Genomic DNA, 115,343 nt, shown 5'->3' with positions numbered 1-115,343 from the left:
CTTAGAGGCGCTCGACCACCTTAGCCAGCACCCTACTGCACAATACGGTGACGAGCTCGAATTCCGCACGCACCACGTGGCCTTAAGTCAGTTTTTTCAAAGCCAGCTCCGTCTAAAAGCTAGCTTGGCTGTGTTTTTAAATGAAGAGGAAAGCGCAGCAGAAAAAGCGTTGCAGTTCGGGGTGACATTAAGCGATTTTCTCTGGACTCAACATTACGAAATCTTGCGTCAAAGCCCTTACGAGGGTGTGCTATTTCGCGGGCCACAGGACGCGACCTATGATTTAGCTAGTACCTTACTTGAGCAACCCGATTTGCTAGAGCTGCTGCCTGAGTACCGCTTGATCGTAGTCGATGAGCTGCACGATGCCAACGAGGCTGCTTTTCAAATTCTACGTTTATTGGCTCAACGCCCTCAAACATATGTGGTGGCAGCCGGCGATAAAGATCAGGTGATTCAAAAGCATTTGGCTGCTGATGCCACCTACCTCCATGCGCGTTTTGAAGCCTATTTCGAGCAGTTAGTGCGTTTGCCGCTGACCTATACCTATAGGCACGGGCCATATTTGGCCTATGCGACAGCTCAGTTCAAACAGAAAAAAGTCGACAGCTTATTGCCGCTAGCCACGCAGATTCATGTGCATCGTTATGCTCAAGATCAAGCTGTAGTGCCTGTAGTGCAGGCCTTGTTGCAATGGCAACGTCAAGGTGGGCGGCTGGCTCAATGTGCGGTGTTATTCCGTGATGTGCATCAGTCCATTCATTTAGAAAATCAGCTGCTAACACACGGTGTGCCATATACCTTGCACGGCATGCAAAGTTATTTACAGCGCGACGAGATCTTATTTTTACGCGCTTGGCTGGCACTGGCTCTGCGAGACTTGGCTGCCATTCAGCAGAGCTCGCTCCGAGAGCGTATGGTGCGGGCATTAGCGTTGTTTAGCGAACTGTCCTTTACCGAACTCGACATCGCGGCCGCCGCGGCAGAAATTGCTGAAACCCCAGCCTTATTACGGTTTTTTTACGAAGGGCAAATGATGCGTCGTGCCTCAGAGCACGATCAATGGCGCTTTAAAGAAACGCTAGGTTATTTAGAGCAGGTTTCAGCCGATACCTCAGCGGCAGAGGTGCTAGCGCATCTTATGCAGACTTTGGACGTTGCCAATGTCGCAAAGCGTATTTATGTGTTTGATCATGCTGCTGAAGTCATCCAGAAATCAATGAGTGCTTTTTTGGCGATGGCGCAGCAACTGAATTTAGGGGTCGCGCCTTTTTACCAGTGGTGTGCTCAGCATGATCCCAGTACCCATGCTGTGCCACACGCCGTAACGCTAAGCTGTGTGGCCCAAGCCAAAGGCAAAGAATACGAGCATGTGCTGCTGCCTTATTTAGAAATGGGCGAGTTCCCGTCGTTGCAGCAGGACGCAGAGATGGAGCGCAATTTATTTTACGTGGGTATCACACGTGCCCAAAAACGGTTGAGCTTGTTTGTGCCTCAGGCAGATCATCAAGTTAGCGAATACGTGCACGAGTTGCGTTTGGAACAGCTGCATGTGCCTACCCAGCAACGTCTACACGATCTACAGCAAAGCGCAGTGGGGCGGCAGCTTAGTACCACATCAAGCCAAATCGCCGCCCAACGTATTAACTTACGTGTGCCCTTTGCGGAAAAAGACCAGGCTAAAGAATTAGGTGCGCGTTGGGATCCAGTGCAACGCGTGTGGTTTGTGCCGCCGGGGGTGAACCCAGCGCCTTTCACGCGTTGGGTACGGTCCAGCTCGTAATTAATTCAGCCATTTTTCCTCGGCTTGGTCCAGTACATCTCGCTCGTCCATTAAGTCCCACACAAACTGCATCATACGTAAATAATCATTATCGTCTGCCGCTAACATGAACCCAAGGTAGTTAATAGGGGTAAGCGGCTGATCAATAAATAAAGCACTCAGACGTGGGTCGGCATGACTGTAGTGCAACGCCTCGTAGGTTTCTGTGATCATGATGTCGCCCTTGCCTTCAGCAATGAGGGCAGGGATTTCTGCATTTTTTTCGTGGGTGCTAACCTGAGCATTTTTTAAATGCTCTAAAACAAATAGCTCATTGGTGCCGCCTGGATTCTTGATCACATGCACTGATGCCTGATTTAAATCATCGATGGATTGGTATTTCTTTTTATCGGCAGTGCGAGCCAGAGCGACTTTGCCAAAGGGGGCGTAGCCAGGAAGCATTGCCATTTTTGCAATGCGTGCTGGGGTACGTGTGATCCCACCCACTGCAATATCAAATTTATCAGCCTGTAAGTCGGGCATAAGGTTAGGCCAAGTAGTGGGGACGTATTCAATGGTCAAGCCTAACTCAGTGGCCATGGCTTCAATCACATCAATATCATGGCCTTCGTAACCCTGATCGGTCTTCATAGCAAAGGGCCGGTAGTCGCCCGGTGTGCCAACACGTAAGGTTTTGGACTCTTGAATGCGATCAAGGCGAGGTCCAGCGTGAGCACTAACCGCTACCGCGCCAAGTACGACTGCGCCAACAAATTGCTTCCACTTTTTCATGGTTGTCTCCGAATAATAGATAGAAAAAATCCCCCTACGAGGAGGGGGATTCTGCACACAGCATTACGCCTGTTTTTTCATTTTACGATTAGCGAGAAATTTGCCAAGGAGCACGACTAAGATGGCCCCAAGAGCGGCTGCGCCGTAATGCACCAAAGCAGATGGCTCGCCAAAGTGTCGAATCACCACGACATCAGTGACTAACAAACCACCGGCGATCCAACCTAGCAGGCCTGCCCCAAAGGTTACAATAGAAGGGAAGCGGTCGATAAGTTTTAGGATTAAGGTGCTGCCCCACACAATAATAGGAATGCTAACCACTAGCCCAAAGATGACCAAACCCATCTGATGTTCAGGGTCGGCTAATTGGGCGGCCCCTGCAATCGCAATCACGTTGTCTAGACTCATCACAAAGTCAGCAATAATAATGGTTTTTACTGCTGTCCAGACACTGGAGCTGGCCTGTATATTGGCGTGCTCGTCGTGTTCGGGCACCAAAAGTTTTAACGCCACCCATGCTAATAACAAGGCGCCGATTAATTTTAGGTAGGGAACCGCCAAAAGTGTTAAAGCAAATGCAATCAATAAGACACGTAATATAATGGCGCCCGCTGTACCCCACAAAACGCCTTTTAAGCGTTGTTCTTTAGGGAGGTTTCGACATGCTAACGCAATGACGACCGCATTATCGCCCCCTAAAAGAATATCAATCAAAATAATTTGAAAGACAGCTGCCCAACTCAGTGTTTGGAAAAATTCCAACATAGTCACTCCAGAAATAAAAAAAAGCCTGATCCCAATAAAAGAGCAGGCTTTTTGTATGGAGTACGCGCACCTTGCCCTTTGATTGGCAAGGTCTTGCTTGTAACGATGTGGGTTGAGGCCACATGCAACGCTAGCGTTTGTTACCCGTGCACCGGGAGACCCTATAGTCTGACCGTGATGACGATGCGACGGATATAAGCTACTCCCCTTTGTCAGTCATAAGTATAGCGGAAAAAAGCGTTGTGCAAAGAGTTTCTTGTGGGGCTACGTCTAGCACCGTCGCAACGGGTTTGGTTTAACTCAGACTAAATAAGTAAAGACTAGAAAAAACTGAGAAAATAATGTTAAGATGCATCGATGTATCTTAATGCGCTAACTCAAAGCGACAGACCTAACAGGCAACAATACGATGGAATACAACTTTGGTTTTGAAGTCGCCCCACCTGCACGTACTTATCGAGGCATTGATCGACGCGAATTAATTATTGCAGAGGCCACCGATCGGTTTCTGGAAAGAGGCTATGCAGCGGTCAGTGTTGATGAAATTATAAAAAAAGTAGGCGGCTCTAAAACCAACGTCTATCGGCATTTTGGTGGTAAGAAAGGGCTTTTCATCGAGGTAGTGCGCAGCTTAGCTGCCGAATTTTTAGAGCATTTACGCACTACAGAAATTACCAATAAAACGCCCGAGGAAGGGTTGCGTCATATTGCGCATAACTTGTTGAACCAGCTTCTCGACGAGCGTCATTTGGCCTTTCAGCGCTTAATCATTGCCGAAGCCCGTCGCTTCGAGGATTTAGGCAAAGTGTGGCTAGAAAGTCGGCCTCAACAATCGCGGCGTGTGCTGGCCAAATTTATTCATGATTTACAGCAAAAAAAACAGCTAAGAGAAGCGGACCCTCTCTTAGCTGCGACCTTGTTTCACGATATGATTAGCTTTTATCCCACCCATAAAGCCATGATTGAAGTTCCCCTGACTCAAGATGAGCTCAATGTGTTTATTGATGAGGCCGTGGTGGTCTTTATGCAAGGCTACGGGGTATAGCCTCTATACCTTAGCGAAACAGGGTATCGACGTAATCGGCGCCTAAACCAATTTTTTCATAGTGAGCACGACACAAAGCAATGTAATCATGCACATCAAAATAACCACAGGATTCGCCTTTTTCATCTAACCAAATTAGCGGACCTTTCACATTGAAAAAGACTTTCATCGGGTCTTCGTGTTCATAAGCCACGAGTGTGTGACCCTCGCCCGGTGTTTCATATACAAAATCGCCCGCTGTAGCGATCCAGTCATGCTCTAAATAGCCCCATTTACCCGAGATGGTGTAGGCAAAAACCTCGTGTGGATGGTAGTGGCGATTGACTAAACCTGGGCCAGTCGCCATCAAAATATCACACCAGCGGTTTTCATTTGGCGAAATCCATAGGGGGCGTGATGATACGGTATCCGTAAAGGGCACATACAAAGAGGCATCATCGGTGGGGGCGTTCGCAATGTATACCTCAGGCAGCGCATCGGGTTTAAACACGTTTTCGATGGGGGCAATGTTGCGCCAAAATTCATTTCCTGATGTTGTCATGATGGTCTCCTAACCAGAATTAATTTCTCTATCAAGGAGTATAAACAGAAGAAGCCGGCCTGTTTTGACTCTAAAAGACATAAAATCAGACGAAATCGCCTCTTAGTCAGACTAAACTGGGTATAAACCCTTGCTGTGCAGAGATCACAGAGTCGCTAAGCTAAAAAGCTCATTGATTATTGGGTTGAGTGATGAGCATGCGTCTTACTTCTGCTTCCACGGCATCGTTGCCCTTGACACAACGTTGTGCCTATTGGGAGTCCTATAGCTCTAATCAACTGGTCGACTTGCGGTGCAACGCCTACGACCCCCAAGGTTTAATGGCCGAACAACAAAATATGTGGAGCCCACACGTCGGCCTTAGTTTGATTCGTGGCAATTCGCATAGTATTGAGCGCACTGCCTCGCATATACAGCGCACCCCTAAAGACAGCGTGTTTATTTCTTTTGATTTCATGAGTGCGGCTTATTTTTATCAAGGCAAGCAGTGTTACGATGTTCAGCCGCACGATATGCTAATTTATCGTACCGACCACCCTTATGTATTTGGGTTCAAAAGCAGTATGCGTCAAATTATTATTGATTTGCCGCGTGAAACAGTACAGCACCTAAATCTCACTGTTTTAGACCAACCCTTGCGCTTGCGCGCTACCACTTCCCAGCAACGCCTATTACAGCGCACCTTAGCAAACTGTTGTCGCCGCTTTATGGCACAGCCTTGTCATCACCAGGTGTTAGCACTTCATGAGCAAGTTGTGAGCTTAATGACAGCTTTGCTTGGCCCCGATCAATCATCAATCAGCCAAAGCAGCTTAAGCCTGATGTATGTGATTGCTGCACAGCAGTTCATCGCTGAGCGTCTGGACGACCCCGGTCTAACCAATGCATGCATTGCGGCGGCAGTTGGGGTCTCAGAACGCCATCTACAACGTATCTTTAGTCAATGCATAAAAAGCAGCCTACAACATTATGTGGTCAGTCAACGTCTACAGCGAGCCTATTGGCGTCTGGCTCAGGACAAGGCATCGGTATTTTCCATCGAGCATTTAGCGGCCGAGGTAGGCTTTGCCAGCACAGCGCACTTTTCACGTCGTTTTAAACAGCGCTATGGCTTGAGTCCTTCGCAGCTCAGCAGAGTTCAGTAAAAAGGTCGCCGCAGCGACCTGTATACGACTAAGACTGAGGGCGAGGCGATGGCTCGGTCGTCGGGGTATGCTCATCGTGGATCAAGTCTTCATCATGGTCTTCCATGTTCCACGGCAAGATACCAGGGGACACATGCAAGAAATGCATGTATTTTTCAAACTGATCCAAAATATCAGAAATAATATCCGACTGTTCGTAGCCGTAGACGTCATAAGCTTGACCGCCACGGCGTAAAAAGACTTCGGCACGGTAATATTTTTCTTCGGCGCTATCGCCATTTTTGGAATCCTCTGGCAGATCAAAATCGGGCATTTCATAGCCGCGTAAGCGCACTTCATAAATAAACTCCAACTTGCCTTCTTGGATCACTTCGAAGTGTGCACGGTGATTTTGCTCATCAAAAATCACTTCGGCATTCCAACCTTGTTCTTCAAGCTCTTGCTCTACCCGCTGCATGCTAGACATGACGGTATGGCGAATAAAGTTTTCCACATCAGTACGAGAAGGAAAATCCACTAAATTAGCCAAACGTTTTTTCCAGTAATTGCGATTGTTACGTGCGCCCACAGGACGATTTTGTAGAGAGCCTTGGAGGCTGGCTTCGTGATGCTCCTCAATGACCAGTGCACGCCACATACCAATTGCAGCGATAATCATAATGATGGCGAAGGGTAAGGCACTGATTACCGAAGCGGCTTGAAGAGCGCTTAAGCCGCCTGCAAGCAGCAACGCAATGGCAACAACACCTGACATGGATGCCCAAAAAACGCGCTGCCACACAGGGGTATAAGCCGCGCCGCCCGAAGCGAGTGAGTCAATCACTAACGAGCCAGAATCAGACGAGGTCACAAAAAACAGACCAATTAACATCACCGTTACGAAAGACACAATACTGGCTAAGGGTAAGCGTTCAAACAGCTTAAATAATGCGATAGCATGGTCTGCCTGCACTTCCTCAATGAGAGCCGTGTAGCCTTCGACCATAATCATATGTAAAGCGGTATCACCAAAAACGGAAAACCATAAAAAGGTAAACACAGTGGGTACAACCATGACCCCCACAATAAATTGGCGAATAGTACGGCCGCGGCTAATTTTAGCGATAAACAGGCCTACAAAAGGGGCCCACGCAATAGTCCAGCCAAAGATAAATAAGGTCCAGTTACCGATCCAGTCGCTTGTGGTGTATGCCTGCAAATTAAAGGTGCGCTCTACAATGTTACTGAGGTAGCTACCTGTGTTTTGCATAAAGGTATTTAAGATGAAGATAGTAGGGCCTGTTACAAAAACAAACACCATCAAGGCAACGGCAAGAAAAATATTAAGTAATGAAAGGCGTTTTACCCCTTTATCTAAACCGGCACCAACGGAAAGCGAGGTCAAAGCCGTTACCAAAATAATGGTAAAAATTTGGACTGTGTGGGTGACAGGAATACTGGGCCATAGGTAGTTCAGCCCGACATTTATCTGTGTAACCGATAGCCCCAGTGTGGTCGCAATGCCAAACAGTGTGCCCAGAATAGCAAAAATGTCGACCACGTGGCCGATAGGCCCATAAATGCGGTCGCCAATAATGGGGTATAAAGCTGAACGCATAGAAAGCGGTAGACCATGCCTAAAGGTAAAATACGCTAAAGTAAGGCCCACCAAGCCGTAAATTGCCCAGATATGAAAACCCCAATGAAAGAAGGCGATTTGCATAGCTTGTTTAGCAGCGTCTACGGTTAAGGCGGGACCTGCCGGGGGTGAAGCATAATGTAAGACGGGCTCGGCTACACCAAAAAATAACAGGGCTATGCCATAACCTGCCGAAAACAGCATGGCAAACCATGAGGTAAAGCTGTATTCCGGATCGGCATGATCTGGTCCTAATTTAATGCTGCCCCACTTTGTAAATGTGATGGAGACCAAAAATATAAGGAAAAAAGCCACTGAAAGCATATAAAACCAACCAAAGTTGGTGGTGAGATATGCCAAAGCACTAGAGAATAATTCGCCTGCTAAATCAGGATTACTCATTGTGCCAATCACCATTAAAACAATGATGATCACGGCTGGCGCAAATACAGGCATCAGAATCGTAGGGGAAAGGGATTTTTTTGAGGTCATAAGTCGTCCTCTGCGAGCACGTAAATTAAAAATAAGTGAGGTTCGATTACGCCTAAAAAATATAAAAAATAGATATTAATTTAATTTTTAATATTTATTTTTTATAAATAAAAAGGGCTGTACCCAGTTTAAATTTGTCCTTTTAGGCTCGAGTTAGGTGGTTATAGCTTTTTTTACTGTGTTTTAAGTTTCTTCATATAAATACATAAAGGCAGTGCAATAATCTAAAAGTTAAAATCTAAACATATTAAGAATAAAAAATATACCGTGCTTTAACAAAAATTAACTAGAGCTTGAAACAGAATGTATCGTAGGTGATTACGCATTGGGGGCTTAGTATTACAATTTTGCCGTACTCGGTACACTGACAGTGTTGGTGCACGGCTTCATTAAGCCGCTTGATAAAATAGAAATAAATTTTAGGAACAAAAATGTCGTACCGTATTGGTTTGATTGGATTTGGGGCAATTAATCAGGATGTGTTGCGTTCTTTGCAGCCCTTGATTGAACAGCTACAGGCAGAGGTGATGGTTCTGCGGCAACACGAGGCCCAGATAGCGGGTGTACAGGTGTGTACGCACATTGATGAGCTATTGGCCTTTAAGCCACAATTTATTATTGAAGCGGCCTCTCAAGATGCGGTCGTGCAGTACTTACCCATGTGTCTTGCTACGCAAGCCACGGTAGTCGTGTCTTCCGTGGGGGCGTTCACCCAGCCGGGGCTCCTAGAAACAGCACAGCAGCTGTGTCAACAACACGGCAGCCGTATTATCTTGCCATCGGGTGCAGTAGGGGGGCTGGATTATATTCAATCGTTAAAAGATGCACCTGATCTAACGCTGGTGTATGACTCTTTAAAGCCCGTCAAAGCTTGGTCCAACGAGCTTATCGCTGCGGGCATAGACCCAAGCACCATCACCGAACCCTATGTGATGTTTGAGGGCAACGCCGCCGAGGCAGCGCGTCTTTACCCTAAAAATTTAAATGTGGCCGCCACCCTAGCTTTGGCTGGGCCGGGGTTAGAGCGCACTACCGTCCGTGTCATCGTAGACCCAGCCCTAGAGCGCAATACGCATCGCATTCATGTCCAAAGCCAGTTTGGAAAAATGAGCATGGAAATTCGTAATTTTCCCTCGCCCACCAACCCTAAAAGCTCATGGATCGTGGCGCAAAGCATTGCCAGTGTCGTCAAAAGAGAGTTTGCTGTGCTGCAATTGCGCTAAAGCACAGGTTTAACTCAATCCGCCCCCTTTAGGTAGTAAAAAGGGGGTTTTTTTGTCTTAGCTCACTACGCCATTGTCATCGCTCATTTTTTTTAATAAATACACAATCGCGATTTGTTCGGCGGGGTTGAGGTTACCAAGCGTCAGTTGACTGATATGCTGCGCACGGGGAATCGTTTGCTCGATTAAGGCTTTGCCCTCGGGGCTGAGGCTAATGATGACCTTGCGTTTATCGTCAAGACTGGTGGAAAGTAAAACCAACCCACGTGATTTCAGTCGATTAATAATGCCCCGAATCGTGGCTTGGTCAACGGCCGTAGCGGCAACCAATTCAATTTGTGAGCTTGGCCCTTTATCGTACAGTGCGCACAAGGTAACGAACTGGATGGCGGTTAACTGACTGTCACCAATATGTTGCTGAAAAATCGCTGTATGACGTTGGGTAGCACGACGTAATAAGTGCCCAATCTGTTCGGTGACATCGTATTCGGGCAACGTAGTGGTGGGCTTTTCTGTCATTTGCATCCTTCTTCCTTAACGCAGTTTTAAGACAATGGTTACAGTATAGCCTTTAGTGAAACCACAGTGTGTACACAGGTGATTTAAAGTCTAGGCGCTGTAAAAAACGGTTCTTTATTAGCGTAAACCCCTAATATTTTCTTGTTTCTTAGATCGTTATCAGTGTGTACACTTTAATCTAATACGTTTTAAGCTTAGATTGATTCAGGGAGTAATGATCGAATGATTAAGAAAGTCGGTATAGCAGTTGTAGGCGCCGGGATTGGCGGGGCGGCTGCCGCTGCTCTGTTACAGAAAGCCGGTTTTGATGTTGAGTTATTCGAGCAGGCAGATGCTTTTTCTCGACTCGGCGCTGGGATTCACGTGGGTCCAAACGCAATGCGCATTTTCCGTCAAATTGGTTTAGAGGAAAAGCTAGAGCAAATGGGCTCCCACCCTGATTTTTGGTTTAGCCGCGAAGGGGAAACAGGCGATTACCTATCACGCATTCCCTTAGGTGAGTTCGCTCGCAAAGAGTACGGTGCGGCCTACATCACCATCCATCGTGGCGATATGCACGAGTTGCAAATTAACAGCTTGAAAGACGGCACCGTGCATTACGGCAAACGTTTAGAAAGCCTCCAAGAGGAAGACGGCTATGTGCGCTTGTTGTTTAAAGATGGCAGCGAAGTGCATGCGGATTTAGTGATTGGTGCTGATGGCATCCACTCTAAAGTGCGTGAAACGTTACTTGGTGTAGAGGTACCGACTTATAGCGGTTGGGTCGCACACCGGGCATTGATTCGTGGCGAGAACCTCAGAAAGTTTGCTGATGAGTTCGAGCCATGTGTGAAGTGGTGGCGTCCAGACAGCCACATGATGGTGTACTACACCACAGGCAAGCGCGATGAATACTACTTTGTCACCGGTGTTCCCCATGATGCGTGGGACTTCCAAGGGCCTTTTGTGGACAGTAGCCAAGAGGAAATGCTTGAGGCATTTGATGGGTATCACTCCACCGTACAAAACTTGATTCGTTCTACTGAAAACATTACGAAATGGCCGTTGTTAAACCGTAATCCCTTACCTTTATGGAGCCGTGGCCGTTTAGTGATGTTGGGTGATGCATGTCATCCAATGAGACCTCATATGGCTCAAGGGGCTTGCATGGCAATTGAAGATGCGGCAATTCTAGCGCGTTGCTTAGAGGAAACCGGTACACAAGATTACGAAACGGCTTTCTCGCTTTACGAAGGAACACGTAAAGACCGTGCCACTAAGGTTCAAGCAGTCTCCAACGGTAATACCTTCTTGTTAAAACAAGAAGATCCAGCTTGGGTATATGGCTACGATGCTTATGCCGAGCCTCTTACCGCCGCTAACTAAAATTTAGGTACAGACAGATAGTTTAGTTAACGCATTTTTTATAAATGCGTTAACGCTTTTATGGTAGTAGGAGACAATCATGCAAACACAGGCAGCTCTCGGGTCCGCGCCGCACGCTAGTGGACATAATCAAGAGCTTTACAAGAAGATCGTTTGGAAGTTAATTCCATTTTTATGCTTTTGTTATTTAGCAGCCTATTTGGATCGTATTAACGTAGGTTTTGCTAAGCTACAAATGCTCGAAGACTTACAATTTAGCGAGACCATTTACGGTCTAGGTGCTGGGTTGTTCTTTGTGGGCTATATCTTATTTGAAGTGCCCAGTAACTTGGCACTAGAAAAAGTAGGGGCTCGCGTTTGGATTGCCCGTATTATGATCTCGTGGGGCATTTTGTCCGGCTTGACCATGCTCGTGACCACCCCCACTCAGTTTTATATTGTGCGCTTTTTGTTAGGTGCCGCAGAGGCAGGGTTCTTGCCCGGTGTGTTGTATTACCTAACGACCTGGTTCCCTACCTACCGTCGTGGCAAAATTATTGCTTTATTTATGCTAGGTCTACCCCTATCTAGCGTAATTGGCGGCCCGATTTCTGGCTGGATCATGGGTCATTTCCATGGTTTAAATGGTTGGCACGGATGGCAATGGCTGTTTTTCCTTGAAGCCATCCCCAGTATTTTGCTAGGTATTTTAACGTTTTGGGCATTACCTGATCATTACGAAAAAGCGAAATGGTTAAGCGCCGAAGAAAAAGCCTTATTGAAAAAAGACCTAGATGCCGATGACCGAGAAGGTAAGCACAGCAAGAGCAGCTTTAAAGACGGTTTCTTTAACTTAAAAGTCTGGATGCTCGGCAGTATCGACTTCTCTATTTTGCTCGGAGCCTATGCAATTGGGTTCTGGATGCCAACCTTTATTCGTAATGCTGGCGTTATGGATACCTTCCATATTGGCTTACTAACCGCTATCCCAAGTATTGCTGGGGTGTTTGGTATGCTTTTTGTTGGGGCTAGCTCGGATCGTCACCGCGAGCGCCGTTGGCACTTATGTATTCCTTTACTCATTGGTGCCGCCGCGTTAACCGTTAGCACGTTTTTTGGTGGTAACTTGGTCATGACGGTGGTGTGCTTTACCGTTGCCTCGTGTGCATTGCTAGGTGCCGTACCGGTATTTTTCAGTGTGCCAGCTACCTTCTTAAAAGGAACGGCGGCAGCGACTGGGTTTGCCTTAGCGTGTTCATTAGCCAATATTGCAGGTCTAGTCAGTAACTCATTGATGGGGATCGCCACTGATTTAACCGGCACAAGCCATGCCGCCTTGTGGTTCTTTGCCGCGTGTTTGGTATTTAACGCGTTCTTGGCTCTGGCCTTCCCAGCCAAGCTAGTAAACCGTTAATCCAGCTTGTTCTACCTACAAAAAAGCCTGAGCATTGCTCAGGCTTTTTTTTACCCCTAGCATGCTAGGGGCAGAGAGCGTGTGGTTGAATCACCTAAGCCAATAGGGCTTTGGTTTGTTCTAGCGTGGCCACGTAGGCGTATTTTTGTTCCATATCAAACAAGTTCGCGTCGTGTGGAGCAATAGCGCGGTCGCCCACGCAATCCGACACCACTAACGGGCGGAAGCCTAATTGCATGGCATCAACCACTGATGCCCGGACACAACCACTAGTCACGGCACCGGCTACCACTAATGTTTGCACACCACGTTGGGTTAGCCATGCTGCTAATGAGGTGCCAAAAAAGGCAGAGGGCACTGTTTTGCGTACGACTAACTCACCTTCTGCTGGAGCTAGCTCGGGCACGATTTGACTGTTGTGGCTGTCTTCTAGCAGGGTCAACATGCTTGGCACTTTAATGCTAAAGATGTTGTTATCGGACTGATCATCGGCAAAAACAATGCGCGTATGCGCCACAGGCCAGTTTTTTTCACGGGCTAGAGCAAGCAGTTCTTGGGTGTTTGCAATGGCTTCGGGAATATTACCGCCACCAAATACCTCTGGATCAGCAAAGCCGTTTACTAAATCAATAATTAATAGGCCATAAGGGGCTTTAGGCTCCAGTTGTGCGCCAAAACCTTGTTTAGCGTAAACCGCAGTTTCACTCATTGTTTGCTCCATCTAAAACACGTCCTGCTTTCACTACGCAGAGATCATCTAAAAATACATCGCAACGGCGTAAGGGGATATCAATATGACAAGCGGTGGTGCGGTCGCCCCCTGCCTCGTTATTTGGCCCTAGGGAAAAGAGGAAATTCCCCTCAAAGGCACGCGCATCCATACCAATGGTTTGCTCTTTATCGTAATGATCTAAGGTAGACCAGTGCGTACGAGGCTGTAGACCCCAGCCAATATGAGAAATGGCATAGCCTTCGGGGTCGTTAAAGGTTTGCATATACTCATCTAAGAGCTCAGCGTCGATGCCACCCTCAATTTTGGTCGCGTAGCCATTTTCTACGGTAAGCGTAATGGGCTCGGACACGTATTTTTTCTGAGGCAGTAAAATATCGCCTTTATCAATGACGATGGTTCCTGTCGCGCCACCTTCGTTAGGCCATGTCAGCACAAAGCCGCTTGGCCAGTGGTCCCAACGTCCGGGTTCGTCAACAAAGCCGTATTCGCTGATGGCGGGGAAATCGCCAATTGGGCAGTACAGGTTGGTGCCAGCCGCAGAGCTAATACGCATGGCAGAGGCATTTTCGATTTTTTTAGCTGCATTTAACACGCGAGTACGGTCGGCTTGACTAGGAAGCGCACGAACCAAAATCTCTGGTGGCTCAACAGCCAAGAGAATCTTAGTACCGCTGGCTAAAATTTCACCTTGTTCGGGTGAAAAAAGTAATGTCATCAAATCCAATACCAAATCGCTGGCTTTTAATGCAGCAATGGCGGCAGGGTTGTTGGTAATCGGTGTGGTGCCTAAGTAGGATAACGAATCACGACTTAAGGCTTTTTCTGCATTGACGGGGGGCAAATCCAAACGATTCACTATCGCCCCTTTCATTTGCACAGCTGTTAAGGCGCAACGCAAGGTTTGAGGGTGCGTAGAGGCACCGGTCAGAATCGTAACGGTTTGGTTTTTTTCCAGTTTGGAGAGGCTAAGTACCTCGAGCCAAGCATTAATTAGTTGATAGTCGCTGACGGCCATAAAACAACTCCGGTTTAGCTTAAGGGTTTAACGCAGCGCCGAGGAACTCGCCAAAGGCTTGATAAAAGCCTTCTTCGTTGTCCCATGGGATCATGTGACCGGCATCGGCAACATGGGAAATGCTGAGCTTAGGAATAAGGGATTGGATTTCTTCTGCTTCTTCGGGACGGATCACATCGCCGCGCTCGGCAATCATGAGCAAGGTAGGCACAGTGACTTTAGCAAAGTCTTGGTGTACATCGTCATTTTGGAAATCGTTAAAACTTTGGATAATGGCGGATTCATTACATGTATGAAGCCATTGAGCGCGCAGTTGTAGCTGCTCTTCGGTCCAAGTAGGGCAAAAAGCACGCATTTGCTCTGCGGTGCAGCCTTTTCGTGCGAGCGCCATCGAATCCACATACCAAGGTAACTGAGCAGGATAAGGACGACGGCCTGGGCCAGAAACGGGCGGGTCCACCATAACCAGACGGGTGAGGCCTTCGGGGTGCATAGCGGCAGCGCGTGCACCAATACGGCCCCCCATGGAATGACCCACGACGGCATAGCGTGTTAAGCCAATGGCCTTGGCGAATTCAATGACGTCATGCGCTTGGGCTGTTAGACCATAATCTAGGCCATCTTCCGCAGAACTAAGGCCGCGCCCGCGTACATCCAGTACATACGTATCAAAATACTGACCTAAGCGTTCTGCCACAAAACCCCAGGTTACAGCGGGGCTGGTAATGCCAGGCACCAGAATAATGGCATCACGTTGCTGTTGGGCCGCATCGTTTGGCTTGCCGTAACGTAAGTAGTGTTGACGGATACCATTGGCATGTACGTTGCCGCCATATAAGAAGGTACTCATTCTCTTTATCTCCTAGTAACGGGGGGTTGAGTAGTTAAAATGTGTTTGACATGAGTGGGGCTAAAAGGCGCTTCGTAAAACCGCCGTGCCGTGGCATCAAACAAAGCGTTCGCCACAGCAGGAGCGCAGGGCAGCGACCCAGACTCGCCCGAACCAAGCGGGGCCTCGTCAGGGCGCTCTACCAGCACCACATCAATGGGAGGTAAGTCGGTAAATTTCAGGATAGGGTAGGCGCCCCATTCCAAACTGGTGACCCCTTGTGCATCAAACTGCACGGATTCATAGAGGGTGCGGCTTAGGGATTGGATCACATTGCCATGAATTTGATGGCGTACGCCAGCGGGGTTAATCATCTGCCCCGTGTCTTGACCAACGGTGATGTGTTCGATAATCACTTGGCCAGTGCGTTCATGCACTTTTAAGTCCACGATCCAGGCTGACCAGGCCGAGCCAAAGCCAGGAAACTTACTATGAATATAGCGGGCATAGCCAACACCGCGACCGTACATCCAACCGTCTGCATCGCTGACGCCACGTGAGCCAGCATGGTTGGGCTGCCACTGTGCCTGTTTGGCCACCGCCAACAGCAGGTCTTGAGCGCGTGGGTCTTCATGAAGGTGTTTCACCCGAAAAGCCACTTGGTCGTGGCCCACCGCATACGCTAACTCGTCAATCATGCATTCATGAGCGAACGAATTGGGCAAGGCAGAAACGCCCCGCAGCCACGAGGCTCGCACAATCGGTGCCATATCATTACATACAATATGTTGACTTGAATACGCATACGGAGGCACTGCGGTACGATCGCCCATCTGTAAGGTACGAGGCTGGGCAGACACCTGACCCGTTAACAACGCGGCTAATAAAGGGGCATCATTGGAAGGGTAATGGGTTTGAAACTCATAACGTAATAGCTCGCCGTCAGGGCTGACTAGGGCTTTGTTTTTCATAAGCTGCGCAGCGCCTTTGGGCTCCCATGCATGCTCTTGCTCGCGCGTCAGCTGAACTCGTATCGGTCGTTGACTTAGTTTAGCGATGAGCAGGGCATCGGCGCACACATCATCGGCGCAGTTGCGGCCATAGCAGCCTGATGCCTCGTGACGAATAATTTCGATCGTGCCTTCATCAATGTCAAAAAGTTCACTAAGTTGAGCGCGCAGCATATGGGGGTTTTGGCTACCCGACCAAATTTGCGTAAGCGCGGGATCGTAAATCGCGACAGCGCAAGAGGGGCCAATCGAGCCATGTAATTGAAAGGGCCAAACGTATTCATTTTCTAGCTCTATGCAACCGTCAGGCGTGGGGTTCTCTAAGGGCGTGTCTTTCAACAGACGGGGTGTAGAGAAATGGGCATCCACTGCATCACGTAAACACGACAAATCCATTAAATCTGGCGGCGTGTGCCAGCTGACGCTTAGCTCGCGCGCGGCCTGAGCAGCGTGCTCTTCGCGTTGCGCAATCACAGCAACAAAATCGCCCTGCTGTATCACTTCGATATCGGGGCTAATATGGCTGACGGAATGAGGGTCCACCGAAATGAGGCTGCGTCCAATAAAGTCGCCGCTATCCCGCCCTAAGTAGGGGGGGCGCACCACACGGGCATGCCACATACCAGGTACCTGTACATCGTGCACATAGGTAAAGGCGCCCACGGCTTTTTTAGGAATATCAACGCGGGGCGCTGATTGACCAACGAGTTTGAGCTGCGCTGGGGTTTTAGTGACGGTATCGTTATCGAGGTAGGCGCGCAATTGCACAGCCTGAACAGCGTCTTCATAGCGTATGGCTAAGCCATTCGGGCCGTAAATAACCCCCTGATCCGCATGCAGGTCTTTTACATTCACTTGCCAAGCTTGGCTCTGATGTTGCAGTAAAATTTGTTTAGCCTGCGCAGCGGCTTTACGCAGTGGCACAGCTGTAATTTGAATAGAGGCGCTGGCGATGGTTGGCCCTTGGTTAGGCGACGCATCGGTATGACCTAGCACCATTTGCAGTTGATCGGGTCGTATGTCTAGTTCATCGGCCACGATTTGCCCTAGCGCTGTCTGAATGCCTGTACCCAAATCTACGTGACCATTAAATGCAAAGATGCCTTCGTCGGTAATGGCCACAAAAATATCATCGTGAGCTTGAAGGTAAGTGGAATTCACCCCCGGTTGACCCGGTGCAGGCGTGGGTGGCAAGCTCGGCTCGCGCACAATTAGCAGGCTGTTGGGGTGAGATAAAAGACGTTGTTGTGTTGAGCGTGGCGCGCGATCAAACATGGTAATTCCTTAACTGGCTTAGCGCTTTTTTAAAACGCTTTAAATAGTGTGTGCGCTGTATATAGGTTATATGAAATATTTTTTTATTGATATAAGGCAGACATTTTTTAAGTATAAACCCCTAGCTGATAGTGATATTTTTTTCTTTTTAGATTGTTTATATTTAAAGGGTATGATTGTAGGTTCTAGTTTAATAGAGTGTGTAGGCTTTTAATTGGTGGGTTGATGTCTAGTCTTATTTCCATAAAACTCAGTGTAAATGGTCAGGAAAAAACCGTCACGGTTAGCCCAGATACGCCATTGCTGTATGTGTTGCGTAATGACCTCGGTTTGACGAGTGCAAAATTTGGGTGTGGCCTAGGCGAATGCGGCGCCTGTACGGTATTGGTCGATGGTGTCGCCGCGCGTTCGTGTGTGACGACGTGTGGGGCAGTCAAAGACTACTGCATCACCACCCTCGAGGGGCTAGCCCACAACGGGCAGCCTAATCCTGTCCAACAAGCCTTTATTGATCACCAAGCCGCGCAATGCGGTTATTGTCTCAATGGCATGATTATGACGGTTCAAGCCTTATTGTTACGCAATCCGCATCCCTCCGAGGCAGAAATTCGTAACGAGCTACGCAATAATTTATGTCGATGTGGCACTCACATAGAAATTCTCGCCGCGGCTCGCGCTGCTGCCCAATCGGTCTAGGAGAAAGCAATGAGTCCACGTTCTTTAGCCACACTTCATTTTACTAACCACCAATTAGCCGCCGCACCGTCACTACCCACCTCAGCCCATTTTTTATATGGCGCCGTCATTTATCCGGCGGCTGACGTGCTAACCGCAGTCACCGCGACCGAAACCAGCCACACCCCATCCGTAGATTGGACCGCCGCTCAACACGTGCCAGGGGTAGTGAAATGCGTTCAGCGCCACCATTTTCTGGCGGTGGTGGCAGTTCAACAACATGCCGCGTATCAGGCACGCGATAAGGTAGAGGTGGACTGGGGTCATACCATTGCGGCTTCCACTTGGTCTTATCAGGATACCTATAGTTGGGACAGCAGCGTGGACAATACCGCGGCATGGGCGGTGGCGCATTACGTGGATCAACAGCTTCACCTGTGGCTAAGCACCGCGTATCCACGTCAATTGCAGTCTGAAATTGCGGTCGTCACGGGCTTAAGCCCAGAACACATTCATCTCTACCAAAGCACCACCCCATTAACCGAATCCTATGATGTGGCTGTCGAGGCAGCGTTGTTAGCCCTAGAGGTAGATAGGCCTGTTTATAGACAAGCCCAGTCGCAGTTGCAGGTGATGCGCTTGGCATTAAACGATAGCTCCGATACCAGGTGGCACGCTAATGTGCATCCCGGCTTAGGCACTTCTATTGCGGCACGGTTATTAGGGTGGAGCGCACCTCAACCTGCTGGGGTCGAGGTTCGTACTGATTACGTCAACACCGCCGTAGCGCAGCACATAGAGTGGGTAGCACCAACCGGTCAGCAGGCCGACTATGCCGCGGCATTAAGCTTTGCGGCAGAGTCCGAGTTTGATGAGCACCAACGCGCCCAAGGGCAAGATCCGCTACAAGCCCGCCTAGCACAAATGAGTGATGAGCGTGGTAAACAGCTCATTCAACGTGCCGCGACGCAAGCCGGTTGGGTCAATGCCACCGGGGACGTCTATACGCCACAAAAGCCAGACCACGGCTATGGCTTTGCGTATGTAAAAGCCTTTGATTACGAGCAGCAGCCTGCTCAAGAGGTCTGGTCGGCATGGGCCGTCGAGCTCAAATACGATGCCACCGAGCAACAGTTAAATTTGAATAAGGTCACGGTCGCTTTTGATACCGATCAGCACAGCGCGCCCGTTGACTCTGCACAAACGCACATAAAGCACCGCATTTCACAATGGACGCAGCAGTTGTTAGGGGCGGCGGGCACAAAATCTGCCCCTACTGAACCCTCGGCCACAGAGGCTACGAGCGCAGCAACGGATCTAGCCCATATTCAAGTCTTTAATCAAAGCCCAGTGGTGGGGCAGTCGTTAGCATGGAGCAAAACGGTCGAGCTACCGGCCGCAGCGGCTATTGCCAATGCCGTCAAAGACGCCACCCAAGTGCGGCTCTATCATGCGCCTTTGGATTTAACCCTAGCCACCCAGCGGTTAACTGGACGCCAAGCTCGCCTTAACAAAGCAAAAAAACGATGGGCCTGGGCTGGTGGCATGATGACTGCCCTGACCGGGGCTGTCTTAGTGGCTGCACCATGGCGGCCGGCTATTCCGCCTGTTAACCAAGTAGATACCAGCATTTTTTCCAGTCAAGCCATCGAGCGCGGGCGTTTAGTGGCCTTAGCCGGCGATTGCATGGTGTGTCACACCACTGAAGACGGTAAAACCAATGCCGGGGGCTTAGGTCTGGATACCCCTTTTGGTACCATTTACACTACGAACATCACGCCTGACAAAGAGACTGGGATCGGGACGTGGTCCTATAAAGCCTTTGAGCGTGCGATGCGCGACGGCATTCACCGCGATGGCTCGCATTTGTACCCTGCTTTTCCGTATACCTCTTATGCTCAGCTAAGCGATGAAGACCTACAGTCTTTGTATGCGTATTTAATGGTGCAAGAGCCCGTACACGCCCCCAACAAGACCAACGAGCTTCCATTCCCATTTAGCTTTAGACCCGCTTTAGCAGGTTGGAACACCTTGTTCCACAAAGAGCGCCAAGCCTATCAGTACCAAGAAGACCAATCACAGCTATGGAACCGAGGAGCCTATCTGGTAAATAGCAGTGGCCACTGTGCAGCATGTCACTCGCCACGTAATGCGCTAGGTGGGGAAAAACGTGGCCAATACTTTTTAGCTGGGGGCGAGGCCGATGGTTGGGAGGCACCTGCTTTAAATGCCTTATCTAAAGCACCGGTGGCGTGGACCGAAGCCGAGCTATACCAATACTTACGCACAGGGCAATCGACTCAGCACGGTGTAGCCGCTGGTCCAATGGGCCCTATTATTGCTGGCCTAGCAGAACTGCCCGAGTACGATGTGCGAGCTATGTCGCATTACCTCATGAATTTAGATGGGCAAAAGCAAACCGCCCCCGATACAGTCACGTCTTCCAGTGTTAGCGTGGCTCAGGTCGAGCAAGCCACACAAACGCATGAGGTGGACGTCTGGTTGATGCCAGGCAAAACCCTTTATGATGGGGCCTGTGCCGTGTGTCATGATAGCCAGTCTGGGCCGGCGCTATTTGGCTCGCGACCGTCTCTGGCATTAAATACCAACGTGCACAGTGATAAGCCCGACAATTTAATTCAAGTGATTATGCACGGCATTACGCGACCATCCGCTCCTGGCTTAGGCAATATGCCAGCCTTTAAAAACAGCTTTAACGATCAGCAAATGGTGGATTTAGTTCAGTATTTACGCAAAAACTATGCTCCCGAAGCGCCTGCTTGGCCAAATCTCTTAGACAGGGTTCAACAAATTCGCCAGCAACCTGGTCACCTCTAACCCCAACCACAGCATGGAAAGCATTGATCTCTTAGTACTTAGGCAGTTAACCGCATGGCGTCAAGCGTCACACCATGCAGTATTAGTAACGGTCTTGCAAACATGGGGCTCGTCGCCGCGCCCTGTAGGGGCCATGATGGCTATTCGTGAAGACGGCCGTGTGGTTGGCTCGGTGTCGGGTGGCTGTATAGAGGACGATTTAATTCGTCAATTTAGTCAAACCGGTGCGTTAGCGGCTCAAGCGTCTCAATCCCCACAGCGGTTACGTTATGGGGTCAGTGCCGAGGAAGCGCATCGATTTGGACTACCTTGCGGTGGGGCCATTGAACTGTTATTAGAATTCAATCCTAATGCCGATCAACTCAGTCAGCTTTTGCATCAATTAGACGAGGGTGTGCTGATGATCCGTTCTTTGCACCTGGCAACCGGCACGGTGCGTTTGCAGCGCAGCGTACAGCCCGAGACGCTGTACTGCGATGGAGATTGGCTCCATGTGGGCTTTGGGCCGCGTTACCGTATGTTATTAATTGGTGCAGGGCAGTTAAGTGAATACCTAGCGACCATGGCGCTTTTTAACGGGTTTGATGTCACGGTCTGCGATCCACGTCGTCAATACCATCAGGGCTGGTCGGTGGCTAATGTTCACCTCGTAACAGGTATGCCCGATGACGAGGTGATGACATTTAGGCCCGATCCGCGTTCATGTATTATTGCCTTAACCCATGATCCTAAATTAGATGACTTGGCCTTGCTAGAGGCCTTGGCGTCGCCGGCCTTTTATGTGGGGGCGATTGGCTCTAGAAAAAACCACGCTTTGCGTCGCGCTCGCATGATTGAACACCTCGACCAAACCGAACACGACCTTGCCAACTTAAAAGGGCCTATCGGTATTTACATAGGCAGCAAAACGCCTGCGGAAATTGCCGTGAGCATCATGGCCGAAGTGATTGCGCATAAAAACAATGTCCCAGTACCCAACCAATTAACGGTGCAAGGGGCTAAAGATCAGGCCGATGGAGTTGATGAGTGCGAACAAAGCCAGTACGTACCGGTTTAGTGCTAGCGGCTGGAAAAGGCACACGTTTTGATCCGACCGGACAACAGAATAAACTGTTAACCCCATTAGCGCATGGGGGCAGTGTGTTGCACAGCAGTTGTGCGGCCTTACGTCCGCATGTGGATGAGCTGGTTGTGGTACTCCGCACACCCTGTGTGCGCATTGAGGCCGAGCTGAACGCCTTACAACCCCGTTATGTGTACTGCCCTCAGGCTGACCAAGGCCTGGGCCATAGCTTAGCGTGTGGTATTCAGCAAACAAAGCCCCAACAACTTTGGTTGGTGGCCCTAGGCGATTTGCCCTTTATTCAGCCAGCGACTTATCAAGCCGTATTAGCCGCGCACGCCTCCTATGGCGGCATTGTGCGACCAAGCTACCAACAACAAATCGGTCACCCTGTGTTGTTCCCGGCGGCACTCGCCGATGAGCTAGCTCAGGTTCATCATGCTGACGGCCCCAAACCTCTCTTTAAAAAATACGCTGCCCAAAGCCGCGTTATAGAGGTTGAAGACCCAGGCGTGTGTGCCGACATTGATTACCCGCAGCATCGCTATCGCCGTCAGCCTTAACTTCCTTATTACTAACGCTTTTTTACCATCACAGCTCGTTGCCCCGAGGTGTGGTGGTTTTTTTGTGCTGGTTTACGCTTATTTCTCATTAATCGAGACATTTTATTTTGATTATTGTTGTTTTGGGCGTAGAATAAGCCTATGCCGATTAATTATTAGGATGAGTTATGGGAGCAACCACTGTACACGTTTCGACGGCAGAGCCACAGCACAAGTCGGATCGACCTCAGACAAAACAGACCGACATACCACGCAAACCGTCTATTTGGCAGGGCATTGCTCTAGCCGCAGGCTTAGCGGTAGTCGCCACCGTATTAGGGCGTTGGTTACCAACGGTGGGCGGGCCGGTATTTGCCATCGTATTGGGTTTAGTGATCCGAAACAGTTTAGGCATGCTGCCTGTGTTTCAGCCTGGCTTAGCTTTTGCTTCCAAAAAAGTGTTGCAGTGGTCCATTATTGCCTTAGGGTTTGGTCTAAGTTTTACGCAGGTGGTGCAAACAGGTTTTGAATCACTGTGGGTAACCCTAATCACGATGGCGGCTGCGTTTATTGTGGCGGCTGTATTAGGGCGTGCGCTAGGCATACCGGATAAACTGCGTACCTTAATTGGGGCGGGAACGGCAATTTGTGGTGGCTCCGCTATTGCAGCGGTGGCGCCCATTATTAAACCCGAAGAGCATGAAACCGCTTTTGCTATTTCAACGATTTTTCTTTTTAACGTAGTGGCTGTGCTGGTGTTCCCTTTCTTTGGGCATGCTTTAAATATGTCAGACATTGGTTTTGGCTTATGGGCTGGCACGGCAATCAATGACACCTCTTCCGTTGTAGCGGCTGCCTACAGTTACAGCACCGAAGCCGGCGATTACGCCACGGTAGTCAAACTAACCCGAGCGACGTTTATTATTCCTATTTGTTTGTTTTATGTGGTGTTAGAGGTGCGACGCCAGCAACAACAAGGCGGTGGGTTTAGCATTCAGCGTCTTATCCCTTGGTTTATTGTGTGGTTTGTGGTGGCTTCTATGGTGCGCTCTACAGGTGTCTTGCCTGCCGAGGTGCTTAGCGTATTGCAAATCGTGGCACAGTTTTTAATGGTGCTGGCGCTTGCTGCGATTGGTTTATCGAGCAATATGCGTTTAATGGCACGTACTGGCTGGCGTCCTGTTGCCCTAGGCCTAGGGGTGTGGATAGCAGTGGCGGTAACGAGTTTAGCTGTACAGCTCTATAGTGGTGCTTGGTAAAACGCTCTCCAAAAATAATAATTAGGTGGTTCTCATTCGCTCTTCCCTAGGGAAGAGCTTTTTTTAACTTGTGTATTGCTGCAGAAAGGTAGTAGCTTGCAGGGCTAAGGCATGATCCTCGGCCAAGGTGCGCCCGCTAATTCCGACGGCCCCGATTAGAGTTGAGCCCAGTTCTAATGGAACCCCACCGGGCAAAGCGCAAAGGTTAGGATCCATAAAATCACTAAGCAATAAGGACTCGCGGTGTAAACGCTGTTGTAAAGCAAGCGTACTGGTACCAAAGCGCGCAGAACTATAGGCTTTTGCTTGGGCAATGGCAACGGTACGCACAGGCGCTCCGTCCATTCGTAAGAAATAATGCAATACCCCGTCTGGATGGCTTAGTGCAATACACACTGGCGCTAAGCCATCGGCGCGGGCCTGCTGTACCAGCCATTCGCCCAGCGCTTGAGAAAGAGAATCAGTCAATAAAACGGTCATAATCAAAGTAAAAAGAGAGAAATGCTGGGAACAAAGGTAATGACTAATAACACAGCAATCATCATCAACAGAAAAGGAAAAGCCGCTTTAGCTATTTTTTCTATACCTACTTTCGCAATACTACTGGCGACAAATAAATTGACCCCTACGGGCGGTGTAATAAATCCAATCGCCAAACCCACCACCATAATCACCCCAAAGTGAATGGGATTAATACCAATGCTGGTAGCAAGTGGCAGCAAGACGGGCGTGATAATAACAATGGCTGCTAAAGCCTCCATAAAAACGCCAATCACAAGCAATAGCGCAATGATTAACAGCAGAATAATGGTTTTACTTTCCGTCAGCGACAGTACGTACTGAGCCACGGTTTCTGGAATTTGCTCGATGGTCATGATGTTGCCAAAAATGGTGGCCATGGCCATGAGGACGATAATAATGGAAGAGGTGGCCGCTGCTTCGATGGTCGCGCTCCAAAGCTTGCTCCAGCTCAGTTCTTTATAAACAAACATCCCGATGATTAAACCGTACAGAGCCGCCACGGCAGCGGACTCAGTAGGCGTCATAATACCTCCATAGATCCCACCTAAGATAATGACGGGAACCAGTAAAGCCCACTTCGCATCATAAATAGCGCGCAAAATAGCGCGTAGGGAACGATCGCCTGGCTCACCACGCCATCCTTGCTTTTTAGAGATAAAGTACGCCGCCAACATTAAGGCGCTGCCCATTAATAGCCCCGGTAAGATACCGGCAATAAATAACTTGCCAATCGACGCTTGCGCAGAAACCCCATACACCACAAAAGGATTACTGGGGGGAATAATGACGCCAATCGCGCCTGCACACGCCACAAGCGCAGCTGAAAAGTAGGTGTTATAGCCGCGCTTGGTCATCGCAGGAATCGTGATAGCGCCGATCGCGGCCACCGTGGCGGGGCCCGAGCCACTAATGGCAGAGAAAAACATACAAGTCATCACACTCGCCAACGCTAAGCCCCCAGGCAGTGAGCCCACTAACTTATCTGCCACGCCCAATAACCGCTCGGATAGCCCCCCTGCACCCATAAAGACTCCGGCCGCAATAAAGAAGGGAATGGCCATAATGGGAAAAGAGTCAATCGACACAAAAGCAATTTGGGCGGTGTAATCCAAGGGCAGCGCGCCGGTGCTTAAAATAGTCAGCACACTGGCTAAGCCTAAAGCAAACGCAATAGGCACCCCAACAAGAATAAATACAAAAAAATACCCAAACAGCATGCTGGCCGCCGAGCTGGTCTGCGTTAGAAACGCCGGGGCAAGCAACAACAGGGCAAACACAGCACCTAGCCCATAATCGCGCCAACTAAGTTGTGTTCTAAGCGCAAACAAACACTGTAAAGAGCGAATACACATTAAGCCAAACGCCAAGGGCAAAATGAAATAAGGGATGGCATAGCTAATTTTTAACGAGGGTGTGGTCTGAGGGAACTGCAATTGCATGGCAATGTGAGCACTCCCCATTTTTAGAAACACCGCAGTTAAAAAGAGGCTTAATAAGTGAATAGCGACCCAGACAATGTTGCGCTGCTTTAGGCTGAGCGCATTGTGAATGAGATCCACTCGAATAGAGCTGTTCGATAAAATAGCTAAGGGTATAGCCAGATAAGAAATCCAAATAAAAATATAACGTGCTAGCTCCTCCGTCCACGTAGCCCAACCAACTTTAGCTCGTAACGCGTTCAATAGCGTTTCGGGTTGTATGAGGTGGCTCAACCAGACACGATGACTGGGATCAGAAGCTAGTTGGGTTAAAGAGGAAAGCGAATAGCGAAATAGGGTCTGGTAATTGATGATAAGGATCATCAAAAGTAAACCAAAAAAAAGAAAAGGCTTTTCAATTTGGTTTAAGCGATGAGAGAGGGCAGAAGTGGTCATAGTCAGGCTCTAAAAAACCCTCCTGGGCTTGCACCAAGGAGGGTTATCAACGCTTATTATTTCTGTGTGTCTTGCACCATTTTGACTAGCTCAGCAGGGAGCTGTGCGGCATAGGTGTCAAAAACAGGTTGGGTTAACTGTTTGAATTCCTCAATTTCCTCGGGGGTGGCGTCATGAATTTTGATGCCTAGCTCTTCAAACTCAGCGCGGGCTTTTTTCTCATTAGCGGGGTAAAGGGTTTCACGTTGATACGTCACTGCCTCAAGAGCGGCTTCTTGAATCACAGCTTGCACGGCGGGGTCTAGCGAATCCCACCACTTTTTATTGGCCATGGCGACTTGCATGCCGTAGTTATGGGCAGAGGTAATAGCATATTTCAGCGTTTCATGGTGCTTAGCACCGGCTAGATGAGGGAAGGTATTGCCTTCGGCATCAATGGTGCCTTGCTGCAATGCGGTATAGACTTCGCCCCAAGCAATGGGGGCAGGGTTCGTATGCAACGCTTTTGCTACTTCGACCTCAACAGGTGAGTCGGTAGTACGCATTTTTAAACCCGCCAGATCGGCCGCTTTGTTTAGGGGTTTATTTGCAGATACAAAATGGCGGTACCCATATTCGGCATACATAATAGGGTGTAAGCCGATTTTATTTGCCACCCCTTCAAAGTAAGTGTGCAGTGAACCGCCTGGGTTCATGGCCTCGTACAGCTGTTCTTGTTTTTCAGGGCTAGTGATATAAGGCAGGTCAAACACCTGAAATTGGTTAGAGAAATTGGCTAAGTTGGGGGTTGAGCTGACGCCAATTTCTAAGGAGCCGCGTTGTGCGCCTTCTACGAGGACTCGGTCGCTACCCAACACGGCGTTAGGAAAGACTTGAACTTGAATTTTTTTATCGGATTTTTCTGCCACTAGCTCGGCAAATTTTTGATAGGCCCCTGTAATGTGGTTGCCGGGGGGCGCTGTGTGAGCCAGCTTAAACTTAAGCGCTGGTCCGGTGTATTCGGCGTGGGTGATCGAAGAAAGACTAAGCAAGCCTAAAGCGATTAAGCCAGATAAGTAGGTAGCGGGTTTCACGATTGTCTCCTGAATTGGAATTATTAGTCTCATATAGTGGTATTTCATCTTACTGGTCAGGTTTTTAATTCGCAATATCTCGCTCTCAGGATTAACCCTTTGTTATCTATACAAAAAAAGCGGTAAACCCGTGCTTGGGTTACCGCTTAAGGAGGCACAAAGGAGAAAGAGTTAAAACATAAAGGTCATGGATTTAACGCTGCCGTACATAAGCCCTAAACCTATGATCACTAAGCTGATAAAGGTGATACGGCGCATGGTGGTGGGGCTGACGGGCGGAGGAAAGCGTTGAGCCAATAAAGTGAAAATAGCGACACAGGGGATGGCAATCGCAGATGTCACTAAGGTTTCAGTGGGTAAACCTTCCGTAATTACTTCGTAAAACGTGCGAGTGAAAGCGGTACAGGCAAACATCAGCAACAGCATATTGCGGATGACGGCCATTTCCATAGGCTGACGGTACATGTGAAAAATAACGGGCGGGCCTGGCATACCAAATAGGCCTCCGCATAGACCGGAAATGAAGCCAATCCCAAAAAAAGATTTTAAGCTGGATTCCTTAGTGCGCTGCTTAGGGCGCAGAGCAAAACTAATGCCGCTATATACAATAATGAGGCCTAATAAAAACTCAAGGATACTGGCTGCTTGGGCATTCAGAAAATTAAGTAACACCACCCCGATCACACTGGAAGGCACAATGCCAAGCAAGGTGGTATTTGCAATGCGCCAGTCAATATGATGAAGGTGTCTGGGCAAAGCAATTGCGCTGTTAACTAAACTGATCAAACTGACAACCGTAGCAATAAAAGGCACGCTGGTCAGCTCTAGCCCACTGCTTAGTCCAATCACAATCATGGCTAAGCCAAAGCCTGTGACCGTTTGGAAATACGTACCAATGGCAATGACCAAAAGCAGTACAGATAAGGTTAAAAAGCTCATGTGGTGTTCTTTCTCATGTGGGCTTGTAGCGAGGTGATTGCAATCACGCAATACACGTCTTCTGTGCTACAACCCCGGGATAAATCGTTGATGGGTTTAGCCAGCCCCTGAAGCAGTGGGCCAATAGCAGTGGCGCCGCCCAAGCGTTCTGCAATCTTATAGCCAATGTTGCCCGCGTCTAGATTCGGGAACACAAAGACATTGGCCTGACCTTTGACTTGGGAGTTTTTGAGCTTTTTGACAGAAATTTCTGGAATAATAGCCGCATCAAATTGTACATCTTCGTCAATAGCCACGCCGGGCAGAGCGGCTTTAACGCGCTGTGCGGCCTGAATGACTTTGGTGACGGCCGGATGTTGGGCGCTGCCCCCCGAGGAAAAGCTGAGCATAGCAATGCGAGGTTCAACATTCAGCAAATAACGGGCATTTTCAGCGGCTGCAATGGCAATGGCTGCAAGTTCTTCTTCATTGGGGTCAATCACTAAACCACAATCTGTGAAAATAACGCCACTGCGTGTGGGATGGTGATCTTTATCCAAAAACATAAGGAAAAAGCTTGAAACAAGGCTCGCTTCAGGGGCTTTACCTATAAGTTGTAGGGCACTGCGCACCACATCTGCGGTACTATAAATAGCACCTGCTACCGCACCATCGGCATACCCACAATGGGTAAGCATAGTGCCAAAACACAACGGGTCGTCCAAAGCGTGTTGCGCTTTTTCAGCAGTCATCCCTTTATGAGCACGACGTGCAAGCAGAGCCTGTTCCAATTCAGTCCTTTTTTCTGAGGTGGCAGGGTCTTCAATAATCAGGTCTTGAATATCAAGATAATGCTCCGTAGCCAATTGGTGTATGGCTGCGGTGTTGCCTACAAGCGTCATATAGGCCAAGCCATGTTGGTGCGCTCGGCATGCCGCTGTCAAGATTCGAGGGTCTTCGGCTTCACAAACCACTATTCGTGCTGGGTTCTTTTTAGCTGAATGGATCAGGTGGTTTAATAATTGCATATATCGCCTCGGTCTCGTTTTTTGGTACATTAGGTATCGTTTATTGTTTTATAGAATTTAGCGAGAAATTAGGCTAAGGTCAAGATTTTGTACTTTTTTTGGTATATTTTGTATTAGATAATAGAATTTAGGTGCTCAGAATGAACAATAAAGTGAACCCAGCGGATCTGGAGTCCGTAAAAATTGCAGGCGATACACCTGCGATGCGCTTGTTTAGCCTGCTAGAGCTGATTGCCGCCCAAGAGCGACAGTTTGCTTTGCAGGACTTAGTCGATAACACCGACTTACCCAAGCCCACCGTACACAGAATGCTGCAGCAGCTTGAAAACGCGGACATGTTAATGCGCGATACGGACGGGCGCCATTACTGTGTGGGGGGGCGTTTACGCCGTTTAGCCGAAGACTTGCTCTTTAACGACACCCGGTACGGGGCACGCCATGCCGTTTTAAAGTCGTTAGGCAATGAGCTAGGTGAAAGCTGTAACTTAACGGCCCTAGCCGGCAACGAAGTGTTGTATTTAGATCGGGTGGAAACCGAGGCGCCATTGCGGTTTTATTTACGTCCCGGGTCACGAGTACCCGTGCATTGCTCAGCCAGTGGTAAAGTGTTGCTAGCCCAAATGCCGCCCGCACAACGGCGTCGACTCTTAGCTAATGCGCCGTTTGATGTCTATACAAAAAACACCATTCAAAGCCTAGAGGAGTTTGAGGTTGAGCTTGAGAAAGTCAAACAGCAGGGTTACGCGTTTGATAACGAAGAGTTTTTGCCCGGTTTGTTTTGTGTGGCGGTGTTAGTCCCACGGCCCGATGGCAGTCGCTCGAATATGGCGGTTGCTACCCAAGCCCCCATTATGCGTATGACACCAGACAAGGCGCTAGAAACCTTGCCTGCACTGCAACGTGCGGCACAGGCATTAACTCAAATCGAGGCCCAGCTGAGCGAGTCCTAATCTACCGTCGTGACCCACGTAAGCTTTGGATAAAGTCATCAATAAAATGATTGTCTAAACCTTTGTGTAAGTCAGCAATAAGAGCGTGTTGATACAGTTGACCTAAATCTAAACCGATACCAATGCCGCATACCTCTACACCAAGTGCTTGAGACTGGCCAAGCACTTGCTGCAGATGGTTATCAATATAAAAATCGTCATTGGCTAGGTTGGTGGCACTGTCCATCGGCGAGCCATCCGACACCACATACAGCAGTCTGCGCGCGCTAGATTGAGCCAAGAGGCGTTCAGTGGCCCACTGCACTGCTTCGCCATCAATGCCCTCCCTATACAAATCCAATTTCAACAACGCCATAATGGCACGGTTGGCATGTTGCCAAGAGGTGTCCGCTTCTTTAAAAATACGGTGCTCCACCTCGTTCAATCGCCCAGGGTGAGGCTTGCGTCCCGTGGCACGCCAGCGTCTATAAGGTCGCCCACCGTTCCAGGCTTGTGTAGAAAACCCAAGCACTTCAGTTTGAGCCCCTGCTCGCTCTAGGGCTTTACACAATAAGTCCACCATCATCGTCAAGGTTTCAGCATGGACTTTCATCGAGCCTGAGCAGTCAATTAAAAAACTCACACTGGTTTGATGTTGGATAAGCGGTTGGGGACGTTTGAATAAACGCCGCTCCATGGGAGAACTGATCAATTGCGTCAGCCGACGGCCATCAATCAGTCCTTCTTCTTGATCCCATTCCCAGCGCTCTCCTAGCGGTCGCTCTAAGGCACGGCGTATGCGCTGTACGAGCAAAGGAAAAGGAATATGCTGTGCAGCAATACGCTGATTAATACGTTCGCGGTATTCTTCGAGTAATTCTGGGCGCACACTGTCAGCCGGGTAAATGACACGGTCAAACTGGTCGTCAAAAATGGCATAACGCTCTTTAAGGGCGCTAAATACTTCACTTTGTGCTGATTCGACGGTATGAATTGCGCCTTCTTGACCGGCATCCAGGTCGAGCAATAACGCAAAAGCGTCTTGGCTGGCCTCGTCTTCGTCCTCATCGGTATTTTGCTTTTTTTTGTTAGCTAAGGCCTGCTCTACACTGCGTGCTACGACGTGAGCAATGGCTAAAGCATGAGGAATATAATTTGATTGATTATGGCGATCACGTCGCAGGCCGGCTAGAGCCGTGCCTAGTTCCGCATTGATAGAAGCCCGAGTGGCCTCAATCAAGTCTTCGGTTTCCTCGTAGACGGGACGCCCCATCAAGCGGCTCCAACACATCTGGGCCACGGTATAAAGCAAAATGCCCAAGGCGGATTGTGTATGACCAGCATGATGGAAACCAGCGGACCAATAATAAAAGCGTTTCTCTAAGTTGGCTTTCACCCCGGGTAGGGTGTCGGGGGTTAAGGACTCAGTGCGCAAGCTTTCTAACCAATCAAAAACCAGACGGGCTAGGGGGTCATCAGGTAAATGGGATTGATGCAGTGTTTGGTCACTGTATTGCAGACGGATGGCCAAACTATCAGCGACCCCGCGCAAAAACTCTAACTGTTCCTCGGGCTGCAAACGTAAATGAGGCGCATACGAGGCCAGACTCTGATTTCCTTTAAAAAAGTGCTGTTGCCGTAAATGAATACTGGGGTCAGCAGCTAAAGCACGAGTCACCGCAGCACTGAGCTCGCGGACGCGACGTTGTTGGCGCAAGGCGTCTGTGGATGCCGTCATAATAAGAGCCCTCCAGAGGTCAAAAGCATTACCACATCAGTTCTTCATTAAAACAACGCTGATACAGTTCTGCCACCATCGCTTTTTCTGCATCATCACATTTATTTAAATACGATACGGCAAAAGCACGTTGTTTATCCTTGAAAATTGTGCAGTTTTCCGCCCAAGTAATGACGGTACGGGGTGACATTAAGGTGGATAAATCGCCAGCAGCAAAGGCTTGACGCGTTAGGTTCGCTAAAGTGACCATGGCCTGAATATCTTGAGCACCTTGCGTGGTGTTTTTAATGGGAACACGGCCTAAAACAATAGCCACCTCTTGTTCTGGATCCATGTAATTCAGGTTTGCGACAATATTCCAACGGTCCATTTGAGCGTGGTTGAGCTGGTGGGTGCCATGATAAAGCCCTGTGCTGTCGCCTAGCCCGACGGTATTGGCTGTGGCAAAAATGCGAAAGTAAGGGTGCGGTGTTAAGACCTTATTTTGATCCAACATAGTGAAACGGCCGTCTTGCTCTAGAATTTGCTGAATCACAAACATGACATCAGGCCGACCTGCATCGTACTCGTCAAAAATTAAAGCCACTGGGCGTTGTAGCGCCCAAGGAATAACCCCCTCTTGAAAAGAGGTCACTTGTAAGCCATCCTCAATACGGATGGTGTCTTTGCCGACCAAATCCAGACGACTGATATGGCCGTCTAGATTAACGCGTATACATGGCCAATTTAAGCGCGCAGCCACTTGTTCAATATGGGTGGATTTACCTGTGCCGTGACGTCCGTGAACAAGTACACGTCGGTTGTTGTTAAAACCCGCCAAAAGAGACAGGGTGACTTCTGGGTCAAATAAGTAGGCCTCATCAATTTTAGGCACGTACTCGGTGGGCTCTTCAAATGCCATCACGTGCATGGTGCTGTCAAAATTAAATAGCTCTTGTACAGAAACCTGACGGGTAGGTTGTTCAAGTAAGGTTTGCATTCTCGTCTCCAAAAAAGCCCCTATACAGTGTGATTTTTAGGGCTTATACATAGGGTTAATCATATATTATTAGAAAAAACGACACAAATCATTTCATTTATTTGTATTTTTGTGTTAGCTTAACCCTAAATGACTAAGAATCTCGAATTAAAGTATTTCTTGTCTTGGAATTTGTAATTAGTGTGGCGGGTACGCTTAGCTCGCCAAATTTGGAGACTTCATAACATGAGCCAAGTAGTTGATAACCGTAAAGTGGTCAGCGGCGTGACCAAGATGACCCCCTCCGAAGCCTTCGTGGAGACCTTGGTTGCCAATGGCACCACCGATATTTTCGGGATCATGGGTTCTGCATTTATGGACGCAATGGATATCTTTGCTCCAGCTGGCATTCGTTTAATTCCTGTTGTTCACGAGCAAGGTGCTGCGCATATGGCTGATGGCTATGCGCGCGTGTCCGGTCGCCACGGGGTAGTGATTGGGCAAAACGGCCCAGGTATCAGTAACTGCGTGACAGGTATTGCCGCAGCGTACTGGGCCCACAGCCCGGTGGTCATTATTACACCTGAAGCCGGTACCAACACCATGGGTCTAGGCGGTTTCCAAGAGTGTAATCAGTTGCCTATGTTCCAAGAGTTCACCAAGTACCAAGGGCACGTGACCAATCCAGCCCGTATGGCTGAATACACAGCCCGTTGTTTTGACCGCGCGAAGAGCGAAATGGGTCCTACACAACTTAATATCCCACGTGACTACTTCTATGGTGAAGTCACATGTGAAATTCCTCAGCCTCAGGTACTAGACCGTGGTCACGGTGGCGAGCAATCATTAAATGAAGCCATTGAGCTTTTACGTAACGCTAAATTCCCCGTCATTATTTCTGGCGGTGGTGTGGTCATGGGCGACGCCGTGGAAGAGTGTATTGCACTAGCCGAGCGTTTAGGTGCGCCCGTAGTGAACAGCTATCAGCACAACGACTCCTTCCCTGCTAGCCACCCACAGTGGTGCGGTCCATTGGGTTACCAAGGTTCCAAAGCCGGCATGAAATTAATTTCTCAGGCAGACGTAGTGATTGCACTGGGTTCACGCTTAGGCCCATTTGGTACCTTGCCTCAGTATGGCATGGACTACTGGCCTAAAGACGCCAAAATCATTCAAATTGATGCCGATCACAAAGTCTTGGGCTTAGTGAAAAAAATCTCCGTTGGTATTTGTGGTGATGCTAAAGCCGTGGCAACTGAATTGACCAAGCGCTTAGCTGATGAAACCTTGGCATGTGACGCAACCAAAGAAGAGCGCGCCAAGAAAATGGCAGCTGAAAAAGCCGAGTGGGAAGCCGAACTAGACGGTTGGACTCATGAAAAAGATCCATACAGCCTAGACATGATCGCAGAAAACGCCAAAGAGAAAACCTTCAACGGTGGCGATTACTTGCACCCACGTCAGGTATTGCGTGAGCTAGAAAAAGCCATGCCAGAGAACGTGATGGTGTCCACAGACATTGGTAATATCAACTCGGTTGCACACAGCTACCTGCGTTTTGAAAAGCCACGTAGTTTCTTTGCTCCGATGAGCTTTGGTAACTGTGGTTATGCACTACCTACCATCATTGGCGCTAAAGCCGCTGCTCCAGATCGTCCTGCTATTGCTTACGCTGGCGATGGCGCATGGGCAATGAGCATGATGGAAATCATGACTGCTGTACGTCATGACATTCCCGTTACGGCAGTGGTGTTCCACAACCGTCAGTGGGGTGCAGAGAAGAAAAACCAAGTCGAGTTCTACGATCGTCGCTTTGTAGCGGGTGAGCTCGAAAGCCCATCGTTTGCTGGCATTGCCGAGTCCATGGGTGCCGAAGGCATCGTAGTGGATCGTCTAGAAGACGTGGGTCCTGCACTAAAACGTGCCATTGACATGCAAATGAACGAAGGCAAAACCTGCGTGATTGAAATCATGTGTACACGCGAGCTAGGCGATCCATTCCGCCGTGATGCATTACGCAAGCCTGTACGTATGCTAGATAAATACAAAGATTACGTCTAAGTCTTTGTAGATGACTGGCTGCACTGTAGGAGCCTGGTGCTCCTACAGCGCTTTTTGAATAGAAGTAGAGGTAGTAAATTTCATGGCCACAGACCCATTTGTTTTAGCCGGAAAATCGTATCAATCCCGTTTGCTCGTTGGTACAGGAAAATATAAAGACTTCGACGAAACGCGCGCTGCCATTCTAGAAAGCGGTGCCGAAATCGTAACTGTTGCCATACGACGCACTAATATAGGTCAAACCGCCAATGAGCCCAGTTTGCTTGATTATGTGTCGCCCAATGAGTTCACGTATTTACCTAACACAGCAGGCTGCTACAGTGCTCAAGACGCCATTCGTACCTGCCGTTTAGCACGTGAACTTTTAGATGGGCATTCACTCGTTAAGCTAGAGATTTTTGGTAGTCCATCCAATTTATACCCCAACATGCCTGAAACCCTAGCGGCCACCAAAGAGCTAGTACGAGACGGCTTTGATGTGATGGTGTATTGCTCAGATGACCCTGTACAAGCCAAGATGCTCGAGGACTTAGGCTGTGTAGCGGTGATGCCGCTAGCCTCTATTATCGGCTCTGGCATGGGGGTTTTAAACCCATGGAATATACAACTCATACTTGAACAACTCTCTGTTCCTGTGCTGTTAGATGCGGGTGTAGGTACTGCTTCTGACGCCACGATAGGGATGGAGCTAGGGTGTGATGCGGTGCTGATGAATTCAGCGCTAGCCTATGCCCAAAACCCGATCCTGATGGCCCGCGCCATGCGCCGTGCAGTACAAGCTGGTCGCGACGCCTATTTAGCGGGTCGTATGCCTAAAAAGCATTATCTAGCCGAGCCGTCTTCCCCTACAACGGGATTAATTCATACTCAGGCACAACCTGTGGCGCAATAACTCTAGACACAAAATCCGAATACGTCATTACGACATAGAGCACGGTTTAGACCACAGGCTTAATCAAGCATGTGGTCTTTTTTATTTGGATCCAGGTCAAAAGCCGGGTTACTAAAAAGTTGAGGGCTAAAGGAAAAACCGAATAGGAAAAAGGTTGACGATCGGTTACTTTTCAATTTGGCTCATACAACAGGGAGAGGGACAATGAATAAAGAGTCAAGTGGGGTGATGTGGCGACAGCAGTTCTTACGCCATGCAAACCTTGGACTCAGCCTGCAAGCGCAGGTGCGCCAGATGGTAGTAGGGGTAGTCCTAGAGGGGCAGTGGCCTACTAGCATGGCTATTCCTTCAAGCCGAGAAATGGCAGAGATCCTTGGTTTAGCGCGTAATACCGTAGTCATTGCCTATCAAAACTTAGTGGATGAGGGCTATTTAATTGCTTACGAACGGCGCGGTTATTTTGCCAACCCCGCGCTCATGCAACAAATTAGGCATGCACCACGTCAAGCTCATGACATTGATCCCGCTCAACGACCTAACTGGAGCCAACGGTTTCGTTTTGATCCCGAAGCCCAGCGCAACATCACCAAAAAAGCCAATTGGCGCCATTATCCCTATCCTTTCATTTATGGCCAGTTCGACAGTGAAACTTTCCCCAGTGCGGCGTGGCGCGCGTGCTGTATGGCAACGCTCAGTGCGCTTGAGGTCTCAGAATGGGCGCAAGACATGTTCTTGCGCGATGACGAAGGCTTGATTAAACAGCTTCGTTTACGTGTTTTACCGCGTCGTGGGGTGTGGGTTAATGATAATGAACTCGTGATCACTGTAGGGGCTCAGCATGCGTTGTATTTATTGGCTGATTTGCTGGTTGGGCTCGACAAAACAGTAGGTATCGAAGACCCGGGTTATCCGGATGCCCGCAATATTTTTTTAAGTCGCACTCAACAGGTGCAACCGTTGCCTATTGACGATCAAGGCTTAATTCTTGATGAAGACGCTTTAGCGCGTTGTGACTACGTCTACGTGACGCCCAGCCACCAAAGCCCCACCACGGTGCGGATGAGCTTAGAGCGTAAACAAGAGCTCTTACGCTTGGCGCAAAAGCACGATTTCATCGTAATTGAAGACGACTACGAAAGTGAAAATTGCCTGACCAACGAAGCCTCACCCAGCTTAAAAAGTTTAGATCAAACGGGCCGAGTCATTTATATCAGCAGTGTGTCCAAAGTGCTGGCACCGGGTATTCGTATGGGTTATGTGGCGGCTGACCCGATTTTAAGTCAACGTTTACGCGCTATTCGCCGTTTAAATATTCGGCATCCTACGGCATACATGCAGCGTGTTTTTGCGCAGTTTTTATCATTAGGCCATTACGATGCGGTATTACGCAAGCGCGCCGCTCTGCTTAGTGACAAAGCCGATGTCTTAATGCGCGCCCTCGACGAGCATCTTCCTTTTTTACGTTATCAGTACATCAGTGGGGGGGCAGCCTGTTGGGTAGAGTGTCCACCCTCTATGAATTCGCATGACCTTGCACAAGCAGCGGAACAACAAGGCGTTCTTATTGAAGTCGGCGACGTTTTTTTTACTAAAAGCGCTGAAAATCAGCATTTTTTCCGCTTAGGGTTTGCCTCTATATCACGCCAAAAAATTGAGCCTGGAATTCGGCAATTAGCGTCTGTAATCCGCATGCTCTATGGCTTTGGTGAAACACGGCATGCCAAGGCGATTTAATCTGGACCAATCGATTGTGGCCAGTTGGTTCTACGAGCTCTGCAGCACATTCAGTATGTTGGATGGAAGGATAAAATTTAGCTACACACGGAGACAATGATGTCAGAAAAAAACTTAGCCCTTTTGAAAGAATTTGCCGCTGCATGGAACCGCCACGATGTGGATGCATTAATGAGCATGATGACGGAAGACTGTGTCTTTCATACGGTAGCCGGTGATGGCCTACGTGGCACCACACATACTGGTCAAGCCGCTGTAGCAAAAGCTTTTGAACAGGCTTGGCTAACATGCCCCGATGCCCAATGGACCGACTTTATTGCACAAGTGGTCGATGACTTTGGTTTTTACAGCACCACGTACTCTGGCACCACCGCCGATGGCATGCGTACCGAAGCGCGAATGGTCGACTTAATTACCTTCCGCGATGGAAAGATCGCCATCAAAGACGCGTACAGAAAAAATCGTCCTGCATTTAAAAGTGAGTAAGGGTCATGAACGCATCAAACATGGAGCTATTACGCACTAAGGCCACCGCGGCTCGTTCTGCGTACGAGCCAGGCTATGACCCAATGCTTGATGCCACCCCAGGTGCTGGCGTAGATTATGCGCCTACATATTGGATTGGCACAGCAGGCGAACCGCCCGCTGATGATGGTCCCATTCAACACGACACCGAGGTTGAGGTTGCCATTATTGGGGCGGGCTTTACCGGCTTAACCACGGCTATTTTCTTGGCGCAAGAATACGGCATTCAGTCCGTTGTTCTCGAAGCCAATCGTACCGCATGGGGCTGTAGCACGCGCAATGGTGGCCAAGCACAGTGCGCTTCAGGTCGCCTGAAGCGTTCACAGTGGATTAAACGTTGGGGCTTAGATACGGCGTTGAAGATGCACCGTGAATGTGTCGAGGGCATGGAGAACTTTAAAGAGCTGATTAAGGATATCGATTGCGATCCTCAGCCCGGCGGCCATTTATACATTGCGCACCGCGCTAGAGTTATGCCTACCCTAGAGGAAGAGGCCAAACTATTACGCGACACGTTTGGTTATAACGCCCAAATCCTTGATGCACGCACAGTGAAAGAGCAGTGGGTGGGCGACCAAGAAGCCCACGGTGCGATGCACGAACCAGAAGGCATCGGTGTACACGCGGCCAAATTAGCCTTTGGTTATATTAAAAAAGCCCGTGCGTTAGGGGTAAAAGTCCATCCGGCTAGCCCAGTTGCGGGCTGGGAAACACGCGACGGCTACCATTATTTACGTACCCCAGGTGGCGTAGTTCGTGCTAAAACGGTAGCTGTAGCCACTGGTGGTTATACCTCCAACCATTTACACAAAGAGTTTAAAAATCGCTTGATGCCGGTGTTGTCAAACTCGGTCGTCACCCGACCACTGACACCCCAAGAAATAGCAGCATGTAATTTCCATACCCACCAAGTCCTAACAGACACACGTGTTTTACGTAATTACTATCGCTTACTGCCTGATAACCGCTTACAAATCGGCAGTCGCAGCGCCATTTCTGGTCGTCAAGCGCCTGAAGACAAGTACGAAAAGAATCTGCGTGAAGCCATTGCCCGCAAGTTTCCAGCCATAGCCGGTATCGAGCTGGAGTACTCGTGGTGGGGCTGGGTAGATGTAAGCCATGACATGATGCCTCGCATCGTCCAACCTGACCCTAAAGAGCGTATTTTTTATGCGATGGGATATGGTGGCAACGGGGTCATGTATTCATCCCAAGCAGGACGTCGTATGGCACAACGTATTGCCGGTCGTGGTGCAGAGCTAGACTTGCCCATCTTCCAAGATCGTTTGCCATTTCCTAATGTGCGCGAAATGGTGGTGTCCGAAGCCTTTGCGCCATTTAGACGCTTAGGACAACGATTTTTATATCGTTGGTATCACTTAAAAGACGAACAGTTGTAAGTGGTAGTTTCAAAAAAGGGCTACGGAAGTAGCCCCCCTACATACAAATACCTCTTAAAAACACAAAGAGGAAGGAGACAAACATGAAACTGAAGCAAAAACTATTAATGCCTTTTGCTCTAAGCATGGGCTTGTTGATGTCGAGCATGGTCTCGGCTCAAACCTTTAAAGTGGCCATTGGCGATGCACAAGGCGGTACCCAATACGAGCTAGCCAAAGCTTTTGCTGAAAAGCTAAGCGAAAAAACTGATGGCAAAGCCAAAGCCGACTTATTCCCTAATAGTCAGTTGGGCGATGAGCAAGATACCGTCAACGACGCAGCCATGGGCTTACTCGATTTTTCGGTCTTAGCCATTAATAACGTCACCCCGTTTTCCCCCTCGGTGGCCATTTTAACCTTGCCTTACTTGATTCAAAGTGTGGACGAAGCCAAAGAGCTCACACTGGGTCCAGTAGGCCAAGAGCTCACTAAGAATACGATTCGTGATGCAGGCGTACGTATTATTGGCTGGTCGTACTCAGGCTTTAGAGTGCTGACCAACTCCAAACGTCCAGTCAAAACTCTCGAAGACCTAAAAGGTCTGGTCATCCGTGTTCCTAAAAACGAGATCATGGTCTCTACTTACAATGCTTGGGGTGTAAACCCTAACCCATTGGCCTGGACCGAAACCTTTACGGCATTGCAACAGCGTGTGGTTGATGGGCAAGACAACCCTTACATCACGGTAGCGGCAATGAAGTTTGATGAGGTACAAAAGTACATCACCAACATTCGCTACTTGTTCTCGCTAGAGCCTCTCATCATCAGCGAACAGGTATTCCAATCACAAACACCAGAAATGCAGCAGATTATTCTGGATGCTGGTCTAGAAGCCACCGAGCACAGCTTTAATTACTTAAATGAAACCGAGAAAAAAATTAAAGAAGAGCTAGTGGCAGCCGGTATGGAAATTGTGGATCCAGCTAACGACGAGAAAGAATGGATCGAGGCAGCAACCAGTCAGGTTTGGCCTAAATTTTATGACGTAGTCGGCGGTAAAGAGCGCCTAGATGAAGTGATTAAAAGTCTAAACCGTTCCTAAACGTACTGAGCGCGAGCTGTTATTAACAGCTCGCGCTTTCGTATCTGTTGGTTCTATTGATTCGCTGCAGCTGGAGGTAGTCATGTCGGTAAAAGCGAAATTACTGCATGTGCTGGATCATGTTGAGGAATATGTGTGCGGCTTATTGCTCGCCGTATTTGTCACCTTATTATTTGTACAGATTCTATTACGACAATTTTGGGGCTATTCCATCCCATGGGGAGAGGAACTCGCTACCTACATGTTTGTCTGGTTTGCGTATTTAGGCGCCGTGGTAGCCGCCAAAATGTCAGCCCATAATCGGGTCACGTTTCAGTTTCGTTGGTTTCCACCGATTGTAAAGAAAATCAGTGAGGGCATTGCCGATCTCGTGTGGGTCGCTTTTAACTTGTACTTCACTTGGCTAAGTTATGACTTTGTATTTAATCGTATGAACCTGTTTTGGAAATCGCAAACTATGGGTATTCCAATGAAGTACTTTTTTATGGTATTACCCGCCGCATTTTTATTGATGTCCATTCGTATTATTTGGAATAACTATTTATTGTTTTTTAAATCTGTGGAAATTGTGGACCCAGAAACTCAAGAGCTTCAAGAGATCACAGAAACAGCCCAAGCCGCTAAAAACCCCACAGGCACTCCTTCGCAACTAGACGGAGCGGCATAATGGAACAGTATATTGTGGCGTTGTTGTTTGGCAGCTTTATTGTTTTGCTATTGATTGGGGCCCCCATAACGGTTTCGTTAGCTGGTGCGGCCCTAGTGGCGTTTTTAACCTTAGGTAAAAACCCCATTTCCTTTGTACAAATTGCTTTTACCTCGGTGGGGAGTTTTCCACTGATGGCTCTGCCTGCGTTTGTGCTGGCAGGCGCATTGATGGAGGCCGCGGGTATTTCGCGGCGTTTGGTAGATATTGCAGAAACCTTGGCCGGGCCCATTACAGGGGGCTTAGGGGTAGCCACCGTGTTAGCCTGTTTGTTTTTTGGGGCGATTTCCGGTTCGGGTCCAGCCACCACGGCAGCAGTGGGGATGCTAATGATCCCTGCCATGACCAAGCGTAATTACTCTTTAGACTACGCTTCTGCGCTAACGGCGTCGTCAGGCGGCTTGGGTATTATTATTCCGCCTTCTATTCCGATGGTGATTTTTGGTATTTCCGCCTTAGGTTTGCAGCCCCCACCCGAAGCCGTTGCGCAATATGGGCAGTTTAGCTCGGTGTCCATCTCAAAATTGTTTATTGCTGGGGTGGTGCCAGGGCTAGTCATGAGCAGTAGCTTATTGATTCTGAACTATATTATTTCCCGCAAAGAAGGCTATGCGGGCACCAACGAAGGTTGGTCTGTGTCCGAAGTTATGCATGCGTTACGTCGTGGTTTTTGGTCTGTGTTGGCGCCGCTTATTATTTTAGGTGGTATTTATGCTGGCTTTTTCACACCCACCGAGTCGGCTGTGGTGGCGGTGTTTTATACCGTGTTCGTGGGTATTTTTATTCACCGCGAGCTCAATTTTGCTAAAGCCTTTCATGCATTACGTACGACTACCTGGATTACCGGACGGGTACTGTTAATTTTATTTGCCGCTACCGTATTTGGACGCTTGTTAGTGGAACAACGCATTCCAGCGCTGATTGCCGAGTCTTTGCTTAGCTGGACTGACAATATGTATGTGATTTGGACGCTGCTCATTGCCTTTTTGTTGTTTGTGGGCATGTTCATGGAGACCTTAGCGGCCATCATGATTTTAGTACCGGTGCTTTTACCAGTCACGTACATGTTTGGCATCGACCCAACCCATGTGGGTATTGTGGTCATCTGTGCATTATCTGTGGGCTTTGTTACCCCGCCGTTAGGTGAAAATCTGTTTGTGGCTTCCGGTATTGGTGGGGCTACAGTAGAAAGCATTGTGGCGCGCGCCTTGCCCTTTGTGGCGGCCTATGTGGTGGCTATTTTCATTATTGCTTTTGTGCCCTCACTTTCTCTCTGGTTACCCAGATTAATGGGGTATTAATGTGAAAAAAATGTCTTATATCAAGCAAGTCACTGGCGCCATGGTTGCGGCGGCTTTAGGTGCAGTCACCCCGCCAGCCGCGGCCCAAGAGCTCTTGTTAGCCGAAGCCGCGGTGCAAACTAAACCTACGGTGGAACAACGCGCGCATCAGCTATTACAACGCGCGGTGCAGCACATAAAAAACAAGGGTGTGGTTGGGGTCAATGACTTTAACCGAGACGCGCAGTTTGTCGATAGAGACCTGTATGTGTTTAGTTTAAATATGGAAGGCATTTTGCTCTCCAGTGGAGGATGGTCCGCTACGCTTATAGGTGAAAACGTATTAGAGCAAACCGATACTGACCAAAGACCATTTTTTAAAGAAATCATTGAAAGCGCTAAAAGTCAAACTCGAGGCACAGTGCAGTATCAGTGGTATAACCCTGCAGACGGCGGCATGGATGCCAAGCTAACCTCGTTTGAACTGGTCGATGGGGTTGTGGTGGCAGTGGGGTATTTTCCCGCAGCGCCTACCTTAGAGCAGGTACAAAACGTGCTAAACGAGGCTGTGTATAGCTTTGACGTAGATCCAGAAGGGGCATTGCGTAAATTTGCAAACCGTACTAGCGAATTTCAATTCAGAGGTTTACGTGTGCTCGTGTTGGATCTAGAGCAGGGCAATGTATTGTTTGATGCTGCTGAACGCTATCTGAAAGGCGTAAGCTTAGCTGATGTGGTGGATGTGACAGGGCGGCCGTTTTTATTAGAAATTGCAGATTTAGCTCAAACCGAGTTTACGCAGCAGCTAGATGCGCTAATCTTAAATCTGAAAACCAAGCGTGTGGCAGTGCAGCGTATTTTTTTCAAACGCACGGGTTCCCATGTAATTGGTGTGCAAGCAGAGATAAAAGAAAACACAGAACTATAACTGCGTTTTTTTTTCTTTAGCCCTCTGTGTTGATCCGAGCACAGAGGGTTTTTTATTTGCGTTAAAGGTAAAAAAGCGTGACTTTTTTCACTTTGATTCTTATTGCTCTTGCCGCTTTATTGCATGCGCTCTGGAACTTGCTAGCTAAAAAAGCGGCAGCAGTTGGTGCAGTATTTGTATTTGCTTATGCATTAGCTGCAACTCTGGTGTATGCACCGTTTGCTATATGGTTGTTGTGGTCAAATGTAGCGCACTGGACAGGGTGGATGGTAGGGGCTATTTGCCTAAGCGCCTTAATTCACTTGGCGTATAGCTTGAGTTTGCAGCGGGGCTATCAGCAAGCAGATTTATCAGTGGTTTATCCTATTGCCAGAGGCACAGGCCCCTTGCTTGCAACCTTAGGTGCGGTGGTTTTTCTCCATGAGCCTGTTTCAGCGCTAGGCGCAGTAGGGTTGGCCTTAGTAGTAACTGGTATTTTGTTGATTGCCTCTAATGGGCGCTTGGCGTATTTGCTGCATCCAAAGGCGCGTTCTGGCTTACGATGGGGCTTACAAACGGGTCTGTGTATTGCTATTTATACCGTTTTTGACGCTTACAGTATCAAGGTGTTATTGATTAGTCCTTTGGTCTTAGACTTTGGCAGTAATTTTCTGCGCACGGTATTACTCACACCCTACGCTTTAAAAGGCAATACTTTAAAGAACATGCAGGGGTATTGGGGCTTAGCTGTATTAGTTGGTGTGTTGTCGCCACTTTCCTATATTTTGATACTGTATGCATTAGGCCTCGGTGCGCCACTCAGTGTGGTGGCTCCAGCGCGTGAGCTATCTATGATGATTGGAACCTTATTCGGCTTTATTTGGCTCAAAGAGCGTGTTAGTTTAGGACGGCTTTTGGGCTGTGTTATTTTGGTTGGCGGGGTAGTCTTACTCGGGCTAAGTCATTAAGGGTATGTACTGATGGGGTGCAACCTTTTGGGGTACTAAAATTCAACTCGTGGTTTATGTGGGTTGCACCTTTGTTTGTCTTTGGTGCAACCAAAGCTAAAAGGATGAGTGTTATGAGTTCTACTACCCTAGGTGTCAAAGTGGATGCCGCCCTGCGGGCGCGTATTCGAGCAGCAGCAGAGCGCATTGGACGCACTCAGCATTGGTTTATTAAGCAAGCGATTTACTCTTTTCTTGAGGATATCGAGGCAGGGCGATTGCCGCCTTCATTAGCGCATTTGGTCGACGCCGATCAGGGTGATATTAAAAGCCTCGAAGAGGCCGGACTTAGCCTAGCTACAACTGAAAAAGTCCAGCCGTTTTTGGACTTTGCGCAATCAGTAGCGCCTCAGTCGGTACTACAGTCTGCTATTACTAGTGCTTACCGCCGTGCAGAACCAGAATGCATGCCGTTACTTATTGCTTTGGCCGATCAAGGTCCACAGAAACCACAAGTTAAGGCCTTAGCCCGCAAACTAGTCGAAGCCCTACGCAGCAAGCGCCTAGGCAGCGGCGTCGATGGCTTGATTCACGAATACTCGTTATCTAGCCAAGAAGGCGTTGCTTTAATGTGCTTGGCGGAGGCCTTACTTCGTATTCCAGATAAAGCCACTCGTGATGCGTTAATTCGCGACAAAATTAGTAAAGGCGATTGGCAGTCTCACATGAGTTCTGGCTCTTTGTTTGTAAATGCCGCCACATGGGGACTAATGATTACGGGCAAATTAGTATCCACCAATAGCGAACGTGGTATGTCTTCAGCACTGACACGTATGATTAGCAAAGGGGGCGAGCCGCTGATTCGCAAGGGCGTAGACCGAGCCATGCGTTTAATGGGCGAGCATTTTGTGTGTGGGGAAACCATTGCTGGAGCCTTAGCAAACAGCCGCAGTTGGGTTAACAAGGGTTTTACGTATTCCTACGATATGCTGGGTGAAGCCGCTATGACGGACGCCGATGCGTTGGTGTATTATGCCGCGTATGAGCAGGCTATCCACGCTATTGGCAAAAACGCAGCCGGTTTAGGTATCTATCAAGGGCCAGGTATTTCCATTAAATTATCTGCGTTGCATGCGCGGTATTCCCGTGCTCAACACGAGCGGGTGCTACACGAGTTGTACCCCCGTTTATTACAGCTAACGGTGCTTGCACGTAGTTATGATATTGGTATTAATATTGATGCCGAAGAAGCCGATCGCCTAGAAATTTCCTTAGAGCTGCTAGATAAACTGTGCTTAGAGCCGCAGTTGGCAGGCTGGAATGGAATTGGCTTTGTAGTGCAAGCTTATCAAAAGCGTGCCCCCTATGTGTTGGACTACTTAATTGATTTGGGCCGCCGTACCAATCACCGCTTGATGGTGCGCTTAGTAAAAGGGGCCTATTGGGATACGGAAATCAAACGAGCTCAGGTAGATGGCCTAGAGGGCTACCCGGTTTTCACCCGAAAAATTCATACGGATGTGTCGTATTTGGCGTGTGCGCGCAAACTGCTAACTGCGCCGGATGCCATTTTCCCGCAATTTGCTACCCATAATGCCCACACTGTGGCGGCTATTTATTACATGGCCGGCCCCAACTATTACGCGGGCCAATACGAGTTTCAATGCTTACATGGCATGGGCGAGCCATTATATGAAGAAGTAGTAGGCGCAGTAAGCGCTGGTAAATTAGCACGTCCATGCCGTATTTATGCGCCAGTGGGCTCACACGAAACCTTATTAGCCTATTTGGTGCGTCGCTTATTAGAAAACGGCGCTAACTCTTCTTTTGTAAACCGTATCGCCGATGAAAAAGTGCCTGTTGACGAGCTCATTGCAGACCCGGTAGAGCAAAGTTTAGCAGTGCACCCAGTTGGGGCGCCGCACCCACTTATTCCTTTGCCGGTGGATTTATACCGTCATCAGGGTGAAGACCGTCAAAACTCACAAGGCTTGGATTTATCAAATGAACACCGCCTGGCTTCATTATCTGCCGGCTTATTAGCAAGTACGACCCGCGACTGGTTGGCGATGCCTGCTACTGTCGATGAATCCGAAGAGGCAGCCAGTCGTTACAGGGATGTGCTAAACCCTGCGGATCACCGCGACGTAGTCGGGCAAGTGGTGTTCAGCGAAGCTGCAGAAGTACAGCGAGCTTTAGAACGAGCAGAGAGCGCCGCTCCCATCTGGGCAGCTACACCAGCCCTAGAGCGTGCGCAATGTTTATTGCGTGCTGCTGATTTATTAGAGTCCCATACCCCCGAGCTTATTGCTTTGGCGGTACGCGAAGCAGGTAAAAGTTATACCAACGCGGTGGCTGAAATTCGTGAAGCAGTGGATTTTTTGCGCTACTACGGTCGTCAGGTAGCACAGCAGTTCGAGGCGGATACACACCGCCCATTAGGCCCGGTGGCTTGCATTAGCCCATGGAACTTTCCTCTGGCTATTTTTCTGGGTCAAGTCTCAGCTGCTCTTGCCGCAGGAAATGTGGTCTTAGCCAAGCCTGCAGAGCAAACTAATTTGATTGCACAACAAGGGGTACGTTATTTACACGAGGCCGGTGTACCACAAGAGGTGTTGCAGTTACTTCCTGGTGCTGGCGATGTTGGTGCTGCGTTAGTGCAGGACGCACGCGTGCAGGGCGTGATGTTCACGGGCTCTACCGAGGTTGCACAACTAATTGCTAAGCAATTGTCCACTCGTTTAAATAAAGCCGGTCAACCTATACCTTTGGTGGCAGAGACCGGTGGATTAAATGCCATGGTGGTGGATTCCTCGGCTTTGGCAGAGCAGGTGGTTGCAGATGTGATTACTTCTGCATTTGATTCAGCTGGACAGCGTTGTTCTGCGTTGCGCATCTTGTGTTTACAGGACGAGGTCGCAAACACCATGTTGACTATGTTACGTGGTGCCATGCAAGAGTTACAGGTGACGAACCCAGATCGTTTATCTACAGATGTGGGGCCTGTTATTGATGCCGAAGCTCAGCAAAATATCCAACGTCATATTGCGCACATGCGTCAAAAAGGTTTTGCTGTAGAGCAGCTTACCTTAGCCCAAAGTTGTGCTCATGGCACCTTTGTAGCTCCTACTATTATTGAGATCAATGAAATTGCGGACGTGGAGCGCGAAGTGTTTGGTCCAGTGCTGCATGTACTACGTTACAAACGCTCAGAGGTCAGCAAATTAATTGATCAAATCAATGCTAGCGGTTATGGCTTAACGTTTGGCGTGCACTCTCGTATTGATGAAAGTATAGACAAGCTTGTTCAGCAAGTGCGCGCTGGCAATTTATACGTAAACCGCAATATTGTTGGCGCGATTGTAGGTGTGCAGCCTTTTGGTGGTCAGGGTTTATCAGGTACTGGCCCTAAAGCAGGAGGGCCTTTGTATGTACCGCGCTTGTTGGCATCAAGCCCAGAACAGCTTGTGCTAGGGGACATGCCCAACGCAAGGCCTGCACTGGCTTTACAACAGACATTTTTTGATTGGGTAAAAGCCCAGTACAGCGCAGATCAATTTACTCAAATTCAAAAAAATGTTGATTTGAGTTTATATGGCCTACAGATGGCGCTGTCTGGGCCTACCGGAGAAAACAATAGCTACCATTTGCAGCAACGGGGTCAAGTGCTGTGCATGCCGCAAACCGAGTGGGGGGCGACAATTCAATTAGCTTGTTGCTTGGCTACAGCTAACCAACCCATTGTTGTACTTGACCATAATAAACAAAGACTGAGCCATTGGTTGCAGCAGCTACCTAAGGATGTGGCAGCCTTTGTAATTCAAGCCTCTAGCGTAGAGCAGGCCGTAAAACAGCAGACGCCAGGGGCGGCGTTATTTGAAGGGGACGGCGACGAGTTATTGGTGGTCGCCCAGCAATTAGCTGAACATTCTGCAGTTATTATTCAACCACAAGGACGCACCGTGGCAGAACTCGAGGAGGGGAAAAGCTACCGATTAGAGCGGCTATTGGTCGAGCGATCGTTAAGTGTGAATACGGCAGCTGCCGGAGGAAACGCAACGCTAATGGCTATGATTTAAGCGTTATTACATTTTTATGCAGGCGGCTTACGCCTAGTCCATCAAACGTAATGCACTATTACGTATAAAACAAAGGGGTGAAAAAATGGACGTAATTAGTACTCCAGTCATTGTCATGTTCGTGATTTATATCGCGGCCATGCTGCTTATTGGCTGGCTAGGTTATCGATCCACCGAAGACTTATCCGACTACATCTTAGGGGGCCGAAAGTTAGGCCCATTTGTAGTGGCTTTAGCTGCGGGTGCTTCAGACATGAGCGGCTGGTTACTGATGGGCCTACCTGGGGAGGTCTACAGCACCGGTATTTCTGCCTCATGGATCGCCATTGGGTTAATCATCGGTGCGTATTTTAACTGGCTGTTTGTCGCCGCTCGCTTACGTGTTTATACGGAACGTTCGGGCAATGCCTTAACCCTGCCCGACTTTTTTTCTAATCGGTTTGAGGACAACAAAAATATCTTACGTATTGTGTCTGCCATAGTAATTTTGGTATTTTTCACCTTGTACTGCGCCTCGGGTGTAGTGGCCGGAGCGCGCTTATTTGAAAGCATGTTTGGCATGTCGTACACCACTGCAATTTGGCTTGGGGCGTTTTGTACTATTGCTTATGTGTTTATTGGGGGTTTTCTGGCGGTCAGCTGGACGGACACCATTCAAGCCTCTCTTATGTTCACGGCGTTGATTTTGACTCCGCTCATCGTGATGCATCATGCCGGTGGTTTTGGCGAGGCCGTGGGTGCAGCGCAAGCTCTAAACGTCAGTAGTACTGATCTATTATCAGATGTATCTAAAGTGGGGATTATTTCTGCTCTAGCATGGGGCTTAGGCTATTTTGGTCAACCTCATATTTTGGTGCGGTTTATGGCGGCCGACTCCGTACAAAGTATTCCTCGCGCACGCCGTATTGGCATGACATGGATGATTTTGTGTTTGGCCGGTGCGGTAGCTGTTGGTTTTTTTGGTATTGCTTATTTTGAAGCACACCCAGAACAAGCCGCTGGTGTAACGGCTAATGCAGAACGTGTGTTTATCGAACTGTCTATCTTGTTATTTAACCCATGGATAGCAGGTATTTTACTCGCAGCGATCTTAGCCGCAGTGATGAGCACTCTTTCTGCACAGCTATTAGTGTGCTCCAGCTCGCTAACCCAAGACATCTATAAAACTTTCTTACGTCGCGATGCTGGCGATAAAGAGCTCGTTTGGTTTGGACGTTTGATGGTGTTAGCAGTCGCTTTAATAGCCATTGCATTAGCCTGGAATCCAGAGAGTCGAGTCCTGTCCATGGTCAGCTATGCATGGGCTGGCTTTGGGGCGGCGTTTGGTCCAGTAGTGATTCTTTCATTGGTCTGGCGTCGTATGACCTTATCCGGCGCTTTAGCGGGCATGGTTGTAGGTGCTGTTGTGGTCTTGCTTTGGAATCATTTCGCTTGGTTTGGCTTATATGAAATTATCCCTGGCTTTGTTTTGGGCGCGTTGGCTATTTATGTTGTAAGTTTACTGAGTCCTGCTCCGGCAGCCAGTGTGACCCGCGTATTTGACGAGGTGCAATCCGAAGTCCAAAAAATGTAATCGAGCATTAACTTAAAAAAAGGGTAGCCAGCATTATGCTGACTACCCTTTTTTATGGAGTGTTAGCGTTTAGGACGCCTGCAGTAATTGCTCTGTAAGATCTAAGCCTTTGGTGTGGTCAAGTTTATCGAGTGCAATTTGCTTGGTTTTACCGTTTTTTATGAGCGGAGCTAAATCCAATCGGCCGTAGTTTAGGTCGGCGTAAGTGCGCACGTAGTAATGACCTTGTTGCAAATCACTAAGAGTAATCCAAGAGGTATACTCAGAAATATGATCTGGGTTGTCACCAACAGAGGGAGCCAACATATCCATAGCGCTTGCACCGATACGCGAATACACCGTAGCGCCACGGGGGCGATCAAAGTTGTTCATAATGTGAGCGAGTGTATTCACCGCTTTTTCAGGTGTTTTTACTTTCTCGGTGAACTGAGAATAATAGACAGCTCGTACAAAACGGCCTACCGACGTGTTTGAGGACGGTAAACCCTCAGTAGCAATACCTGAGTCCGGCTGGCTGAAGTGCTGACCATTAAATTCGGCCGTGGATTTATCCATATTGTTCAGATAAGTGTAATTACCTAAATTGGTTAAATGCCAAGGCAATGAAGGACTGTTGGTCATGACCCCAACGGGATTGTCATACACGTGTTGTTGACCATTGCTGAACTCCACCACAATAGATGCCCCTGTTGCATCATGCAGCGTGTAATGAAAAGGGGTTTTCATTAGCCCCAAGGGTAGCAGCGCGGTAACCAGTACAGGTTGGGCTTCTAATGCTTCTTTAACCTCGGCAACTGTAGCAAACTGAGCGAGCGTCCACGCCCCTAAATCGATCGCTGCTAATACAGCTTGGTTAGTTTGAAAGTGATCTGCTGGCCCGTCCGTGGTCGCGTAGGCCAGCATGCCAAAATTCAAGCCTTTTTCATTCATGCCATCAACAACTTTAAGCTCTTTATTTAGCGGATCGGGCACGTTAATAGAAAGAAAAGCATATTTGCTTTTGAAATCTAATGCATGGTGATGAGCGGCCTCAGATCCAAATGTTGTATTTTGTGGGGTAAACCGTACTTGGTACGGCATTTCCAAGGGCAACTCTAAAGTGCGACCTGCATAGTGAGCACCGTTGGCATCGGTGTACAACAACGAGGTACAAGCAAACAGGCTTTGAACCGGACCAAGAAGTACAGCTGCTGTAGTGGCAACTGCTATTTTCTTTAAAACAAACTTTTTCATAGGTGGCGTAGTGTAAAGAAAAGGAGCAACAGCCTGCCGTGATAAAGGACGGAGCCAAAATTCTCTCGCTTCGATCAAGTTAGGCAACGGGTAGTGACTTACTTGTACTATGGATTACGAATTAAAAAAAGAGGAATAGAGCTCCTCTGTAGAAAAGTAGGTTAGTCGCTTTGCATTTACATTTTATGGCCGTGGGTTGATAGATACACTTTGCGTTCCTATACACGTAAAACCAGTCGGCCATCCACGTGTGTTACAACCCATTTTAACGCGTAGTTTTACTTATTACGGAGTCAACAGTGAACGTCACCATCACACAGTTAATTACTTATCCCGTGAAGTCGTGTGCGGGTATTCAGCTAGAGCACAGTGCTATTGATTACCACGGTTTACAGTGGGATAGACAATGGGTGGTGGTTGATGAGCTGGGGCAAATGCTAACTCAGCGCACGCTGCCGCAGATGGTATTAGTGCAGCCTAGTCTAAGCGATCAGGGGTTGCATTTAAACGCTCCGCATATGCCAGAGCTAACTTTAAGCTTGGCAATGCCGCATACATCTGCGACGCGCGTGCAGATTTGGGATGACGTAACGTGGGGGGCAGATCAGGGTGAGGCTGCAGCGGATTGGTGGACCCATTATCTAAAACAGCCATGTCGTCTACTACGTGTTCATACTCAGGCGCAGCGTGGACTTAATCAAACATGGGTTCGGAAGTGGTTGCAAGCAGACACGGTCCCTGCTCATACGGCAGGCTTAGCCCAAACGACGTTTGGTTTTGCAGATGGTTTTCCTTTTTTGATTTGTAATGAAGCCTCATTAACAGAATTAAATATACTGATTAACGAGCAGGGCGCCGCGCCGGTGGGCATGGACCGATTTAGGCCCAATATTGTGATTCAGGGTTTAGAGGCTTACGATGAGGACCACCTGTTAAGCTTAGGTAACGCGTCACTACAGTTTGCTAAGTTAAAAAACTGTACGCGTTGTCCTATGCCGAATGTGGATCCTAGCAACGGTGTGATGGGTCTACAGCCTGCACTGGCTTTGCGTGATAGCAGACGCACCATCGAAGGCATCACATTTGGAGTAAATGCCGCTTTATATGATGCAGAACCTAATGCCACACTCGAAGTAGGCCAAGGTCTTCAAGCTGTGTTTAATTTTTAAAACGATAGGCCTTCATGCTGCAGTAACCAGCGTTTGCGCTCAAGGCCGCCGGCGTAGCCACCGAGTTGTTGATGGGTACCCACGACGCGATGGCACGGAATAATCACACTAATAGGGTTGGCCCCATTGGCGGTACCGACGGCACGTAGTGCCTTGGGGTGCTGAATGTGTTCAGCCAGCTGTTTGTAGCTCCAGGTGGTACCGCAGGGTATGTGCCGTAAACCTGCCCAAACTCGCTCTTGAAAAGGGGTGCCTTGCACCACACAAGGCACCGCCTCTAGGGCGTCTAACTGACCAGAAAAATAATGCGCTAACGCCTGGGTAACAGAGCTTGTCGTGGATGCAGGCTGCACCGACCAGACGGTATTGGCATACTGGCGCGTTAGCAACTGTTGCATGCGCGCGTGGTAGTCTGCCCAATCAACCGCCCTAGCTCGACCGGCACGGTCTGTAAAAACAATGAGCTCACCCAAAGGCGTAGCAAGACGTTCTTCATATAAATCTAGCACAGCCATCGTGTCACCTTAGCGTTTAAATAGGGAAATAAAAAAGACGGAGTGGATTAGTCTTCATAAATGCGGATTTGATAGGATTGTGCTTGGCTTTGGCTATCAAAAGATGTGGCTAAAAGCTGATACTCACCGGGCTCTAGCCAAATAGCAAGCGCTGCATTTAAATCCCCGCCACTGTCGTCGTCTTCGGCAATAAGCTGATTGTTCTGTAATAACTGCAAATAGGTATCAAACCGTTCTGCGTCCATCTCAATTACATACTGGCCGGCCTCGGCAATCACCAAGGTAAACAGGTCAGCATCAAGATTGGCGCTAAGACGGTGGGTCGTGGTTTGGTTAGGACGCAGCGTCTTGTGGGGAAGTACCGGACTTACGGTTTCGCCCGAAGCAGATAGCTCATACAGTCCAGACTGGTTATCGCCGTCCAACTCAAGCGTATGCGTGCCTGCTGGCAAATAAGCACGGATTTGCTGTGTGGTATTTTGTGTACTGCGGCTGCGATAGGGGCCCAGCTGTAAGCTACCCATAAACGCATTGCTATGTAATTGCACGGTGACTATTTGTGGCGCATCCAGATGCAAGGTAAAAGGAATAGGCTGATTGCTATACAAGCCAGAGCGGCGTTGACCATCTACAGGCAACTCACCCCCATCCCTATTTAGCTGTATTAACTCGGGGTTTAACTCTTGGTGTTGGATGCGTAGCGCAAACCCGCCAGCGAACTGGTTATCACCTGTCGCCGAGGTAGCCAGTAGTTGATAATCCCCACGCGTCAGATAACGGCTAAGACGGGCGTTGAGTTGCTCGCCACCATCGTCATCTTGTGCTATTTCAGTGCCATCACTGGCTTTAAGAACCAATAACGGATCTAGGTTAGGCGCCATTGCTTTGAGGTCCATTACATAGAGGCCATCGGTAGCAATATGTAGTGGATAAGCGACGGGAGCCCCTTGTGCCCAGTCATACAGATCACTATCTGCGGTAAGGGTATCGCCCGCAAATTGTTGAAGCTCGCTGACACGCAAGCTAAATGGGCCAAATGAAGCCGTGTCCTGACCACTGACAGCTATGTGATAGGTGCCAGCGCTAGGCGCCTTGAAAAGCAAAGCCGTTGCTGCCTGATCCGTAGAGCAAGCCAGACACGCTTCCTCGGCGCTGACGCGTTCAATGAGCTGGTCTTGATGCAAGGCGCTGATTTGCGCGCGCAATGGGCCTTTAACTTCAACTTTTACCAGTTGGTTGGCCTCAAGCTGAATGTCGTACACAGCGCTACGTACGCCATTGCTTAGGTTCAGCAGACTTTGGCTGGTAATTTCACCGGCTTGTTTCTGATTTAACTGCAAAGCGGGGTAGTGAGTCGTCGTGGATGTGCTGGGGGCGTCGGCATAATGCAAATACGCATAGACACCGGCACCAGCTAAAAGCGCTCCGCCTATTGCGGCGCTTAACGTTTTAATCGTCATTGTTATTTTGATTACAAAGTGAGTTTAAGTACGAGTTTTAATGATTGTATAAGACTGCTTCTGTGCCAGTAAGTGGAGAATGGTTTCGTTACGAGTCGGTGTTACGCTTGACTTAAAATCATTGTTTATATAATATAAATAAATATATTGATAATGGAGATTGACCATGACCCAGAAATACCACCAATTAACCCAAGACATTAATCGTAATCTCGCTACACTACGCAGTGGTATACCGGAAGTGATACAGGGCTTTGGCGCTATGGCTAAGGCAGCGAACAGTGAAGGCGCCTTAGATACTAAAACTAAAGAGCTGATTGCTTTGGCTTTAGGGGTGGCGATGCGCTGCGATCCTTGTATAGGTTTTCATACCAAAGCGTTAGTGGATTTAGGTGTGACCGAGGCTGAAATCCAAGAAATGCTAGGGGTAGCTATCTATATGGGGGGCGGGCCTTCTATGATGTATGCCGCCAATGCCATGGCTGCCTTTAACGAGTTTTCAGAGGCTAAAACAGCAAACTCGTAATTCGATTTAAGAAAAAGAGCGCTGCTAAAACGCTCTTTTTCTTTGTTGTGCAAAAAGCCCTGCTGTTTAGAGTGACGAGAAATAGCGTGGACGGCATCGCCGTCCTTTTTTTGCGCAGAAAAGAGTCAATAGACCAGTTAGGCGGGTTTGACTTGAATCGTCGAGCTGACCTGCTTGGCACGTTGACGAGCCGTCTCGACATCGTCTGCGGCCGCCAAGGCCACCCCCATGCGCCGACGCTCAAAACTTTGAGGTTTGCCGAATAAACGCACATCACTTTGTGGAACGAGCAGGGCTTGGGCCACGTACTCGAACATAACAATTTCCGTATCAACACCCCCATAAATGACCGAGCTAGCGCCAGCCGAACGCAATGTAGTGTCGACGGGTAAACCTAAAATAGCACGCGCGTGCAGTTCGAATTCACTTTGGGCTTGAGTGGCCATGGTGACCATACCGGTGTCATGAGGGCGTGGGCTGACCTCGCTAAACCAGACCTCGTCGCCACGCACAAAGAGCTCGACCCCAAACACACCCAAACCACCTAAGTTTTGGGTAACGGATTGAGCGATGGCCTGCGCTTTTTCAAGAGCGGCGGTGCTCATGGCTTGAGGCTGCCAGCTTTCTACATAATCGCCATCGACTTGTTGGTGGCCAATAGGCGCACAAAAATCCGTCACTACCTGACCTTGACTAAGGCTGCGTACGGTCAACAACGTGATTTCGTAATCGAAATCAATAAAACCTTCGACAATAACACGCTGCTGGCTAACACGGCCTCCGTCCATAGCGTAATGCCAGGCCGTCTCGATATCGGCAGCTGAAGCGATTTTGCTTTGACCTTTGCCAGAACTGCTCATGAGCGGTTTGATGACGCAAGGATAGCCAATACGACTTTCAATGGCTTCGGTTAACTCCTCTAGGCTATTGCAAAACGCATAGGGGCTAGTCGGGACCTCGAGCGTTTCCGCTGCTAAGCGACGAATGCCTTCGCGATCCATAGTGAGCTGAGTCGCACGGGCAGTAGGAATCACGCGTAGTTTTTGCGCATGCTCGAACTCCGCCAAGACAGAGGTCGCAATGGCTTCGATTTCCGGCACGATAATGTCCGGTTGCACCGTTTCAATTAAGGCACGCAGGGCTTGCTCGTCACTCATATTAATGGTGTAAGCATGATGCGCCACCTGATGCCCAGGCGCGTTGTCATAGCGGTCAACAGCAATGGTTTCAGCACCTAAGCGCTGCAACGCAATAATCACCTCTTTACCTAGCTCACCAGCGCCTAGCAACATCACTTTGGTAGCGCTATGGCGTAGTGGGGTGCCTAGTGGTTTCATACGTACTCCATCCATAAAAAGCGTATCGCCAAATAGAATTAAAACGCTATTGTAAGCGGTAGGACTTTAAATGATTCAAACAGTAAGTTTTTTGAAACACTTGCGTCAAAAAAATCCACATAAAGCTAGGCTATGATGGAGCTTTTATGTGGTTGTTCCTTTATAACGATTTTTATTGACGCCCTGTATGTCCTCTAACTCAAGCACAGGTCAACGTGTTGGATCTATTTTTTTTATTTTCTTGCGTTTAGGTCTCACCTCGTTTGGTGGCCCTGTTGCCCATCTCGGGTTTTTTAGGGATGAGTTTGTCAAGCGACGGGCTTGGTTGTCTGAGTCTAATTACGCCGAGCTCATCGCTTTGTGCCAGTTCTTGCCAGGCCCAGCCAGTAGCCAAGTGGGCATGGCTTTAGGTTTACTACGAGGGGGGTATGCGGGGGCGTTGGCAGCGTGGTTAGGCTTTACTTTACCATCCGCGCTTTTGTTAATTGTCTTTGCATTGGGGTTGCAGCAGAGCGATGCAGGGCTCAATGCAGGATTTATTCATGGGTTACAGCTTGTGGCAGTGGCCGTGGTTGCCCAAGCCATTTGGGGCATGGCAAGGCAATTATGTCGCGGTGTAGCACGCAGCGTAATCATGTTTGCCGCTGCAGCTCTAGCCTTGAGTTTTACATGGGTTGGGGCTCAGGTGCTGATCATGATGGGGGCGGCAATAATAGGCACACTCCTATTTAAACCCATTACCTCACACCATAACGATGCCTTAACGCTTCCCGTCAGTCTGCGCATGGCACAAGTGGCTTTGCTAACTTTTGTTGTGTTGCTGCTGGGCCTGCCTTGGTTAGCTCAGCACTTTGCAGGTCACTCTGCTGCGCTAATTGATGCGTTCTTTAGAGCAGGTTCGTTAGTTTTTGGGGGCGGTCATGTGGTCTTGCCATTATTAGAAAGTGAAGTGGTAGCCACTGGCTGGGTTTCACCGGATACCTTTTTGGCAGGCTATGGTGCTGCCCAAGCTGTGCCTGGCCCTTTGTTCACTTTTGCAGCCTTTTTAGGCGCAGCCATGCCCACCACGCCCAACGGCTGGGTAGGGGGGGTAGTGGCAGTCATTGCTATTTTTTTACCCTCGTTTCTTTTAGTGATAGGGGCGATCCCTTTTTGGGGGCGATTGCGTCAAAACACACGCGCCCAAGCCGCTTTAATAGGAGTGAATGCCGCGGTGGTGGGGTTACTGCTAGCGGCTTTTTACCGTCCTGTTTGGCTCAGTACTATTCATGGCCTACCCGATCTATTAGGCGCTGCCGTGGCATTTGTAGCCTTGTCTTGGCTACGTTGCCCGCCTTGGTTGGTGGTGGTGTTGGGAGGGGTGGTAGGTGCCTTTTTATTCTCTAGCGTCCCCTTGGCCGTGCAGCTGCCCCAACTAACGTCGATAAGCTGAAGCTTTCAATCTTTAGGTAAAAAAAGCTATCGCCATGGCGACAATCTGAACTACAGAGCAAGATGAGCTAGATTGCTTCTGATGCCGTTAACGATTGTGTCCACTATATGAGCGGGGAATCCTTCCGGAATTTTCTCTTGCACAAGGGTGATTGCGCCTTCCACGATACCCGGTAACTCTTCTAGGATAGTTGTTGTAGGCTCTACGCCGATATATCGTTCGCCCACAGCAAGCCAATGCCTTCGGTAAGTTTCGCGCATACGGTAATGCGCATTTTTAGTGCGCAAAGCCATGGCCATTTTGACGTTTCGCAGGTGCACCTGTCTGGCGCTGCTTCCTACCCAAGGCCAGGCGGACAGAACATCGTAGAGCGGGGCTAACTTGAAAGTACCACCCGGAGCAATGGCTAAGCTGAAATTCTTGGCGTGACCGTCGGTAGCCGCAAGAAGCCAAAAGTACAGCAGTGCCTTGAAGAAGGTCTGTCGGTCATCTCTCGCGCTAGCAGAGCCGCGAAGAAGGTCCATTATGTCCGATACACCCGGTCCGCCATCCGACTCATACTTGAGATGTGATGGCAATCCTTGTGCCTGCAGCAGGTCCTCGTGGGGGAGGCGAACAATCCAACCATCTGGATGAATAGCGCGGTCAAATCGCTCAACGATGAGTACCCGCTGGTTCTCGAACTGAGCCATCTCCGTTTTCGCAATAGACAGCCCCATGGCCCTCAATAGCTCCATCGAAAGCCATTCGTTCTCTACGGAGTGCTGTAGGTCATAGCGCGTGTTCCCAGCTAAGCCGAGCGGTAGCTTGAGAATGTGAGTAGTTGGCGTTGCACCGTGAGGCACATGCCAAGAGCCTTTATGCCAAAGAAGGGCGGTTTTCTCTTGTGCGCCGGCTAATGAGAAGCGAAAGTCATCACTGGAGTCATCTCCTGTTGTCATTATCACGCGTCTTAGGTGCTCTGCCACTTCTGCTTCAGTTAAGGCTCTGCCGTCAATGGATTTCACATCCGGAGGCGGAGAACCCTCTGGAAGTAGCTGTACGGCGCCCGCAGCATCACGGCCAATGCTCTGTAGCAAGGTAAAAGCGTCTAGGGATGGGGCTTTGAATCGGGCACCTATACGACGGCGTATCGCTTCATTGTCAGGTAGGAGGTTGTCAAAGTAATTGTCGACGGGAACGTCTCGCAGACCGTCACCAGCTCCCGTCATCGGCAACGAGAGTGACAGAGGTCTACCTTGTGGATGGTCTACCCAAGATGGGTCATACACCAGGCGGGAAGCGGTTCTGCCTTTTTGGTGCCACTTCCCCACAAAGATACCATTCATCCAAATATCAAGAACACCCATTACCAGCCCTCGATAGAATCTTTGAAGGGTCGTCGAGGCTCGGCAACCAGCTGAGTATCTAGGACGGAAAGAACCTCATAAACTCTTGCGAAGGCAAGGCCGGAGGCATCCTTTTCCATGCGAGAAATGGCTTGCTGAGAGGTGTTCAGCTCAAGAGCGAGCTTAGCCTGGCTCCATCCTTTTTCTTCTCTCAAAGAGCGGATAAGCGGTGAAAGTTGCTCCACTTTTAATAAAAGTACCGATTTCATCGTCACGTCTCGCCGCAAATAAGAATGAGCACATCTTCAATGATGTTGCCTCGAAATACATCAAATAAGATGTAAGTGCAAAATACATCATAATTGATGTAATTGTAGATTACAACGAATAAAATGTAAGCATAAAGACCTTGGGCAAGTAGGTCTGGCTTCAGAATGCTTAGCTCAGCCTTCTTTAAGACGACGAGCTAGTGATTTTGGAATACGTCGAGAGTGCCTTTCCCAAGGGCTGCACGCACCAATCGATACCAAAGGGAAGCATCTGCTTGGTCGAGTTGAGAGCCTTTTAGTTGCTCGATAGAGGTGGACTTTGGGCTTACTAAAGCCTGCTCATTGTATTGTGGGCGGTTGCAAGACCCCCGGTACTGAAGTGAGTTAAAGATGGAGCTGCACCTTGGCATCGTATGAGGTACTTCGATGTTAGGGTGCTAACAGCTTGTCCTAGCACTGTCCACCGTTTTTTGGACGTTCAAAAAACTTCTACAAAAAGCGGTTTTTTTGCTTGTTTAATGTCCAAAAATCACGTACAAAAATCTATGTCTAATAAAGGTACGTTTTATGTTAATTGGATATGCTCGAGTAAGTACTCAGGATCAAACTCCAGACTTACAGCTGGATGCGTTGAGGAGTGCTGGGTGTGAAGATATTTTTCAAGAGAAAATAACTGGAACTAATCGAGAGCGTCCAAAGCTTAATCTTTGCCTAAGGTCTTTAAGAAAAGGCGATACACTCGTGGTTTGGAAGCTAGATAGACTAGCGAGGTCGCTTAAAGATCTTGTTGCTATTATTTATGACCTCCAAGAGCGTGATATTGGTTTCAAATCGCTAACCGAGGCCATTGATACAACAAGCTCTAGTGGTCGGCTTATTTTTCATATTTTTGGGGCTTTGGCTGAGTTCGAGCACAATTTGATCCGAGAAAGAACGTTAGCCGGCTTACAGACTGCGCGAGCTAGAGGAAGAAAAGGTGGTCGTAAGCCAAAGTTATCTCACTCAGACATTAAAAAAGCTGCTGCTATGCTGTTAGATCCAGTTATGACGAAAAAAGAAGTAGCAGAGCATTTTAAAGTGAGTAGAACTATTCTAGATAGTTCATTAGCACGCCTACAAAAAAGTAGGTAAGCTGATTTTTTGATGGAAGGGGGGGGCCATGTTACTTGCGTTTATTCCAATTACTGTCTTGTACGCAGCGTTGTTTTGGATTGCATACATAGCAGCAGCAAAGAGATAGCTCTGGTGGTGTTCTTAATAGAAATCTCTTGATGTTGTGAGGTGGTATCAATCTTTTGTCTTTACCCCATTATATGGAGACAAGATGACGCTTGATCTCAAGTTGAGTTTGAGAAAAAAGTATTTTTTCTATCCTTATTATGGAGACAAGAATCTTGTCTCCACATAAACAATACAGTGGAGAGGAAGAACCTTTCTATTTTTTATGAGTGTATAGATAAATAGACGCTCAGTTGCGTTGTTATCAGCTAAACAAGTTTTTTATTGTTATTTCGGGAAACAAAAAGCCCAGTCGTTTGACTGGGCTTTTTGTTTGAATCTTTTGGTGGCCTTGGGCGGAATCGAACCACCGACACAAGGATTTTCAATCCTCTGCTCTACCGACTGAGCTACAAGGCCATTTGGCTTTGTGTTGCACCAAAGACATAACTATAGCACAACATTTTTAATTTTGTCTAGTTATTTAAAAAAACGGTAAAAACAACAGTTTTTCAAGCTAGAACCAGCTGAAACCACTCTGAATTTCAGTTATCAGCGTTGGGGGATTATAATCATATAATTACAAGTACGCTACCCCCTTGAATTTTTTATTTGTGTCCATGTCTATAGATGTTCTCACCTTTGGCCTAAATCATGTCTCTGCACCGGTTTCTGTGCGAGAGCGGGTGACGTTTCCTTTGGATGTGGTGCGTCCTGCGCTCGAGGCATTGCGCTCTACATTTGGTTCAGGGGTGCGCGAGGCAGCCATCTTATCTACCTGTAATCGCACCGAACTGTACTGTGCGGCCGAGCCACATGTTATCGAGCACGTTCCTAACTGGATGGCCGACTTTAATAGTTTGCGTTCCGATGATCTCACCCCTCATCTTTACCGTTACGAGCACAACGAGGCCGTGCGGCATGCGTTTCGCGTGGCCAGTGGGCTCGATTCAATGGTATTGGGCGAGCCTCAAATTTTAGGGCAGATGAAAGACGCCGTCCGGGTGGCGAACGAGGCCGGTGCGTTAGGCACGTTATTGCATCAGCTGTTTCAGCGCACGTTTGCCGTCGCCAAAGAGGTTCGTACGCAAACGGCTATTGGTGCGCATTCTGTGTCCATGGCCGCTGCATCGGTACGCTTAGCGCAGCGCGTGTATGGCGATTTATCTCAAACCAATATTCTTTTTATTGGGGCCGGCGAGATGATCGAGCTCTGTGCCGCCCATTTTGCCGCCACATCGCCTAAACATATTATGGTGGCAAACCGTAGCGCAGAGCGCGCCGAAAACCTGGCTGCGCGTTTTGATAATGCGCAAACCATGCGTTTGGCTGACCTGCCCGAGCGCATTGCTGACTATGACGTCATTATTTCCTGTACGGCCAGTACCTTGCCCATATTGGGTCTAGGTATGATCGAACGCGCCATTAAACAGCGTCGTCATCGTCCTATTGTCATGGTCGATTTAGCTGTGCCTCGCGATATCGAGCCCGAGGTAGCCCGTCTGTCTGATGCCTATTTGTATTCTGTCGATGACTTAGGTCGTATGGTTCAAAAAGCCAGCGATGCACGTCAGGCCGCTGTAGTTCAAGCCGAGTCCATCATCGATACTCGAGTACAAAATTTTATGCACTGGCTGCAAAATCGCGAGCTCGTGCCCACTATTGTTAGTCTCCAAGACCGCGCTCAACAGGTCTCTGATCACGAGCTAGACCGTGCTAAGCGCATGCTCGCACGCGGTGAAAACCCCGAGCAGGTGCTCGAGTGGCTCACTCATAGTCTGCAGCAAAAATACTTGCATGGGCCGTTAACCCAGTTGAATCATAGCGAGGGCGCCCAGCGTCAGCAGCTACTGCAATTAGTTCCCCATTTGATCCCATCCCAAACACGTAGCCGTTAGCCCGTTTTACGGTGTCATTGGCGTGGCTTTGTAAGCCACGTTCGGCTAGAGTTGTTTAATTTTTATCAAGAATAAATTATGAAAGACACTATGCGAGATCGGTTAGAGCAGTTGTCTCACCGATTAATTGAAGTCGATGCCATGCTTTCCGAGCCGGAAATTGCGACGGATATGGACAACTTTCGCAAGCTTTCTCGTGAACGAGCTGAGTTAGAACCAGTGGTCGAGGCCTTTAAGTCCTATGTGGCCACGGAAGGCGACTTACAAGCCGCCCAAGACATGATGCGTGACCCAGACATGAAAGAAATGGGCGAGGAAGAATACCAAATCGCCAAAGCACGCATTGTTGAGCTCGAAGATGACCTAGAGCTCTTGTTACTCCCCAAAGATCCCGACGACGGCCGTAGTGTGTTTTTGGAAATCCGTGCTGGGGCAGGGGGCGATGAAAGTGCTATTTTCTCGGGTGATTTATTGCGCATGTATACGCGTTATGCCGAGCACCAAGGCTGGCGCGTCGAGCTCATGTCAACCAATGCCTCGGAAATGGGAGGCTACAAAGAAGTCATCGCTCGTATTGATGGGGATGGCGTGTATGGCAAGCTCAAATTTGAGTCAGGCACTCATCGGGTCCAGCGCGTACCAGAAACCGAGGCCCAAGGTCGGGTGCATACGTCAACCTGTACGGTTGCTATCATGCCCGAGGCTGACGAAGCCGAGGAAATTAATATCAACCCAAGCGACCTGCGCGTTGATACGTTTCGTGCCAGTGGGGCGGGCGGTCAGCACGTTAACAAAACCGATTCGGCCGTTCGTATTACGCACTTGCCAACGGGCTTAGTGGTCGAGTGCCAAGACGACCGTTCCCAGCACCGCAACCGTGACAAGGCCATGCAGGTATTGGCAGCGCGTCTAAAAGACCAGCAGCTGCGTGCCATGCAAGCCAAGGAAGCCGAGCAGCGCAAGAGCCTAGTCGGCACAGGCGACCGCTCCGAGCGTATCCGCACTTATAATTACCCCCAAGGGCGTATTACAGATCACCGCATTAACCTCACCATGCATAAATTAAATTACGTCATGGATGGTGACTTAGACGAGCTGATTAATGCGTTATTAACCGAGCATCAGGCAGAACAGTTGGCCGCTTTGGCTCACGAATAAGTAGGTGTGCAGACTATGCTGACGCTGAAGGTAGCTTTTACACAAAGTCAGCTACCCCGTTTAGAACAAAAAATGTTGTGGGAGCATGTGCTAGGGGTAACGCGTTCGTGGCTGATTGCGCACGATACCGACCCGTTACCGCCAGATGCTGTGCAACGTTACTTGCTATTAGAGCAACGTCGTTTAGATGGCGAGCCAATGGCTTATATTTTAGGCAAACGCGAGTTCATGGCGCACGAGTTCGTGGTTAGCCCTGCGGTATTGATCCCTCGCCCTGAAACCGAGCTTTTGGTCGAGCATGCCCTCGAGCAAATTAAAGATAAGCCAACCGTGCGCGTCTTAGATTTAGGTACGGGCAGTGGCGCGGTGGCAATTTCTATTGCGTTGGCAAGGCCAGACGCGGTAGTGGTTGCGACTGACTTCAGTTCAGATGCCTTAGCCATCGCCCAGCAAAATGCCCACAATTTATGTGCCAAAGTCGAGTTTTTACAAGGGAGTTGGTACGATGCTGTAATAGGGCAGGCACCCTTTGATATTATCGTGTCAAACCCCCCTTATATTGCTGACAATGATCCTCATCTACACCAAGGGGATTTGCGTTTTGAACCCATTACGGCCTTACGAGCCGAACAAAATGGTTTGGCTGATATCCGTGCCATTATTCGCGGGGCACATCCTTATTTAACCGAAGCCGGCTCGATATGGATAGAGCATGGTTGGGATCAGGCTGTGCTGGTACGTAATTTGCTCGCGCAGGCCGATTTTAGTCAGCCGACTAGTATTTTTGATTTAGCCGGTATTCCTCGTGTCACCGGCGCTTACTCCTGAGGAACATTATGAGTGAAGTCCAAGATTTTATCCGTGAAACCGTCACTGAGCACCCTGTCGTATTATTCATGAAAGGCACGGCTCAAATGCCTCAGTGTGGCTTTTCCGCTCGTGCTATTCAAATTCTGCGTGCTGTTGGTTTAACCCAAGTGGTTACGATTAACGTGCTTGATGACGAAGAAGTGCGCGAAGGCATTAAACAGTACTCAAGCTGGCCCACCATTCCCCAGCTCTACATCAAGTCTGAGTTTGTGGGTGGTTCTGACATCATGACCGAGATGTTCGAAAGCGGCGAGCTCGAAACCCTCTTACGCGAACACGGTCTCATTGATGCCTAATCCAAAAAAACGGATTGTGGTGGCAATAACGGGCGCTACAGGCGCCCTTTATGCCATTCGGACGCTGCACAAGCTAAAGCAATTGCCCGACGTAGAAACGCATGTCATTGTTTCGCCTTCAGGTTTGCTTAACTTGCAGCACGAGCTAAGCCTACAACGTGCTGATTTGCTCGAGTTGGTCGATGTCATGCATAACTTTAAAGACATTGGCGCTACTGTCGCCAGTGGCAGTTTTAAAACAGATGGCATGATCATCGTACCGTGCTCGATGCGTACCTTGGCCGCCGTCGCGCATGGCTTAGCCGACAATCTCATTACCCGTGCGGCCGATGTGGTGCTCAAAGAGCGTCGACGTCTTGTCATGGTGGTGCGCGAAACCCCATTTAACTTGGCCCACTTACGCAATATGACGGCAGTAACAGAAATGGGAGCCGTCGTGTTTCCCCCATTGCCTGCTTTTTATTTTCAGCCCCAGACTATTACCGAGCTCGTTGATCACAGTGTCGTGCGCATGCTGGAACATCTCGATCTAGAGCTAGACGGGCCGGCTTGGGCAGGCTTATAACCCGCACAATTACTGATTGGTTTACCTAAAGGAGCAACAATGAGTTATGTAACGATCACTACGGCTGATGGCCAAAAAATGAAGGCCTTCGAGGTGTTAGCTCAAGACAAAAACGCACCGGGCTTGATCTTAATTCAAGAGATCTTTGGTGTGAACTCATCCATGCGCCAACTGGCAAAAGACTGGGCCGCCTTAGGCTTTAATGTGTGGTGCCCCGATTTGTTTTTCCGTTCCGAGCCGGGCTTAGAGCTTGATCCCACGAATCAATCTCAATTCCAGTTAGGTGTAGAGCTGATGCAGGAAATGGATACAGAGACCACCTTGTCTGACCTGGAGTGCGCGCGAGCCCAATTAGCTAAAAAGCTAGGGCACGAGCAGATTGTTAGTGTGGGTTATTGCATGGGGGGCCGTCTAGTCGTGTTATTTGCCGACCACAGTCCCATCAAAGCAGCGGTCAGCTACTATGGAGTCAATCTAGAAAACACCTTGCCTACGATTCAATCCAGCGCGGCCCCCACACTTTTACATATTGCAGAACTGGACAGCTATGTGCCTGCCGAGGTGCGTCGTGTCATCGAGTCCGATGTAGCGCAGCGTCCCGGCTGGGAGTCCTATGTGTATCCGGGTTGTGATCATGCGTTTGCACGCCCTAATGGTGCGCATTACCAGCCAGAGGCCGATCAATTGGCTCAAGAGCGCTCCGTGCAGTTTCTGAGAAAACAGGGCTAGTCGGCGGTTTACGCAGCAGACTATTACTGTTTAACGCGCCATTACGGCGCGTTTTTTTGTGGGCTTTGATGTGCTGTGGCGATACTAGCCAAAAGGGCAGCGTTGGCTGAGCTCTTTAATTGAGCTAACCCGTAAATCAATGTAGGGAGCACGCCCGGCATAGCCTGACGAGAAAGGGGTGCTGGGGTGGGCAAAATGCACGGTGTGGATGCCGAGCTGATGCGCGGCTTTTAGATTGCGCAAGGTGTCATCCACAAAAATAACGCGATGCGCTGGCACGTCTAAACGTGCCAGCAGCTGCTGCATCAGGCGTTTAGAGGGTTTGGGATGGCAGCGTTGCTGTAAGAACATATCTTCTATGGAAAACACACGTTCAAACAGGGGCTGGATGCCTAGCTCATTGACGACTCGATGGGCGTAATTGGCCGGTGCATTGGTGCAAAGCACCTTACGGCCTGGTAAACGCTTTAAATGACGTGCCAAGCCGGATTCACTAAGAACCTGCGCCACCACATCAAAATCATGACTTAAATGTAAGAACTGCTTGTGGCAAATGCCATGATGTTTGATTAGGCCAATGAGGGTTGCCCCATAGCGTTGCCAATAATCGTGACGTAGCTGATTGGCTTGAGAGGTAGAAACGTCGAGAAGCTGGGCGATGCTTTGGGTCATCAACCCGTCAATGGTGGGGAAGATGAATGCGGATGCATTATGCAGCGTATTGTCTAAATCAAACAGCCAAACAAGGTCTGGCTGTTTGTGTGCAGCAGCCATGTGCATTAGTGCGAGCGAATCATGGTGCCTACGCCTTTGTCTGTCAGGATTTCCAGCAACAAGCTATGCGGCACACGGCCATCAATGACGTGAACAGAGTTAACGCCATGACGCGCGGCCTCTAGGGCAGAGGAAATTTTGGGCAGCATGCCACCGGATATAGTGCCATCTTTGAATAGTTCATCAATGGTTTGGGCCGATAGCTGACGCAGGAGTTGACCGTTTTTATCTAGCACGCCGGGGGTGTTGGTGAGCATAATCAGTTTTTCTGCGCCGAGAACCTCGGCTAATTTGCCTGCCACCACGTCGGCATTAATATTATAAGAACGACCGTCTTCGCCAAAACCAATAGAGGAAATAACGGGAATGAATTCGTCGTCTTGAAGCGCTTTCACCACGGCTGGCTCAACCCGCGTAATTTCCCCCACAAAACCAATATCTAAGAGGTTGTCTGGGTTATTTTCGTCGGGTAGGTATTTCTTTTTGGTTTGAATCAGCTGACCGTCTTTACCAGTAAGGCCAACGGCTTTACCACCGGCCTCGTTAATCATCATGACGATATCTTGTTGGACTTGGCCGCCTAGCACCCACTCAACTACCTCCATAGTTTCTGCGTCGGTAACGCGCATGCCTTGGATGAAGGTGCCTTCTTTGCCAACACGGCGTAAGGCATCGTTAATTTGAGGGCCACCACCATGAACCACCACCGGTTTTAAACCAACAAGCTTTAGTAAGACCACATCGTGCGCAAAACTGCGCTGTAGATGTTCCTCGGTCATGGCGTTGCCGCCGTATTTGACCACCACGGTTTTGCCGTGGAAGCGACGAATATAAGGAAGGGCTTCGGAAAGCACATCGGCTTTTACAGTAGGGGAATAGCTAGGTTGGTCGGCGTTTTGTGTCATGGCGATTTCGGGTGCGATAAACAAATAATAAAAATCCGGAGGCCATAGCCTCCGGAGTGTCTCGATACGGCTGCCCTTGATGTTAGCCGGCTAACGCTTTTTCAAGGGTTTGGATAAAAGCGGTTTTGTCATAATTGCCTAAATAGCGTTTTACCACACGGCCTTTTTTATCAATTAAAAAAGCGGTAGGTGTCATGCGGATGTCGCCAAAAGCTTGAGAAATGGCGCCGTCCTTGTCGCTGACCACGGTAAACGGCAACTGACGAGCTTCAGTAAAGTTGCGCACGTATTCGATAGGGTCGTGCTTCATGGCTACAGCAATAATATCAAAACCTTTATCGTGATACTGATTATAGTATTCGATATTGTCTGGCATTTGGGCCACACACGTCGTGCAATCTGTTGCCCAAAATTTTACCAGCGTTACTTTGCCTTGCAGAGCGTCTGAGTTGACGATGTCGCCATTTAACGACTGACCACTGAACTCAGGGGCTTGGGCAGAAGACAACGCGTCACTACATGCGGCTAGGCTAACGCCTAATAAACTAATAAAAAGGAAGCGAAAGATCATGTTAGTTAATCGTGAATACCTCAGGCGCGTTGGGTGACGGGCTGGGGTTCGGGGTGCTGGGCTCTGGTGTGACAGAGGCATTTGCTTCGTTCGCTGATTGAGGAAGCAATACTCGTTCGGCACTCACATATTCAAAAAGTTTCACAACTTGGGTAACACCACTGACGGTAGATGCCGCTTTGGCAGCGCGTTCGCCTTCGGCTTGAGTCACCCGACCCTGCAAGTACACTATACCGCGCTCGGTGCTGACACTAATGGTGCGACTGGGTACGTCTTGGGCGTTAATCAGGGCCGTGGTGACTTTAGTGGTGATCCAGCTGTCGTTAGTGCGTACGCTAAGCTCGGTGGGCGCACCGACACGTAGTCGATTAATGACCTCTTTGACGCTATCGATTTTTTTAACAGCGGCTTCGATTTTTTGGCTGTCCTCGGGGGTAGGCACATCGCCTAATAGTAATAGCTGCCCACCATACGATGAACCATTAACACGACCCGGGCGATCGCCAAGAATTTGATTAGCCTCGACACTGGCTTTGACACCAATCGTTTTGTCGTCTACTTGTTCGCCAGCAGTTCGTCTATCGGTCGCAACGACTGCAGTGGTGGCCGCAGCGCCACCCAATACCAATGGAGCACAAGCACTAAGCTGTACGACAACAAGGCTAAGCGCGGTAAGCTGAGTGACGTAACGAAGCGAGCGTGGTAGAGCATTTAAAAACACTAGGGTTCTCCGAGCAGTAAGGCATCAATGCCATCACATAAAGCATGTAAAAGTACAATATGGACCTCTTGAATACGCATGGTGCGCGGGTGAGGCACGCAAAGATGAATGTCGGTGTCTGCCAACATGGCACCAATCTGGCCGCCGTCTTTTCCTGTTAAGGCAATCACAACCATATCGCGTTCGTGGGCAACTTGAATTGCACGGATGACATTGGCGGAGTTGCCACTGGTGCTGATGGCCACCAAAATATCGCCCGTTTGTCCTAGCGCGGCAACTTGACGCTCGAACACCGCATCAAAGCCATAATCATTGCCTACAGCCGTTAAGATAGAAGTATCTGTATTTAAGGCTACGCCAGCTAGCGGCAAGCGGTCGCGTTCAAAACGGCCAACGAGCTCAGCAATAAAATGCTGGGCATCGGCTGCCGAGCCGCCATTCCCACAAGCAAGAATCTTGCCATTGTTGGCTACCGTAGCAAATAAGAGCTCTACTGCGGCGGCTAAAGGTTCGGCAAGCTCTGCGGCACTGGTTTGAATCGTGGCGGCAGAGTCTTGAAAGTGCGAGTGCATTAAGGCAGTTAAGTCCATGGCTAATTATGGCATGTAGTAAAAAGTAATAGGGTGCTCGATATAGCTGGTCGCAAGACTTTCATTTGGTAAAAAGGCGATGCTAAAGACACTACGTTTAATTGTATTGTAATGAATAACGGCGCGAAGGTGGAAGGCTACCTAAATGCATCTTGAATCCAATGCACGGTATCGCCCTCGAAGGCCAATACATCAAATCGGCAAAAAGGGGTTTGTCCCTCAAAATACAAATCGGTCCAGTGGGGCAGCAAGTGCTGAGCTAAGCGTTTAATGCGCTGCTGTTTGGCTAAAGAAACGCTGTCACGCGCTCCGCCATAGTGATTAACACGGCGATAACGGACCTCAATAAAAACCAACGTCGTCAAAGATCGTGCCACAATATCAATTTCCCCGTATCGAGAGTGTGTGTTTTTTTCCAAAATAACAAGGCCATGCTGTTCCAGTAAAACAGCGGCTTGGTCTTCTTTAGCAAAACCAATTTGTTGACTTTTGGAAAGGCGTGGACGCGTGGTGCGGGGGCGTCGAGTCCGTTTGGCTCGCGCTAAACGTTGGCGCTGCGCTTCTTTAGCAAGCGCTTCTGGACTAAGATTTTTTTTCATGAGCAGTACTATGCAAACCACAGAACAAGGAACACAGCTTTTGGCACGCCTTGCCGAGCGCGTGCAATCCCAAGCCTGGCCTAAACATACGCTATATGTGGTGGCTACGCCTATAGGGAACCTGGGCGATTTCACCCTACGCGGATGGCATTGTCTGGGGTTGTGTGATGTGATTGCTGCCGAAGACACGCGGTCTACGCGACCGTTGCTCGAGGCGTGGGGTATACAGACCCCGCTTATTGCTGCGCACCGCCATAACGAGGCGCACATGGCCGAGCAAATTGTGGCGCGCTTAGCTCAAGGAGAGCGCGTCGCATTGGTGTCCGATGCAGGGGCTCCAGCCGTCAGCGATCCAGGCGGACGTATTGTACGGGCTGTGCGGGCGGCGGGGTATGCCGTGGTAGCCATACCGGGGGCCTCTGCGGTCATTACCGCTTTAATGGCCAGTGGCGTGACGAGCGATGAAAACCCCGCTTTTTTATTTGCTGGGTTTGTGCCACACAAAAGCACAGCGCGAAAAAAATGGCTTCAAGACTGGAGCCAAACTGCTGCACCAGTGGTGATGTTTGAAAGCCCTCATCGCATTAATGCCTCTGTGCACGATATGGCTGAGCTTTTTCCTAAACGCCAGATTACCTTTGCGCGCGAGCTCACCAAGCGTTTCGAGCATGTTCATACCTGTGCGCTTGCCGATGCCGTGTCATGGCTTCAGTCAGACAGCTATCATCAACAAGGGGAGTTTGTGTTAATACTGCATGCCGAAACCAGCACGCAGTCAAGTACTCAATTAGACGCAGACACTCAAGTCTGGCTCAAGGCATTACTTGAACACGTGTCCCCTAGAGACGCCGTCAAAGTGGCCGTCAAAGCCACGGGTTTACCGCGTGATCGTATTTACGACTGGGTACTGGAACATAAAGCCTAGCGCACGGCTAATGTGGGCTTGTGACCGGTTTCCGATTCAATGATTTGGGCTACGGTTAGGGCTTCGGCCCGACTGGCATAGGGGCCCATTTGGACACGAAATAGGTCGCCTGCTGGCTCAATGTGCGCATCTCGGTAATCTAACGCGCCCACGTCTTTGTTAATTTGAGCAGCAAGCTCGGTAGCGCTTTGAGCGTTACGATAGGCCCCAAATTGCAAAAAGACTAAAGGTAAGCCATTGCCTGCAATCGGGCGCAGTTGGGTGGCTGGGTCTGCAGGGGGGCGTATTTCCAACCCCAAATTAGATTCGGTTTTGCTGGGGGAAAGTTCAGCTAAAAACTGCCCTAAGTCCTCGGGCGTTTGCTCGGGAGTCGCGTCATCGACATAGCGTCCAGCGCGAATATCGTCGTGAGTAATGGCCTCGACAATGACCGAACCACTACCGGGCGCAATTAACCCAAGTTTAGCTGCTGCCACATAAGATAAATCAATAATGCGATTGCTGTGGAAAGGGCCGCGGTCATTAATTCTGACAATGACGGATTGTCCGGTGCGAGGTCGAGTCACCTTGGCATAACTGGGCAACGGCAGGGTAGGGTGGGCGGCCGTCATGGCGTACATGTCGTAGATTTCACCATTAGCGGTTTTGCGCCCATGAAATTTTTTACCATACCAAGACGCCGTGCCCGTTTGTCTAAATGGCTGCTCGGCGGAAAGGGGGGTGTAGCTTCGGCCTAAAACCGTGTACGGACGCATATTGGCCGGGGCATGGTTTTCAATACGTGGCTTGGCGTTGGGGATAGCATGTAAATTTTTAGGAATTGCTAAACCCGGGCCATCGTCTTTGTAGTAGCCGCCGCCGGTGGTGCTTTTTTGCCCTGTTTTGGGGCCGCTAGAGCAGCCCACAAACGCCACACTGAAAAGCACACACAAAAGAAAAAGAACAAGGGAACGCGAAGTCATAGGGGTAAATCAACAGGGGGCTGATTTCGATGTCGTATCAATAAAGAAGGATGATGCGCAAAGCGCAATGCCAGTTGTTCTGTGACATATACAGAACGGTGCTGCCCACCGGTGCAGCCAATAGCGACAGTGAGGTAGTTGCGCGTATCTTGCATATACAGGGGCAACCATCGCTCTACAAAGCTGGCAATGTCGTTAATCATGTTTTCCACACTGCCAAATTGAGCGAGCCATCGTGCCACGGGCTCGTCTTTACCTGTCATAGGGCGCAGCTCGGGGTCATAGTGTGGGTTAGGCAAGCAGCGCACATCAAAAATAAGGTCTGCATCGCCAGGGGTGCCGCGTTTGTAGGCAAAGGACTCAAAGGTTAAAACCACAGGAGAGCGATCAATTTGAATTAAATCGCGTACCCAAGCGCGGAGCTGACCGGGGGTTAGGTCGCTAGTGTCAATAGTATGTTCGGATTCACGCAACGAGGCCATCATGCTGCGCTCTGCATCAATACAGGCTTGAAGCGAAGGGGATTGCCCGCCAGAACGTAAACGATCAGTCAGGGGGTGGCGGCGGCGTGACTCAGAGTACCGTTGGGTGAGTGTGTGGTCATTGGCATCTAAAAACAAAACACTAAGCTGAATGTGAGCGTGAGAGCGTAATGTTTGCACAATATCGGGAAGCTGATGCAAATCGCCCGGAGCGCGTACATCAATCGCCACGGCGACGCGTTCTAACCCGACTTGAATGGCACGATCCACAAAGTCGTGCAAATAAGGCACGGGCAGATTATCTACACAGGTATAGCCAGTGTCTTCGAGTAGACGGAGTGCAACGGATTTACCCGACCCAGAAATACCAGTAATTAAAACAACTTTTAACATAAGAACTCTATTTTACGAGGAAGACGAAGGGGGGCTATTCTCCATCATAGCAAGCGCTTGACGTTGCATAAATTCCTGCATGGTGTCGATGCCACGGATCGTTAATATGGTGTTACGCACCGCTGCCTCGACAAGGACGGCTAAGTTACGGCCTGCGGCGACTTGAAGCATTACCTGACGGATTTCAACCCCTAGTACCGTTTGGGTTTGCTGTTGAATGGGTAAGCGTTCAAAGTTGTCTGCATTAGAACGCAGTAAATGGACGATTAAACGCAACGACATTTTGCGTCGTACCGACGTTTCGCCAAAAATGGTGCGAATATCCAGTAAACCTAAGCCCCTGACCTCGAGAAGATTTTGAATTAACGGCGGGCACTGGCCCTCGATAATGTGTGGCGCGGTACGAAAAAGCTCGACGGCATCATCGGCGACCAGGCCATGGCCCCGTGAAATTAGCTCGAGTGCAAGCTCGCTTTTGCCTAGGCCTGACTCGCCAGTAATCATGACACCTAAGCCCAACACGTCTAAAAAAACGCCATGCATTAAGGTAGAAGGTGCCAAGCGCTTGGTGAGATAGACCCGCAACACATCAATGAGTTCCGCGGCATCGTGTTGTGTATTCAGTAGGGGGATATTGTGCTGCGTGCAATGCGCAATGAGCTCGGCAGGGGCTTGGCTAATGCCAGCGACAATCAAGGCGGGCACGCCGCCTTCGATGAGTTCAGAAAGATAATACTGCCGTTTAGCTGGTTCGAACTTGTGGTAGTAGTTGAGTTCCTCGACGCCTAAGACTTGAATGCGACGAGGATGAATTAAATTGAGATGGCCGATTAAGTCTGCTGAGGCCATACCTGCGTCTAGTCCAATGGTTAACGCGGCTTGCTCGCCTGCTAACCACTGGAAATCAAGGCGAGCTTGGTTATCGTTAACTAGCTCATGGATGCTCAGCATGCGAATCGTTTCCTACAGAGGTCGTTAAGAGCTGATGAATCACAACGGGGTCGGACTCGATTTCTAGCTCGTGACGCAATGTGCTATCGGACATTTGGCGTGCAATTTCAGCGAGTAAATCTAAATGAATTTGCGTTGCGTGCTCGGGAACTAATAAAAAGAATAACAAACGTGCGCTACGCCCATCGCTGGCATCAAAGCGAATGGGCTCGGCCAAACGCATAAAGGCACCAATTGGGTCTTTAAGGTCTTTAATGCGGCCGTGGGGTACAGCGACCTCGTGACCTAATGCCGTAGAGCCTAAACGCTCGCGTGCAATCAGGCTTTGAAAAATAGCGGTGCGAGAAATGCCATGATGATTTTCAAAGAGTAGACTGGCTTGTTCAAAAGCGCGTTTTTTACTCGTAACAGCAATATCAAGCACAATATTGGAGGGGGGGAGTATGCGTGACAGTAAGTTCATAGCTGCCATTATAGGGTGATTAATTAACTAGCAATATACACTGACATTTAATACGATGTGAGTGAAATAATAAAGCCCCGTGCAAGGGTGCTGCGGGGCTCATTAGGAGTGTATCACCCTATAGAGAAGGGCAAAAGTAATAATAGTTAAGCTAAAGAACTTTCAAGTCGCTTGGGGGCGGCATGATGTGGGGGATGAGACTGGCTTTTGGTTTTGTATTTGACGATCTGGCGCTCGAGCTTATCCGTGAGCAAGTCGATAGCAGCGTAAAGGGACTCTTCTGAATCAGAGCAGTGTAAAATTTTTCCTGTGACAGGCAGAGTGACTTCAGCAGTGTGCTTTAGACGTTCGACTGAAAGTATGATTTGTGCCTCGACGACGGTGTCGAAGTGTTTATTAAGTCTACCGATTTTACTTTGCACATAGTCACGAATGGCGGGGGTGACTTCGAGGTTGCGGCCGGTGATATTCAGAATCATAGTTTCTCCTGTGTGTGAACAAAAGCGCAAAAAAGCGCATAGAAAAGTCGATTTATAAAACCTCCTTTTTGTTATTTACACAGTTTCAGTATACCCAAATTCTTTTAAAAAGCTATGCGAAAAATCAAGCAAAAAAGGCCCATTACACCTTGTTTAATTGTGTCATTAGGCCGATGCAATGTGCTTACATTTTAAAGTTTTTACCCAAGTAAACTTCGCGCACGGCTTCGTTATGAATAATTTCATTGGGGTGTCCGCTAGTTAACACAGTACCGTCACTAATAATGTAGGCACGGTCACAAATGCCCAGCGTTTCACGCACATTGTGGTCAGTGATCAGCACCCCAATTTGGCGTGATTTTAAAAACTGAACAATACGTTGAATTTCAATGACTGCGATGGGATCCACCCCTGCAAAGGGCTCGTCAAGCAAGATAAAACGGGGATTAGTCGCCAGCGCTCGGGCAATTTCCACACGACGGCGTTCTCCGCCAGAAAGAGACAGGGCGGTATTGTGGCGAATATGATTAATTTGTAGCTCGTCAATAAGGTGATCAAGCTGCTCTTGGATCTCAGGGCGCGTTAATTTTCGACCCTGACTGTCGCGTTGTAGCTCTAAGACAGCGCGTATATTATTTTCTACATTTAGTCGTCTAAACACCGAGGCATCTTGAGGCAAGTACGACAACCCCAAATGAGCACGTTGGTGCATGGGCATCGTAGTGATATTGGTACCATCAATTTCGATACGGCCCGAGGCCACGGGTACGATCCCTACGATCATATAAAAACTGGTGGTTTTACCGGCGCCATTCGGCCCAAGTAAACCAACCACCTCGCCGCTTTCTACGAGTAGGCTGACGTCTTTCACTACGGTGCGTTTGCCATAGGTTTTGCGCAAGCCCACTGCACGTAAACTGCCTTTGATAAGGGGGGTGCTAGCCATAATTAATGAGACTTTTGTTGACACTCAGCAATAGCACGGTCAATGTGCGCACGGGGGCGTGCGACCGACCGAACTCGGTTTTGACCTGAACCTGGGGTGGCCTGACTAACGGCTTGGTACATGTCGGTCTTTTTGTTGTAGATGACGCGATCGCCACTAATACTATCAATAGATTGACCACAGACATAACGCGTAATGACGGCCTTGCCGACTAGGATGAGCTGTTCCGTAGCGCTGTTGTATTCGACTTGACGGCTTTCGCCTTTGATAATCTCAAACTTTTCAGGGCTTTCCTGACGGACAAGCACTTTTGGGCTATTGGCTACGGTAGCAATAGCGTGTTGCCCCCCGTCTGCGGTTTCATTCACCACTATTTTATCTGCCCTTAGGTTTAAGTTGCCGCGCGTTAGGATGACATTGCCCACAAAGGTACTGAGACGGTTGATATCGTCGTATTCTAATGAGTCAGATAAAATAACGGTGTCAGGGTCTGCCGCCTGAGCCCAAGCCGTAGTGCTACCTAGGCTAAATAAGAAAGTGAGAGAAAGCAGTAAAGGTTTAATCATGAGTAGAGCCGGTAGGTGGCGCAGCAGTAGGCGTCATGATGACGTGAGAATTGCGATGTACGTGCAGTTGCCGAGTGGTGTTGTTATACGTCATGCCCGTTCCCTGAAGGGTATTTGAGCCGTTCTTAACCACGGCAGGCTCGTCCGTTTCCATTGTATCTTGATTTGGATAAAGTACGATACGCTCGCTGCGTACCGAAAGCACATCGCCCTTAACATCGGCTTGGCGCTGCAATAAGGCATTGCCCACCAGCTGGATACGGGTGCCGTCTTCATCCATGATAGCGTTATCGGACTGCGCCGTCATAATGGGGCTTTGGGCTTGGTTTAGGGTAACGATAGCATCGTCTAAATGATAAGAGTCATCATCTGGATAATGCAGCATATACGCGCCTTCCAAGCGATTGATGGCAATGCCCGCCTCGTTAGTACGCAACATAACAAAATTTTGAGCCCAGGTATCTGGCTCGTGCGTTTGTCGCCGTGGCGGATCTAAGGCGACGGTATTAAGCGTGTAGTTTGCCGCCCACCATGTACTAAGCACAAGCAGTGCCAACAGGAATAAAGCAACCAGAGAAGGAAGGCGTTCACGCATTATTGAGGGCTGCCCGTTATGAGGCTAACCGGAGGGCTTTGGGTAAAGTAATGCCCTAAGCGTCCCTGTGCCGCCAAAATTAAATCACAGCATTTGCGAGCTGCCCCGTAACCGCCTTCGATATCTGATACCCAATGCGCCAGTTGACGGATATACTGCGGAGCATTCGGTACGCTGGCCACAAAGCCCACCCGTTTCATGGCGCTTAAATCGATTAAGTCATCGCCCATAAAACCAATTTGCGTCATGTCTAGGCTGTATTGTTGTGCCAGCTGCTGCAACACCGCGGCTTTGTCCCGAATGCCCTGATGCACTTCGTTAATGCCTAGTTCGCTAGCACGACGGGATACGATTGTGCCCTGACGACCGGTGATCATAGCGACGGTAATACCGCATTCTTGGAGCAGCCGTAACCCATAGCCATCAAGCGCATGAAAGGCTTTAAGGCACTCACCATCCTCGTTATAAAATAAACGACCATCTGTAAGCACACCGTCAACGTCAAATACCATTAAGCGCACTTTGCGCAATCGTTCTTGAGTTTCCGCTGCAATGGGTGCAAGCAATAGTGACTCAACAGGATGAGGGATATAGGTAGATTGACTCATTATATGACCTTCGCATCAAGTAAATCATGCATATGTAAAGCTCCTAATAATAGCCCGTTTGCATCAGTTATCAAGACCTGATTTAAACGTAAGCGGTCCATGGTGTTGGCGGCTTTAATAGCTAACTCGGTAGCAGGGAGGGTATGTGGGTGAGGCGTCATGCCTTGCTCGACCGTTAAATGGCGAATGTCGCCCCAACGTGCAATGAGCCGTCGTAGATCACCATCAGTGAAAATGCCAATGGGGCGGCGATCTTCGTCTATTACAATAGTCATACCCATGCCTTTAGCTGACATTTCAGCCAGCGCATCGGTAACCAGGGTCTGAGCATTTACTAACGGCAAGGCATCGCCCTTACGCATGATGTCATCCACATACGTAAGCAACTGCCTACCTAATGCCCCGCCCGGATGCGAGCGAGCAAAGTCTTCACGGCTAAAGCCTCGCGCTTCTAGACAGGCCACAGCCAATGCGTCCCCCAAGACCAGGGTCGCAGTAGTACTTGATGTGGGGGCTAGGTTTAACGGACAGGCTTCATGGGCCACATGTACATCTAAATGTAGATCTGCATTCTGGGCTAAATCGGATGTCGGATGACCTGTTATGGCGATAAAGGGGCAACCTAACCGTTTTGTGGTCGTTAAAACGGTTAACAACTCGCTAGCTGTCCCTGAATACGAAATAGCAATAATCACATCGTCTTTTGTGATCATGCCTAAATCACCATGGAGGGCTTCTGCTGCATGCATAAAAAAAGCCGGCGTACCCGTAGAGGCAAACGTAGCAGCCACTTTACGCCCTATGTGTCCCGATTTGCCAATTCCCGTTACAACAACACGGCCTTTGCAATGCAAAATACGATCCACCACTAAATAAAAGTCTTGATCTAACCGCGCTGCTAGCTCGGCTAGGGCTTTGATTTCTGTGTGAAAAGTACGTTGTGCAGAGCTTAATGCAGCATCCGCTGTAAATGAAGACAAGGTGATAGAGCTCATAACATGCTGGTAGGCATCTATTGCCAATATAGGATTGAAGTATTGAGATTTTACAATCAATTAGATCTAGAGGGGAAAATCCACATGCCTTTACTTAGTCAAGTCGTTTTTTTAAGTCGTCGTATCCTAAAACCGACTCATCATTTCTTAATCTTAAGCAAATGTTGAAAATCCTTAAGGAGAGTTATATGATGCTGAATGTATTGTAATTTCAGTAATTACTGAAAATTGGAAATTTATGAAGTTAGACCCACAAGCTGAGAGATTTGTTCTTCACTTTGGTGAGATGGGCGGTCGTTGGGGTGTCAACCGCACTGTAGGACAAATTTACGCATTGTTATTTCTGTCACCCGAGCCCTTAAATGCAGAAAGTATCGCAGAGACTTTAGGTATATCTCGTTCTAATGTTTCCATGAGCCTAAAAGAACTCCAATCCTGGCGTTTAGTGCAGATGGTGCACAAGCCCAGCGATCGCCGAGAGTACTTTCAAGCACCTGATGATGTCTGGGATATTTTCCGTGTACTGGTCGAGGAAAAACGCAAGCGTGAAATTGATCCAACACTCACGTTGTTGCGGGGTTTATTACTTGAAGAGCCTCAAAATGATGAAGAAGCCTACGAGCAACAACGTATTACTGATATGTTAGAGCTTATCGAACTGGCCACAGGCTGGTTCGATGAGGTTCATCATTTACCCCCTGAAACCTTACAGGGCTTAATGCGATTAGGTGCTAAGGTACAAAAAGTGTTAGGGGTAGCGGGTAGAGTGCGCAAATCAATCGGTTCAGGAGAATCCAAATGATAGATCTTGATGTAGTGACACTGTCGCGCTTGCAGTTTGCTTTGACAGCGATGTTTCACTTTATATTTGTACCATTAACGCTAGGTTTAGCCTTTTTGCTTGCCATTATGGAAAGCGTTTATGTGATGACTGGAAAAGACATCTGGCGTCGCATGACCATGTTCTGGGGCAAGCTGTTTGGTATTAACTTTGCTGTAGGGGTGGCGACTGGGGTCGTGATGGAGTTCCAGTTCGGTATGAACTGGTCTTACTACAGTCATTATGTGGGCGATATCTTTGGTGCGCCGCTGGCAATCGAAGGGTTAATGGCCTTCTTTATGGAAGCCACCTTTATTGGGGTGTTCTTTTTTGGCTGGAACCGTTTATCAAAAGTTGCTCACCTTATTGTGACGTGGTTGGTAGCGATAGGGGCCAACTTTTCCGCCTTATGGATTCTTATTGCAAACGGTTGGATGCAAAACCCAAGCGGCGCTCACTTCAACCCGCACACGATGCGTATGGAGCTAGACAGCTTTGCGGATGTGATTTTTAACCCCGTCGCCCAAGCCAAGTTTGTGCATACAGTCAGCTCGGGCTATACCTTAGCCGCTGTATTTGTATTAGGTGTCAGCGCTTGGTATGTAATGCGTGGTCGCCATCTCGAGCTCGCACGCCGTTCAATGGTCGTGGCAGCCAGCTTTGGTTTAGCAGGTTCTCTTTCTGTAGCTGTCTTAGGGGATGAAAGTGGTTATCTCACTACCGAACACCAGAAAATGAAGATTGCTGCTTTAGAGTCCATGTGGGAGACCGAACCCGCCCCCGCTAACTTCAACCTGATTGCTATTCCCAATCAAAATGAACGCCGTAATGACTTCGCCATCGAAATCCCATGGGTAATGGGCTTAATCGGTACACGCTCAGTCACAGAGCCTATGTTGGGCATTAACGAGCTGGTTAGTATGGCCGAAGACCAGATCCAGCGTGGTTTAATTGCCTACGATGCCTTGCAGACATTACGTGCAAATAAAGAAGATGCCGAAGCTCAGGCCGTGTTTGATGAGCACTGGAAAGACTTAGGTTATGCGCTGTTATTGAAACGCTATACCCAAGACATACGCAATGCTACGCCTGAACAAATCGCTCAAGCCGCTTGGGACACCGTTCCTCAGGTTGGGCCGTTATTCTGGGCCTTCCGTATTATGGTGGGTATTGGTTTTTACTTGATCGCGTTTTTCTTGGTGGCGTTTTACTTGGCTTCTAAAGATCGGATCACTCATTCACCGCGGTTCTTAAAGTTTGCCTTATTCAGCATACCGTTGCCATGGATTGCTATTGAATGCGGATGGTTTGTCGCCGAATTTGGGCGTCAACCTTGGGCTATCGAAGGGGTGTTACCTACGTATTACGCTGCCTCTGGCTTAAGCGTTGTCGATCTCGCCATTAGCTTAAGCATCTTTATTGTGCTCTATACCATTTTGGCGATTGTTGGCACCAAAGTGATGCTAAAAGCCATCAAGCATGGCCCCGATGACGAGGCCGCTGCCCCTGCTACTGATTTTGCGGCTGATGCTGCATTAGCCAAATAAGGAGTCGAAGATGGAATCACTGATCTTACTTGATTACGTCACCATGCGGCATATTTGGTGGCTCTTACTTGGCGTATTGCTGGTAGGTTTTGCCATTATGGATGGTGCCGACTTAGGAATCGCCATGCTTTTACCGTTGGTTGCTAAAACCGATGCAGAGCGTCGCGTGCTTTATAACGTGATCGGCCCTGTGTGGGAGGGCAACCAAGTATGGCTCATCGTTGCAGGTGGCGTCGTTTTTGCTGCGTGGCCTTTGCTATACGCGTTGTCTTTTTCCGGCTTTTATTTAGCCATGATGCTGCTCTTGGTTGCATTGATTGTGCGTCCAGTCGCCATTAAATACCGCAGCAAAATTGAAAGCGTGGCATGGCGCCGAAATTGGGATGCCATTTGGTGTGCTTCGGGTGTAGTCAGTGCCTTGGTGTTTGGGGTGGCCGTGGGCAACGTGATGTTAGGGGTTCCTTTTTACTTCGAGTCCGATACGCTGCGTCCCATTTATGAAGGCAGTTTCTTCGCGTTATTTCAACCTTTTGCCCTCCTAAGCGGTGTACTCAGTATTTTGCTTATGCTCATGCAAGGTGGGGTGGTTTTAAGTTGGAAAACAGAAGGTGAAGTAGCACGTTTAGCCACGCGATGGGCGCGTTATGCAGGGCTTGCCGCTATTGCAGTGTTTGTATTAGGTGGTGTGTGGATTGCTTCCTCTGTCACCGGTTACAGCCTTAATACTGGCATTATCGATGGCAACGCGGTGTCTAATCCCTTACTAACGGTGAAAGAAGTCACCTTACAAAGCGGTGGCTGGATGCAAAACTACAAGTTGGCTCCGGCAACATGGATAGCTCCAGTTGTAGGGATAGTAGGTGCCCTAGGGGCTATAGCGCTGGTAGGTGGCGGCCGTTTGTTAGCCGTTATTATGTCCTCACTCAGCATTGCGGGGGTGATCTTCACCTTCGGGTTTTCCACCTATCCGTTTTTATTACCTTCATCCACACAGCCCGCTTCGAGCTTAACGCTCTTTGATGCCTCAGCCAGTCATTGGACGTTGTGGGTCATGCTGTTAGTCACGATGGTGTTCTTGCCTTTGATTATTGCGTATACCTCATGGGTTTACCGCATTATGCGCGGCAAGGTAACACCGGAGTCGGTGGAAACCGCTCCGCATTCTTATTAAGGAGGCAGGCTATGTGGTATTTTTCTTGGATTCTAGGTTTAGGTTTAGCGTGTGCTTTTTCTATTTTGAATGCGATGTGGTTCGAGCTACGCGTCGTTAACAAAAGAGAACGAGACGCATTGACTAAACCCTAACCCACTCATCTGTGTGTATGTCTAAAACTCAATCTACATCGAAAGCCGCGGTGCAACGCCGTTGGCTTTCAGGGGTGGGGCGCCAAGCACCTACAGCCATGTTCTGGGCTGTATGCGCGCCACTTCTAGATGGGGCTTTTATGATCATACAGGCTTGGTTCTTGGCCAACACCTTGGACCAAGCCATTCGTCTTTCTATCGAGCCAGCGCAATTGCTCGGCGCAATGGCAACCATTGCTGGCTTAATTATTTTACGTGCCAGTATTAACTGGTCTGGCGAGCAAGCCGCTAGCCATGCAGCAGAAACCATCAAGTTGCAGATCCGTCGTCAGCTTTTTGCGTTAACGCTAGCCAAAGGCCCCGCGTGGTCAAAGCAACACCCGATCGGTACCTTGACGGTGAGCTTAATCGATCAGGTACAAGCGCTTGATGGTTATTTGCAGCGTTATTTACCTGCCGTCATTAGTGCGGTGATTCTTCCTTTTGCGATTGCATTGGTTGTGTTGCCAGTGGATTGGGTAGTGGCGGCTCTGTTTTTAGTTACGGCACCATTAATTCCCTTATTTATGGCATTAATTGGAATGCGAGCCGAGGCCGCTAACCAAAAGCATCAACGCGTGCTCAGCCGTTTATCTGGGGTTTTTTCAGATCGAATTCGTGGGTTGTTTACCTTGGCTTTATTAGGGCGCACCACAGACGAAGTGCGATCGGTGCGTTCAGCCAGTGTGGCGTTGAGCCAAACCACCATGAAAGTGCTGCGTATTGCTTTTCTTTCCTCGGCTGTGCTTGAGCTCTTTGCGGCGTTAGGGGTAGCTGGGGTTGCGGTGTATATCGGTCTTAGTTATCTCGGCATGTTGGGCAGCCACTTTACGGGCTTCAGTTTGCATCATGGGCTTTTTTGTTTGCTGTTGGCTCCCGAAGTTTATAATCCACTGCGCAAAATGGCGGCAAGCTATCACGACCGGGCCACTGCAAAGGTAGCGGTTGATGAGCTCCATCAACTGTATGAACAGCTTCCTCAGTTAAGCAACGATTTACCTACCCCTTCAAGGTCTGCCGTGGTTCAGTTTCACGAGACGGGTGCGCAGCCCCTGCTCCAAGTAGAGCAGTTACAACTCAAGTCGCCCACCGGCGTCCCTTTACTTCACGCCACTGACTTTAGTTTGGATCGTGGGCAACACGTTGCCCTTATGGGGGCGAGTGGCTTAGGAAAAACCACGTTTTTAGAAGCCTTAATTGGCTTGCGCCCGCAAGTCCAAGGGCGGATACAGTTTAGCTGTGCTGCCACCGAGGTGGCCCTCATTGGCCCACAGCCTTTTATTGGGCTCGGTACCATTGCTGATTTTTTACGACGGGCACGACCCGATGCCACCGATGCGCAGTTATGGTGGGCCCTAGAGCAAGCTCAGGCGTTGCCGTTTGTGCGCCCTTTGCCAAAGGGCCTAGCTACCCAGATTGGCACCCGAGGCCATGGCTTATCTGGCGGTCAAGTGCATCGTCTTGCCTTGGCGCGTTTATTTTTAACTGACCCTGCTGTGATTTTATTAGATGAGCCTACTGCTCATTTAGACAGCACGACGCGTGATCAGGTGTTAGCTGCAATTTTAGGTTTTGCTCAACATCGCTGCCTCATCATTGCTACCCATGATGCCGAGGTAGCAGCGCAGTTAGGTCAAGTGTGGTTTATGGAAAACCAACAGTTACTGCAGCGAGACGTCTTATGAAGCTATGGTGGCAGCTAGCGGGTCCTTGGGTGCGAGGTCATTGGCGTCTTGTGCTGCTCGCCTTGTGTTTGGTTTTATCTACTGTCTTTGCTGGCATTGGCTTATTGTCAGTAGCAGGATGGTTTTTAACGGGTGCTTTTCTTGCGGGCGGCACATTAAGCTTTAATTTATTTGCCCCTTCCGCCTTAGTACGGGGGTTGTCCATGTGGCGAATTGCGTCTCGGTATGCCGAGCGCATCGTGGGGCATCACGTCACCCTCGATCTCCAAGCTGAAATTCGTACTCAAAGCTTTGCACATCTTGCTAGTCTAAAGCCGGCGCAACTCGCCCAATACCGTGATGGCGATTTAATAACACGTTTAATTAATGACATTGAACGCTTAGATAGCTTTTTCTTGTTATTGGTGGCGCCCGCCTTTACGGCCCTGGTTTCTGGCGTGGTGTTCAGTGTGCTGATGGGAGTGGCGTTACCTGTCTTAGGCTGGGTGTTGTTAGTGGTGCTGTGTTTGGCTGCTGGAGTCTTACCGTATTGGGTCGCCAGACGTACTGCTCAAGTCGGCGAGGCCGTTCAGCTAGCCCAGGCAGAGCTACGCGCCTGGACCCACGATGCACTAAGCGCACACACTGATTTATTGGTATTTACGGTGACCCATCAGGCTCAGCAGCAGTTCGAGCAGGCCGCCCAACAGTTGGCTCAAGCGCAAAAGCGGCTAACTGCCGCAACCAGTTTGGGGAATTGGCTACAGCAAGTCGTGATAGGGGCACTGGTGTTAGCGCTACTGTGGCTAGGTGCAACCGCTCACAGTCAACACTCTTTATCTGCCCCTATTTGGGTTGGGTTGTTATTGGGTGCGATGGGCTTATTTGAAGTCATCGCCCCTATTATGCGTGGGGCGGCAGGGTTGGGCGCAGTTCATGCTGCTGCTGCTCGTCTACAAGAGATCAATGCCTCCACATCGTTGCCAGCGGAGTCTACCGTCGTTCATTATTCCGCTCTGCCCGAGCAAGGAACGCTACAGTTAGTCCATGTCAGTCTAAGCTATGACTCGGCAGCAACGGTGTTGGAAGGCATTGATTTGGTGGTGCCACAAGGGCAGCGTATTAGTATCGAAGGGCTCAGTGGTAGTGGGAAAACCACATTGTTATTAGCAATTATGCACATTTACCCGCTTGATACGGGTCGTATTGAGTATGGCGGTGTCGATTTAGCGCAGGTAGACCCAACAACGCTTTATCAACGCTTTGCGTTGTTATCCCAACACTCCGCGGTCTTTATGGGTACAGTGCGCCACAATTTATTGCTTGGCGACCCCCATGCCTCTGACGAAGCGCTCTGGGAGGTGCTCAAACAAGTCCGTTTAGACGAACAAGTAGCGCAGCTTGGCGGCCTAGATACTTGGCTAGGAGAAGGCGGTAATACTCTATCCACTGGGCAGGTACGCCGTCTCAGCCTCGCACGCACCTTGCTCACACCTGCTTCAGTTTGGTTGCTGGATGAACCAACAGCGGGTCTAGACAAAACCACCGCAGAGGCGTGGTTAAAAGACTTGCATCATTTGGCTAAAAACCGTACCGTTATTATGGTCACGCATGCTCAGATTCCAGCCGGAGTCGTGCAACATCGTTATCAACTTCTCAATGGTCGTTTAACACGTTACGCCTAGTGCATAGACGCACTTAACAACGATTGTGTAAACTTATAGGTTTGCCGCAGGTGCATGGGGCACTTGGGCTTTTTTTGTGGTTGTTACTTTTGTTATGCATACTGATCCAGCTGATTATATTCGTCAAACCATACGTAGCGTGCCAAATTGGCCCAACCCTGGGGTGACGTTTCGCGACATCACGCCTGTATTACAAGATCCGCAAGCATTTAGAGTCTTAATTGATCTTTTTGTTTATCGCTACATGCAGCAACGTTTGGATTTGGTAGCAGGGATCGATGCACGTGGTTTTATTGTTGGTTCTGTGCTGGCTTACGAGCTTAATTTGGGTTTCATCCCGGTACGTAAAAAAGGCAAGCTTCCTTTTAAAACTGTTGCAGAAGACTACTCACTCGAGTACGGTAATGCCTCTGTGGAAATTCATACTGACTCTGTACGACCTGGGCAACGCGTCTTATTAATTGATGACCTTATTGCTACGGGCGGGACGATGGTCGCAGCATCGCGCTTATTACAGCGCTTAGGGGCAAATACCGTCGAGGCAGCAGCCATTATTGATTTGCCTGACTTAGGTGGGTCGCAGGCGGTACGCGACACAGGGCTATCAGTATTTACCGCTTGTACTTTTCACGAGGACGACCCAGGGAATCAATCGCTTTAGTCCTAATCCAACAAAGCAGCTTTTAAGCTGCTTTCTTTTTCTTCATTGGATGTGTGTTATGTGGTATTTCGTCATGGCTTTTATTGCGGGCGCCGGAATGGCAACGCAAGCCGCCATTAATTCTCAGCTTGGCAAAGCCCTTTTTGCTCAGCCCATTTATGCTGCTTTTTGGTCTTTTGTCACGGGCACTTTGCTGTTGTTATGCATGTCAGCGATCATGGGTCGCGGGCAGTTCATTCAGGCATTGGGTCAAATCCCACAGCAACCTTGGTGGTACTTAACGGGGGGTGTAATTGGTGCGGGTTTAGTATTTACCAGCATTTTTTTAGCACCAAAGCTAGGCGTAGCCAACATGCTTTTTTTCATGGTGTTGGGGCAAATTATTTGTGGTTTGTTAATTGACCACTTTGGTCTTTTGCACATGCCTGTGCGAGAAATAAGCTGGAATAAGATCGTAGGGCTCCTCATTATGATTGCCGGGCTCAGCGTATTTGTGTTTGGCAAACGCTAACTGTCATTGAATCACAATCCATTTTTTTTATTTAAATCAATGTTTTAGTTATCAGCTAAAACGAAAGACGTATTGTATGCAGATTTATCAGAGCCTCACATTCAGGGCCTTATTGTTTCCTTTGGCCTTTGCCCTGTTTGAGGCAGCTGTCTATATAGGTAATGACTTAGTTCAACCCGCCATGTTGGCGGTCACACAAGAGTTCGGCGTGGGAGCAGAATGGACGCCAACCTCTATGTCCGCTTATATGTTGGGCGGTGCGTTATTGGCCGTTTTTTGGGGGCCTATTTCTGATCAGTTAGGGCGGCGCCGTGTTTTTTTAAGCGGTGCGTTATTTTTTGTTGTGGGATGTGTGGCAATTATTTTCACGCAGACGATCGAGCAATTTTTACTGTGGCGCTTTTTGCAAGGCACGGCATTAACCTTAATTACCGCAGTAGGGCTTGCGGCTATTCAAGAGGCCTATTCCGAGGGCCATGCCGTGCGTGTGACGGCGATGATCGCTAACATCACCTTATTGGCCCCGCTATTAGGGCCTATTCTAGGCGCGCTGTTAATTGAGCATGTATCGTGGCATTGGGGCTTCATTGGCATTGCGGCCTTAGCGGGTTTGGCATGGCTAGGGTTATGGCGTTATATGCCTGAAACCTTAACTGCCCAAGAGCGCACTCCAAAAAACATCAAGCAGGTAATTATCGATTATCGGTCGGTGCTCAGTTGCCGACGTTTTATCATTTTTGCCATGTCGGGGCCGTTGTTAGCGTTGCCTGTCATGCTGTGGATTGCCTTATCGCCGGTGTTCTTAGTCCAGGACTTAGGGCTAAGCAATATAGACTATGCCCTTAGTCAAATTCCTGTACTGGGTGGCCTCATCTTAGGAAACGTGGTGGTGGCTCGATGGGTAGAGCGCATGCCGTTGGGTAAGACGGTTTTAATTGGATTTCCTTTTGTGTTGTGCGGATGGCTTAGCCTTTTAATGGGTATTGTCTTTAGTCATCACCTTGCTTTTGCATTGATTTTTGGCATGAGCTTAATTGCCTTTGGCGAGGGGTTGAGCTTTGCGGTCATGTATCGCTTTGCCTTGATGTCCTCCCCAGTCAGCAAAGGCACGGTGGCGGCGGCTATTGCCACGCTAGGCATGGTGTTTTATGCCGTTCTCATTGAGGTCACACGTCACTTGTATCAGGCATGGGGGCTAAGTGCATTGGTCTTTATGACGGCATTAAGCTTAGTGATTTTTATTCGGTACTCCTTACCGTTAGTAAAACAACTTATGCAAGAAAGAGCGCGCAACTAAAAAACGCCTGCAGTAACAAGGAACTGCCCCCAACAGGTTGGACAGGTATCCAAGTCGTTGGGGGCAGTGTTGTTTTGGAGCCGGAGGCGTTGTGTTTAGCCGTGCAAAATTAATAACTAAAGCAGCACACGCTCTATACCGCCCTGGTTAGCTTTTTGTACATAATCAGGCATCCAGTTTTCCCCCAAAATATGCTTAGCCATTTCCACCACAATGTAATCAGGCTCGACTTGGGTATCGTCTTGGTAGCGAGATAACCCTTGTAGGCAAGACGGACACGAGGTCAGCATTTTTACTGTGCCACTAAACCCATCAGCAGCAAGCGTTTGCTGATTTTTTTGTAACTCTTCGAGTTTACGGAACCGAATTTGCGTAGAAATATCAGGGCGTGATACGGCTAAGGTACCGGATTCCCCGCAGCAGCGGTCAGACTTGATGGTGGTCTCACCCACTAGGGATTTGACCGTACGCATGGGGTCTTGGAGTTTCATAGGGGTGTGGCAGGGGTCGTGGTACATATAACGTACCCCAGTACTGTTTTCTAACGTAATGCCTTTTTCAAGTAAGAACTCGTGAATATCAATTAAGCGACAACCTGGGAAGATTTTTTCAAACTCGTAGCCTGCGAGTTGGTCATAACAGGTACCACAGCTAACGACTACGGTTTTAATATCTAAGTAATTGAGGGTGGTTGCCATCCGATGGAAAAGAACGCGGTTGTCGGTAATCATTTGCTCGGCTTTTTCAAACTCGCCGTTCCCTCGTTGTGGATAGCCACAGCATAAATAGCTAGGGGGTAATACCGTTTGCACACCCGCATGCCAAAGCATGGCTTGAGTCGCTAGCCCTACCTGAGAAAACAAACGCTCAGAACCACAACCGGGGAAATAAAACACGGCTTCGGAGTCGGTGTGCGTGTGTTTAGGGTCTCGAATAATAGGCACGTAATTGGAGTCTTCGATATCTAATAGCTTGCGGGCGGTTTGTTTGGGTAAACCGCCTGGCATTTTCTTGTTCACAAAGTGAATGACTTGCTCTCGGATAGGAGCCTTGCCTACGGTTGCCGGGGGATGCTGCGTTTGTTGACGTGCGGGCACAGCAAGCACATCATGAGCTAAACGTTGCGCCTTATAGCCGATCTCCATGACTTTGCGCGAAGCATTGATCACTTTAGGGGATTTAGCATTCAAGAAAAACATGGCCGCCGTGGTACCGGGGTTGGCAGACTTTTTACCCATGCGGCGTAATAGATGACGCATTTCCATGGATACATCACCAAAATCAATATCCACGGGGCAGGGGTTGTAGCACTTGTGGCACACCGTACAGTGATCGCCAACGTCTTCGAATTCCTCCCAATGCTTAAGACTAATACCACGTCGTGTTTGCTCTTCGTAAAGAAAGGCTTCGATTAACAATGACGTAGCTAAAATTTTATTGCGAGGCGAGTACAGAAGATTGGCGCGTGGTACGTGGGTTGCGCACACCGGTTTACACTTACCACAGCGTAAACAGTCTTTAATAGCATGGGAAATAGCGCCAATTTCACTACGCTGCATGATTAAGGACTCGTGGCCCAATAAATTAAAACTAGGGGTCCACGCCTGGCTGAGATCAGCACCCGGCATCAGTTTGCCTGCATTAAAGCGACCTTCGGGGTCGATACGACGCTTGTAGTCTTGGAAGGGCTGCAGTTCTTCGGCAGTGAGGTATTCAAACTTGGTCAGGCCAATACCGTGTTCGCCAGAAATAACGCCATCTAAGCGACGGGCAATTTGCATAATGCGGGCCACGGTTTCATTGGCCTCTTGCAGCATTTCATAATCGTCAGAGTTAACGGGCAAGTTAGTATGGACGTTGCCATCGCCGGCGTGCATGTGCAGGGCTACAAAAACACGGCTGCGTAAAATACGATCGTGAATGGCTTGAATTTCAGCCAAGATAGCGGTACATGGAGCCCCAGAAAAATGGTTTTCCATCGCCGCACGAATCTCATTTTTCCACGAGGTGCGTAAGGTATGGTCTTGGAGTAGCTCGAGGACCGTGACATTGGGTTGTGCTGCAAGGCGCTCATCCAGCGGAGTGAGCGCTTGAATGCCCAGTTGCTTAAGGGTGTGGGTTTCACTTTTAACGGGGGCGTCAAGATGGTGTAAGAGCCAGCTCCAGCGCTGCCGTACCTGTTGTAGGGTAGCCAACGCGTCTTGACGGCGCTCTTCGAGAACCTCGGCACGAGTGTGATCCGCATCGTCGTGGTCGGTGATTTTACCTATAGGTAAATCCCCTTTTAGGAAGTGCTCCAGCGCATCGACCAAGCGCAATTTATTGCGTGTAGAGAGTTCAATATTAATGCGTTCAATTTCGTCTGTGTATTCGCCCATACGATGCAAGGGGATCACGACGTCTTCGTTAATTTTAAAGGCGTTCGTATGGCGTGCGATAGCGGCCGTACGTGCGCGGTCAAGCCAGAAGCGTTTACGGGCCTCGGCACTGACTGCCACAAAGCCTTCGCCATGACGAGTATTAGCAAGACGGATGACTTCGCTGGCCGCTTTGGCCACGGCGTTTTCATCGTCACCCACAATATCGCCAATAAGAACCATCTTGGGTAAGCCGCTGCGTTTGCTTTTGGTGGCATAGCCAACCGCACGTAAATAGCGCTCGTCTAAATGTTCAAGACCCGCTAAGACTGCCCCCATGGCCTGACCCGTGGTGTCGAGGTAGTTTTTGATTTCTACAATGGAGGGCACGGCATGGCGTGCCGAGCCGAAGAACTCTAGGCACACGGTACGGGTATGCTCGGGCATACGGTGTAAAACCCAGCGTGCCGCCGTAATAATGCCGTCACAGCCTTCTTTTTGTACCCCTGGCAAGCCGGCTAAGAACTTGTCGGTTACGTCTTTACCTAAACCGACTTTTCTGAAACGTTGGCCTTCGATCACCAAGGTATCTTGCCGTAGTAGTTGAGCCCCCGGCGCAAACGCACCGTCGTACCAACGCAAATCAAACACGGCCTCGTCGACCTCGTGGATTTTGCCAAGGCTGTGATTGATGCGTGTGACCTCGAGCCAGTTGCCATCGGGGTCGACCATACGCCACCAGCTAAGGTTATCTAAGGCTGTGCCCCAAAGGACGGCCTTTTTACCGCCCGCATTCATGGCGACGTTGCCACCAACACAGGAGGCATCAGCAGATGTAGGATCGACAGCAAACACATGCCCTGCGGCTTGGGCTGCCTCGTCGACACGGCGGGTGACCACACCTGCCCCTGTCAAGATGGTATGGGTGGGTTCGGTTAGTCCAGGCAGTTGAATCGCCTCGACGGGGCCGATTGCATCGAGTTTTTCAGTGTTGATCACGACTGATCGTGGGCTGAGAGGAATAGCGCCGCCTGTGTAGCCAGTACCACCCCCACGCGGGATGATGGTGAGCTTGAGCTCGATACAAGCACGCACTAGGGCGGCAATTTCGTCTTCGGTGTCAGGGGTTAAGACCACGAAGGGGTATTCGACGCGCCAGTCGGTTGCATCCGTCACATGTGAAACGCGGGATAGACCATCAAATTTAATATTGTGTTTAGCGGTAATCGGGGTAAGTCGTTTTAAGACCTGTTGGCGTAGATCGCGCACCTCGTGAAACTCACGCTCAAAATCGGTCACAGCTTGGCGTGCTGCAGCTAAGAGCGTAAGAACTTTTTGGTCGCGATCGGGCACATCGGTATCACGACGTGCGTTAATTTCATTTAAACGGTGCGATAGCGCATCAGTGAGTTGTTGCTGTCGTTTTGGGTTAGCAAGTAAGTCGTCTTGCAGGTATGGGTTGCGTCGTACCACCCAAATATCGCCTAGTACTTCGAATAACATCCGAGCGGAGCGGCCGGTACGGCGTTCTGAGCGGAGCTCGGAGAGCTTTTCCCATGCCTCGGTGCCCAGCAATCGCAGCACAATTTCTCTGTCAGAGTAAGAGGTATAGTTATAGGGAATTTCGCGAAGGCGACTGGTTAAGTCGGGTGCGTTCGCGGCTAGAAATTGGCTGGCGACCGGAGCATTCATAGTAGATAGACTAAAGCGTTTAGTATGTATTCAATACGGAACGCTTTAGTTTAAATCATTCGCGTCAGCAAGGTGTGTGCTGATTGTAGTTTTTATGTGGATTTAGCGAAAAAGCGTTAATTCCAGCCTAAATAAGGCAACAGCCACAAGATGGCAGAGGTCATGAGGCTATAGCGTAAAAACTTACCTATTGCCATATAAAACACACTGGGCCAAAACGAAAGGCGCATCCAGCCGGCCAAGGCACACAGCGGGTCGCCAACCAAGGGCAACCATGACAAGAGCAACGCTTTTGGGCCTAAACGGTGCAACCACAGCGTCACCGTTTTATGCCAGCGCCCGCCTGCTTTTTGACTGTAATTACCTTGGTCAGACGATTCGTTAGGGTGAGCTTTACGCCACGTGATATAGGTTTTGGCTGCACCCAAACCCATCCAGTAGCTAATTGCGCCGCCAATGGTGTTGCCGATTGTAGCCACCACAACCGCGTACCAAAAGTGAGTGGGCTCTAGAGCCACATAGGCTAAAACGGCGGGCTCAGAACCAAGTGGTAATAAGGTCGCTGAAACTAAGCTAATAATAAAAATGGCACTGAGACCGATCTTAGGCAAAGCCCACATCTCGAGTAACCACATAACGGTGTCATGCGTCCAAGCTTCCATAAATGTCCTGATTTGATAGCGATTAATTGCGTAGTGTGACGCCTATTTGTCTTGGGGGTATGGTATTCTTTTTGATTTTACTGCGTCAGATTTTGTGAAGTAATCAGCCCATTATGTCCAACGACTATCTAAAACGAACCCTCACATCTAAAGTATATGATGTGGTCTCTGAGACCCCTCTTGAGCTTGCTGCTTTAGCCTCTGCCAAACTGAATAACCGTATTCTACTCAAACGTGAAGACCAATTGGCGGTATTTAGTTTTAAGTTACGTGGCGCTTACAACAAAATGGCGCAGCTCACCCAAGAGGAATTAGCACGGGGTGTGATAGCAGCGTCGGCAGGCAACCATGCCCAAGGGGTGGCTTTTTCTGCACGTCGTTTAGGAACTCGGGCTGTGATTGTCATGCCTACCACCACGCCACAGCTTAAAGTAGAAGCCGTGCGCAATTTGGGCGGAGAAGTCGTGCTGGCTGGGGAAAGCTATTCGGATGCGTATGAACACGCATTGGTCTTAATGCAAGAGCAGGGCTTAACGTTTGTGCACCCGTTTGATGACCCCGATGTCATTGCCGGGCAAGGGACGGTAGGCATGGAAATTCTGCATCAGCATCCTGGGCCTATCCATGCCATTTTTGTACCGATTGGTGGTGGTGGCCTCATTGCGGGGGTGGCCGCTTATATAAAACAACTGCGTCCAGAAATAAAAATCATTGGGGTACAAACCGAAGACTCCGCCGCAATGCAACGCAGTGTCAAGGCAAAACGTCGCTTGGCATTAAATGATGTGGGCCTATTTTCCGACGGCACCGCCGTTAAACAAGTGGGGTCAGAAACCTTTAAACTCACCCAAAAATACGCCGATGATTTTATATTGGTGGATACGGATGCCATTTGTGCTGCCATTAAAGATGTCTTCCAAGACACGCGTAGTGTTTTAGAGCCAGCCGGTGCCCTGGCAATGGCAGGTGCAAAAAAATATATTCGAGAACACAAGCTTAATGGTGAAACGGTAATTGCGGTCACCTCAGGCGCTAACATGAATTTTGATCGGTTACGTTTTGTGGCCGAACGGGCCGATGTGGGACTAGACCGCGAAGCCCTCTTTGCCATTACCCTAGCAGAAAAACACGGGAGTTTTTTACGCCTATGCGAAGCCCTAGGTGATCGCTCTGTGACCGAGTTTAATTATCGTATCTCTGACCCAGACACAGCCCATGTATTTGTTGGGCTCCAAACGCAGTCAGCTGACGAGGTAGACAAGCTCGAGCAGCATTTTGTGGCTAAAGGTTTTCCCACATTAAATCTAACCCATAATGAAATGGCAAAAACGCATTTGCGCTACATGGTGGGGGGGAAATCCGATTTAGCTCAGCACGAGGTCTTATATCGTTTCGAGTTTCCAGAACGTCCCGGAGCCTTGCGCCGTTTCCTTAGCAGTATGAACCCCGAGTGGAATATCAGCCTGTTTCATTACCGCAATCAGGGTGACGATTACGGGCGCATTTTGGTCGGTATTCAGGTGCCACCCGCTGATAAAAAAGCCTTTAAAGTCTTTTTAAGTGAGTTGGGCTATCCGTATTGGAATGAAACGGATAACCCAGTCTACAAGCTATTTTTATAGTTCTTGTTTTCCTCAAATAAAAGCCACCCTTAAGGTGGCTTTTTTCTATTTGGCAAAAAGTGAGTCTAACGAGTGGAATGCTTTAAATTCGAGCGCATTGCCAGAGGGATCTAAAAAGAACATGGTGGCTTGTTCGCCAGGCTGGCCTTTAAAGCGAATATAGGGCTCAATCACGAATTCGGTACCGTCGTCTTTAAGACGCTGAGCCAGAGCCTCCCACGTGGGCATATCAAGCACCACCCCAAAGTGCCGCACGGGCACATTGTGTTCGTCCACATCGCTGGTGGCAACAGGCGTGCATTCTTCGGGGGCTAAATGGGCAACGATTTGGTGACCAAATAAATTAAAATCAATCCATTGGTCAGAGGAACGCCCCTCGGGGCAACCCATTTTTTGTCCATAAAAAGCACGGGCCTCGTCAAGATCGCGCACGGGAAAGGCCAAGTGAAAAGGACGAATAGGGGTGTGGTCAGCCATGAGCTTGTACTCCAGAGTAAACGGTTATAAGTGTTATCCAGTCATAATAGCCTTAACTGCTGTGAATGCGAACTCTATCGACTGGAAAATGAATACTGAATGTACTGCCTGCTGCATAGCGGCTTTTAATTTCCAGCTCGGCTTGATGCCTAGAGACTACGTGGCGGGTGATGGCCAAACCTAATCCTGTACCGCCCGTAGCACGTGAGCGCCCTTTATCTGCACGATAAAACCGCTCTGTCAGTCGCGGTATGTCTTGGGGCGCAATGCCGATGCCTGTGTCTTGAACAGAAAAAGTAGCCGTGCCATCGTTATTAATGAACCAACTTGTCGTAATCGTGCCGTCTTTGGGGGTGTAACGCACCGCATTCGTCAGCAAGTTGCTAATCGCAGAGCTTAATTCTGTTTCTGAACCCTCGATCCAGAGGGTGTCATCTAAGGCGGTGACAAAGACGTGCTGACCTTCTGAAAGCGCGTGGGCACGTGTTAAGGCTTGTTCAATCAGGTGTGTCACAGCAATAGCGCTTTGGTCAGCGGTAGGAGATGACTCTAAAGTAGAAAGGGTAAGCAAATCCGCCACAATGGCTTGCATATGTTGCGCTTGCTCAATCATCATTTGTTCATAGCGGGCCCGTTGCTCTATGCCTAACGAGTCCGCAGGCATGTCTTGGAGTGTTTCCAAAAAACCCAACAATACCGTCAAAGGCGTGCGCAGCTCGTGCGAGACATTAGCCACAAAGTCTTTGCGCGTGGTTTCCAGTTTTTCCATTTGCGTAATATCACGTGAAACCAGCAAAAACTGCCCCAAACCGTAGGGGGTCAGGTGGAGGGCTAGGGTTTTTTCCTCGCCCCCTTGGTGAGTATGTAGCGTCAGGCTGTGATCCCAATCGCGGCCTTGGGCATAGTGGGCAAACTCGGGTGAGCGCACAATATTAAAAATGCTTTGTTGACGGTCAGTGGCTAAGTTCAAGCCCAAGTGCTGGCTGGCAGACTTATTGCACCATTGCACATGCAGCTCGTTATTCAATGTCACTGCGCCATCAGGCAGAGCTTCTGCGGCCATCATCATGCTTTCTATGTGCCGGTTCTGATCGTGGATAGAAAGGCGGTTTTGTTTTAGTTTTCGATAAATGGGGGCCAAAATATCATCCCAAGGTCCGACCGAGGGGGGCGGTGGGGCGTCTAAATTAGTCACCCAACGCTGAATTTTTTGTAATTGAAATGCCCCAATTAGAACCAAGAGCAGCAAACCTAATGCAAACAGACCCCAACCGGTCGCTGGGCCTAGCCACCATCCAATTGCGGCAGACAAAACGGCCCAAAAAAAAAGGGTGCTGAGGGTTTTGCTCATGATGGAAGGTTATTTGGTTAGGTTATCAGGAAGAGAGGCCGCAAATCGGTAGCCTGCACCACGTACCGTTTCTATGTGTGCGTCGTGCTGGGTAGGCTCTAGGGCTTTACGTAAACGACGTATATGCACATCTACCGTACGTTCCTCTACGAACACATGGTCTCCCCAGACCTTATCGAGAAGCTGGGCTCTAGAAAATACGCGTTCCGTGTGAGTCATAAAAAAATGCAATAATCTAAACTCGGTTGGGCCTATAGTAAGAGTTTTTTCTGCCCCCGTCACCCGATGCGTTGTTGGGTCTAAACGTAAGCTTCCTATCTCGATAAGGTCATCGGTAAGCTGGGGGGCACGACGACGTAATACAGCTTTAATTCGGGCTAAAAGCTCTTTGGGCGAGAACGGTTTGGTAATGTAATCGTCCGCACCGGCTTCTAAGCCTTCAATTTTATCGGCCTCAGCGCCTTTTGCGGTTAACATAATCACAGGGACCTGACGTGTGCGTTCATCGGAGCGAAGTTTTTTGGCTAAAGTAATGCCCGAGGCCCCTGGCAGCATCCAATCAAGTAAAATAAGGTCAGGCAGTTCAGCTCGAATCAAGGTCTGGGCTTGTTCGGCGTCATAAGCGCGTAATACCTTATGACCAGCAAACGACAAGTTCACGGCTATCAGCTCTTGGATAGCTGGCTCATCTTCGATTACAAGAATAGTCGTGCTCATAGTGTGAAATACGTCTCGTAGTTAAATAGATAACTTCATAATATGGCGCTAATGTTTCAGGTTTGTGAAAACAACCCAGTAAATAGTGTGTTATTTGCTTTTTTTACATGGGTTTTCCCCGTTATTTACGGTACGATTACGACATCATGGAAAATAAAACATCCCCAACTCAATCTACGGAAACTACCCACTTTGGTTTCCAAACCGTGGCCGAAACAGAAAAAGCCGCTAAGGTCGCCGAGGTTTTTCACTCGGTTGCACAACGTTATGACGTCATGAACGACCTGATGTCGGCTGGGCTGCATCGTATCTGGAAGTCATTCACCATAGGGCGTGCTGCGGTGCGTCCGGGCATGAAGGTACTGGATATTGCTGGCGGTACCGGCGACTTATCTAAAGCCTTTGCCCGCAAGGCAGGCCCTACGGGTCAAGTCTGGCTTACTGATATTAACAGTTCTATGTTGGGTGTCGGTCGCGACCGTCTATTAGATCAGGGTATCTTGACGCCAGTAGCGGTGTGTGATGCTGAGTTTCTACCGTTTCCATCGAATTATTTTGATCGTGTGAGTGTGGCCTTTGGGTTACGTAACATGACACACAAAGATCAAGCCTTAGCGGAAATGCGTAGAGTGTTAAAACCTGGCGGCAAGCTCTTAGTGCTTGAGTTTTCCCAGGTTGCCAAGCCTCTAGCGCCGCTATACGACTGGTATTCATTTAATGTCTTGCCAAAGATAGGGAAAGTCGTAGCCCAAGACGAAGACAGCTATCGGTATTTGGCCGAATCCATCCGTATGCATCCCGACCAAGCTAGCTTAGCCACCTTAATGCAGGAAGTCGGTTTTGAGCGCGTGCAATACTTCAACTTAACTGCTGGCGTGTGTGCTTTACACGAAGGCATAAAACTCGCTTAAGTCGATGCAGTAGAAAAGCCTGGTGAACCAGGCTTTTTTTAATTCTGCTATTTATTGAGGGTCTCAGAAGGGGACTCTTCGTAGCGCTCTTTGTACCACGCACTAAATCGACCTAAATGGTTAAAGCCCCAGGACGTAGCTATTTCTGTCACTGTAGCAGTGGGCGAGGCATGCAGTAACGCATGGCGTACCGCTTGCAGCCGAGCTTGACGTATGTAGAGCTGAGGGCTGAGGTTGAGTTGTTCTCTAAAGGCCTGAGTCATACTACGCACACTGGAGTCGCAGGCGGCAGCAATTTGACTGAGACTGAGATCTGCTTTTAGGTTGGCATGGATATAACGTCTGGCCAAGCGCAGTCGCCTTGAACCGCTTATCGCGTTAGGCGCGTGAAAATAATGAGAAAAATTATTCGGCTGCGTCAGTAATAGATGTTGTAGCAACGAAGACTCATGGCTTTTCAGCCATTGAGCCGGAGGCTGACTACAGGTGGATAGGTACGTCAGCAATGCATTCACTTGATATTTCCACGCCATGCCATGAGCCTGACTCAGATCAAATTCAGGATGAAACTCTATTTTTTCTTCGGGCGTGGTATCTAAGAGGGCGCTACAGGCGTCGACTAAACGCTCTGCTGGAATCTTAATTAAAAACTGCTCACAGTCTTCTTCCCAATCTAAACGCACGTTTAGCTCGGGGGAAATAATGGTGCCGGTGGAATAATTGGCATGAATTTGGTGATTGCCTACCCCAATACGTGACTGACCACGAATGGGCACCTGAAATAAATAAAAATCGTGCAACGCACCCGGTGCGACATGAACCGCTGCGCCGTAACGCAACATTAAAAAAGAAAGCTCTCCGACGGTAGTACACCGCAAGGCCGAGTTAACTGTGCCTGTTTGCCAAGTTAGCCGATGCTCTTTTAGAAATTCGGTGGTTTCTGTTTTAGTCATATGCGGATCAGATGACTCAAAAACCGGAGGCAACGCATACAAATTTTGCAATCCATGCATAAGCCATGAGGTCATAAAGCGTGTCTCCAACTATTTACCTAAAGTGGATAGGTCGTGCCCATTATGGCTAGTTAGGGCAGGATGTCTTACTTATGATTGTTTTATATATGAAGTATTTTAGATAAAAATTAAAGCAAAAAAAAAGAATCTGAGTGTAAAACCCTCGGGGTTTTTACTTAACTAAAGGAGACAGCAATGAAAAAGACCGCTATAGCCGTTTTGCTGGGCTTAGGAGGATTGACCTGTCATGCAGCGATGGCAGAGGAGTTAAAAATAGGTTTGCTTTCTACATTTTCAGGTCCTGGTGCTGCTTTAGGAAATGAAATTAAAGATGGCTTTGAGCTGGCTGTTTTACAAAGTAATCACCAACTAGGTGGCATAAAGACCACCTTGCTTATTGCAGACGACCAACAAAAACCCGATGAAGGGCGTCAAGCAGCAGAGCGATTATTAAAGCGCGACAAAGTGGACATCATGACAGGCATGGTGTTTTCAAATGTGCTGTTGCCAGTTATGCCGCGGATTTTAGGTAATGACACCATTTATCTATCCACTAATACGGGTCCGGCGGACTTTGCTGGAGAGAAGTGTCACCCTAACTTTTTTACTGTCTCGTGGCAAAACGAAGATATCCCCGCTGCAATGGGTAAGTCCATGAGCGAGGCCAATTATAAAAAGGTCTTTGTCATTGCCCCCAACTATCCAGGCGGTCGTGAAACCATTGATGGGTTCAAGCGTGAATACACAGGAGAGCTTGCTGACGAAACCTATGTGAAGTTGGGGCAGTTGGATTTCGCCACCGAGATCGCACAGATCCGAGCCTCTGGCGCCGATGCTGTATTTTTCTTTTTACCGGGAGGAATGGGGGTTAGCTTCATTAAGCAATTAGTGAGTTCAGGCTTAAATCAGCAAATCGCTATTTACACACCGGGTTTTTCGGCCGATCAGGACACCATACGGGCGGTAGGAGAGCCTATGGTAGGAATGCGTAATGCCGCGCAATGGTCTGCTGATTTGGACAATGAAGCCAATAAACAATTTGTAGAGGCTTTCCAAAAACAATATGGCCGTATCCCTTCGATGTATGCGGCCCAAGGTTACGATGCGGCGCGCTTATTAGGAGCCGCAGTCCAAAATTTAAAGGGTGACCTTAGCGATAAAGACAAGTTAAGAGCAGAGCTTAAAAAGGCGGAGTTTGACTCGGTAAGAGGCGATTTTGCATTTAACACCAATAATTACCCCATTCAAAATTACTATATGCGCGAAGTATATAAAGATAGCGATGGTGAAATTAAAAACAAAACGCTAGGTTTAGTCTTTAGTGATTACAAAGATCATTACTACAAAAACTGCAGTATGTAAGGAGGCAAAAATGATTGCAACACAAGACATAGCAAATATGGTTCGAGACGAAAGCGTACATAAACGTCTCTATACTGACCCCGCTATTTTCAAAATGGAAATGGAACGCATTTACGGCACTATTTGGGTGTATGTCGGTCATGAAAGCCAAGTACCTAATGTCGGAGACTACATTACGACTACCCTCGGGACCCAGGACGTCATTATGGTGCGAGGCAGTGACAAGCAAGTTCATGTGCTCTATAACCGTTGTCCTCATAAAGGGGCCCAAGTGGTAGCCAAAGGTTGTGGTAATGCGGGGAAATTTTTCCGCTGTCCTTATCATGCTTGGACGTTTAAGTTAGATGGCGCACATTTGGCAGCTCCTATGCGAGCCGGCTTTGAGGGAACGTGCTTTGATCCCAAACACCCTGATTTTTCTATGCGTCGTTTAGCCCGAGTGGATAATTACCGAGGTTTTGTGTTTGCAAGCCAAGCCGCCGAGGGTGAGAGCTTAGCGGATTTTCTAGGTGGTGTTTTAAGCTCCATTGATAATTTATGCGACCGTTCCCCCGTGGGCGAGGTAGAGGTAGTGCGTGGCAGTTTTAAAGTACGTCAGCCCTCGAACTGGAAAGTGTTCTACGAGAACTTGCACGATACGATGCATGCCGTAGTGACGCATGAGTCCTCACATGCTGCTGCTAAAGAACAAGCCACCAAAGAGGGGCACATGCCGTTAGAGTTACACATTATGGCGGGGAATGGCGAGCCGTATACTTTCTGGGAACAGTTAGATCTTTACGCATTTGATAACGGCCATGGTTACATGGAAGGTATTTTTGATCCTGGCTCTATCGAGTCTGATCCCGTCTCTAAACGTCACTATGAACTTTTAAGCGAGGCGTATGGCGCAGAGCGTGCTTTGGCTATCTTAAGTGAAAATCGCCACAACACGGTCTTGTATGGCAGTGGCTCACCTCATACTGTTTTCCAACAGTTTCGTGTTATTCGCCCTGTGGCAGTCGATGAAACCGAAGTAGAGATTCAGTTGTTCCGCCTAAAAGGTGCCCCCGAAGAACTGTTTCATCGAGGCTTAATGTACGCCAATCTCATTAACTCTCCTTCTTCTAATGTCATGCCAGATGATGTGGAGCTCTATGGTCGTTGCCAGCAAGGGAATCTGACCGATGGTGGAGATTGGATCAGCATGCACCGCTATCACGGTACCGATGAAGCCATTGAGGGGGGGTATAAAGCCGTAAATGGCACCAGCGAACTTCCCGTTCGAAATTTATACCGCGCTTGGAAAAAATACATGCTAAATGCTGCTTGAGGAATAACCATGCTTTTTGATATAGATTTTGATGTCAGCATAGACAACTTACGCCCCGTGGCGTTTAACCTAGAACAACTAGAGCAAGTTAAGCAATTTCTTTACGCTGAGGCGCGTTATTTGGATCAACGCCAATGGGAGCAATGGCTAGACTTATGGACAGAAGACGGCATGTATTGGGCGCCTCATTCTTTTGAGCAAACAAGCCCGTACGATCATATTTCCCTATTCTGGGAAAACAAAATGCTGCGTGAGCTGCGTATGAAGCGTTTGGAAAATGCCAGAAATTGGTCGCAACAACCACCTACGCGTTCTTCACGCTTAATCAGCAATGTGTCTGTGTTGGGTCAGGACTCCCACGGCTATTTAGTGATTCAGGCGGCGTTTCAAGTGATTGAGTGGCGCAAAGGAGAACAGCGTGTTTTGGGCGGGTCCTACATTTACAAGCTAAAAACCCATCAAGACACATGGCAGATTTATCTAAAGCAGGTCAACTTAGTCGATCGTGAAGATGTACACAGCAACTTAGAAGTCCATCTATAAGTATCAAGGAAGTCACATGGGTACGGTGTTATTGGCTTTGCATTATCAAAACGAAGTGCTGCACGAGGAAGGCAAAATACGTGTAGGTATCGAGGCAAATAGCCCTGATCGCCAACGGGTGATTACCGCTGCAGCGAGTCTACTATCACAAGCTAGGCAGGCACATGTACCCATTGTGCATGTGCGTGTCGCCTATCGTCCTGATTATGCAGACTTAATCTGTAATGCTCCTATTCTAGAAGCCGTTAAGCAGATGGGAGCCATGCAGGATGGCAGTTGGGGCGCGCAGTTTTATACTGGGCTAGAGCCTTTGGCAAACCACTCTGCAGAATTTGTAGTAAGCCATAAGCGTATTAATGCGTTTTACGGGTCTGACCTTGAGGTGATTCTACGAAAGTTGAACGCGCAACGATTAGTTGTCGGTGGGGTTGCCACGCACTCTGTGGTGGAAAGCACCGTACGGCATGCCGTAGACATGGGGTTTGAGGTCATTGTGGCCGCCGATGCATGCGGGGCGCCACCCGAGGCCCATGCGAACGCTTTACAAAGTATGCGCTTAATTGCCAAGGTAGTGCCGCAATTAAGCGCGGCCGACTGGAATAAAAAGGTAAGCCAATGACTCAGAAAGTGGTTGTGGTGTCAGGTGGGACTCAGGGTATAGGTGCTGCGGTCGTGCAGCATTTTTTACTTGAAGGCGCTCACGTCATGGTCTTAGATAGAGACCTCGAAGCAGGCCAAGCCTTAGGTGTTGAGCTGAATGATTCGGCTTACCACTTTTTCCATGTCAATATTTGCGACGATAACGCGGTTGACCACGCTTTAGCCAGTATTCAGCATCAGTTTGGGCAAGTGGATTATTTAATTAATAACGCTTGTTCCTATAACGATGCCGGCTTAGCCTCTACTCGCGCACAATGGCATCAGACTCTGGATGTCAATTTAGTTTCAGCTGCGTTATTAACCCAAAAAGTGGTGCCGTTAATGCGGACAGGCAGCGTGATTATTAATTTAGGCAGTATTGGCGGCAAAATTGCTGGCGTAGGCCGACTGTTATATCCAGCCTCTAAAGCCGCATTATTGCAAATAACTAAAAACCTAGCGGCCGAGCTGGCGCCCCAAGGTATACGAGTGGTGGCTGTTTCCCCCGCATGGACGTGGTCGCCAGCCCTGTCTTCGATGGTGAAAGGAGACCGTTCACTCGCTAATGAGGTGGGCGCACAGGTGCACCCTTTAGGACGGGTAGCTGATGCAAGTGAAATTGCCGCTGTGATTGGGTTTTTGGTTTCACCACAAGCCAGTTGGATCACAGGCGTAGATATTCCTGTGGATGGGGGCTTTTCGGTATTAGGCCCCGACCAAGGCAAAGGGCCACGGTACTGGTTAGATCAAACCGCGAATCCAAAGGAGTAAAGAACATTGAAAAACAAAAACTATGACGTAGTGATTATAGGTAGTGGCTTAAATTCATTGGTGTGCGCTTTGCTATTAGCGAAGCGAGGCATTAAGCCCTTGGTACTAGAGCGCAAAGCCTCCTTTGGTGGCTGTATTCACACAACAGAGCTTTTTCCGGGGTATCACCACGAGCTAATGGCGTCGTGGTATCCCCTATTTTTAGGTGGCGGTGCCTACCAACGGATTCAAAGTGATTTGGCAAGTGTAGGCGTTGAGTTTTTAAACAATGGCTACACAACCGGTGTCATTACCCCGGCAGGACACAGCCTCGTCCTAAAACAAGATGTCGCGGATACGATTCAGCGCATCGACCAATTTGCACCAGGAGACGGGCAGGCGTTTAACGCGATGGTGAATGAGATTTTTGAGAAAAACGCCGAATTGCTATTTGGAATGCTGGGGAACTCTCCCTATAAATGGAGCACCTTTAAGTTGTTATATCAGCAATGGCGCAAACGAGGCCTGGATGACTTATTGGGGTTCGCGAAAGGCGCTCTTACACCATTTAGAACGTGGTCCCAACAGTACGTACAGCACCCCCAAACCAACGCGCTGATGGCGCCTTGGGTGCTGCATTCAGGTCTTGGGCCTCAAGACGCAGGCTCCGCATTGATAGGAAAGCTTACCTTTGCCGCCGTTGTGGCGGGTGGCATGCCAGTAGTAAAAGGGGGTGGTCAAAAACTCGTAGACGGGTTTGTACGCTTGATTCGACAACACGGTGGGGAGCTTTATAACCACGTCAATGTAGAACGTATTTTGCTTCAAAACGGTCGTGCAATAGGTGTTCAAAGTGGCCAAGACGCTTATTACGCCACCAAGGCTGTGGTGTGTAATGTGACACCCACCCAACTGTATGGCGTGTTATTGCACGATACCCCGCTAGAGACACAAAAAGCGGCGAGTACTTACCGCTACGGACGAGGAGCAATGCAGATCCACTTGGCCTTGAAAGAAAAGCCCCAGTGGGCAGATCCGGAGATGATCAATGTGCCGTTGCTGCATCTAGCCACCGACTTAGATCAGGTGTCTTTATCTGTGATGGAAGCCGAGTGCGGGCTAATCCCGCGTCAATCCACAATTGCCGTAGGCCAACCCGTGGCGGTAGACCCGAGTCGAGCACCAGAAGGGGGCTGGATTCTCTGGTTGCAAATTCAAGACATGCCAAGAGAACTAAAAGGGGATGCGGCGAATCAGATCGCTGTAGGGGCAGAGGGTTGGACACCTGAGGTTAAGGAGCACGTGGCTAACCGTATTATTAACCAACTCGCGCAACATATTCCTAATCTCGATGAAGCCATAATTGGGCGCCATGTTTTATCGCCCTACGATCTGTCTCAGTTAAATGTCAATTTAGTTGATGGCGATATTTATTCCGGCGCATGTTCTTTAGATCAGTTCTTTTGGTTTAGACCTTTTGCCAAGCAGGGCAAAGTAAAAGGCCATCACACGCCAGTCGCCAACGTCTATCACATTGGTGCATCCACCCACCCAGGTCCAGGCTTAGGGGGTGGCTCGGGCCTGTTAGTTGCTGATTTAATTAAATGAGGCAGTTAAGGTATACACTTAAAGATAAAGGTGGTTAAAGCCCCAGTTCTTGTGCTAATCTGTCAGCTTATAGTCAGTTTTATTACGCTGTTTAGGGCAAAGTACTTGCCCACAGGAGATTTCCATGATTTCTAAGCGTCTAGCTCGTTTTGCAGCTGTAGCCGTTTTGGCTTTTTCCACCGTTGTGATGATGACGGCATCCTTTGATGCCGAGGCACGTCGCATGGGAGGCGGTAAGAGCTTTGGACGTCAATCGTCCAATGTGATGCAGCAACGTCAGGCGGTGCAACCGCCTGCTGCTACCAATCGCAGTGCCACACCGGCCAATGCCAATGCCGCACGTAGTGGTGCTGCTGCTCAGCCCAAAAGCGGGTTTTCTCGCTTTTTAGGCCCGATCGCCGGTATTGCGGCAGGTTTGGGTATTGCCGCTTTGCTATCTAGCCTAGGTTTAGGTGGGGCATTACTCGAAGCCTTATCCAGTGCTGTCCTTATTGCATTGGTTGTCTTTGCTGTCATCTTTGTAGTGCGTCGTTTACGCGGTGGTAGCGCTCGACCCGCTACGCAGTCTGCGGGGCAGGCCTCGCCCATGTACCGCGACTCAACGCCACAAATGCCAGCCAACGCGTCAGCGCAAAACGCTTCGTTCCAAGCTGAGCCCATGGCCGATTTAGGCACGGCTACTGAACCGGTTCAGGCGATTGATCCGTCTTGGTTTATTCCTGCCGACTTCGATATCACTAGCTTCTTGAACAACTCAAAACAACAGTTTCGTCATATTCAAGAGCTCTGGGATCAGGGCAACCCTGCCGCACTAAGCGAATACTTAACCGACGACTTGCTTAAAGAGCTCACGCCCGAGATCTTGGCTCGCGAAGGCGCCCAACATACACAAATCGTGTTGCTAAATGCTGAATTGCTTGGCATTGAAAAAGTCACCGATGGGCATTTAGCTAGCGTGCGTTATTCAGGTATGTTGCGTGAAGACCCCAACTCCGAAGCCTTCAGTTTTGAAGAGGTTTGGAATCTTTACAAGGCAGATAATACAGGTTGGTTGTTGGCAGGTATTCAGCAAATCGACACAAATAACTAATGTGTAGGTCTACGGGTTAAACTAAGGCTTTATTCCAACATATAGGTGGACTGTGTCTTTGCCAACCCTATTTGCTTCACTGCCTTTACCAGCCGCTATGCGCCCCACTGCTTTAGTAGTGCGGGCGCTTAATGCTGTCTTAAGCCGCGAGCCATGGGCTCAGCAACGCTTGGCTCAGTATGCAGGCCGCACGCTGAAATGCACGTTTGGCTCACTGCCTTTATCATTAAGCTTCACGCATGCGGGTCAACTTAACTTGACTGACTCAGCCGTAATGGCTGATGTGGAACTACGTATTCCTACCTCTCATATTAGTCAGCTTCCTGCTGCGTTTGCTAGTTCAGACCCTGACGCGGTGCTTGCTTTAGTGCATATCCAAGGGGATGCTGGTCTAGCCAATGCGGTGGCTCAGGTTGTTTCTCAATTGCGCTTCGATCCAGAGGCAGAAATTGCCCGTTTTACCGGTGATCTTCTCGCGGTACGCATAGTGGCTTCGCTTAAGCACCTTATGACATCAGGCCAACGTACCGCTCAACAACTAGAGGGTAATGTGGCTGAGTTTTTAGGCGAGGAAAGTGGTGTGTTAGTCAGCCGCGATTATTTAGTTATTTGGCAAGATCAATTGCAGTATTTAGACCAAAAGCTCGCTCTGCTTGAACAGCGTACCAGTCAGCTTAACGTTCAACAAAAAGGATAGACGATGCTCAGAATTAATCGTTTCCTTTTTATTATGTGCATCGTGTTTAAATACCGTCTTGATGAACTTGTGCTATCTAGCATTCGTCATCCATTGGCGGCTCGTTTATTACGTTGGGTACGTTTGGGCCGCCGGCCTAAATACAGCCGTGGGGTGCGCTTACGTTTGGCATTAGAGTCATTAGGCCCTGTATTTGTAAAATTTGGTCAGGTGCTCTCTACTCGGCGTGACTTAATTCCTGCCGATGTAGCCATTGAGCTTGCTCTACTGCAAGACCGCGTGCCTCCGTTTTCTTCTCAGCTTGCCGCCCAAACGGTAGAGAAAGCGCTTGGCGCATCGCCCCACACTATTTTTAAGCATTTTGAAGTCGATCCGGTGGCTTCTGCGTCTATTGCTCAGGTTCACTTTGCCATTTTGCACGACGGCCGCGAGGCCGCCGTTAAGGTGTTACGTCCTGGCATGCGCGAGGTCATCGTTAAAGACTTAGCGCTAATGCGCACCTTTGCCAATTTGGCGCATCGTTTAATGGCTGATGCGCGACGCTTACGACCTCGCGAGGTCGTGGCCGAGTTTGAAAAGTATCTGCATGACGAACTTGACCTCATCCGCGAAGCCTCCAACTGCAGTCAGCTGCGCCGCAATTTTTCTATTGAGTCTGGCCGAGCCGAACTGCTCATTGTGCCCGAGGTCTATTGGGATTACTGCGCAACTAACGTCTTAACGATGCAGCGCATGAAAGGGATCCCCGTCAGTCAGGTCGAACGTTTACGCGAGGCCGGTGTAGACCTAAAAGATCTCGCGCGTAAAGGGGTAGAAATTTTCTTTAGCCAGGTGTTTAGCGACGGGTTTTTTCACGCCGATATGCACCCAGGCAATATTTATGTTTCTGATGACCCTGCTACGCTTGGTCGTTATATTGCGCTTGATTTTGGTATAGTTGGGTCCTTATCCGAGTTTGATAAAAACTACTTAGCGCAAAATTTTTTGGCTTTTTTCCAACGCGATTACAGACGTGTGGCGCAACTCCATATAGAATCAGGGTGGGTCCCGCCTGACACGCGGGAAGAAGAGCTAGAAGGGGCCGTGCGAGCCGTCTGCGAGCCGTACTTTGACCGCCCCCTATCGCAAATCTCATTGGGGCAAGTACTTCTGCGTTTGTTCCAAACCTCTAGACGCTTTAATGTGGAAATTCAGCCACAACTGGTGTTGTTGCAAAAAACCCTATTAAATGTCGAAGGCATGGGGCGCGACTTAGACCCAGAGTTAGATTTATGGGATACCGCTAAACCGTATTTGGAAAACTGGATGCGGCAACGTATTGGTTTACCCGGTTTAAAACAACGTCTAACTCAAGAAGCAGGCCAGTGGTCGCAAATGCTCCCTCAATTGCCTCGACTGGTATTTGAAAACTTAAGCCGCCCAGACCATACCCCCTATATAAAGCAAGAGCTTCAACGACTGCGCTTAGCGCAACAGCAGCAAAATAAAGTCTTGATGGTGCTATGTGGGGTACTTGCTGTAGCAATAGTCGTTGGGCTGTGGGCGTTAGTGCGCTAACACAGTTACGGCGGCCAAGTTTCTTTGTTATTAACTCAAGTATTAGACCTATTTACAACATTTCGGTGACCGCAGCTAATACTTGTCATGCGGTGGTGTAAGCATTGTGTCTTGTTACCACGCCTAGATTCATAAGGATGACTATGCTTTACCCAGAACTCTTTAAATCCATGGAAGCCGTTCGATGGAACATGGCACATGATATTCCCTGGGACGAGTTTGATGGTAGTAAGCTAACCGACGAACAAGCTTACACCATTAAGATGAACGCCATTACCGAATGGGCGGCTTTGCCAGCGACAGAAATGTTTATGCGCGACAACCGCGACGATAGCGATTTTTGTGCGTTTATGTCGGTGTGGTTTTTTGAAGAACAAAAACACTCTTTAGTGTTGATTGAATATTTGCGTCGTTTTAGACCCGAGCTTGTCCCCACTGAAGAAGAGCTGCATAAAGTACGCTTCGAATTCGATCCAGCACCTGCAATGGAAACATTGATGTTGCACTTTTGTGGTGAGATTCGCTTAAACCATTGGTATAGACGTGCTGCCGATTGGCACACCGAGCCCGTTATTAAAGCCATTTACCAAATTGTGGCCCAAGACGAGGCCCGTCATGCAGGCGCTTATTTACGTTATATGCGTCGTGCTTTAAAGTTGGGTGGTACCGAACAGTCCGAGCTGGAAACACGGTTGGCTTTTTCTAAAATTGGGGTCTTAATGGCTTCAGCGCACCGTACCGCACAAGCCCTTCACCCCACCAACTTACACGTCAACAAGGCCATGTTCCCTAACGATACCGTTCAGTCCAAGCTGCCTTCACCAGGCTGGCTTGAAAACTGGCTCGACAATCAAATTTGCTTTGATAAAGAATGGGAAGGGCGTGTTAGCACGCGTATCTTGCACAACATGTCATTGTTAATGGGTGAAGACTTCGAGTCTGCGGCCTCATTAAACCGTTATCGCAAAGAGCTGACTCGCAAAATAGTTACTCCCTAATATGCCTTGCTTTGATAAAAAAATTCTCACCCAAGAGGCATTAGTGGCGGCCGTCCAATCAGGGCAGCTGCCACGCCCTTTAGTCTTTACAAATGGCGTGTTTGATATTTTGCACCGGGGCCATGTTAGCTATTTAGATGCAGCGGCACAGTTAGGTGCAAGCTTAGTGGTTGCGGTGAACTCAGATTCCTCAGTACGTACGCTAAATAAAGGCAAAGAGCGGCCGCTTAATAGCGAGCAAGATCGTTGCGCCTTACTGGCTGCCTTAAGCTCTACGACGTATGTGACTGTTTTTAATGAACACACACCCGAAGCCCTGATTGCGTTACTACGCCCTGATTTAATCGTTAAGGGCGGTGACTACGATATGGAAGCCCTAGCAGAAACGCATTTAGTTCGCAGCTGGGGGGGTGACGCGATAGCCATTCCCATCGAACACAACCGCTCTACAACAGACTTAGTACAAAAAATACGCGCCAGCTAAGGTGTAGGCTCTAAAAGTTGGTTAAGCTCTAGCAGGTCATTTTCCTGAAGTAGACCCGCCGCATTTTTTAAATTAAGCCCATGTAGCAAGGTGTTATAGCGTGCTTGGGCTAAAGCTCGTTGGGTTTCGTACAGCTGTTGCTGCGCGTTAAGCACATCACTGGTGATGCGTACCCCTATTTCATAAGCGGTTCGATTGGCTTGAACGGATTGAAGGCTAGAGCGCTCTGCGGCTTCTAGGGCTTGCACCGCTAGCAGCCCACTTTCTACCCCTGAGTAGTGGATCTGAGCGGCTTCTGTGGCAGCACGGCGTGCATTTTCCTGTTCGGAAAGGCGTTGTTGTAATAGCGATGCGTTTTCACGTACTTTTGAGTCAATCGCACCACCCTTATATAACGGAATGCTCAGTTCAATCCCTATGCTGCTGTCTAGCGCACGTGGCCGGGTATTTGGCCCATAGACCCCCATGGTGTTTTGGCTACCACTGCGTGCTTGCAGCGATATAGTAGGGGAGTGCTCACGTTGATTGGCTTCTAGTTGGTGCTGCTGTGCTTGCACCGCAAGGCGGCGCTGTATGAGTTCGAGATTGTGGCTTTGGGCTTGATACACCCATGCGTCCGCGTTTTGTGGTTCGGGTTTTGGTAGCTGAATGGGGTCGCGTAGTGGGGCTAGCTGATAAATAGGCAAGCCAGTAATACGCGCTAAGTGTTGACGTCTGTTTTCTAATTGCTGACGGGTTTGAATCAATTGCGCATTAATTAAGTCCAGTCGTGACTGCGCTTCGTAGGTATCAGTAATCGTAGCCCCGCCTAACTCAAACGCCAGTTGTGCCGACTGGAGCTGCTGAGTAATGGCGTCGTGTTGGGCTTGTAAAGAGATCAGGCTGTCTTGAGCTGCTAACACATCAAAATAGGCTGTGCTTAAACGCAGCACTAGGTCGTTTTTGGCATTATCCAACGCAAACACAGCACTGGCTGCTAACAACTTAGAGCGCTCGAGCAGAGCGACCGCTGATAGATCAAGCAGCGGCTGGCTAAGACGCAGTTGCCATTGATTAGCGTTCGATTGTTGGCCTTGGTTTAACCGACTAGCACGACGTAAATCGTTGCGTTGCAGGCTAGTTACGGCATCCACCGAGGGAAGAAGCTGAGCCCTGGCTTGGTTGATTTGCTCTTGAGATGCCAGAGTTTGTGCTTGTTGGGCGGCATAGATGGGGTCGCTATGCTGGGCAGACTGCCACGCCTGCCATAAGTCGAGTGACGGCGCGGCAACACTAAGGGTAGTCCACAAGGCCAAGGTAAAAACACAAAGCAGCCGCATCATTGCATTAGAAATGAAAGCGAGAAACACGGCTGCCGCGCAAAGGCTTGATTACCGTATCGAATAAAGGGGTGGTCTCGAAACTGGCTGCGCTGGTGCGGGTAATGCGTATGGCGGTCATGATGGGGTTGGTGCCTACTACGGCTACCAAGCGTCCACCAATACAAAGTTGATATTTCAGTGCATCCGGTACAGTGGGCACAGAGCCGGTGAGCAAAATAGCATTGTACTCTGTGGTGCCCCAGCCTTCGTGAGCATCACCAGTTTCAACAATCACATTTTGAATATGTTGGCGTTGTAAGTTGTCAGTGGCAAACGCGGCTAGGGTGCTATTGATTTCAACCGAGGTGACTTGCTGAGCTAATTGAGCTAAGAGGGCGGCCTGATAGCCTGAGCCAGTGCCAATTTCCAACACACCGTCGCTAGGGCTGAGTTCAAGACTAAGCGCTAAACGGGCTTCGATAACTGGTTTGAGCATGTATTCATTGGTGTCAACAGAGTCAATCACCAAAGGCACTTCAGTATCAGCAAATGCCATGGCTTTATAAGCAGGAGGCACGAAGTTTTCACGAGGTGTTTGCATAAGTGCCTGCAAAACCTTTTCATCTTCTACGTACCAAGGGCGAATTTGTTGCTCAACCATGTAATAGCGGGCAAGTTCCAGTTCAGACAGCGCGTTTATATTCATAGCAGTTAATAATTAGCAGGACAATCAAAAATAGGACAGTTCGTAACGAGCTGTCATACTACGTATTATGCCTTGATCTAGGCGACTATGGACACTGGGTCACATAGAGGAATCATAACCTGTAACAAGGTACTAACATTAGCGACCGCAATAGGAGTGAATTGCGTGAAATCCATATGGGCGCCCGTGTTTGCATTATCTGAAATCGAGCGAATACAAATAAAAGGGACTTGGTTTAAATAACAAACTTGAGCAATGCTTGCGCTTTCCATTTCGCAGGCTAGGGCGGAAAAATGCTCATGCAGGGCCTTGGCTTGATCTGGATTGGCAATAAATTGATCACCTGTCACGATTCTACCGATGAAATGATCGTGCTGGGCAATATGAATGGCTGCTTGGCGTGCTAGCTCAAGCAACCGTTCGTCTGTTTTAAAGTCAAACACGTCTAACCGGAATAGCTGACCACGCTCTAAACCCAAAGGGCTAAGATCCATATCGTGCTGTACGAGGCTATCCGCGATGACAAGATCGCCTGGCTTAATGGCGTGCCCTAGGCCGCCTGCTACCCCTATGTTAATCAGCTGCGTAATGTGAAACTCAGAAATAAGTATCTGGGAACATAAGGCAGCATTGACCTTGCCTACACCACAAATGACAGCGACTACCGGGCGGCCAGCGTAATGACCGACATGAAAATCCATACCTGCACGGTGGACCGTGCGTTCATTAACAAGCGATTGCAAGATCACTTCAAGCTCTTCTTGCATGGCAACAATAATGCCAGTTAAGGGATGACTCATTGTGATAAAAACAAAAAATAAGTGACCACCTGTTTAGGTGGTCGCTAGGTGGATTAAAGGCTAGGTTTCCACCAAGCATGGAAATGATTAACTGGACCATGCCCTGAGCCAACGCTTAGGTCGCCTGAGCGCGCAATGGCCTTATAGAGGTATTCTTTGGCTATTTTAGCGGCTTGAATGGCATTATCGGTTTGGGGTAGTAGCCCAGCGAGTGCCGCCGATAGGGTGCAGCCCGTACCATGCGTATTTTTGGTTTGAATACGATGGGCTGGCATTTCCACCATTTGGTCTCCGTTGTAGAACAAATCGGTACAATCAGAGCCAGGCAGATGGCCGCCTTTAAGAAAAACCCAACGGTCTCCTTTATCGGCCATTAAACGACGCAGTTTTTCTGCTACGCCATACATTTCTTTTAGGGTCTCAGCAGGACGCATATCAAGCAGTACACCGGCCTCTGGAAGATTAGGCGTGATGACGGTGGCTAAAGGAAGCATGGCTTCGCGCATAGCGGCTGTTGCGGCCTTTTCTAGTAAATGATCGCCGCTTTTAGCGACCATAACCGGATCGACAACAAGATGAGGCGGTTGCCAACGGCTGAGGCAATCTACTACCGTGGTGATAACGGCCTCTTGGCCTAGCATGCCAATTTTGACCGCATCAATTCGTACGTCCTCAAACAGCACATCGATTTGTTGCTTGATAAAACTTAGGTCAATGGGATAAATGCCCTTAACCCCTTGTGTGTTTTGTGCGGTGAGTGCGGTAACGACACCTGTGCCATAGGCACCAACGGCGCTCATGGCTTTGATGTCAGCTAACACGCCAGCCCCGCCAGAGGGGTCAACCCCGGCAATGGATAAAGTATTAGGGATAATCGTAGACATGTTAACGAGAGTGAATTAAACCTTCGGTAGGAGAGCTTGGATCGGCATCATAGTATTTACGTGGGATGCGACCTGCCAAATACGCTTGACGGCCAGCCAGTACACCGTGTTTCATGGCCGCTGCCATTAAGATCGGATCTTTAGCCCCTGCAATGGCGGTATTCATAAGGATGCCATCGCAACCCAATTCCATAGCGACGGTAGCATCGGATGCGGTACCCACCCCTGCGTCCACTAAAACAGGCACAGAAGATTGATCAATAATTAAACGTAAATTCCACGGGTTGATAATGCCCATGCCTGAACCAATTAACGACGCTAAAGGCATAATAGCAATGCAGCCGATGTCTTCTAGCATTTTGCATTGAATCGGATCATCGGCACAGTAAACCATTACATCAAACCCTTCGTCCACCAGCACTTTTGCTGCTTTCAACGTTTCAGGCATGTTAGGAAACAAGTTGTCAGGGTCGCCGAGGACTTCCAGTTTAACTAAGTTATGACCGTCTAAGAGCTCACGCGCGAGACGTAATGTACGAACGGCGTCGTCGGCGGTATAGCAGCCCGCTGTATTAGGCAGTAAAGTGAACTCAGAAGGGGGGACAAAGTCGAGTAAACTGGGCTGATTGGGGTCTTGGCCAATATTAGTACGACGGATGGCGACCGTAATAATTTCAGCGCCACTGACATCAATTGCCTTGCGCGTCTCGTCAAAATCTTTGTATTTGCCTGTGCCCACGAGTAAGCGGGAGGAGTAGGTTTTACCTGCGATCACAAACGGATCGGTTGAGGTTGTGTGGCTCATAATAAAGTACGTCTGAAAAGAGAAATCGTTACAGCTATCACTGCTAGATACTAAGCATAAACGATTTAATGGATTTCAACCTGAAAATAAGCACATTTCACTGAGCATCTCACTAAAATTCAATTGCTGCATTGCGGCAAAACAGAACGAGGTGGCGCTTCAGATCGCAGCATGCAGGTGGTTCATACGGGGCGTTTTTCTACTACACTTTGTGCTCTTACTGCTCACATGAATGTGATAGGTTAAACACGCTAAAATTATCCGACACTAAGCAATCCACAAACACGATGAATTTACTAGCGGAAAAGGCCATAGAATGAGTACGGCGTCATCCAACGCAGCCACGCTGCGCAGAAAAACATTGGGGAATTTTTTACGTGAAGCGCGCGCTCATGTTCAACCCCAAGATTGGGGGTTACCAACGGGAACGCGTCGTCGTACCCCCGGGCTGCGCCGCGAAGAGGTCGCTCAGTTATGCGCAATTAGTGTGACGTGGTATACCTGGATTGAACAAGGGCGTGATGTATCCATTTCCTCGACCGTTTGCGCTCGTTTAGCCAAAACCCTCAAGCTATCGCGGGCTGAGCGTCATTATTTGTTCGAGCTCGCTGAGTGTACTGACCCCGAGGCTGGGCGCGCCGAGCTAAAGCCTTTACCGCAGGGGTTAAGTGATTGTGTAGATCATATTGTGGCACCCGCTTATATTTTAGATCGGAGCTGGAATGTCCTAGCACGGAATACGGCGTTATTAGAATTGTTCGATGGGTGGCCAGACAATAGCGAGAAACCCAATTTACTGCGCTATATCTTTACTGATCCGGCT

The 115,343-nt window shown here is 49.0% G+C and carries 107 protein-coding genes and 1 tRNA gene (2 of these 108 running past the window's edge); 58 read left to right on the top strand and 50 right to left on the bottom strand.

The genetic code is table 11. From position 1 onward, the window contains the following. Nucleotides 1-1,783: the 3' portion of a 3'-5' exonuclease gene (locus tag GGR41_RS06500; protein ID WP_167661134.1), read on the top strand. The gene continues 371 nt to the left of window position 1, outside the view; 1,783 of the gene's 2,154 nt are visible here — the last part of the coding sequence; the start codon falls outside the window, past its left edge; it ends in the stop codon at nt 1,781-1,783. On the opposite strand, the gene GGR41_RS06495 is transcribed toward GGR41_RS06500, so the two are convergent. Further along, nucleotides 1,784-2,554 (bottom strand): transporter substrate-binding domain-containing protein, encoded by a 771-nt coding sequence (locus tag GGR41_RS06495; protein WP_167661133.1) that lies wholly within the window; start codon nt 2,552-2,554, stop codon nt 1,784-1,786. Between the two features lie 63 nt (nt 2,555-2,617). Beyond that, nucleotides 2,618-3,319 (bottom strand): TerC family protein, encoded by a 702-nt coding sequence (locus GGR41_RS06490; protein WP_077734339.1) that lies wholly within the window; start codon nt 3,317-3,319, stop codon nt 2,618-2,620. Nucleotides 3,320-3,728: 409 nt separating this feature from the next. Here GGR41_RS06490 and GGR41_RS06485 point away from each other — a divergent pair, with 409 nt between their 5' ends. Then, nucleotides 3,729-4,364, top strand: coding sequence for a TetR/AcrR family transcriptional regulator (locus GGR41_RS06485; RefSeq protein WP_167661132.1), 636 nt, complete (start codon nt 3,729-3,731; stop codon nt 4,362-4,364). A gap of 10 nt (nt 4,365-4,374) precedes the next feature. Here GGR41_RS06485 and GGR41_RS06480 read toward each other — a convergent pair whose 3' ends face one another. Beyond that, nucleotides 4,375-4,905: a 2,4'-dihydroxyacetophenone dioxygenase family protein gene (locus GGR41_RS06480; RefSeq protein WP_167661131.1), complete on the bottom strand. Its 531-nt coding sequence runs from the start codon at nt 4,903-4,905 to the stop codon at nt 4,375-4,377. Between the two features lie 191 nt (nt 4,906-5,096). Between GGR41_RS06480 and GGR41_RS06475 the strand changes: the two genes are divergently transcribed. After that, nucleotides 5,097-6,050, top strand: coding sequence for a helix-turn-helix domain-containing protein (locus tag GGR41_RS06475; RefSeq protein ID WP_167661130.1), 954 nt, complete (start codon nt 5,097-5,099; stop codon nt 6,048-6,050). 28 nt (nt 6,051-6,078) lie between these two features. Here GGR41_RS06475 and GGR41_RS06470 read toward each other — a convergent pair whose 3' ends face one another. Continuing rightward, nucleotides 6,079-8,160: a BCCT family transporter gene (locus GGR41_RS06470; RefSeq protein WP_167661129.1), complete on the bottom strand. Its 2,082-nt coding sequence runs from the start codon at nt 8,158-8,160 to the stop codon at nt 6,079-6,081. 431 nt (nt 8,161-8,591) lie between these two features. On the opposite strand from GGR41_RS06470, the gene GGR41_RS06465 reads away from it, so the two are divergent. After that, complete coding sequence (locus GGR41_RS06465) at nt 8,592-9,383, top strand: aspartate dehydrogenase (RefSeq protein WP_167661128.1); 792 nt, start codon at nt 8,592-8,594, stop codon at nt 9,381-9,383. A 57-nt stretch (nt 9,384-9,440) separates the two neighbouring features. On the opposite strand, the gene GGR41_RS06460 is transcribed toward GGR41_RS06465, so the two are convergent. Further along, the gene (locus GGR41_RS06460) at nt 9,441-9,902 is read right to left on the bottom strand and encodes a MarR family winged helix-turn-helix transcriptional regulator (RefSeq protein ID WP_167661127.1); all 462 of its coding nucleotides are present in this window, start codon (nt 9,900-9,902) and stop codon (nt 9,441-9,443) included. Between the two features lie 222 nt (nt 9,903-10,124). On the opposite strand from GGR41_RS06460, the gene GGR41_RS06455 reads away from it, so the two are divergent. Together GGR41_RS06455 and GGR41_RS06450 are read left to right on the top strand one after the other, a co-directional pair. After that, a complete protein-coding gene (locus tag GGR41_RS06455) occupies nt 10,125-11,267 on the top strand; it encodes an FAD-dependent monooxygenase (RefSeq protein WP_167661126.1) in 1,143 nt (380 codons plus the stop codon). Nucleotides 11,268-11,346: 79 nt separating this feature from the next. After that, on the top strand, nt 11,347-12,660 hold the full coding sequence (locus tag GGR41_RS06450) for an MFS transporter (protein ID WP_077734345.1): 1,314 nt from the start codon (nt 11,347-11,349) through the stop codon (nt 12,658-12,660). Nucleotides 12,661-12,754: 94 nt separating this feature from the next. On the opposite strand, the gene GGR41_RS06445 is transcribed toward GGR41_RS06450, so the two are convergent. The 4 genes from GGR41_RS06445 to GGR41_RS06430 are packed head-to-tail and all read right to left on the bottom strand — an operon-like array spanning nt 12,755 to nt 17,522. Continuing rightward, nucleotides 12,755-13,369 carry an N-carbamoylsarcosine amidohydrolase gene (locus GGR41_RS06445; RefSeq protein ID WP_077734353.1) on the bottom strand — a complete coding sequence of 205 codons (615 nt, stop codon included), beginning with the start codon at nt 13,367-13,369 and terminating at the stop codon, nt 12,755-12,757. After that, on the bottom strand, nt 13,362-14,408 hold the full coding sequence (locus GGR41_RS06440) for a 2,5-dihydroxypyridine 5,6-dioxygenase NicX family protein (RefSeq protein WP_167661125.1): 1,047 nt from the start codon (nt 14,406-14,408) through the stop codon (nt 13,362-13,364). The genes GGR41_RS06445 and GGR41_RS06440 overlap by 8 nt, the downstream gene beginning before the upstream one ends. Before the next feature lie 19 nt (nt 14,409-14,427). Continuing rightward, nucleotides 14,428-15,258, bottom strand: coding sequence for an alpha/beta fold hydrolase (locus tag GGR41_RS06435; RefSeq protein WP_077734354.1), 831 nt, complete (start codon nt 15,256-15,258; stop codon nt 14,428-14,430). A gap of 5 nt (nt 15,259-15,263) precedes the next feature. Next, nucleotides 15,264-17,522 (bottom strand): xanthine dehydrogenase family protein molybdopterin-binding subunit, encoded by a 2,259-nt coding sequence (locus tag GGR41_RS06430; RefSeq protein WP_167661124.1) that lies wholly within the window; start codon nt 17,520-17,522, stop codon nt 15,264-15,266. A gap of 225 nt (nt 17,523-17,747) precedes the next feature. Here GGR41_RS06430 and GGR41_RS06425 point away from each other — a divergent pair, with 225 nt between their 5' ends. The 5 genes from GGR41_RS06425 to GGR41_RS06405 all read left to right on the top strand — a co-directional run bounded on the left by GGR41_RS06425 (nt 17,748) and on the right by GGR41_RS06405 (nt 23,899). Beyond that, nucleotides 17,748-18,218, top strand: a complete 471-nt coding sequence (locus GGR41_RS06425) for a (2Fe-2S)-binding protein (RefSeq protein WP_077734356.1) — start codon at nt 17,748-17,750, stop codon at nt 18,216-18,218. Between the two features lie 9 nt (nt 18,219-18,227). After that, the gene (locus GGR41_RS06420; RefSeq protein WP_167661123.1) at nt 18,228-21,035 is read left to right on the top strand and encodes a cytochrome c; all 2,808 of its coding nucleotides are present in this window, start codon (nt 18,228-18,230) and stop codon (nt 21,033-21,035) included. A 13-nt stretch (nt 21,036-21,048) separates the two neighbouring features. Further along, on the top strand, nt 21,049-22,092 hold the full coding sequence (locus GGR41_RS06415) for an XdhC family protein (RefSeq protein ID WP_167661122.1): 1,044 nt from the start codon (nt 21,049-21,051) through the stop codon (nt 22,090-22,092). Then, a complete protein-coding gene (locus tag GGR41_RS06410) occupies nt 22,062-22,661 on the top strand; it encodes a nucleotidyltransferase family protein (RefSeq protein ID WP_167661121.1) in 600 nt (199 codons plus the stop codon). The genes GGR41_RS06415 and GGR41_RS06410 overlap by 31 nt, the downstream gene beginning before the upstream one ends. Nucleotides 22,662-22,828: 167 nt before the next feature. After that, on the top strand, nt 22,829-23,899 hold the full coding sequence (locus tag GGR41_RS06405) for a YeiH family protein (protein WP_077734359.1): 1,071 nt from the start codon (nt 22,829-22,831) through the stop codon (nt 23,897-23,899). A gap of 63 nt (nt 23,900-23,962) precedes the next feature. Here the strand turns inward: GGR41_RS06405 and GGR41_RS06400 are convergent, their stop codons facing one another. The 5 genes from GGR41_RS06400 to pta form a co-directional block, all read right to left on the bottom strand. Beyond that, nucleotides 23,963-24,379: a GlcG/HbpS family heme-binding protein gene (locus tag GGR41_RS06400; protein ID WP_244951448.1), complete on the bottom strand. Its 417-nt coding sequence runs from the start codon at nt 24,377-24,379 to the stop codon at nt 23,963-23,965. A gap of 2 nt (nt 24,380-24,381) precedes the next feature. Beyond that, the gene (locus GGR41_RS06395; protein WP_167661119.1) at nt 24,382-26,295 is read right to left on the bottom strand and encodes a TRAP transporter large permease; all 1,914 of its coding nucleotides are present in this window, start codon (nt 26,293-26,295) and stop codon (nt 24,382-24,384) included. A gap of 56 nt (nt 26,296-26,351) precedes the next feature. Further along, the gene (locus tag GGR41_RS06390) at nt 26,352-27,368 is read right to left on the bottom strand and encodes a TRAP transporter substrate-binding protein (protein ID WP_229711036.1); all 1,017 of its coding nucleotides are present in this window, start codon (nt 27,366-27,368) and stop codon (nt 26,352-26,354) included. Between the two features lie 171 nt (nt 27,369-27,539). Further along, entirely contained in the window at nt 27,540-28,307 is a 768-nt protein-coding gene (locus GGR41_RS06385) for a sulfite exporter TauE/SafE family protein (protein WP_077734362.1), read from the bottom strand. After that, nucleotides 28,304-29,314 (bottom strand): phosphate acetyltransferase, encoded by a 1,011-nt coding sequence (gene pta, locus GGR41_RS06380; RefSeq protein WP_167661117.1) that lies wholly within the window; start codon nt 29,312-29,314, stop codon nt 28,304-28,306. The genes GGR41_RS06385 and pta overlap by 4 nt, the downstream gene beginning before the upstream one ends. Nucleotides 29,315-29,454: 140 nt before the next feature. Between pta and GGR41_RS06375 the strand changes: the two genes are divergently transcribed. Continuing rightward, nucleotides 29,455-30,264 (top strand): IclR family transcriptional regulator, encoded by an 810-nt coding sequence (locus GGR41_RS06375; protein WP_167661116.1) that lies wholly within the window; start codon nt 29,455-29,457, stop codon nt 30,262-30,264. Nucleotide 30,265: 1 nt separating this feature from the next. Here GGR41_RS06375 and GGR41_RS06370 read toward each other — a convergent pair whose 3' ends face one another. Together GGR41_RS06370 and GGR41_RS06365 are read right to left on the bottom strand one after the other, a co-directional pair. Continuing rightward, nucleotides 30,266-31,981 (bottom strand): cobaltochelatase CobT-related protein, encoded by a 1,716-nt coding sequence (locus GGR41_RS06370; protein WP_167661115.1) that lies wholly within the window; start codon nt 31,979-31,981, stop codon nt 30,266-30,268. Between the two features lie 28 nt (nt 31,982-32,009). Continuing rightward, complete coding sequence (locus tag GGR41_RS06365) at nt 32,010-32,960, bottom strand: AAA family ATPase (protein ID WP_167661114.1); 951 nt, start codon at nt 32,958-32,960, stop codon at nt 32,010-32,012. A 225-nt stretch (nt 32,961-33,185) separates the two neighbouring features. Here GGR41_RS06365 and xsc point away from each other — a divergent pair, with 225 nt between their 5' ends. From xsc to putP, 12 genes are all read left to right on the top strand, one after another. Then, nucleotides 33,186-35,000 (top strand): sulfoacetaldehyde acetyltransferase, encoded by a 1,815-nt coding sequence (gene xsc / locus GGR41_RS06360; RefSeq protein ID WP_077734365.1) that lies wholly within the window; start codon nt 33,186-33,188, stop codon nt 34,998-35,000. A gap of 82 nt (nt 35,001-35,082) precedes the next feature. Beyond that, entirely contained in the window at nt 35,083-35,892 is an 810-nt protein-coding gene (locus tag GGR41_RS06355; RefSeq protein WP_077734366.1) for a thiazole synthase, read from the top strand. Between the two features lie 204 nt (nt 35,893-36,096). Beyond that, nucleotides 36,097-37,626: an aminotransferase-like domain-containing protein gene (locus tag GGR41_RS06350; RefSeq protein WP_167661113.1), complete on the top strand. Its 1,530-nt coding sequence runs from the start codon at nt 36,097-36,099 to the stop codon at nt 37,624-37,626. 99 nt (nt 37,627-37,725) lie between these two features. Next, on the top strand, nt 37,726-38,112 hold the full coding sequence (locus GGR41_RS06345) for a nuclear transport factor 2 family protein (RefSeq protein ID WP_167661112.1): 387 nt from the start codon (nt 37,726-37,728) through the stop codon (nt 38,110-38,112). 5 nt (nt 38,113-38,117) lie between these two features. Further along, nucleotides 38,118-39,551 (top strand): NAD(P)/FAD-dependent oxidoreductase, encoded by a 1,434-nt coding sequence (locus tag GGR41_RS06340; protein WP_077734368.1) that lies wholly within the window; start codon nt 38,118-38,120, stop codon nt 39,549-39,551. Between the two features lie 83 nt (nt 39,552-39,634). Continuing rightward, the gene (locus tag GGR41_RS06335) at nt 39,635-40,633 is read left to right on the top strand and encodes a TRAP transporter substrate-binding protein (RefSeq protein ID WP_167661111.1); all 999 of its coding nucleotides are present in this window, start codon (nt 39,635-39,637) and stop codon (nt 40,631-40,633) included. Nucleotides 40,634-40,715: 82 nt separating this feature from the next. Then, on the top strand, nt 40,716-41,300 hold the full coding sequence (locus tag GGR41_RS06330) for a TRAP transporter small permease (protein WP_077734370.1): 585 nt from the start codon (nt 40,716-40,718) through the stop codon (nt 41,298-41,300). After that, entirely contained in the window at nt 41,300-42,640 is a 1,341-nt protein-coding gene (locus GGR41_RS06325) for a TRAP transporter large permease (RefSeq protein WP_167661110.1), read from the top strand. Before GGR41_RS06330 ends, GGR41_RS06325 begins: the two co-directional genes overlap by 1 nt. A gap of 10 nt (nt 42,641-42,650) precedes the next feature. Continuing rightward, on the top strand, nt 42,651-43,547 hold the full coding sequence (locus tag GGR41_RS06320) for a cache domain-containing protein (protein ID WP_167661109.1): 897 nt from the start codon (nt 42,651-42,653) through the stop codon (nt 43,545-43,547). A gap of 77 nt (nt 43,548-43,624) precedes the next feature. Further along, the gene (locus GGR41_RS06315; RefSeq protein WP_167661108.1) at nt 43,625-44,494 is read left to right on the top strand and encodes an EamA family transporter; all 870 of its coding nucleotides are present in this window, start codon (nt 43,625-43,627) and stop codon (nt 44,492-44,494) included. A 113-nt stretch (nt 44,495-44,607) separates the two neighbouring features. Beyond that, complete coding sequence (gene putA, locus GGR41_RS06310) at nt 44,608-48,552, top strand: trifunctional transcriptional regulator/proline dehydrogenase/L-glutamate gamma-semialdehyde dehydrogenase (protein WP_167661107.1); 3,945 nt, start codon at nt 44,608-44,610, stop codon at nt 48,550-48,552. A gap of 85 nt (nt 48,553-48,637) precedes the next feature. After that, nucleotides 48,638-50,125 carry a sodium/proline symporter PutP gene (gene putP / locus GGR41_RS06305; protein WP_209279760.1) on the top strand — a complete coding sequence of 496 codons (1,488 nt, stop codon included), beginning with the start codon at nt 48,638-48,640 and terminating at the stop codon, nt 50,123-50,125. 69 nt (nt 50,126-50,194) lie between these two features. Here the strand turns inward: putP and GGR41_RS06300 are convergent, their stop codons facing one another. Next, complete coding sequence (locus tag GGR41_RS06300; protein WP_167661106.1) at nt 50,195-51,358, bottom strand: linear amide C-N hydrolase; 1,164 nt, start codon at nt 51,356-51,358, stop codon at nt 50,195-50,197. A gap of 299 nt (nt 51,359-51,657) precedes the next feature. On the opposite strand from GGR41_RS06300, the gene GGR41_RS13250 reads away from it, so the two are divergent. Beyond that, nucleotides 51,658-52,527, top strand: a complete 870-nt coding sequence (locus GGR41_RS13250) for an MOSC domain-containing protein (RefSeq protein ID WP_167661105.1) — start codon at nt 51,658-51,660, stop codon at nt 52,525-52,527. On the opposite strand, the gene GGR41_RS06290 is transcribed toward GGR41_RS13250, so the two are convergent. After that, nucleotides 52,524-53,042 (bottom strand): methylated-DNA--[protein]-cysteine S-methyltransferase, encoded by a 519-nt coding sequence (locus GGR41_RS06290; protein WP_167661104.1) that lies wholly within the window; start codon nt 53,040-53,042, stop codon nt 52,524-52,526. The genes GGR41_RS13250 and GGR41_RS06290 overlap by 4 nt on opposite strands. A 47-nt stretch (nt 53,043-53,089) precedes the next feature. Continuing rightward, nucleotides 53,090-54,502, bottom strand: coding sequence for a hypothetical protein (locus tag GGR41_RS06285; protein WP_167661103.1), 1,413 nt, complete (start codon nt 54,500-54,502; stop codon nt 53,090-53,092). Nucleotides 54,503-54,668: 166 nt separating this feature from the next. On the opposite strand from GGR41_RS06285, the gene GGR41_RS06280 reads away from it, so the two are divergent. Further along, on the top strand, nt 54,669-55,028 hold the full coding sequence (locus GGR41_RS06280; protein ID WP_167661102.1) for a carboxymuconolactone decarboxylase family protein: 360 nt from the start codon (nt 54,669-54,671) through the stop codon (nt 55,026-55,028). 137 nt (nt 55,029-55,165) lie between these two features. Here the strand turns inward: GGR41_RS06280 and purT are convergent, their stop codons facing one another. Then, on the bottom strand, nt 55,166-56,365 hold the full coding sequence (purT, locus tag GGR41_RS06275) for a formate-dependent phosphoribosylglycinamide formyltransferase (RefSeq protein WP_167661101.1): 1,200 nt from the start codon (nt 56,363-56,365) through the stop codon (nt 55,166-55,168). 187 nt (nt 56,366-56,552) lie between these two features. On the opposite strand from purT, the gene chrA reads away from it, so the two are divergent. Next, nucleotides 56,553-57,797 carry a chromate efflux transporter gene (gene chrA, locus GGR41_RS06270; RefSeq protein WP_167661100.1) on the top strand — a complete coding sequence of 415 codons (1,245 nt, stop codon included), beginning with the start codon at nt 56,553-56,555 and terminating at the stop codon, nt 57,795-57,797. Between the two features lie 50 nt (nt 57,798-57,847). Here chrA and GGR41_RS06265 read toward each other — a convergent pair whose 3' ends face one another. Together GGR41_RS06265 and GGR41_RS06260 are read right to left on the bottom strand one after the other, a co-directional pair. Beyond that, the gene (locus GGR41_RS06265) at nt 57,848-59,146 is read right to left on the bottom strand and encodes a type II toxin-antitoxin system HipA family toxin (RefSeq protein WP_167661099.1); all 1,299 of its coding nucleotides are present in this window, start codon (nt 59,144-59,146) and stop codon (nt 57,848-57,850) included. Then, nucleotides 59,146-59,394 carry a helix-turn-helix domain-containing protein gene (locus GGR41_RS06260; protein WP_077734380.1) on the bottom strand — a complete coding sequence of 83 codons (249 nt, stop codon included), beginning with the start codon at nt 59,392-59,394 and terminating at the stop codon, nt 59,146-59,148. Before GGR41_RS06260 ends, GGR41_RS06265 begins: the two co-directional genes overlap by 1 nt. Nucleotides 59,395-59,961: 567 nt before the next feature. Here GGR41_RS06260 and GGR41_RS06255 point away from each other — a divergent pair. Continuing rightward, entirely contained in the window at nt 59,962-60,525 is a 564-nt protein-coding gene (locus GGR41_RS06255; RefSeq protein WP_167661098.1) for a recombinase family protein, read from the top strand. Between the two features lie 431 nt (nt 60,526-60,956). Here the strand turns inward: GGR41_RS06255 and GGR41_RS06250 are convergent. Continuing rightward, nucleotides 60,957-61,032 (bottom strand) — tRNA-Phe (locus GGR41_RS06250). A 200-nt stretch (nt 61,033-61,232) separates the two neighbouring features. Between GGR41_RS06250 and hemA the strand changes: the two genes are divergently transcribed. The 6 genes from hemA to GGR41_RS06220 all read left to right on the top strand — a co-directional run bounded on the left by hemA (nt 61,233) and on the right by GGR41_RS06220 (nt 66,128). After that, nucleotides 61,233-62,510, top strand: a complete 1,278-nt coding sequence (gene hemA / locus GGR41_RS06245) for a glutamyl-tRNA reductase (RefSeq protein WP_167661097.1) — start codon at nt 61,233-61,235, stop codon at nt 62,508-62,510. Nucleotides 62,511-62,588: 78 nt separating this feature from the next. Then, nucleotides 62,589-63,668, top strand: a complete 1,080-nt coding sequence (gene prfA, locus GGR41_RS06240; RefSeq protein WP_167661096.1) for a peptide chain release factor 1 — start codon at nt 62,589-62,591, stop codon at nt 63,666-63,668. Nucleotides 63,669-63,683: 15 nt separating this feature from the next. After that, the gene (prmC, locus tag GGR41_RS06235) at nt 63,684-64,496 is read left to right on the top strand and encodes a peptide chain release factor N(5)-glutamine methyltransferase (protein WP_167661095.1); all 813 of its coding nucleotides are present in this window, start codon (nt 63,684-63,686) and stop codon (nt 64,494-64,496) included. Between the two features lie 8 nt (nt 64,497-64,504). Further along, the gene (grxD, locus tag GGR41_RS06230) at nt 64,505-64,834 is read left to right on the top strand and encodes a Grx4 family monothiol glutaredoxin (RefSeq protein WP_077734382.1); all 330 of its coding nucleotides are present in this window, start codon (nt 64,505-64,507) and stop codon (nt 64,832-64,834) included. Then, entirely contained in the window at nt 64,827-65,399 is a 573-nt protein-coding gene (locus tag GGR41_RS06225; RefSeq protein WP_077734383.1) for a UbiX family flavin prenyltransferase, read from the top strand. Before grxD ends, GGR41_RS06225 begins: the two co-directional genes overlap by 8 nt. Before the next feature lie 39 nt (nt 65,400-65,438). Then, nucleotides 65,439-66,128 (top strand): dienelactone hydrolase family protein, encoded by a 690-nt coding sequence (locus GGR41_RS06220; RefSeq protein WP_167661094.1) that lies wholly within the window; start codon nt 65,439-65,441, stop codon nt 66,126-66,128. A gap of 84 nt (nt 66,129-66,212) precedes the next feature. On the opposite strand, the gene GGR41_RS06215 is transcribed toward GGR41_RS06220, so the two are convergent. The 6 genes from GGR41_RS06215 to GGR41_RS06190 all read right to left on the bottom strand — a co-directional run bounded on the left by GGR41_RS06215 (nt 66,213) and on the right by GGR41_RS06190 (nt 70,288). After that, a complete protein-coding gene (locus GGR41_RS06215) occupies nt 66,213-66,902 on the bottom strand; it encodes a pyrimidine 5'-nucleotidase (protein ID WP_229711037.1) in 690 nt (229 codons plus the stop codon). A gap of 5 nt (nt 66,903-66,907) precedes the next feature. Beyond that, nucleotides 66,908-67,807, bottom strand: a complete 900-nt coding sequence (gene argB / locus GGR41_RS06210; protein WP_077735016.1) for an acetylglutamate kinase — start codon at nt 67,805-67,807, stop codon at nt 66,908-66,910. Nucleotides 67,808-67,889: 82 nt separating this feature from the next. After that, complete coding sequence (locus GGR41_RS06205) at nt 67,890-68,378, bottom strand: peroxiredoxin family protein (protein ID WP_167661092.1); 489 nt, start codon at nt 68,376-68,378, stop codon at nt 67,890-67,892. Nucleotide 68,379: 1 nt separating this feature from the next. After that, entirely contained in the window at nt 68,380-69,099 is a 720-nt protein-coding gene (locus GGR41_RS06200) for a BON domain-containing protein (protein ID WP_167661091.1), read from the bottom strand. Continuing rightward, a complete protein-coding gene (locus GGR41_RS06195; RefSeq protein ID WP_077734387.1) occupies nt 69,099-69,689 on the bottom strand; it encodes a phosphoheptose isomerase in 591 nt (196 codons plus the stop codon). Before GGR41_RS06195 ends, GGR41_RS06200 begins: the two co-directional genes overlap by 1 nt. Nucleotides 69,690-69,826: 137 nt before the next feature. Next, nucleotides 69,827-70,288 (bottom strand): YraN family protein, encoded by a 462-nt coding sequence (locus GGR41_RS06190; RefSeq protein WP_167661090.1) that lies wholly within the window; start codon nt 70,286-70,288, stop codon nt 69,827-69,829. On the opposite strand from GGR41_RS06190, the gene rsmI reads away from it, so the two are divergent. Further along, entirely contained in the window at nt 70,287-71,213 is a 927-nt protein-coding gene (rsmI, locus tag GGR41_RS06185; protein WP_229711038.1) for a 16S rRNA (cytidine(1402)-2'-O)-methyltransferase, read from the top strand. The genes GGR41_RS06190 and rsmI overlap by 2 nt on opposite strands. Here rsmI and GGR41_RS06180 read toward each other — a convergent pair. The 10 genes from GGR41_RS06180 to GGR41_RS06135 form a co-directional block, all read right to left on the bottom strand. Continuing rightward, nucleotides 71,210-72,175: a septal ring lytic transglycosylase RlpA family protein gene (locus tag GGR41_RS06180; protein WP_167661089.1), complete on the bottom strand. Its 966-nt coding sequence runs from the start codon at nt 72,173-72,175 to the stop codon at nt 71,210-71,212. The genes rsmI and GGR41_RS06180 overlap by 4 nt on opposite strands. Continuing rightward, the gene (gene rapZ / locus GGR41_RS06175) at nt 72,172-73,050 is read right to left on the bottom strand and encodes an RNase adapter RapZ (protein WP_167661088.1); all 879 of its coding nucleotides are present in this window, start codon (nt 73,048-73,050) and stop codon (nt 72,172-72,174) included. Before rapZ ends, GGR41_RS06180 begins: the two co-directional genes overlap by 4 nt. Before the next feature lie 12 nt (nt 73,051-73,062). Next, nucleotides 73,063-74,001, bottom strand: coding sequence for an HPr(Ser) kinase/phosphatase (hprK, locus tag GGR41_RS06170; RefSeq protein WP_077734391.1), 939 nt, complete (start codon nt 73,999-74,001; stop codon nt 73,063-73,065). Continuing rightward, a complete protein-coding gene (locus tag GGR41_RS06165) occupies nt 73,985-74,464 on the bottom strand; it encodes a PTS sugar transporter subunit IIA (RefSeq protein WP_167661087.1) in 480 nt (159 codons plus the stop codon). The genes hprK and GGR41_RS06165 overlap by 17 nt, the downstream gene beginning before the upstream one ends. A 146-nt stretch (nt 74,465-74,610) precedes the next feature. Continuing rightward, the gene (gene hpf, locus GGR41_RS06160; RefSeq protein WP_167661086.1) at nt 74,611-74,943 is read right to left on the bottom strand and encodes a ribosome hibernation-promoting factor, HPF/YfiA family; all 333 of its coding nucleotides are present in this window, start codon (nt 74,941-74,943) and stop codon (nt 74,611-74,613) included. 184 nt (nt 74,944-75,127) lie between these two features. Beyond that, entirely contained in the window at nt 75,128-75,889 is a 762-nt protein-coding gene (lptB, locus tag GGR41_RS06155) for an LPS export ABC transporter ATP-binding protein (RefSeq protein WP_167661085.1), read from the bottom strand. A 2-nt stretch (nt 75,890-75,891) separates the two neighbouring features. Next, nucleotides 75,892-76,455, bottom strand: a complete 564-nt coding sequence (lptA, locus tag GGR41_RS06150) for a lipopolysaccharide transport periplasmic protein LptA (RefSeq protein ID WP_167661084.1) — start codon at nt 76,453-76,455, stop codon at nt 75,892-75,894. Continuing rightward, nucleotides 76,448-77,050, bottom strand: coding sequence for an LPS export ABC transporter periplasmic protein LptC (lptC, locus tag GGR41_RS06145; RefSeq protein ID WP_167661083.1), 603 nt, complete (start codon nt 77,048-77,050; stop codon nt 76,448-76,450). Before lptC ends, lptA begins: the two co-directional genes overlap by 8 nt. Next, complete coding sequence (locus GGR41_RS06140; protein WP_167661082.1) at nt 77,050-77,658, bottom strand: KdsC family phosphatase; 609 nt, start codon at nt 77,656-77,658, stop codon at nt 77,050-77,052. The genes lptC and GGR41_RS06140 overlap by 1 nt, the downstream gene beginning before the upstream one ends. Then, the gene (locus GGR41_RS06135) at nt 77,658-78,653 is read right to left on the bottom strand and encodes a KpsF/GutQ family sugar-phosphate isomerase (RefSeq protein ID WP_167661081.1); all 996 of its coding nucleotides are present in this window, start codon (nt 78,651-78,653) and stop codon (nt 77,658-77,660) included. The genes GGR41_RS06140 and GGR41_RS06135 overlap by 1 nt, the downstream gene beginning before the upstream one ends. Before the next feature lie 238 nt (nt 78,654-78,891). Here GGR41_RS06135 and GGR41_RS06130 point away from each other — a divergent pair, with 238 nt between their 5' ends. The 9 genes from GGR41_RS06130 (at nt 78,892) to GGR41_RS06090 (ending at nt 88,182) form a co-directional block, all read left to right on the top strand. Then, nucleotides 78,892-79,455, top strand: coding sequence for a GbsR/MarR family transcriptional regulator (locus GGR41_RS06130; protein ID WP_077734396.1), 564 nt, complete (start codon nt 78,892-78,894; stop codon nt 79,453-79,455). After that, nucleotides 79,452-81,020: a cytochrome ubiquinol oxidase subunit I gene (locus GGR41_RS06125; protein WP_167661080.1), complete on the top strand. Its 1,569-nt coding sequence runs from the start codon at nt 79,452-79,454 to the stop codon at nt 81,018-81,020. Before GGR41_RS06130 ends, GGR41_RS06125 begins: the two co-directional genes overlap by 4 nt. A 10-nt stretch (nt 81,021-81,030) precedes the next feature. Further along, nucleotides 81,031-82,191: a cytochrome d ubiquinol oxidase subunit II gene (cydB, locus tag GGR41_RS06120; protein ID WP_167661079.1), complete on the top strand. Its 1,161-nt coding sequence runs from the start codon at nt 81,031-81,033 to the stop codon at nt 82,189-82,191. An 11-nt stretch (nt 82,192-82,202) separates the two neighbouring features. Further along, the gene (gene cydX, locus GGR41_RS06115; protein WP_077734399.1) at nt 82,203-82,325 is read left to right on the top strand and encodes a cytochrome bd-I oxidase subunit CydX; all 123 of its coding nucleotides are present in this window, start codon (nt 82,203-82,205) and stop codon (nt 82,323-82,325) included. A gap of 17 nt (nt 82,326-82,342) precedes the next feature. After that, on the top strand, nt 82,343-84,049 hold the full coding sequence (cydD, locus tag GGR41_RS06110) for a thiol reductant ABC exporter subunit CydD (protein ID WP_229711040.1): 1,707 nt from the start codon (nt 82,343-82,345) through the stop codon (nt 84,047-84,049). Then, on the top strand, nt 84,046-85,713 hold the full coding sequence (gene cydC, locus GGR41_RS06105; RefSeq protein ID WP_167661078.1) for a thiol reductant ABC exporter subunit CydC: 1,668 nt from the start codon (nt 84,046-84,048) through the stop codon (nt 85,711-85,713). The genes cydD and cydC overlap by 4 nt, the downstream gene beginning before the upstream one ends. Before the next feature lie 94 nt (nt 85,714-85,807). Then, nucleotides 85,808-86,374 carry an adenine phosphoribosyltransferase gene (locus GGR41_RS06100; RefSeq protein WP_077734401.1) on the top strand — a complete coding sequence of 189 codons (567 nt, stop codon included), beginning with the start codon at nt 85,808-85,810 and terminating at the stop codon, nt 86,372-86,374. 58 nt (nt 86,375-86,432) lie between these two features. Then, nucleotides 86,433-86,885, top strand: coding sequence for a DMT family transporter (locus GGR41_RS06095; protein ID WP_209279759.1), 453 nt, complete (start codon nt 86,433-86,435; stop codon nt 86,883-86,885). 76 nt (nt 86,886-86,961) lie between these two features. After that, entirely contained in the window at nt 86,962-88,182 is a 1,221-nt protein-coding gene (locus GGR41_RS06090) for an MFS transporter (RefSeq protein ID WP_167661076.1), read from the top strand. 116 nt (nt 88,183-88,298) lie between these two features. Here the strand turns inward: GGR41_RS06090 and GGR41_RS06085 are convergent, their stop codons facing one another. Both GGR41_RS06085 and GGR41_RS06080 read right to left on the bottom strand, forming a co-directional pair. After that, entirely contained in the window at nt 88,299-92,231 is a 3,933-nt protein-coding gene (locus GGR41_RS06085) for a DUF3683 domain-containing protein (RefSeq protein ID WP_167661075.1), read from the bottom strand. A gap of 116 nt (nt 92,232-92,347) precedes the next feature. Beyond that, a complete protein-coding gene (locus GGR41_RS06080; protein ID WP_167661074.1) occupies nt 92,348-92,893 on the bottom strand; it encodes a YqaA family protein in 546 nt (181 codons plus the stop codon). Between the two features lie 113 nt (nt 92,894-93,006). Here GGR41_RS06080 and ilvA point away from each other — a divergent pair, with 113 nt between their 5' ends. Beyond that, entirely contained in the window at nt 93,007-94,515 is a 1,509-nt protein-coding gene (gene ilvA, locus GGR41_RS06075) for a threonine ammonia-lyase, biosynthetic (RefSeq protein WP_167661073.1), read from the top strand. Nucleotides 94,516-94,560: 45 nt separating this feature from the next. On the opposite strand, the gene GGR41_RS06070 is transcribed toward ilvA, so the two are convergent. Genes GGR41_RS06070 through phoB form a run of 3 tightly spaced genes read right to left on the bottom strand, consistent with a single transcriptional unit; the run spans nt 94,561 to nt 97,060 of the window. Then, nucleotides 94,561-94,992, bottom strand: a complete 432-nt coding sequence (locus tag GGR41_RS06070; protein ID WP_077734403.1) for a VOC family protein — start codon at nt 94,990-94,992, stop codon at nt 94,561-94,563. Nucleotides 94,993-95,044: 52 nt separating this feature from the next. Further along, entirely contained in the window at nt 95,045-96,343 is a 1,299-nt protein-coding gene (phoR, locus tag GGR41_RS06065) for a phosphate regulon sensor histidine kinase PhoR (protein ID WP_167661072.1), read from the bottom strand. 9 nt (nt 96,344-96,352) lie between these two features. Then, nucleotides 96,353-97,060, bottom strand: coding sequence for a phosphate regulon transcriptional regulator PhoB (gene phoB / locus GGR41_RS06060; RefSeq protein ID WP_167661071.1), 708 nt, complete (start codon nt 97,058-97,060; stop codon nt 96,353-96,355). Between the two features lie 146 nt (nt 97,061-97,206). On the opposite strand from phoB, the gene ubiE reads away from it, so the two are divergent. Beyond that, a complete protein-coding gene (gene ubiE / locus GGR41_RS06055; protein WP_167661274.1) occupies nt 97,207-97,971 on the top strand; it encodes a bifunctional demethylmenaquinone methyltransferase/2-methoxy-6-polyprenyl-1,4-benzoquinol methylase UbiE in 765 nt (254 codons plus the stop codon). A 47-nt stretch (nt 97,972-98,018) separates the two neighbouring features. On the opposite strand, the gene GGR41_RS06050 is transcribed toward ubiE, so the two are convergent. Further along, a complete protein-coding gene (locus GGR41_RS06050) occupies nt 98,019-98,999 on the bottom strand; it encodes an AraC family transcriptional regulator (protein ID WP_077734404.1) in 981 nt (326 codons plus the stop codon). A 180-nt stretch (nt 99,000-99,179) separates the two neighbouring features. Between GGR41_RS06050 and GGR41_RS06045 the strand changes: the two genes are divergently transcribed. From GGR41_RS06045 to GGR41_RS05995, 11 genes are all read left to right on the top strand, one after another. After that, nucleotides 99,180-100,346: an ABC transporter substrate-binding protein gene (locus tag GGR41_RS06045; protein ID WP_167661070.1), complete on the top strand. Its 1,167-nt coding sequence runs from the start codon at nt 99,180-99,182 to the stop codon at nt 100,344-100,346. 10 nt (nt 100,347-100,356) lie between these two features. Further along, nucleotides 100,357-101,658 carry an aromatic ring-hydroxylating dioxygenase subunit alpha gene (locus GGR41_RS06040; RefSeq protein WP_167661069.1) on the top strand — a complete coding sequence of 434 codons (1,302 nt, stop codon included), beginning with the start codon at nt 100,357-100,359 and terminating at the stop codon, nt 101,656-101,658. A 9-nt stretch (nt 101,659-101,667) separates the two neighbouring features. Then, on the top strand, nt 101,668-102,201 hold the full coding sequence (locus GGR41_RS06035; RefSeq protein WP_167661068.1) for an aromatic-ring-hydroxylating dioxygenase subunit beta: 534 nt from the start codon (nt 101,668-101,670) through the stop codon (nt 102,199-102,201). 16 nt (nt 102,202-102,217) lie between these two features. Continuing rightward, complete coding sequence (locus GGR41_RS06030) at nt 102,218-102,820, top strand: cysteine hydrolase family protein (protein ID WP_167661067.1); 603 nt, start codon at nt 102,218-102,220, stop codon at nt 102,818-102,820. Further along, nucleotides 102,817-103,611 (top strand): SDR family oxidoreductase, encoded by a 795-nt coding sequence (locus GGR41_RS06025; RefSeq protein ID WP_167661066.1) that lies wholly within the window; start codon nt 102,817-102,819, stop codon nt 103,609-103,611. Before GGR41_RS06030 ends, GGR41_RS06025 begins: the two co-directional genes overlap by 4 nt. Before the next feature lie 6 nt (nt 103,612-103,617). Continuing rightward, nucleotides 103,618-105,198 carry a phytoene desaturase family protein gene (locus tag GGR41_RS06020; RefSeq protein ID WP_167661065.1) on the top strand — a complete coding sequence of 527 codons (1,581 nt, stop codon included), beginning with the start codon at nt 103,618-103,620 and terminating at the stop codon, nt 105,196-105,198. 124 nt (nt 105,199-105,322) lie between these two features. After that, nucleotides 105,323-106,288, top strand: coding sequence for a Tim44 domain-containing protein (locus GGR41_RS06015; protein WP_167661064.1), 966 nt, complete (start codon nt 105,323-105,325; stop codon nt 106,286-106,288). 52 nt (nt 106,289-106,340) lie between these two features. Then, on the top strand, nt 106,341-106,985 hold the full coding sequence (locus tag GGR41_RS06010; RefSeq protein WP_167661063.1) for a ubiquinone biosynthesis accessory factor UbiJ: 645 nt from the start codon (nt 106,341-106,343) through the stop codon (nt 106,983-106,985). A gap of 3 nt (nt 106,986-106,988) precedes the next feature. Next, entirely contained in the window at nt 106,989-108,542 is a 1,554-nt protein-coding gene (gene ubiB / locus GGR41_RS06005; RefSeq protein ID WP_167661062.1) for a ubiquinone biosynthesis regulatory protein kinase UbiB, read from the top strand. Between the two features lie 143 nt (nt 108,543-108,685). After that, nucleotides 108,686-109,540, top strand: coding sequence for a ferritin family protein (locus GGR41_RS06000; protein ID WP_077734410.1), 855 nt, complete (start codon nt 108,686-108,688; stop codon nt 109,538-109,540). A gap of 1 nt (nt 109,541) precedes the next feature. After that, on the top strand, nt 109,542-110,024 hold the full coding sequence (locus GGR41_RS05995; protein WP_167661061.1) for an adenylyltransferase/cytidyltransferase family protein: 483 nt from the start codon (nt 109,542-109,544) through the stop codon (nt 110,022-110,024). Here GGR41_RS05995 and GGR41_RS05990 read toward each other — a convergent pair. The 5 genes from GGR41_RS05990 to GGR41_RS05970 form a co-directional block, all read right to left on the bottom strand. After that, nucleotides 110,021-111,346 (bottom strand): TolC family outer membrane protein, encoded by a 1,326-nt coding sequence (locus tag GGR41_RS05990; protein WP_167661060.1) that lies wholly within the window; start codon nt 111,344-111,346, stop codon nt 110,021-110,023. The two genes, GGR41_RS05995 and GGR41_RS05990, sit on opposite strands and share 4 nt — an antisense overlap. 4 nt (nt 111,347-111,350) lie before the next feature. Further along, nucleotides 111,351-112,031: a protein-L-isoaspartate O-methyltransferase family protein gene (locus tag GGR41_RS05985; protein WP_167661059.1), complete on the bottom strand. Its 681-nt coding sequence runs from the start codon at nt 112,029-112,031 to the stop codon at nt 111,351-111,353. A gap of 77 nt (nt 112,032-112,108) precedes the next feature. After that, complete coding sequence (locus GGR41_RS05980; RefSeq protein ID WP_167661058.1) at nt 112,109-112,831, bottom strand: 5'-methylthioadenosine/adenosylhomocysteine nucleosidase; 723 nt, start codon at nt 112,829-112,831, stop codon at nt 112,109-112,111. 53 nt (nt 112,832-112,884) lie between these two features. Continuing rightward, nucleotides 112,885-113,715 (bottom strand): bifunctional hydroxymethylpyrimidine kinase/phosphomethylpyrimidine kinase, encoded by an 831-nt coding sequence (gene thiD, locus GGR41_RS05975; protein ID WP_167661057.1) that lies wholly within the window; start codon nt 113,713-113,715, stop codon nt 112,885-112,887. A 1-nt stretch (nt 113,716) separates the two neighbouring features. Beyond that, the gene (locus tag GGR41_RS05970) at nt 113,717-114,520 is read right to left on the bottom strand and encodes a thiazole synthase (protein ID WP_077734415.1); all 804 of its coding nucleotides are present in this window, start codon (nt 114,518-114,520) and stop codon (nt 113,717-113,719) included. 316 nt (nt 114,521-114,836) lie between these two features. Here GGR41_RS05970 and GGR41_RS05965 point away from each other — a divergent pair, with 316 nt between their 5' ends. Next, on the top strand, nt 114,837-115,343 hold the 5' portion of the coding sequence (locus GGR41_RS05965; RefSeq protein ID WP_167661056.1) for a helix-turn-helix transcriptional regulator. Its footprint extends 294 nt past the window's final position; only the first 507 of its 801 coding nucleotides appear in the window; it begins with the start codon at nt 114,837-114,839; its stop codon lies beyond the right edge, outside the window.

It is taken from the genome of Paenalcaligenes hominis (assembly GCF_011927625.1).
Taxonomy (GTDB): domain Bacteria; phylum Pseudomonadota; class Gammaproteobacteria; order Burkholderiales; family Burkholderiaceae_B; genus Paenalcaligenes; species Paenalcaligenes hominis.
Note: the sequence above shows the minus strand (reverse complement) of the source record. Positions and strands in the feature narration are given on the sequence as shown.

What these genes read in the sequence shown, in the direction of transcription:
- GGR41_RS06495 (WP_167661133.1), bottom strand. Translation starts at nt 2,554, where the DNA reads ATGAAAAAGTGGAAGCAATTTGTTGGCGCAGTCGTACTTGGCGCGGTA.
- GGR41_RS06490 (WP_077734339.1), bottom strand. Translation starts at nt 3,319, where the DNA reads ATGTTGGAATTTTTCCAAACACTGAGTTGGGCAGCTGTCTTTCAAATT.
- GGR41_RS06485 (WP_167661132.1), top strand. Translation starts at nt 3,729, where the DNA reads ATGGAATACAACTTTGGTTTTGAAGTCGCCCCACCTGCACGTACTTAT.
- GGR41_RS06480 (WP_167661131.1), bottom strand. Translation starts at nt 4,905, where the DNA reads ATGACAACATCAGGAAATGAATTTTGGCGCAACATTGCCCCCATCGAA.
- GGR41_RS06475 (WP_167661130.1), top strand. Translation starts at nt 5,097, where the DNA reads ATGAGCATGCGTCTTACTTCTGCTTCCACGGCATCGTTGCCCTTGACA.
- GGR41_RS06470 (WP_167661129.1), bottom strand. Translation starts at nt 8,160, where the DNA reads ATGACCTCAAAAAAATCCCTTTCCCCTACGATTCTGATGCCTGTATTT.
- GGR41_RS06465 (WP_167661128.1), top strand. Translation starts at nt 8,592, where the DNA reads ATGTCGTACCGTATTGGTTTGATTGGATTTGGGGCAATTAATCAGGAT.
- GGR41_RS06460 (WP_167661127.1), bottom strand. Translation starts at nt 9,902, where the DNA reads ATGACAGAAAAGCCCACCACTACGTTGCCCGAATACGATGTCACCGAA.
- GGR41_RS06455 (WP_167661126.1), top strand. Translation starts at nt 10,125, where the DNA reads ATGATTAAGAAAGTCGGTATAGCAGTTGTAGGCGCCGGGATTGGCGGG.
- GGR41_RS06450 (WP_077734345.1), top strand. Translation starts at nt 11,347, where the DNA reads ATGCAAACACAGGCAGCTCTCGGGTCCGCGCCGCACGCTAGTGGACAT.
- GGR41_RS06445 (WP_077734353.1), bottom strand. Translation starts at nt 13,369, where the DNA reads ATGAGTGAAACTGCGGTTTACGCTAAACAAGGTTTTGGCGCACAACTG.
- GGR41_RS06440 (WP_167661125.1), bottom strand. Translation starts at nt 14,408, where the DNA reads ATGGCCGTCAGCGACTATCAACTAATTAATGCTTGGCTCGAGGTACTT.
- GGR41_RS06435 (WP_077734354.1), bottom strand. Translation starts at nt 15,258, where the DNA reads ATGAGTACCTTCTTATATGGCGGCAACGTACATGCCAATGGTATCCGT.
- GGR41_RS06430 (WP_167661124.1), bottom strand. Translation starts at nt 17,522, where the DNA reads ATGTTTGATCGCGCGCCACGCTCAACACAACAACGTCTTTTATCTCAC.
- GGR41_RS06425 (WP_077734356.1), top strand. Translation starts at nt 17,748, where the DNA reads ATGTCTAGTCTTATTTCCATAAAACTCAGTGTAAATGGTCAGGAAAAA.
- GGR41_RS06420 (WP_167661123.1), top strand. Translation starts at nt 18,228, where the DNA reads ATGAGTCCACGTTCTTTAGCCACACTTCATTTTACTAACCACCAATTA.
- GGR41_RS06415 (WP_167661122.1), top strand. Translation starts at nt 21,049, where the DNA reads ATGGAAAGCATTGATCTCTTAGTACTTAGGCAGTTAACCGCATGGCGT.
- GGR41_RS06405 (WP_077734359.1), top strand. Translation starts at nt 22,829, where the DNA reads ATGGGAGCAACCACTGTACACGTTTCGACGGCAGAGCCACAGCACAAG.
- GGR41_RS06400 (WP_244951448.1), bottom strand. Translation starts at nt 24,379, where the DNA reads ATGACCGTTTTATTGACTGATTCTCTTTCTCAAGCGCTGGGCGAATGG.
- GGR41_RS06395 (WP_167661119.1), bottom strand. Translation starts at nt 26,295, where the DNA reads ATGACCACTTCTGCCCTCTCTCATCGCTTAAACCAAATTGAAAAGCCT.
- GGR41_RS06385 (WP_077734362.1), bottom strand. Translation starts at nt 28,307, where the DNA reads ATGAGCTTTTTAACCTTATCTGTACTGCTTTTGGTCATTGCCATTGGT.
- pta (WP_167661117.1), bottom strand. Translation starts at nt 29,314, where the DNA reads ATGCAATTATTAAACCACCTGATCCATTCAGCTAAAAAGAACCCAGCA.
- GGR41_RS06375 (WP_167661116.1), top strand. Translation starts at nt 29,455, where the DNA reads ATGAACAATAAAGTGAACCCAGCGGATCTGGAGTCCGTAAAAATTGCA.
- GGR41_RS06370 (WP_167661115.1), bottom strand. Translation starts at nt 31,981, where the DNA reads ATGACGGCATCCACAGACGCCTTGCGCCAACAACGTCGCGTCCGCGAG.
- GGR41_RS06365 (WP_167661114.1), bottom strand. Translation starts at nt 32,960, where the DNA reads ATGCAAACCTTACTTGAACAACCTACCCGTCAGGTTTCTGTACAAGAG.
- xsc (WP_077734365.1), top strand. Translation starts at nt 33,186, where the DNA reads ATGAGCCAAGTAGTTGATAACCGTAAAGTGGTCAGCGGCGTGACCAAG.
- GGR41_RS06355 (WP_077734366.1), top strand. Translation starts at nt 35,083, where the DNA reads ATGGCCACAGACCCATTTGTTTTAGCCGGAAAATCGTATCAATCCCGT.
- GGR41_RS06350 (WP_167661113.1), top strand. Translation starts at nt 36,097, where the DNA reads ATGAATAAAGAGTCAAGTGGGGTGATGTGGCGACAGCAGTTCTTACGC.
- GGR41_RS06345 (WP_167661112.1), top strand. Translation starts at nt 37,726, where the DNA reads ATGTCAGAAAAAAACTTAGCCCTTTTGAAAGAATTTGCCGCTGCATGG.
- GGR41_RS06340 (WP_077734368.1), top strand. Translation starts at nt 38,118, where the DNA reads ATGAACGCATCAAACATGGAGCTATTACGCACTAAGGCCACCGCGGCT.
- GGR41_RS06335 (WP_167661111.1), top strand. Translation starts at nt 39,635, where the DNA reads ATGAAACTGAAGCAAAAACTATTAATGCCTTTTGCTCTAAGCATGGGC.
- GGR41_RS06330 (WP_077734370.1), top strand. Translation starts at nt 40,716, where the DNA reads ATGTCGGTAAAAGCGAAATTACTGCATGTGCTGGATCATGTTGAGGAA.
- GGR41_RS06325 (WP_167661110.1), top strand. Translation starts at nt 41,300, where the DNA reads ATGGAACAGTATATTGTGGCGTTGTTGTTTGGCAGCTTTATTGTTTTG.
- GGR41_RS06320 (WP_167661109.1), top strand. Translation starts at nt 42,651, where the DNA reads ATGTCTTATATCAAGCAAGTCACTGGCGCCATGGTTGCGGCGGCTTTA.
- putA (WP_167661107.1), top strand. Translation starts at nt 44,608, where the DNA reads ATGAGTTCTACTACCCTAGGTGTCAAAGTGGATGCCGCCCTGCGGGCG.
- putP (WP_209279760.1), top strand. Translation starts at nt 48,638, where the DNA reads ATGGACGTAATTAGTACTCCAGTCATTGTCATGTTCGTGATTTATATC.
- GGR41_RS06300 (WP_167661106.1), bottom strand. Translation starts at nt 51,358, where the DNA reads ATGAAAAAGTTTGTTTTAAAGAAAATAGCAGTTGCCACTACAGCAGCT.
- GGR41_RS06290 (WP_167661104.1), bottom strand. Translation starts at nt 53,042, where the DNA reads ATGGCTGTGCTAGATTTATATGAAGAACGTCTTGCTACGCCTTTGGGT.
- GGR41_RS06285 (WP_167661103.1), bottom strand. Translation starts at nt 54,502, where the DNA reads ATGACGATTAAAACGTTAAGCGCCGCAATAGGCGGAGCGCTTTTAGCT.
- GGR41_RS06280 (WP_167661102.1), top strand. Translation starts at nt 54,669, where the DNA reads ATGACCCAGAAATACCACCAATTAACCCAAGACATTAATCGTAATCTC.
- purT (WP_167661101.1), bottom strand. Translation starts at nt 56,365, where the DNA reads ATGAAACCACTAGGCACCCCACTACGCCATAGCGCTACCAAAGTGATG.
- chrA (WP_167661100.1), top strand. Translation starts at nt 56,553, where the DNA reads ATGTCCTCTAACTCAAGCACAGGTCAACGTGTTGGATCTATTTTTTTT.
- GGR41_RS06265 (WP_167661099.1), bottom strand. Translation starts at nt 59,146, where the DNA reads ATGGGTGTTCTTGATATTTGGATGAATGGTATCTTTGTGGGGAAGTGG.
- GGR41_RS06260 (WP_077734380.1), bottom strand. Translation starts at nt 59,394, where the DNA reads ATGAAATCGGTACTTTTATTAAAAGTGGAGCAACTTTCACCGCTTATC.
- GGR41_RS06255 (WP_167661098.1), top strand. Translation starts at nt 59,962, where the DNA reads ATGTTAATTGGATATGCTCGAGTAAGTACTCAGGATCAAACTCCAGAC.
- hemA (WP_167661097.1), top strand. Translation starts at nt 61,233, where the DNA reads ATGTCTATAGATGTTCTCACCTTTGGCCTAAATCATGTCTCTGCACCG.
- prfA (WP_167661096.1), top strand. Translation starts at nt 62,589, where the DNA reads ATGAAAGACACTATGCGAGATCGGTTAGAGCAGTTGTCTCACCGATTA.
- prmC (WP_167661095.1), top strand. Translation starts at nt 63,684, where the DNA reads ATGCTGACGCTGAAGGTAGCTTTTACACAAAGTCAGCTACCCCGTTTA.
- grxD (WP_077734382.1), top strand. Translation starts at nt 64,505, where the DNA reads ATGAGTGAAGTCCAAGATTTTATCCGTGAAACCGTCACTGAGCACCCT.
- GGR41_RS06225 (WP_077734383.1), top strand. Translation starts at nt 64,827, where the DNA reads ATGCCTAATCCAAAAAAACGGATTGTGGTGGCAATAACGGGCGCTACA.
- GGR41_RS06220 (WP_167661094.1), top strand. Translation starts at nt 65,439, where the DNA reads ATGAGTTATGTAACGATCACTACGGCTGATGGCCAAAAAATGAAGGCC.
- GGR41_RS06215 (WP_229711037.1), bottom strand. Translation starts at nt 66,902, where the DNA reads ATGGCTGCTGCACACAAACAGCCAGACCTTGTTTGGCTGTTTGATTTA.
- argB (WP_077735016.1), bottom strand. Translation starts at nt 67,807, where the DNA reads ATGACACAAAACGCCGACCAACCTAGCTATTCCCCTACTGTAAAAGCC.
- GGR41_RS06205 (WP_167661092.1), bottom strand. Translation starts at nt 68,378, where the DNA reads ATGATCTTTCGCTTCCTTTTTATTAGTTTATTAGGCGTTAGCCTAGCC.
- GGR41_RS06195 (WP_077734387.1), bottom strand. Translation starts at nt 69,689, where the DNA reads ATGGACTTAACTGCCTTAATGCACTCGCACTTTCAAGACTCTGCCGCC.
- rsmI (WP_229711038.1), top strand. Translation starts at nt 70,287, where the DNA reads ATGAGCAGTACTATGCAAACCACAGAACAAGGAACACAGCTTTTGGCA.
- GGR41_RS06190 (WP_167661090.1), bottom strand. Translation starts at nt 70,288, where the DNA reads ATGAAAAAAAATCTTAGTCCAGAAGCGCTTGCTAAAGAAGCGCAGCGC.
- GGR41_RS06180 (WP_167661089.1), bottom strand. Translation starts at nt 72,175, where the DNA reads ATGACTTCGCGTTCCCTTGTTCTTTTTCTTTTGTGTGTGCTTTTCAGT.
- rapZ (WP_167661088.1), bottom strand. Translation starts at nt 73,050, where the DNA reads ATGTTAAAAGTTGTTTTAATTACTGGTATTTCTGGGTCGGGTAAATCC.
- hprK (WP_077734391.1), bottom strand. Translation starts at nt 74,001, where the DNA reads ATGCTGAGCATCCATGAGCTAGTTAACGATAACCAAGCTCGCCTTGAT.
- GGR41_RS06165 (WP_167661087.1), bottom strand. Translation starts at nt 74,464, where the DNA reads ATGAACTTACTGTCACGCATACTCCCCCCCTCCAATATTGTGCTTGAT.
- hpf (WP_167661086.1), bottom strand. Translation starts at nt 74,943, where the DNA reads ATGATTCTGAATATCACCGGCCGCAACCTCGAAGTCACCCCCGCCATT.
- lptB (WP_167661085.1), bottom strand. Translation starts at nt 75,889, where the DNA reads ATGGCTAGCACCCCCCTTATCAAAGGCAGTTTACGTGCAGTGGGCTTG.
- lptA (WP_167661084.1), bottom strand. Translation starts at nt 76,455, where the DNA reads ATGATTAAACCTTTACTGCTTTCTCTCACTTTCTTATTTAGCCTAGGT.
- lptC (WP_167661083.1), bottom strand. Translation starts at nt 77,050, where the DNA reads ATGCGTGAACGCCTTCCTTCTCTGGTTGCTTTATTCCTGTTGGCACTG.
- GGR41_RS06140 (WP_167661082.1), bottom strand. Translation starts at nt 77,658, where the DNA reads ATGAGTCAATCTACCTATATCCCTCATCCTGTTGAGTCACTATTGCTT.
- GGR41_RS06135 (WP_167661081.1), bottom strand. Translation starts at nt 78,653, where the DNA reads ATGAGCTCTATCACCTTGTCTTCATTTACAGCGGATGCTGCATTAAGC.
- GGR41_RS06130 (WP_077734396.1), top strand. Translation starts at nt 78,892, where the DNA reads ATGAAGTTAGACCCACAAGCTGAGAGATTTGTTCTTCACTTTGGTGAG.
- GGR41_RS06125 (WP_167661080.1), top strand. Translation starts at nt 79,452, where the DNA reads ATGATAGATCTTGATGTAGTGACACTGTCGCGCTTGCAGTTTGCTTTG.
- cydB (WP_167661079.1), top strand. Translation starts at nt 81,031, where the DNA reads ATGGAATCACTGATCTTACTTGATTACGTCACCATGCGGCATATTTGG.
- cydX (WP_077734399.1), top strand. Translation starts at nt 82,203, where the DNA reads ATGTGGTATTTTTCTTGGATTCTAGGTTTAGGTTTAGCGTGTGCTTTT.
- cydD (WP_229711040.1), top strand. Translation starts at nt 82,343, where the DNA reads ATGTCTAAAACTCAATCTACATCGAAAGCCGCGGTGCAACGCCGTTGG.
- cydC (WP_167661078.1), top strand. Translation starts at nt 84,046, where the DNA reads ATGAAGCTATGGTGGCAGCTAGCGGGTCCTTGGGTGCGAGGTCATTGG.
- GGR41_RS06100 (WP_077734401.1), top strand. Translation starts at nt 85,808, where the DNA reads ATGCATACTGATCCAGCTGATTATATTCGTCAAACCATACGTAGCGTG.
- GGR41_RS06095 (WP_209279759.1), top strand. Translation starts at nt 86,433, where the DNA reads ATGTGGTATTTCGTCATGGCTTTTATTGCGGGCGCCGGAATGGCAACG.
- GGR41_RS06090 (WP_167661076.1), top strand. Translation starts at nt 86,962, where the DNA reads ATGCAGATTTATCAGAGCCTCACATTCAGGGCCTTATTGTTTCCTTTG.
- GGR41_RS06085 (WP_167661075.1), bottom strand. Translation starts at nt 92,231, where the DNA reads ATGAATGCTCCGGTCGCCAGCCAATTTCTAGCCGCGAACGCACCCGAC.
- GGR41_RS06080 (WP_167661074.1), bottom strand. Translation starts at nt 92,893, where the DNA reads ATGGAAGCTTGGACGCATGACACCGTTATGTGGTTACTCGAGATGTGG.
- ilvA (WP_167661073.1), top strand. Translation starts at nt 93,007, where the DNA reads ATGTCCAACGACTATCTAAAACGAACCCTCACATCTAAAGTATATGAT.
- GGR41_RS06070 (WP_077734403.1), bottom strand. Translation starts at nt 94,992, where the DNA reads ATGGCTGACCACACCCCTATTCGTCCTTTTCACTTGGCCTTTCCCGTG.
- phoR (WP_167661072.1), bottom strand. Translation starts at nt 96,343, where the DNA reads ATGAGCAAAACCCTCAGCACCCTTTTTTTTTGGGCCGTTTTGTCTGCC.
- phoB (WP_167661071.1), bottom strand. Translation starts at nt 97,060, where the DNA reads ATGAGCACGACTATTCTTGTAATCGAAGATGAGCCAGCTATCCAAGAG.
- ubiE (WP_167661274.1), top strand. Translation starts at nt 97,207, where the DNA reads ATGGAAAATAAAACATCCCCAACTCAATCTACGGAAACTACCCACTTT.
- GGR41_RS06050 (WP_077734404.1), bottom strand. Translation starts at nt 98,999, where the DNA reads ATGACCTCATGGCTTATGCATGGATTGCAAAATTTGTATGCGTTGCCT.
- GGR41_RS06045 (WP_167661070.1), top strand. Translation starts at nt 99,180, where the DNA reads ATGAAAAAGACCGCTATAGCCGTTTTGCTGGGCTTAGGAGGATTGACC.
- GGR41_RS06040 (WP_167661069.1), top strand. Translation starts at nt 100,357, where the DNA reads ATGATTGCAACACAAGACATAGCAAATATGGTTCGAGACGAAAGCGTA.
- GGR41_RS06035 (WP_167661068.1), top strand. Translation starts at nt 101,668, where the DNA reads ATGCTTTTTGATATAGATTTTGATGTCAGCATAGACAACTTACGCCCC.
- GGR41_RS06030 (WP_167661067.1), top strand. Translation starts at nt 102,218, where the DNA reads ATGGGTACGGTGTTATTGGCTTTGCATTATCAAAACGAAGTGCTGCAC.
- GGR41_RS06025 (WP_167661066.1), top strand. Translation starts at nt 102,817, where the DNA reads ATGACTCAGAAAGTGGTTGTGGTGTCAGGTGGGACTCAGGGTATAGGT.
- GGR41_RS06015 (WP_167661064.1), top strand. Translation starts at nt 105,323, where the DNA reads ATGATTTCTAAGCGTCTAGCTCGTTTTGCAGCTGTAGCCGTTTTGGCT.
- ubiB (WP_167661062.1), top strand. Translation starts at nt 106,989, where the DNA reads ATGCTCAGAATTAATCGTTTCCTTTTTATTATGTGCATCGTGTTTAAA.
- GGR41_RS06000 (WP_077734410.1), top strand. Translation starts at nt 108,686, where the DNA reads ATGCTTTACCCAGAACTCTTTAAATCCATGGAAGCCGTTCGATGGAAC.
- GGR41_RS05995 (WP_167661061.1), top strand. Translation starts at nt 109,542, where the DNA reads ATGCCTTGCTTTGATAAAAAAATTCTCACCCAAGAGGCATTAGTGGCG.
- GGR41_RS05990 (WP_167661060.1), bottom strand. Translation starts at nt 111,346, where the DNA reads ATGATGCGGCTGCTTTGTGTTTTTACCTTGGCCTTGTGGACTACCCTT.
- GGR41_RS05985 (WP_167661059.1), bottom strand. Translation starts at nt 112,031, where the DNA reads ATGAATATAAACGCGCTGTCTGAACTGGAACTTGCCCGCTATTACATG.
- GGR41_RS05980 (WP_167661058.1), bottom strand. Translation starts at nt 112,831, where the DNA reads ATGAGTCATCCCTTAACTGGCATTATTGTTGCCATGCAAGAAGAGCTT.
- thiD (WP_167661057.1), bottom strand. Translation starts at nt 113,715, where the DNA reads ATGTCTACGATTATCCCTAATACTTTATCCATTGCCGGGGTTGACCCC.
- GGR41_RS05970 (WP_077734415.1), bottom strand. Translation starts at nt 114,520, where the DNA reads ATGAGCCACACAACCTCAACCGATCCGTTTGTGATCGCAGGTAAAACC.